The organism is Streptomyces melanogenes, assembly GCF_014649795.1.
GTDB classification, from domain to species: domain Bacteria; phylum Actinomycetota; class Actinomycetes; order Streptomycetales; family Streptomycetaceae; genus Streptomyces; species Streptomyces noboritoensis.
On record NZ_BMTS01000002.1, the window covers coordinates 391785 to 507127 of the forward strand.

The 115343-nt window shown below is 72.1% G+C and carries 98 protein-coding genes and 2 tRNA genes (1 of these 100 only partly in view); 45 read left to right on the plus strand and 55 right to left on the minus strand.

The genetic code is table 11. The features are described 5' to 3' along the window. Positions 1 to 254 precede the first annotated feature (254 nt). On the minus strand, positions 255 to 1007 hold the full coding sequence (locus IE252_RS05770; protein WP_101388776.1) for a GOLPH3/VPS74 family protein: 753 nt from the start codon (positions 1005 to 1007) through the stop codon (positions 255 to 257). 195 nt (positions 1008 to 1202) lie between these two features. Between IE252_RS05770 and IE252_RS05775 the strand changes: the two genes are divergently transcribed. Together IE252_RS05775 and IE252_RS05780 are read left to right on the plus strand one after the other, a co-directional pair. Then, positions 1203 to 3728, plus strand: a complete 2526-nt coding sequence (locus IE252_RS05775; RefSeq protein ID WP_229848014.1) for a D-alanyl-D-alanine carboxypeptidase — start codon at positions 1203 to 1205, stop codon at positions 3726 to 3728. Positions 3729 to 3906: 178 nt separating this feature from the next. Beyond that, a complete protein-coding gene (locus tag IE252_RS05780; RefSeq protein ID WP_190088187.1) occupies positions 3907 to 5934 on the plus strand; it encodes a DUF8823 domain-containing protein in 2028 nt (675 codons plus the stop codon). Between the two features lie 267 nt (positions 5935 to 6201). On the opposite strand, the gene IE252_RS05785 is transcribed toward IE252_RS05780, so the two are convergent. Then, positions 6202 to 8046 carry an amidohydrolase gene (locus IE252_RS05785; protein ID WP_190088188.1) on the minus strand — a complete coding sequence of 615 codons (1845 nt, stop codon included), beginning with the start codon at positions 8044 to 8046 and terminating at the stop codon, positions 6202 to 6204. Between the two features lie 136 nt (positions 8047 to 8182). Here IE252_RS05785 and IE252_RS05790 point away from each other — a divergent pair, with 136 nt between their 5' ends. Further along, positions 8183 to 9157, plus strand: coding sequence for a LacI family DNA-binding transcriptional regulator (locus tag IE252_RS05790; RefSeq protein ID WP_229848015.1), 975 nt, complete (start codon positions 8183 to 8185; stop codon positions 9155 to 9157). Here the strand turns inward: IE252_RS05790 and IE252_RS05795 are convergent. From IE252_RS05795 to IE252_RS05845, 11 genes are all read right to left on the minus strand, one after another. Further along, positions 9150 to 10766 carry a carboxylesterase/lipase family protein gene (locus IE252_RS05795; RefSeq protein ID WP_229848016.1) on the minus strand — a complete coding sequence of 539 codons (1617 nt, stop codon included), beginning with the start codon at positions 10764 to 10766 and terminating at the stop codon, positions 9150 to 9152. The two genes, IE252_RS05790 and IE252_RS05795, sit on opposite strands and share 8 nt — an antisense overlap. 1 nt (position 10767) lies before the next feature. Continuing rightward, positions 10768 to 12630, minus strand: coding sequence for an asparagine synthase (glutamine-hydrolyzing) (gene asnB / locus IE252_RS05800; RefSeq protein WP_190088189.1), 1863 nt, complete (start codon positions 12628 to 12630; stop codon positions 10768 to 10770). Between the two features lie 19 nt (positions 12631 to 12649). Beyond that, entirely contained in the window at positions 12650 to 13567 is a 918-nt protein-coding gene (locus IE252_RS05805; RefSeq protein WP_190088190.1) for a tyrosinase family protein, read from the minus strand. Between the two features lie 25 nt (positions 13568 to 13592). After that, on the minus strand, positions 13593 to 13970 hold the full coding sequence (locus IE252_RS05810; RefSeq protein ID WP_190088191.1) for a tyrosinase family oxidase copper chaperone: 378 nt from the start codon (positions 13968 to 13970) through the stop codon (positions 13593 to 13595). 152 nt (positions 13971 to 14122) lie between these two features. Continuing rightward, positions 14123 to 15229, minus strand: a complete 1107-nt coding sequence (griH, locus tag IE252_RS05815) for a 3-amino-4-hydroxybenzoic acid synthase (protein ID WP_190088192.1) — start codon at positions 15227 to 15229, stop codon at positions 14123 to 14125. 14 nt (positions 15230 to 15243) lie between these two features. Next, a complete protein-coding gene (locus IE252_RS05820) occupies positions 15244 to 16083 on the minus strand; it encodes a 2-amino-3,7-dideoxy-D-threo-hept-6-ulosonate synthase (RefSeq protein WP_190088193.1) in 840 nt (279 codons plus the stop codon). Between the two features lie 19 nt (positions 16084 to 16102). Then, entirely contained in the window at positions 16103 to 17419 is a 1317-nt protein-coding gene (locus IE252_RS05825; RefSeq protein WP_190088194.1) for an aspartate kinase, read from the minus strand. Positions 17420 to 17638: 219 nt separating this feature from the next. Next, complete coding sequence (locus IE252_RS05830; protein ID WP_190088195.1) at positions 17639 to 18532, minus strand: AfsR/SARP family transcriptional regulator; 894 nt, start codon at positions 18530 to 18532, stop codon at positions 17639 to 17641. A gap of 242 nt (positions 18533 to 18774) precedes the next feature. Further along, positions 18775 to 19962, minus strand: coding sequence for an MFS transporter (locus tag IE252_RS05835; RefSeq protein WP_190088196.1), 1188 nt, complete (start codon positions 19960 to 19962; stop codon positions 18775 to 18777). 61 nt (positions 19963 to 20023) lie between these two features. Continuing rightward, on the minus strand, positions 20024 to 20665 hold the full coding sequence (locus IE252_RS05840; protein ID WP_190088197.1) for an NADPH-dependent F420 reductase: 642 nt from the start codon (positions 20663 to 20665) through the stop codon (positions 20024 to 20026). After that, the gene (locus IE252_RS05845) at positions 20662 to 22080 is read right to left on the minus strand and encodes an FAD-binding oxidoreductase (RefSeq protein ID WP_190088198.1); all 1419 of its coding nucleotides are present in this window, start codon (positions 22078 to 22080) and stop codon (positions 20662 to 20664) included. The genes IE252_RS05840 and IE252_RS05845 overlap by 4 nt, the downstream gene beginning before the upstream one ends. 229 nt (positions 22081 to 22309) lie before the next feature. Here IE252_RS05845 and IE252_RS05850 point away from each other — a divergent pair, with 229 nt between their 5' ends. Both IE252_RS05850 and IE252_RS05855 read left to right on the plus strand, forming a co-directional pair. Continuing rightward, entirely contained in the window at positions 22310 to 23443 is a 1134-nt protein-coding gene (locus IE252_RS05850) for a helix-turn-helix domain-containing protein (protein WP_190088199.1), read from the plus strand. Positions 23444 to 23604: 161 nt separating this feature from the next. After that, the gene (locus IE252_RS05855; RefSeq protein WP_190088200.1) at positions 23605 to 24807 is read left to right on the plus strand and encodes a GAF domain-containing protein; all 1203 of its coding nucleotides are present in this window, start codon (positions 23605 to 23607) and stop codon (positions 24805 to 24807) included. A 20-nt stretch (positions 24808 to 24827) separates the two neighbouring features. Here IE252_RS05855 and IE252_RS05860 read toward each other — a convergent pair whose 3' ends face one another. Together IE252_RS05860 and IE252_RS05865 are read right to left on the minus strand one after the other, a co-directional pair. After that, entirely contained in the window at positions 24828 to 25679 is an 852-nt protein-coding gene (locus IE252_RS05860) for a helix-turn-helix domain-containing protein (protein WP_190088201.1), read from the minus strand. A 16-nt stretch (positions 25680 to 25695) separates the two neighbouring features. Then, entirely contained in the window at positions 25696 to 26448 is a 753-nt protein-coding gene (locus IE252_RS05865) for a DUF6879 family protein (RefSeq protein ID WP_190088202.1), read from the minus strand. A 170-nt stretch (positions 26449 to 26618) separates the two neighbouring features. On the opposite strand from IE252_RS05865, the gene IE252_RS05870 reads away from it, so the two are divergent. Next, positions 26619 to 27452: a DUF6415 family natural product biosynthesis protein gene (locus IE252_RS05870; RefSeq protein WP_190088203.1), complete on the plus strand. Its 834-nt coding sequence runs from the start codon at positions 26619 to 26621 to the stop codon at positions 27450 to 27452. 72 nt (positions 27453 to 27524) lie between these two features. Here the strand turns inward: IE252_RS05870 and IE252_RS05875 are convergent. The 3 genes from IE252_RS05875 to IE252_RS05885 all read right to left on the minus strand — a co-directional run bounded on the left by IE252_RS05875 (position 27525) and on the right by IE252_RS05885 (position 29904). Continuing rightward, positions 27525 to 27597 (minus strand) — tRNA-Arg (locus tag IE252_RS05875). Positions 27598 to 27774: 177 nt separating this feature from the next. Continuing rightward, complete coding sequence (locus tag IE252_RS05880) at positions 27775 to 29370, minus strand: MFS transporter (protein ID WP_373298506.1); 1596 nt, start codon at positions 29368 to 29370, stop codon at positions 27775 to 27777. A 150-nt stretch (positions 29371 to 29520) separates the two neighbouring features. Further along, the gene (locus IE252_RS05885; protein WP_190088204.1) at positions 29521 to 29904 is read right to left on the minus strand and encodes a nuclear transport factor 2 family protein; all 384 of its coding nucleotides are present in this window, start codon (positions 29902 to 29904) and stop codon (positions 29521 to 29523) included. 171 nt (positions 29905 to 30075) lie between these two features. Between IE252_RS05885 and IE252_RS05890 the strand changes: the two genes are divergently transcribed. The 5 genes from IE252_RS05890 (at position 30076) to IE252_RS05910 (ending at position 35364) form a co-directional block, all read left to right on the plus strand. Next, a complete protein-coding gene (locus IE252_RS05890; protein ID WP_190088205.1) occupies positions 30076 to 30969 on the plus strand; it encodes a LysR family transcriptional regulator in 894 nt (297 codons plus the stop codon). A 158-nt stretch (positions 30970 to 31127) separates the two neighbouring features. Beyond that, positions 31128 to 31610, plus strand: a complete 483-nt coding sequence (locus IE252_RS05895) for a PhzA/PhzB family protein (RefSeq protein ID WP_190088206.1) — start codon at positions 31128 to 31130, stop codon at positions 31608 to 31610. Then, positions 31610 to 32443 carry a PhzF family phenazine biosynthesis protein gene (locus IE252_RS05900; RefSeq protein ID WP_190088207.1) on the plus strand — a complete coding sequence of 278 codons (834 nt, stop codon included), beginning with the start codon at positions 31610 to 31612 and terminating at the stop codon, positions 32441 to 32443. The genes IE252_RS05895 and IE252_RS05900 overlap by 1 nt, the downstream gene beginning before the upstream one ends. Before the next feature lie 12 nt (positions 32444 to 32455). Further along, positions 32456 to 33829 carry an FAD-binding oxidoreductase gene (locus tag IE252_RS05905; RefSeq protein WP_190088208.1) on the plus strand — a complete coding sequence of 458 codons (1374 nt, stop codon included), beginning with the start codon at positions 32456 to 32458 and terminating at the stop codon, positions 33827 to 33829. 35 nt (positions 33830 to 33864) lie between these two features. Further along, on the plus strand, positions 33865 to 35364 hold the full coding sequence (locus tag IE252_RS05910; RefSeq protein ID WP_190088209.1) for an FAD/NAD(P)-binding protein: 1500 nt from the start codon (positions 33865 to 33867) through the stop codon (positions 35362 to 35364). 192 nt (positions 35365 to 35556) lie between these two features. Here IE252_RS05910 and IE252_RS05915 read toward each other — a convergent pair whose 3' ends face one another. Next, positions 35557 to 36264 carry a 50S ribosomal protein L11 methyltransferase gene (locus tag IE252_RS05915; protein WP_190088210.1) on the minus strand — a complete coding sequence of 236 codons (708 nt, stop codon included), beginning with the start codon at positions 36262 to 36264 and terminating at the stop codon, positions 35557 to 35559. 137 nt (positions 36265 to 36401) lie between these two features. Here IE252_RS05915 and IE252_RS05920 point away from each other — a divergent pair, with 137 nt between their 5' ends. Continuing rightward, on the plus strand, positions 36402 to 38387 hold the full coding sequence (locus tag IE252_RS05920) for a helix-turn-helix domain-containing protein (protein ID WP_190088211.1): 1986 nt from the start codon (positions 36402 to 36404) through the stop codon (positions 38385 to 38387). Here IE252_RS05920 and IE252_RS05925 read toward each other — a convergent pair. Further along, positions 38366 to 39508 (minus strand): IS701 family transposase, encoded by a 1143-nt coding sequence (locus tag IE252_RS05925; protein ID WP_229848017.1) that lies wholly within the window; start codon positions 39506 to 39508, stop codon positions 38366 to 38368. The genes IE252_RS05920 and IE252_RS05925 overlap by 22 nt on opposite strands. Positions 39509 to 40037: 529 nt before the next feature. On the opposite strand from IE252_RS05925, the gene IE252_RS05930 reads away from it, so the two are divergent. The 4 genes from IE252_RS05930 to IE252_RS05945 all read left to right on the plus strand — a co-directional run bounded on the left by IE252_RS05930 (position 40038) and on the right by IE252_RS05945 (position 45698). Next, complete coding sequence (locus IE252_RS05930) at positions 40038 to 41210, plus strand: 3-deoxy-7-phosphoheptulonate synthase (protein ID WP_190088212.1); 1173 nt, start codon at positions 40038 to 40040, stop codon at positions 41208 to 41210. Positions 41211 to 41338: 128 nt separating this feature from the next. Continuing rightward, on the plus strand, positions 41339 to 41998 hold the full coding sequence (locus tag IE252_RS05935; RefSeq protein WP_190088213.1) for an isochorismatase family protein: 660 nt from the start codon (positions 41339 to 41341) through the stop codon (positions 41996 to 41998). Continuing rightward, the gene (locus IE252_RS05940) at positions 41995 to 43947 is read left to right on the plus strand and encodes an anthranilate synthase family protein (RefSeq protein ID WP_190088214.1); all 1953 of its coding nucleotides are present in this window, start codon (positions 41995 to 41997) and stop codon (positions 43945 to 43947) included. Before IE252_RS05935 ends, IE252_RS05940 begins: the two co-directional genes overlap by 4 nt. A 14-nt stretch (positions 43948 to 43961) precedes the next feature. Beyond that, positions 43962 to 45698, plus strand: coding sequence for a class I adenylate-forming enzyme family protein (locus IE252_RS05945; protein ID WP_190088215.1), 1737 nt, complete (start codon positions 43962 to 43964; stop codon positions 45696 to 45698). Between the two features lie 271 nt (positions 45699 to 45969). On the opposite strand, the gene IE252_RS05950 is transcribed toward IE252_RS05945, so the two are convergent. Next, the gene (locus IE252_RS05950; protein WP_373298514.1) at positions 45970 to 47172 is read right to left on the minus strand and encodes a M6 family metalloprotease domain-containing protein; all 1203 of its coding nucleotides are present in this window, start codon (positions 47170 to 47172) and stop codon (positions 45970 to 45972) included. A 411-nt stretch (positions 47173 to 47583) separates the two neighbouring features. Between IE252_RS05950 and IE252_RS05955 the strand changes: the two genes are divergently transcribed. Both IE252_RS05955 and IE252_RS05960 read left to right on the plus strand, forming a co-directional pair. Next, positions 47584 to 48240, plus strand: coding sequence for a TetR/AcrR family transcriptional regulator (locus IE252_RS05955; RefSeq protein ID WP_190088217.1), 657 nt, complete (start codon positions 47584 to 47586; stop codon positions 48238 to 48240). 89 nt (positions 48241 to 48329) lie between these two features. Then, the gene (locus IE252_RS05960) at positions 48330 to 49865 is read left to right on the plus strand and encodes an MFS transporter (protein ID WP_190088218.1); all 1536 of its coding nucleotides are present in this window, start codon (positions 48330 to 48332) and stop codon (positions 49863 to 49865) included. Between the two features lie 75 nt (positions 49866 to 49940). On the opposite strand, the gene IE252_RS05965 is transcribed toward IE252_RS05960, so the two are convergent. Continuing rightward, positions 49941 to 50444 (minus strand): MarR family winged helix-turn-helix transcriptional regulator, encoded by a 504-nt coding sequence (locus IE252_RS05965; protein ID WP_190088219.1) that lies wholly within the window; start codon positions 50442 to 50444, stop codon positions 49941 to 49943. A 187-nt stretch (positions 50445 to 50631) separates the two neighbouring features. Between IE252_RS05965 and IE252_RS05970 the strand changes: the two genes are divergently transcribed. Together IE252_RS05970 and IE252_RS05975 are read left to right on the plus strand one after the other, a co-directional pair. Next, the gene (locus IE252_RS05970) at positions 50632 to 51390 is read left to right on the plus strand and encodes a dioxygenase family protein (protein WP_190088417.1); all 759 of its coding nucleotides are present in this window, start codon (positions 50632 to 50634) and stop codon (positions 51388 to 51390) included. Positions 51391 to 51774: 384 nt separating this feature from the next. Then, positions 51775 to 52794: a sigma-70 family RNA polymerase sigma factor gene (locus IE252_RS05975; protein WP_190088220.1), complete on the plus strand. Its 1020-nt coding sequence runs from the start codon at positions 51775 to 51777 to the stop codon at positions 52792 to 52794. Between the two features lie 70 nt (positions 52795 to 52864). Here IE252_RS05975 and IE252_RS05980 read toward each other — a convergent pair whose 3' ends face one another. Further along, a complete protein-coding gene (locus tag IE252_RS05980) occupies positions 52865 to 53842 on the minus strand; it encodes a helix-turn-helix transcriptional regulator (RefSeq protein ID WP_190088221.1) in 978 nt (325 codons plus the stop codon). 62 nt (positions 53843 to 53904) lie between these two features. On the opposite strand from IE252_RS05980, the gene IE252_RS05985 reads away from it, so the two are divergent. Beyond that, positions 53905 to 55443, plus strand: coding sequence for an MFS transporter (locus tag IE252_RS05985; RefSeq protein ID WP_190088222.1), 1539 nt, complete (start codon positions 53905 to 53907; stop codon positions 55441 to 55443). Between the two features lie 84 nt (positions 55444 to 55527). Here IE252_RS05985 and IE252_RS05990 read toward each other — a convergent pair whose 3' ends face one another. The 4 genes from IE252_RS05990 to IE252_RS06005 all read right to left on the minus strand — a co-directional run bounded on the left by IE252_RS05990 (position 55528) and on the right by IE252_RS06005 (position 60032). Next, positions 55528 to 56286 carry a DUF6227 family protein gene (locus tag IE252_RS05990; protein WP_190088223.1) on the minus strand — a complete coding sequence of 253 codons (759 nt, stop codon included), beginning with the start codon at positions 56284 to 56286 and terminating at the stop codon, positions 55528 to 55530. 181 nt (positions 56287 to 56467) lie between these two features. After that, the gene (locus tag IE252_RS05995; RefSeq protein WP_190088224.1) at positions 56468 to 57748 is read right to left on the minus strand and encodes a L,D-transpeptidase; all 1281 of its coding nucleotides are present in this window, start codon (positions 57746 to 57748) and stop codon (positions 56468 to 56470) included. A 108-nt stretch (positions 57749 to 57856) separates the two neighbouring features. Continuing rightward, complete coding sequence (locus IE252_RS06000) at positions 57857 to 58882, minus strand: P1 family peptidase (protein WP_190088225.1); 1026 nt, start codon at positions 58880 to 58882, stop codon at positions 57857 to 57859. Next, positions 58875 to 60032 carry a low temperature requirement protein A gene (locus tag IE252_RS06005; protein ID WP_190088226.1) on the minus strand — a complete coding sequence of 386 codons (1158 nt, stop codon included), beginning with the start codon at positions 60030 to 60032 and terminating at the stop codon, positions 58875 to 58877. Before IE252_RS06005 ends, IE252_RS06000 begins: the two co-directional genes overlap by 8 nt. Before the next feature lie 251 nt (positions 60033 to 60283). Between IE252_RS06005 and IE252_RS06010 the strand changes: the two genes are divergently transcribed. The 9 genes from IE252_RS06010 (at position 60284) to IE252_RS06050 (ending at position 71010) form a co-directional block, all read left to right on the plus strand. Next, positions 60284 to 61723, plus strand: a complete 1440-nt coding sequence (locus IE252_RS06010) for a NarK family nitrate/nitrite MFS transporter (RefSeq protein WP_190088227.1) — start codon at positions 60284 to 60286, stop codon at positions 61721 to 61723. A 726-nt stretch (positions 61724 to 62449) separates the two neighbouring features. Further along, the gene (pflB, locus tag IE252_RS06015) at positions 62450 to 64723 is read left to right on the plus strand and encodes a formate C-acetyltransferase (RefSeq protein ID WP_190088228.1); all 2274 of its coding nucleotides are present in this window, start codon (positions 62450 to 62452) and stop codon (positions 64721 to 64723) included. Positions 64724 to 64749: 26 nt separating this feature from the next. Beyond that, positions 64750 to 65556 (plus strand): pyruvate formate-lyase-activating protein, encoded by an 807-nt coding sequence (pflA, locus tag IE252_RS06020; protein WP_190088229.1) that lies wholly within the window; start codon positions 64750 to 64752, stop codon positions 65554 to 65556. A gap of 103 nt (positions 65557 to 65659) precedes the next feature. Further along, positions 65660 to 66706 carry an MFS transporter gene (locus tag IE252_RS06025; protein WP_229848019.1) on the plus strand — a complete coding sequence of 349 codons (1047 nt, stop codon included), beginning with the start codon at positions 65660 to 65662 and terminating at the stop codon, positions 66704 to 66706. Further along, positions 66703 to 68997: a molybdopterin oxidoreductase family protein gene (locus IE252_RS06030; RefSeq protein ID WP_190088230.1), complete on the plus strand. Its 2295-nt coding sequence runs from the start codon at positions 66703 to 66705 to the stop codon at positions 68995 to 68997. Before IE252_RS06025 ends, IE252_RS06030 begins: the two co-directional genes overlap by 4 nt. Before the next feature lie 8 nt (positions 68998 to 69005). Beyond that, positions 69006 to 69605: a 4Fe-4S dicluster domain-containing protein gene (locus IE252_RS06035; RefSeq protein WP_101388734.1), complete on the plus strand. Its 600-nt coding sequence runs from the start codon at positions 69006 to 69008 to the stop codon at positions 69603 to 69605. Continuing rightward, entirely contained in the window at positions 69602 to 70288 is a 687-nt protein-coding gene (locus IE252_RS06040) for a QcrA and Rieske domain-containing protein (RefSeq protein ID WP_190088231.1), read from the plus strand. Before IE252_RS06035 ends, IE252_RS06040 begins: the two co-directional genes overlap by 4 nt. Further along, positions 70285 to 70680, plus strand: coding sequence for a hypothetical protein (locus tag IE252_RS06045; RefSeq protein WP_190088232.1), 396 nt, complete (start codon positions 70285 to 70287; stop codon positions 70678 to 70680). Before IE252_RS06040 ends, IE252_RS06045 begins: the two co-directional genes overlap by 4 nt. A gap of 126 nt (positions 70681 to 70806) precedes the next feature. Beyond that, entirely contained in the window at positions 70807 to 71010 is a 204-nt protein-coding gene (locus IE252_RS06050; protein WP_190088233.1) for a hypothetical protein, read from the plus strand. 19 nt (positions 71011 to 71029) lie between these two features. Here the strand turns inward: IE252_RS06050 and IE252_RS06055 are convergent, their stop codons facing one another. The 6 genes from IE252_RS06055 to IE252_RS06080 form a co-directional block, all read right to left on the minus strand. After that, positions 71030 to 71512: a large conductance mechanosensitive channel protein MscL gene (locus tag IE252_RS06055; RefSeq protein WP_190088234.1), complete on the minus strand. Its 483-nt coding sequence runs from the start codon at positions 71510 to 71512 to the stop codon at positions 71030 to 71032. 123 nt (positions 71513 to 71635) lie between these two features. Further along, positions 71636 to 72259, minus strand: a complete 624-nt coding sequence (locus IE252_RS06060; RefSeq protein ID WP_190088235.1) for a hypothetical protein — start codon at positions 72257 to 72259, stop codon at positions 71636 to 71638. A gap of 248 nt (positions 72260 to 72507) precedes the next feature. Further along, complete coding sequence (locus IE252_RS06065; RefSeq protein WP_190088236.1) at positions 72508 to 73353, minus strand: S-methyl-5'-thioadenosine phosphorylase; 846 nt, start codon at positions 73351 to 73353, stop codon at positions 72508 to 72510. Between the two features lie 108 nt (positions 73354 to 73461). Further along, positions 73462 to 73767, minus strand: coding sequence for an FmdB family zinc ribbon protein (locus IE252_RS06070; protein WP_101388728.1), 306 nt, complete (start codon positions 73765 to 73767; stop codon positions 73462 to 73464). Positions 73768 to 73835: 68 nt separating this feature from the next. After that, positions 73836 to 75113: an MFS transporter gene (locus IE252_RS06075; protein ID WP_190088237.1), complete on the minus strand. Its 1278-nt coding sequence runs from the start codon at positions 75111 to 75113 to the stop codon at positions 73836 to 73838. A gap of 373 nt (positions 75114 to 75486) precedes the next feature. After that, a complete protein-coding gene (locus IE252_RS06080; protein ID WP_190088419.1) occupies positions 75487 to 77025 on the minus strand; it encodes a potassium/proton antiporter in 1539 nt (512 codons plus the stop codon). A gap of 202 nt (positions 77026 to 77227) precedes the next feature. Here IE252_RS06080 and IE252_RS06085 point away from each other — a divergent pair, with 202 nt between their 5' ends. After that, a complete protein-coding gene (locus tag IE252_RS06085) occupies positions 77228 to 79972 on the plus strand; it encodes a penicillin acylase family protein (protein WP_190088238.1) in 2745 nt (914 codons plus the stop codon). Between the two features lie 8 nt (positions 79973 to 79980). Here IE252_RS06085 and IE252_RS06090 read toward each other — a convergent pair whose 3' ends face one another. Continuing rightward, positions 79981 to 80574, minus strand: coding sequence for a 5-formyltetrahydrofolate cyclo-ligase (locus IE252_RS06090; RefSeq protein WP_190088239.1), 594 nt, complete (start codon positions 80572 to 80574; stop codon positions 79981 to 79983). 93 nt (positions 80575 to 80667) lie between these two features. Here IE252_RS06090 and galU point away from each other — a divergent pair, with 93 nt between their 5' ends. The 7 genes from galU (at position 80668) to IE252_RS06125 (ending at position 86126) form a co-directional block, all read left to right on the plus strand. Further along, positions 80668 to 81579, plus strand: a complete 912-nt coding sequence (galU, locus tag IE252_RS06095) for a UTP--glucose-1-phosphate uridylyltransferase GalU (RefSeq protein ID WP_190088240.1) — start codon at positions 80668 to 80670, stop codon at positions 81577 to 81579. Next, complete coding sequence (glp, locus tag IE252_RS06100; protein ID WP_190088241.1) at positions 81576 to 82877, plus strand: molybdotransferase-like divisome protein Glp; 1302 nt, start codon at positions 81576 to 81578, stop codon at positions 82875 to 82877. Before galU ends, glp begins: the two co-directional genes overlap by 4 nt. A gap of 59 nt (positions 82878 to 82936) precedes the next feature. Next, positions 82937 to 83437 carry a cyclic pyranopterin monophosphate synthase MoaC gene (gene moaC, locus IE252_RS06105; RefSeq protein WP_101388722.1) on the plus strand — a complete coding sequence of 167 codons (501 nt, stop codon included), beginning with the start codon at positions 82937 to 82939 and terminating at the stop codon, positions 83435 to 83437. Between the two features lie 71 nt (positions 83438 to 83508). After that, on the plus strand, positions 83509 to 84015 hold the full coding sequence (locus IE252_RS06110) for a MogA/MoaB family molybdenum cofactor biosynthesis protein (RefSeq protein ID WP_190088420.1): 507 nt from the start codon (positions 83509 to 83511) through the stop codon (positions 84013 to 84015). Next, positions 84012 to 84638, plus strand: a complete 627-nt coding sequence (locus IE252_RS06115; RefSeq protein WP_190088421.1) for a GNAT family N-acetyltransferase — start codon at positions 84012 to 84014, stop codon at positions 84636 to 84638. The genes IE252_RS06110 and IE252_RS06115 overlap by 4 nt, the downstream gene beginning before the upstream one ends. Before the next feature lie 142 nt (positions 84639 to 84780). Then, entirely contained in the window at positions 84781 to 85977 is a 1197-nt protein-coding gene (gene sepX / locus IE252_RS06120) for a divisome protein SepX/GlpR (RefSeq protein WP_190088242.1), read from the plus strand. A 75-nt stretch (positions 85978 to 86052) separates the two neighbouring features. Continuing rightward, positions 86053 to 86126: transfer RNA gene (locus IE252_RS06125), tRNA-Ala, on the plus strand. A 111-nt stretch (positions 86127 to 86237) separates the two neighbouring features. Here IE252_RS06125 and IE252_RS06130 read toward each other — a convergent pair. The 4 genes from IE252_RS06130 to IE252_RS06145 all read right to left on the minus strand — a co-directional run bounded on the left by IE252_RS06130 (position 86238) and on the right by IE252_RS06145 (position 89012). Further along, a complete protein-coding gene (locus IE252_RS06130) occupies positions 86238 to 86711 on the minus strand; it encodes a hypothetical protein (RefSeq protein WP_190088243.1) in 474 nt (157 codons plus the stop codon). 5 nt (positions 86712 to 86716) lie between these two features. Next, positions 86717 to 87856 carry a hypothetical protein gene (locus IE252_RS06135; protein ID WP_190088244.1) on the minus strand — a complete coding sequence of 380 codons (1140 nt, stop codon included), beginning with the start codon at positions 87854 to 87856 and terminating at the stop codon, positions 86717 to 86719. Next, the gene (locus IE252_RS06140) at positions 87856 to 88446 is read right to left on the minus strand and encodes a WXG100 family type VII secretion target (RefSeq protein ID WP_190088245.1); all 591 of its coding nucleotides are present in this window, start codon (positions 88444 to 88446) and stop codon (positions 87856 to 87858) included. Before IE252_RS06140 ends, IE252_RS06135 begins: the two co-directional genes overlap by 1 nt. An 83-nt stretch (positions 88447 to 88529) precedes the next feature. Continuing rightward, entirely contained in the window at positions 88530 to 89012 is a 483-nt protein-coding gene (locus IE252_RS06145; RefSeq protein WP_190088246.1) for a GNAT family N-acetyltransferase, read from the minus strand. A gap of 58 nt (positions 89013 to 89070) precedes the next feature. Here IE252_RS06145 and IE252_RS06150 point away from each other — a divergent pair, with 58 nt between their 5' ends. Continuing rightward, on the plus strand, positions 89071 to 89874 hold the full coding sequence (locus IE252_RS06150) for an exodeoxyribonuclease III (protein WP_229848020.1): 804 nt from the start codon (positions 89071 to 89073) through the stop codon (positions 89872 to 89874). A gap of 72 nt (positions 89875 to 89946) precedes the next feature. On the opposite strand, the gene IE252_RS06155 is transcribed toward IE252_RS06150, so the two are convergent. The 4 genes from IE252_RS06155 to IE252_RS06170 all read right to left on the minus strand — a co-directional run bounded on the left by IE252_RS06155 (position 89947) and on the right by IE252_RS06170 (position 93618). Continuing rightward, positions 89947 to 90120, minus strand: a complete 174-nt coding sequence (locus tag IE252_RS06155) for a hypothetical protein (RefSeq protein ID WP_190088248.1) — start codon at positions 90118 to 90120, stop codon at positions 89947 to 89949. A gap of 113 nt (positions 90121 to 90233) precedes the next feature. Further along, positions 90234 to 91121, minus strand: coding sequence for an SDR family oxidoreductase (locus tag IE252_RS06160; RefSeq protein WP_190088249.1), 888 nt, complete (start codon positions 91119 to 91121; stop codon positions 90234 to 90236). Then, entirely contained in the window at positions 91118 to 92056 is a 939-nt protein-coding gene (locus IE252_RS06165) for an alpha/beta fold hydrolase (RefSeq protein WP_190088250.1), read from the minus strand. Before IE252_RS06165 ends, IE252_RS06160 begins: the two co-directional genes overlap by 4 nt. Further along, a complete protein-coding gene (locus IE252_RS06170) occupies positions 92053 to 93618 on the minus strand; it encodes a flavin-containing monooxygenase (RefSeq protein ID WP_190088251.1) in 1566 nt (521 codons plus the stop codon). Before IE252_RS06170 ends, IE252_RS06165 begins: the two co-directional genes overlap by 4 nt. Positions 93619 to 93842: 224 nt before the next feature. Here IE252_RS06170 and IE252_RS06175 point away from each other — a divergent pair, with 224 nt between their 5' ends. Beyond that, positions 93843 to 94466, plus strand: a complete 624-nt coding sequence (locus tag IE252_RS06175; protein WP_190088422.1) for a MerR family transcriptional regulator — start codon at positions 93843 to 93845, stop codon at positions 94464 to 94466. Positions 94467 to 94621: 155 nt separating this feature from the next. Here IE252_RS06175 and IE252_RS06180 read toward each other — a convergent pair whose 3' ends face one another. Then, positions 94622 to 97909, minus strand: coding sequence for a S41 family peptidase (locus IE252_RS06180; protein WP_373298508.1), 3288 nt, complete (start codon positions 97907 to 97909; stop codon positions 94622 to 94624). 153 nt (positions 97910 to 98062) lie between these two features. Between IE252_RS06180 and IE252_RS06185 the strand changes: the two genes are divergently transcribed. Further along, positions 98063 to 98638, plus strand: a complete 576-nt coding sequence (locus IE252_RS06185; RefSeq protein ID WP_190088252.1) for a TetR/AcrR family transcriptional regulator — start codon at positions 98063 to 98065, stop codon at positions 98636 to 98638. A gap of 97 nt (positions 98639 to 98735) precedes the next feature. Beyond that, positions 98736 to 100955, plus strand: a complete 2220-nt coding sequence (locus tag IE252_RS06190) for an MMPL family transporter (RefSeq protein WP_190088253.1) — start codon at positions 98736 to 98738, stop codon at positions 100953 to 100955. 120 nt (positions 100956 to 101075) lie between these two features. Here IE252_RS06190 and IE252_RS06195 read toward each other — a convergent pair whose 3' ends face one another. Beyond that, the gene (locus tag IE252_RS06195) at positions 101076 to 101426 is read right to left on the minus strand and encodes an SsgA family sporulation/cell division regulator (RefSeq protein WP_101388707.1); all 351 of its coding nucleotides are present in this window, start codon (positions 101424 to 101426) and stop codon (positions 101076 to 101078) included. A gap of 201 nt (positions 101427 to 101627) precedes the next feature. Between IE252_RS06195 and IE252_RS06200 the strand changes: the two genes are divergently transcribed. Genes IE252_RS06200 through IE252_RS06210 form a run of 3 tightly spaced genes read left to right on the plus strand, consistent with a single transcriptional unit; the run spans position 101628 to position 104225 of the window. Further along, complete coding sequence (locus tag IE252_RS06200; RefSeq protein ID WP_190088254.1) at positions 101628 to 102689, plus strand: energy-coupling factor ABC transporter permease; 1062 nt, start codon at positions 101628 to 101630, stop codon at positions 102687 to 102689. Position 102690: 1 nt separating this feature from the next. After that, on the plus strand, positions 102691 to 103452 hold the full coding sequence (gene cbiQ, locus IE252_RS06205) for a cobalt ECF transporter T component CbiQ (RefSeq protein WP_190088255.1): 762 nt from the start codon (positions 102691 to 102693) through the stop codon (positions 103450 to 103452). Positions 103453 to 103460: 8 nt separating this feature from the next. After that, positions 103461 to 104225, plus strand: coding sequence for an energy-coupling factor ABC transporter ATP-binding protein (locus tag IE252_RS06210; RefSeq protein WP_190088256.1), 765 nt, complete (start codon positions 103461 to 103463; stop codon positions 104223 to 104225). 21 nt (positions 104226 to 104246) lie between these two features. Here IE252_RS06210 and IE252_RS06215 read toward each other — a convergent pair whose 3' ends face one another. The 11 genes from IE252_RS06215 to traB form a co-directional block, all read right to left on the minus strand. Then, complete coding sequence (locus tag IE252_RS06215; RefSeq protein WP_190088257.1) at positions 104247 to 105410, minus strand: serine hydrolase domain-containing protein; 1164 nt, start codon at positions 105408 to 105410, stop codon at positions 104247 to 104249. A 327-nt stretch (positions 105411 to 105737) separates the two neighbouring features. Beyond that, entirely contained in the window at positions 105738 to 106589 is an 852-nt protein-coding gene (locus IE252_RS06220; RefSeq protein ID WP_190088258.1) for an EamA family transporter, read from the minus strand. Continuing rightward, positions 106586 to 107107: a YbaK/EbsC family protein gene (locus IE252_RS06225; RefSeq protein WP_190088259.1), complete on the minus strand. Its 522-nt coding sequence runs from the start codon at positions 107105 to 107107 to the stop codon at positions 106586 to 106588. The genes IE252_RS06220 and IE252_RS06225 overlap by 4 nt, the downstream gene beginning before the upstream one ends. A 75-nt stretch (positions 107108 to 107182) precedes the next feature. After that, positions 107183 to 108823 carry a penicillin-binding transpeptidase domain-containing protein gene (locus tag IE252_RS06230; protein ID WP_190088260.1) on the minus strand — a complete coding sequence of 547 codons (1641 nt, stop codon included), beginning with the start codon at positions 108821 to 108823 and terminating at the stop codon, positions 107183 to 107185. A gap of 248 nt (positions 108824 to 109071) precedes the next feature. After that, a complete protein-coding gene (locus IE252_RS06235; RefSeq protein ID WP_190088261.1) occupies positions 109072 to 110355 on the minus strand; it encodes a tyrosine-type recombinase/integrase in 1284 nt (427 codons plus the stop codon). Positions 110356 to 110436: 81 nt separating this feature from the next. Next, positions 110437 to 110673 (minus strand): helix-turn-helix domain-containing protein, encoded by a 237-nt coding sequence (locus tag IE252_RS06240; RefSeq protein WP_190088262.1) that lies wholly within the window; start codon positions 110671 to 110673, stop codon positions 110437 to 110439. Positions 110674 to 110905: 232 nt separating this feature from the next. Beyond that, positions 110906 to 112069 (minus strand): DUF3631 domain-containing protein, encoded by a 1164-nt coding sequence (locus IE252_RS06245; RefSeq protein ID WP_190088263.1) that lies wholly within the window; start codon positions 112067 to 112069, stop codon positions 110906 to 110908. Positions 112070 to 112418: 349 nt separating this feature from the next. After that, complete coding sequence (locus IE252_RS06250; protein ID WP_190088264.1) at positions 112419 to 113333, minus strand: bifunctional DNA primase/polymerase; 915 nt, start codon at positions 113331 to 113333, stop codon at positions 112419 to 112421. Positions 113334 to 113421: 88 nt separating this feature from the next. After that, positions 113422 to 113691, minus strand: coding sequence for a hypothetical protein (locus IE252_RS06255; RefSeq protein ID WP_229848021.1), 270 nt, complete (start codon positions 113689 to 113691; stop codon positions 113422 to 113424). Positions 113692 to 113711: 20 nt separating this feature from the next. Further along, positions 113712 to 114176, minus strand: a complete 465-nt coding sequence (locus IE252_RS06260; RefSeq protein ID WP_190088266.1) for a hypothetical protein — start codon at positions 114174 to 114176, stop codon at positions 113712 to 113714. A gap of 169 nt (positions 114177 to 114345) precedes the next feature. Next, positions 114346 to 115343: the 3' end of a plasmid transfer protein TraB gene (gene traB, locus IE252_RS06265; protein ID WP_229848055.1), read on the minus strand. Its footprint extends 1021 nt past the window's final position; the window shows 998 of its 2019 coding nt (coding positions 1022–2019); the start codon falls outside the window, past its right edge; the stop codon is at positions 114346 to 114348.

A 115343-nucleotide genomic window follows, 5' to 3' on the forward strand; every position in this document is an offset into this window, starting at 1 on the left:
TTCCTGGCCGCGCTGGGAAATGGCCACACACGGTGGGGTACCGGCTACCGCGGGTACGAGCCCCGGGCCTCGGAGGACGCGAAGCGCGCGGGACCGGCGGTGGCCGGCCCCGCGCGCCCGTGCTGCGGCTCCCGAACCGGGTCGTGAGGGGGACGTCGGTGCGGCGGGTGGTGCGGGGTGGTGCCGTGGTGCTCGGTGGTGCGGGCCGTGCGTGGTGCGTGAGGTGGTGCCTGTGACCGGTGCCGGAGCGGCCGCTAGTGGGCCACTGCTCGGGCCATGCTGCCGCGGTGCGGCTGCATCGGCACGCCCGGTGCGGTCGCCGTCGCGCGCGTGCCCGCCGGGGCGCCGTTGCCGGTGCCGTTGGCGGTGCGGCGCGGCTGTGCGCCCACTCCGTTCTGGACGTCCATGACGGCGTGCGCCACCAGTCCGCCCATCGGGTCGTGCCTGATCAGGTCCCGGAGGCGGGAGCGGGATGAACGCCCCTCGTTGCCCGGGTACAGGTGCTTGCCGAGTCCGACCGCGTGGGCCAGCGCGGCGAGCGCCGCGGTCCGCGGGTCCGGCGGTACGCCGGTGCGGATCGCACTGTCCAGCCGGGCCCTGATGTCCCGGCTGATCGCCGTGTCCGTCGCCTGGTAGCGAGTCGTCGGCAGCACTCCGCACATCTGGCCCGAGACGGCATGAACCATGCCGCACCGCTCCAGGTGCGCGAGGTAAATCTGGCGCAGCCCCAGTCGGGGCCCGCCGATCCAGTGGACGGCCCGGACCGGGCTGCCGCGCCTGCGCAGCAGTTCCAGTGCGGAGTCCAGTGTCGGATCTCCTGTCGGCCGTGCCATCACCACGGCGATACGATCCCCGTCTGGGGCTATCCGTCCTGCCAGAGCCAGCTCCACTAGCTGGGCTCCGGCGAGGCCGAGGTCGAGCGACTGCGGCTGCGCTGTGGTACCCGTGGCCGGGTCCAGAGCGAGCAGCAGAAGCTCCTCCGGAATTGTTCTGCGGCTCCTGCCCATCCATGCCTCCCCGCGTGGATGAATGACAGGGTGACCCCTCTCACATTCATCTGTCGAGAGCGCCTGGGCGGTAAGTACGGGAACCGACAGGTATGTCGTTCTCGTCTAGCACGGGGGTCAACCCCGCACACAGGACACTGGTAGATGGTTCGGACAGGTTCGGACGGCGCCCCGGGGCGCCGGGAGGAGGCATCGGTGGCGGGCGAGTCCCCCGACAGGTCGGAGCAGCAGCAGTCGTCGGGGGAGACGACTCCGAGCGAACGCGACCCCCGTGTGGCGGTGTTCGGACCGGATGACGGCCCCCGGGCCGCGTCCGGTTCCGGTGCTGTTTCCGGTCCGGAGAGCAACGGCTCCGCGAAGACGTCCGCGAACGGCTCGGCGAACGGGTCCGCGGCCGGTTCGGCGAACGGCTCGGCGAAGGGTGCCGTGAACGGCTCCGCCGACGCCCCCGTGGACCAGGCGACCGCCGTCTTCCGGGCCCCGCGCCAGGAGGACCACGAGTCCCGCGACACCCGCCTGCGGGCGGCCGTGGCGGCCTGGGTGGCCACGGACGGCGACGCGGAGGCGGACGCGGCCGACGACGCCGGGTCGGGTGCCGGTGCCGCGAAGGCGGACGCTCCGGATCCCGCCGCCGAGAAGCCGGAGGACGCGGACGCCGACGCGGAGGGCACCGACGAGGAGCCCGCCGCCGACGCCACGCCCGTACGGGAGACCGTGCCCGCGCCGACGGCGGCGCCCGAGGCGGACGACGCCTCCGAGGACGCTTCCGAGGACGAGCCCGCGGCTCAGGAGCCGGGCGAGAAGGCCGCTGAGGCTTCCGAGGACGCCGACGCGGCCGACGAGCCTGCCGAGGCCGCCCCCAAGGCCGCCGACGAGCCGGACACCGCGTCCAAGGCCGCGCCCGACGCCGAGAACGCCGCCGAGCAGGACGACAAGCCGGACGCGGAGCCCGAGCCCGAGCCGAAGGCGGACGCCAAGTCGGACGCCAAGGACTCCGGCCCCGCGCCGGAAGCCGACGCCAAGCCCGCCGCCTCCGCCGCCAAGGCCGACACCGCCGACAAGCCCGCCCCCGAGCCCCGGGCCGCCTCCTGGGGTGCCAAGCCCAGCGCCGAGAGCGCGGGCGAGGCCGAGGCGGTCGACCAGCCCACCGCTGTCTTCAAGGCCGTCAAGCCCCCCGTGGTGGACCAGCCGACCACCGCCATCCGGCTGCCGAAGGCGGGCGAGCCGACGGCCGAGCGGTCCAGCACGTTCGTACCGCTGCGCTCCGACGACGTACGCCCGGACACCGAGAAGCCGAAGGCGGCGGCTCCGAAGACGGAGGACCCGAAGCCGGAGGCCGCCAAGGCCGCCGCGCCGAAGCCCCCCGCCTCGCCCCGCATCTCCGTGCCGGACGCCGACGCCGCCGAGCGGACCCGGCAGCAGCCGCTGCCGCCGAAGCCGCCGCTCGACCTGCTCGCGGAGCTCACCAACACCCCGCCCCCGCCGCAGACCCCGGTCCGCACGGCGGTGCGGCGGTTCAAGATCTGGACGCCGCTGGTCCTTCTGCTGCTGGTCGTGTTTGCGGTCGTACAGTTCGTACGCCCGCTTCCGGACGCCGAGCTCAAGATGACGTCGGCGCCGCAGTTCACCTTCGAGGGCGGCGCGCCGCAGCTGCCGTGGCCCAGCGAGGGGCAGGGCCTCATCACGGTGTCGGGCCTCGGCACTGTCGGCCGGTTCGGCGAGGAGAAGCCGGCCCCGATCGCCAGCGTGACCAAGTCGATGACCGCGTACATCATCATGCGCGACCACCCGATGAAGGTCGGCGAGAAGGGCGCCTCCATCCCCGTCGACGAACTCGCGGAGAAGGAGGGCGGCTACAACAAGGGCGGCAAGGACGAGTCGACCCTCGACAACATCAAGGCGGGCCAGACTCTCACGCAGAAGGACGCGCTCAGCGCGATCATGATCCCGTCCGCGAACAACGTGGCGCGGCTGCTGGCCCGCTGGGACGCGGGCTCCGAGGCGGCGTTCGTGAAGAAGATGAACGACACCGCGAAGCAGCTCGGGATGACGAACACCACGTACACCGACCCGTCCGGTCTGAACGCCACCACCGTCTCGACCGCCGTCGACCAGGTGAAGCTGGCCACCGAGCTGGTGAAGAACCCGGCGCTGGTCGACATCACCCGGCAGCCGTTCTGGATCGACCCGATGGGTGTGAAGCGGCGCAACTACAACACCCTCGTGCCGTACAACGGCGCGATCGGCATCAAGACCGGCTCGACCTCCAAGGCCGGCGGCAACCTGCTGTTCGCCGCCACCAAGGACGTCGGCGGGACGAAGCAGACGATCGTCGGCGCGGTCTTCGGCCAGCACAAGAGCACGTCGATCCTGGACCTGGTCAACAAGGTCAGCAAGGACGTCCTGATCGCCACCCGCAAGTCGCTCACCTCGGCGACCGTGATCAAGAAGGGCGACGTCGTCGGGTACGTGGACGACGGCCTCGGTGGCAAGACGCCGGTCGTCGCCACCAAGGACCTGACCGTCGCCGGCTGGTCCGGTCTGCAGACCGCGATCTCGCTCACTCCCAGTGACGCCAAGGTCCCGCACTCCGCGAAGGCGGGCACGGTGGTCGGCAAGCTGACCGTGGGCTCGGGCCCCGGCCAGGTCTCCGCCCCGGTGGCCCTCCAGAAGGCGCTCGCCGAGCCCGGCTTCGGGTCCAAGCTGACCCGTCTGGGCTAACGGACGCGACGGACGTACGAGCGCGGGCCCGGCACCGGGAAGGGTGCCGGGCCCGGCTTCGGGCGCAGGTCGCTCGCGCTCTCGTGCTAGCTTCGGTCAACTGGAGGACGCTGGGCGGCGTCCCTATGAGCGATGGGGCGAGAGACGTCCTGAGACTGTGTGAGGCGGGAGAGCCGCAGTGACCACCGCTGAGCCGACGCCCACCCGCGCCGACGGCAGCAGCCCTTCTCGGCAGCCGGGTGGACGAATACAGGACGAGAACAGGGACCCGGTGAGGGAAGAGAACCTGACCGGGCGCGCCGACACGGCCCCGGTCCTGGAGAAGGAGCCGGTACGGGCCGAGGGGTCGGGCCAGGCCGAGGGTCCGGCTGAGGACGCGGTCCTGGTCGAGGAACCGGCTTCGGCCGAGGGATCGTCTGAAGGGCAGGCCAAGGACTCAGGCCTCGCCGAGGACCCCGTCCCCGCCGTCGAGTCGACCGTGCTCTGCCGGCTGCGGGCCTTCGCCGTGCGGCACCCCGTGGTGGCCGTCACGGCCGTCGCCGCCGTCGTGCACGTCCTCTGGTTCTTCTTCTTCGCCAACAGCGGCGGAGACCTCGCCGCGCAGGACGCCTGGGCCGAGTTCGTCGGCCGCCACCCGGCCTCCGCGTACAACCTGGCCTGGTACGGCGGGATGCACCCCGTCTCGTACAGCGTGGTCTCGCCGTATCTGATGTCGATGCTCGGCGTCCGGTCCACGATGATGATCGCCGGGACCCTGTCGGCCGGGCTGATCACGCTGATCCTGGTGCGGGTGCGGGCCGTCCGCAATCCGCTGCCGTGCGCCTTCGCGGCGCTCTTCGCCTTCCTGTGCAACGCCATGTCCGGCCGGGTGACCTTCGGGCTCGGCACGATGTTCGCGCTCGGCGCGGTCGCCGCGGTCTTCTGCTGGCCCCGCAAGTGGGCCGAGAACCGGTGGGCCAAGGGCGCGGTCGCCGCGCCGCTGGCCGGGCTCGCCACGGCCAGCAGCCCGGTCGCGGGCCTCTTCCTCGGGGTGATCGCGGCCGCGCTGTTCCTGAACGGGCGCCGCCCGGGCGCGTACGCCCTGGGTCTGCCGCCGGCCGCGGTCGTTGCGGCCTCGGCCCTGCTGTTCCCGTTCTCGGGCACCCAGCCGATGTCGCTCGCCTCGGTGTCGCTGCCGTTCCTCTTCGCGGTGATCACGCTCTTCTCGGTGCCGAAGGAGTGGCGGACGGTCCGTACGGGAGCGGCGGTGTACGGGGTGGGCGTGCTGCTCACCTGGATCATCGACTCGCAGATCGGGTCCAATGTGACCCGGCTCGCGATGCTCTTCGCGGGCGTGGTGTTCCTGGCCGCGCTGCCGTACGTGGTGCCGCGCTCGCGCAAGTGGTACGCGCTGGTCATCGCCTTCGCGGGGATGAACTTCTGGATCGGCTTCAAGGCCGTCGACGACATCGTCAGCACCCTGCCGGCCGCGTCCTGGGCGCGTGAGCTCGCGCCGCTCGTGGACCAGCTCGGGGAGGTCGGCGCGGAGCGCGGGCGCGTCGAGGTCGTGCCCGCGTCCAGCCACCGCGAGGCGTCGGCGGTCGCGCCGTACGTCAACCTCGCGCGGGGCTGGAACCGCCAGGCCGATATGGAACGCAACCCGATCTTCTACGACGACACGCTGAACGCCGCCAGTTACAAGGGCTGGCTGGGCCGCTGGGCCGTCCACTACGTGGTGCTGCCGATGGGCCCGCCGGACTCCAACGGCGCCGAGCAGGAGGCCAAGCTGATCCAGAAGGGCCTGCCGTACCTCAAGGAAGTGTGGAGCAACGACAACTGGCGGCTGTTCGCGGTCGACGACCCGACCCCGCTCGCCGATCCGCCCGCGGTGGTGGAGAAGGCGGGGGAGGGCGAGTGGACACTGAAGGTGAGCGCGCCCGGGACCGTCCTCGTCCGCATCCCGTACTCGCCCTGGCTGAAGCTGGTGGACGAGAAGGGGAAGGGGGTGGAGCCGCCGCAGGAGACTCCGGAGTCCAAGAGCCGGGCTCATGGCACGCCGAAGACGTTCACGAACCCCAATGGGTGTTTGTGGAAGGCGCCGGAGGATGCGGCGGGGGACGAGTGGACGGAGCTGCTGGCCCCGAAGGCGGGCACGTACCGCCTGGCGGCCCCGTACAGCCTCCGCCGGGGAACGGCCTGCCCGACGGAACTCCGCCCCGATCACTAACGGTGTGGATCACCCCACCCCGCCCCTTCCCTAAACCCTCCGGGGGTGGGTGGGGGCGGAGGTGGTTCTCCAGGCCGCGGGGCCTGGGGCCCCTGCACCCCGCTGTCTCTCGTCTGCGGACCGTGCTGGGCTGGTCGCGCAGTTCCCCGCGCCCCTGAAGGCGGGGCCTGCGGCCCCCCCGCCGCTGTGGGCAATCGTGCCGCTGGGGCGGCACGGGTGGGCACAGCGGCACCCCGCGTTGCCGGGCAGGCACCCTCCCCCCCCCGGTCACCCGCACCCGCAGGCCCCGTGCACCCCCGTCAGCGACCTCGCCCGGCGCGCCGCCACGGGTGCGGTCACGCCCTCGTGGACCACCCGGCCGCCGACCAGGGTCAGGCGGACACCCGTCCCCGACACCTCCGCGATCGGGACCCGCGTCACGTCCCGGTCCAGGAGCACCAGGTCCGCCGCCATCCCCGGCAGCAGGCGGCCGCTCAGGTGGTCCATGCGGAGCTGGTACGCCGTGCCCGCCGTGTGCATGCGCAACGACGACGTACGGGTCAGGCCCTCCAGTTCGGGGTACAGCGCGCCCTCCCCCGCCTCCGCCCCCTCCCGGTCCACCGCCGTACGGACCTGGTTCCACGTCTGGAGCGGGTCCACCGGCCAGTCGGAGCCGCCGGAGAGAGTCGCCCCGTGGCGCTCCAGGCTCCGCGCGGGGTACAGCAGCCGGTGCCGCTCCGGACCGATGTACGGCAGCAGCGCCTCCATCGTCCAGATGTCCCGCATCGCCCACTGGAGCTGCATGCACGCCACCACCCCGAGCGGCGCGAAGCGGCGGTAGTCGGAGGGGTGGACGAGCTGGAGGTGGGCCACGGTGTGGCGGTTGCCGCGGCGGCCGTTCGCCCGTACCGCCGTCTCGTACCCGTCCAGCGCCGTCCGCACCGCCCGGTCCCCGATCGCGTGCGCGTGCAGCTGCCAGTCCGCCCGGTCGAACACCGTCGCCAGACGGCCGTAGTCGGCGGAAGAGACGTACAGGTCGCCTCTGTGAGTCGTCGGCCGACCTTCCGCGTCCAGGTACGGAGCCAGCAGCGCCGCCGTCTGCGACGGGTACTCGATCACCCCGTCCAGGAACACCTTCGCCGTGCCGAACCGCAGCCCCCGCACCTGCCCGTACCGCGCCCGCAGCTCCCGTACGTACCGCAGCGCCCCCGCCGGATCCTTCGCCAGGTCCGGGCCGATCAGGAGCGCGGGCACGATCCGCTGCGGCAGCTTGCCGGCGGCGGACAGCGCGGCGTAGGTGTCGAGCTCGTGCGTGCCCACCGACGCGTCCATGAAGGTGGTGATGCCCGACGCCGCCGCCTGGGCGAGCGCCTTGGCGCAGGCGGCTACGAGCTGCGCCTGGGTCGGCGGCGGGATCACCCTCGTCAGGAGGTCCTGGGCGGTGTCCTTCAGGAGGCCGCCCGGCTTGCCGTCCGGGTCGCGCACGATCTGGCCGCCCGCCGGGTCGGGGGTGGCCGCGGTGATCCCGGCGAGGTCGAGCGCCCGCTGGTTGGCCCACGCGTTGTGCCCGTCGTTGCCGATGAGCGCGATCGGGCGGCGGGTCGGCAGCGAGTCGAGCATGCGGTGGTGCGGGACGGTCCCGGCGGGGAGCAGCCCCACCGGGTTCCAGTCCTCCACCACCAGCCAGCCGTCGGGCTCGTGGGAGGAGTCGGAGGAGAGGAACCCCGTGAGTGCTTCCTGGAGTTGGGGGACCGTGAGGGTAGCCCCCTCCAGCGTCGGGTGCAGGCTGCGCTCGCCCGCGCCCAGCGGATGCGCGTGGCCGTCGTGGATGCCGCTCATGACCGTCGCCCCGCGCGCGTCGACGACCTCGGTGTCCCGGCCGACGTACCGCCGCAGCGCCGCGTCGCTCCCGGTCGCGAGCACCTTTCCGTCCCGTCCGACCGCGAGGGACTGCTCGACGGGGGCGTGCGCCTCGCCGGTGAGGACCCGTGCGTGGTGCACCACCAGCGCGGCCGAGCGCCGCTTGGCGGGGGCGGCAGCCGCCGTGCCCGGTGCCGCCAGGGACACGGCCGCCGCCGCGCCCAGGCCGGTCGCGAGGACCCGGCGGCGGGAAGGTGCAGAGCTGTGGTTCACGAGGGCTCCTGGGGGTGTCGAGTGGCTCGTCAGGCACCGCACCCTTCGCGATTAATCCCTTAACCACCAGCGCCCCGCCACAGCCGATCTGCCCCGCGAACTCCCGCTCCGGCAACGGATTCCGTACGCTGAGCCCGTGCCCCGAGTGACCCTCACCGATGTGGCCCGCGCGGCCGAGGTGTCCGTGGCGACCGTCTCCAACGCCCTGAACGGCACCGGCCGGATGGCCGAGCCGACCCGGGCCCGGGTGCGGGCGACCGCCGCCGCGCTCGGCTACGGTGAGCCCCCGCCGCGTACCCTCGCCCTCGCCGTCACCACGTACGGCACGCTCTCCTGGGACTTCGCGGGCATCCCGTTCTACGCCCGGGCGATCAGCGCCGCCACGGCCGCCGCCCACCGGCGCGGCTACGCCCTGGTCGCGCTCCCGGCCGCGCCCGCCGAGTCGCTGTGGCGGACCCTGCCGGTCGCCGGGGTGGTGCTCCTGGACAGCCCGCCCGACGACCCTGTCGTCCGCATCCTGCGCGCCCGGGGCCTGCCGCTGGTCTTCGACGGCCGCCCGGCCCGGCTCGGGGTGCGCGAAGCGTGGGTGGACAACGACCACCGGGCCACCACGCACGAGGTCCTGGACCACCTCGCGGCGCGCGGCGCCCGGCGGATCGCGCTGGTCGCGGGCCCGGGCGAGGAGCACTACACGCGCAGCTGCCGGGCGGCGTACGAGGAGTGGTGCGCGGCGCGCGGCGGCGAACCCAGAGTGGTGCCGCTGGAGTTCGACGACCGCGACGGCCGCACCCTGGACGCCCTGCTCGCCGGGCCCGACCGGCCGGACGCGGTGCACGGCCTCTACGACCCGTGCGGCCACCGTGTGCTGGCCTCGGCGGCGCGCTGCGGGCTGCGGGTGCCGGACGACCTGCTCGTGGTGTGCGCGAGCGAGGATCCGGCGTACGAGACCACCGCCCCGCCCGTCTCCACGGTGACGCTCGCGCCGCACCGCACGGCCAGGGCCGCCGTGGCCGCCCTCGTGGAGCTGGTCGAGGGCGGCCACGGCGGTTCGGGGCAGACGGTTCCGGCGCGGCTCACCCCGAGGGCGTCCTCGCTGCGGGCCGTCAACTGAGCTGGGGCACCCACGTGTTGTCGTCCCAGAACCTCAACTGACGCGCCTTGGTGGGGTGCGCCAGGCGTGGTCTGCCCGGCTCGCCCAGGATCAGCGTGCTGGGGCGGTCCGGGGAGAAGACCGGCCACGGTACGGCGCCGGTGTGCGCGAACGCCGCCACCGCGTCCATGAAGGCGGCGCTGACCTCCGCCTCGGCCGGGCCGTCGCCGCACGCGCCCACGTTCTCGGCGATCCCGTAGGTGCCGAAGAGGAACGGCGAGGTGTGCTCGTGCGGGGTGCCGAACCACGGCGGGCGGGCCGGGTGCGCGAACTCCATGAGGTAGCCGGGCGCCGTTCCCGTACGGGCGTGCCGCTCGGCCAACCGCACGTTCAGATAGCGGAAGAGGCCGTCGCCCCAGACGTCGGTCCACAGCGAGACCGGGTCCAGCGACAGCCCGTCCGCCACGGCCGCCGCCCGGTACGCGTCCACGCACCCGTCCACCAGCGAGTCCGGCACCCGCGCCGCGCCCTTGAGCAGCACCCCGCGCACCGACTCCCGCAGCGAGGCGTCGTCGGTGGGCGCGGGGGTGGGGATCGGGGAGCCGGGGCCGGTGTAGAAGGAGCCTTCGGTACGGGTGTGGACGGAGAGGATCGGCAGTGCGGGGGTGGGGAGTTCGTGGTCGAAGCCGTGCATCCAGCGGCCGTCGACGACCGGGCCCCGGTACTCGCGTCCGCTGCCCACGCTCCTTCCGCCCGGGCCGCCCCCGAAGACCTGCCACCAGGCGTCCCGCAGGGCCGTGGCCGGTGCGGCGCGCAGGCCCCGTACGGTCGTGCCGAGCCGGGCGGCCACCTCCTCGTACGCCCGGCGCGCGTCCGGGACCGTCAGCGAGGTGGCGGGCTGCCAGACGTGGCAGGCGCTGATCGGGACGATCCGGCGGACCAGGCCGCGCAGTTCGGGCCGCAGCGCGAGCTGCCAGGCGGAGGCGCCGCCCGCCGAGGTGCCGCTGAGGGTGATGTTGTGCGGGTCGCCGCCGAACGCCTCGGCGTTGTCCCGCACCCAGCGCAGCAGCGCGGCCTGGTCCTGGAGGCCCCAGTTGGCGCAGTCGCCGGTCGCCTCGTCGGTCAGGTCCTCGTGGTAGCCGAAACCGAACGGCCCCAGGCGGTAGTTGAAGGTGACGACGACGAGGTCGCCGCGGACCGCGAGGCGGGCCCCGTCGTACGTCGGCAGGCTGCCCGCGCCCACCTGCCAGCCGCCGCCGTGGATGTAGACGAGGACCGGGCGCCGCCCGTGCAGGGCGGGCGTCCAGACGTTGGCGTAGAGGCCGTCCTCGCTGCTGGCCGGGTCGATGGTCTGGAGGAACGCCGGGGCGAACCGGGTCGCGTCCCGCACCTCCCGCCAGGGCCGGGGCGGGCGCGGCGAGGCGAACCGGAGCTCGCCCAGCGGCGGCCGGGCGTAGGGCACGCCCCGGAAGGCCAGGACGCCGCCGGTGCGGGCCCCGGCCACCGGCCCGGCGGTGGTGCGGGCCACCGCCGGGCCGGAGGGGGTGGCGACGGCCGGTGCCGCGTGGGCCACGGCCGCCGCGGCCGAGGCGGCGAGCACCGCCCGGCGCCCCATCGCGGGTGCGGGCATCTCAGCCCGCCTCGGGCACGAAGCGGATGCCGTAGCCGCGGATCCACGCGTCCAGGTCGATCAGCCGCTCCATGACCGCGCGCCCGCTGTAGGGCCCGCCGATCGAGTACGAGCCCACCGGACGATCCAGCAGGCGCCGCAGCCCCTTCGGGTCGACCAGGTCGAGGACGGGGGAGTCGCCCGAGGCCAGGGCCGTGATGCGGTCGCGCAGGGAGAGTTCGTACTGGACGTCCTGGGTGGACGGGTACGGGCTCTTCTTGCGCTCCACGATCGAGCGCGGCAGCACGTCCTGGGTGGCGGCGCGCAGCAGGCTCTTCTCGCGGCCGTCGAACGTCTTCATCGCCCACGGGGTGTTGAAGACGTACTCGACCAGGCGGTGGTCGCAGAACGGGACGCGGACCTCCAGGCCCACCGCCATGCTGATCCGGTCCTTGCGGTCGAGCAGGAAGTTGACGAAGCGCGTCAGGTGCAGATGGCTGATCTCGCGCATCCGCGCTTCCTGCGGGCTCTCGCCCGGCAGGGCGGGGACGTCCGCGACCGCCTCCTTGTAGCGCTGGTCGATGTAGGCGCCGAGGTCGAGCCGGTCCCACAGGCCCGTGGTGCGCAGGGCGTCCTGGCCGCCGGCCCTGCGGTAGGGCAGGTGCCAGGGGAAGGTGGCCGAGGAGACCGCCTCCGGGTCGTGGAAGTGGCTGTAGCCGCCGAAGAGTTCGTCGGCTGACTCGCCGGACAGGGCGACCGTGGAGCGGGCCCGTACCGCCTGGAAGAGCAGGTACAGCGAGTACTCCATGTCACCGGTGACGGTGGGCAGGTCGAGCGCCCGCAGGACCGCGCCGCGTACCTCGGGCGTCAGCAGCTGCGCGTTGTCGAGGACGATGTCCTCGTGGTCCGTGCCGATGTGGGCGACGGCCTCCTTCACGAAGGGCGCGTCCGGCGCCTCCCACACCGCGTTGGCCTCGAACCGCTCGGCGTGGCCGGTGAAGTCGACGGAGAAGGTGCGGATGCGTTCGCCGCGGCCCTCCTCGGCGAGCGCCCGGGCGGCCAGCGCGGTGACCGCGCTGGAGTCCAGGCCGCCGGAGAGCAGCGAGCACAGCGGCACGTCGGAGACGAGCTGGCGGCGCACGGTGTCGTCGAGGATCTCGCGGACCGTGCCGACGGTGGTGTCCAGGTCGTCGGTGTGCGGCCGGGACTCCAGCTGCCAGTAGCGCGTCTTGCGCAGCCCGCGCCGCGAGAGGCGGACCATGCTGCCGGGCCGCACCTCGTACATCCCCCGGAACACGGCGTTCTCGGGCGTCATCGTCAGGCCGAACACCTCGCGCAGGCCCTCGGCGTCGACGACCGGCTCGGCCAGCGGGTGGGCGAGGATCGCCTTGGGCTCGGAGCCGAAGAGCACCCCGTCCTCGGTGGGGTAGTACAGGAGCGGCTTGACGCCCATCCGGTCGCGCACCAGGAGCAGTTCCTCGGTACGGGTGTCCCAGATGGCGAACGCGAACATGCCGTTGAGCCGCTCCACGAAGGCGTCGCCCCACTCCAGGTACGCCTGGAGCACCACCTCGGTGTCGCTGTTGGTGCGGAACCGGTGGCCCCGGGCGCTCAACTCGGCCCGCAGCTCACGGTAGTTGTAGACCTCGCCGCTGTAGGTGGTGACCGCCTCGGGGGCGACGCCGAACCCGGCGGACATCGGCTGCTTGCCGCCCTCGATGTCGATGACGGCGAGGCGCCGGTGGCCGAGCGCCACGTGCCGGCCGGTCCACACGCCGCCCGCGTCGGGTCCCCGGCAGACCATGGTGGCGGTCATGGCCCGGGCGCTGTCCTCGTGCCGCGTCACGTCGTGGCCGTAACCGACCCAGCCCGCTATACCGCACATGTCTCAGACCCCCCTCTCGTCAGGCGTAGGTGTAGAACCGGCGGTGGTCGACGACCTCGGCGACGGTCTTCGTGTGCCACGGGAACAGCGGCGTGCTCGGGTCGGCGACCTCGGGGGTCGGCTCCTGCGGCAGGTAGTGCGGCACGTCCGGGTGGAGCGTCTGCCAGTCGCCCCAGATCTTGTCGATGAAGCAGTGGTGCAGGAAGAAGACCGGGTCGTTGGGCGAGGAGATGTACATCATGTGGCCGCCCACCCACTGGTGCCCGGCGCCGTGCAGCTTCCCCGCCGGGGGCTCCCAGGCGAAGTTGGTGTACCCCTCCAGGTGGTTGCGGAAGCTGTTGTACGGCGGCTGGCTGCCGGAGGTGTAGTTCCATGGCGGACAGTCGTAGACCGGCAGGTCCATGGTCTGCTGCAGCTGCTCGGGCGAGGGCAGCGACGGCAGCTTCTGCCCGATGCGGCGGATCAGGAACTTGCGGTCGTCCACGGTGTAGTGGCCGTTGAGCGCCGGGTTCTCGTCGCCCTCGGGCTGCACGTTGACCTTGAGCTGCCAGCCGTTGGGGAAGGCGAACGGCCCGGTCATCACCATGCCGTCGGAGGGCCGCCCGTCGCCGCCCATGAAGTCGTCGGCCCACAGCGGGGAGTGCGGCGACTGGTCCTTGGTCCAGTCCCAGTACGGCAGGGTCACCGTCGGGTCGACCCGGCGCAGCTCCTTCTCGAACTCCATCAGGTACTGCCGGTGCCAGGGGAAGAACCCCGGGTTGATGTGGCCGACCCGCTTGCCGGTGTCCTTGTCCAGGTAGTCCTGGGAGTTGACGTCGACGTGGAGCTTGACGAACCGGTCGTAGATCCCGCGCCGCTTGATCTCCAGAACGGCCTTGATGAACCGCCGCCGCTCGCTGCGCGACATGTCCAGGTGGTTCCTGCGGACGTGCGTCATGGTCCTGTTCCTCAATCTCGCGGGATCACATGGAGTGGTGGGAGCCGTCGCCGAGCGGGACGAGGTTGGCGCCGTGCAGCTCGTCGACGGCGGCGCGGGCGGCGTGCAGCGGCGTCTTGGCGACCTCGTAGTGGCACAGGGCGCTCAGATAGGCGCCCTCGCCGAGCTTCATCAGGTGCAGCGGCTTGCCGTCGATGGAGACGGCGTGGTCGGCACCGGTCTGGGTGACCCGGATGGTGCGGCCCTTGTAGGTCTCGGTGTGGTCGTCGCTCTGGGCGGCGGCGACGGCGGGCGAGCCGTCACTGCGGGTGCCGTACACGGCGACCCCGCCGGCCCCGGCGATCCCGGTGGCAACGGTGGCGGCGACGGCGCCCCGCTTGATCACATCGCGGCGGTTGAGCATGGGGGGACCTTTCTGTGGGTGGTGGGGGCGGGGGCGCGACACCCGGGGGTGTCGCGCCCTGGACACTGCGGTACTGGGCGCCCCATAGGGGCGCGGGGAACTGCGCGACCAGTTGGGGACGGCCCGCAGCCGAAAGACGACGCAGGACCCGGCTACTTCTCCAGGCAGAACTCGTCGATCGGGTAACCCACATGCCGGTCCTCGCTCGGCAGGAACCCGAGCACCTTGTCCCCCGGCTTCAGCTCGGTGCTGTTGAGGACGACGCCACCGGGGCCGAGGACCCGCACGTGCCAGTCGTCCTGAAGGATCAGATTCACGTGCTGCCCGTTCGGCGCCACCGCGTCGATGGAGATCAGCGGCCGGGACTCGATCTTCACGCGCCCGACCGTGACGAGCCGCGTCTGCCCCTTGATGTCCACGGCCAGCACCTTGCTGCCCGCCTTCAGCTCGCTGAGGTAGTTGGTCCGCTCGTCCTTGGACAGCGTGTACGAGTGGATCGCCCCCGCGTTGACGCGGAACGGCCGGGTCGGCATGTACGGCAGCGGGTGCGTCTCGCTGACGCACAGGATCATGCCCTTGGAGTGCGAGCCGACCAGGATGCCCTCGTCCTCGCGGAAGTACGTGCAGGTGTCGACGCAGGCCCGCTCGCCCATCCCGATGTGCTCGGTCTGGCGCACCTCCAGCTCGACCAGGTTGAGGTTGGGTACCTCGGCGGTGGCGGCGGCCTTCAGGTGCGCGGCGTCGCCGACGGCCTTGGGCGCCATCATCACGCCGTCCGAGCCGTGCTCCAGGACGCCGAAGATGATCTCGGCCTCCTCCACGTCCTGGGCGACCGTGATCATGCTGCCGGTGGACCGGGCGGCCGCCGCGATCACGATCTCCAGCGGGATCTTGGTGGGGTCGCGGAAGAGCAGCACGCTCCACTTCTCGGTGCGCGCGGACTCGCAGGCGTCCTCGAGGGTGGGCGCGTCGATGATCTCCACGAAGCGCCCGAACTCCACCTCCGGGTGCTTGATGGCGAGTTCGGCCGGGGTGATGCCGTGCCGGGCCGGTTCCACGATGACCACGGACGCGTCGCCGAACGACTCCGGCAGCGGCTTGCCCTGCGGGAAGAGGACCTTGGTGATGGTGGGCGGCAGGTCGGCAAGGTCGGCGGGGTCGTCCGCGACGACGCCCTCCAGCCGGTAGTGCAGGGCCTCCTGGAGGATGGCCTCCTTGGCCTCGCCGAGCGAACGGGCGTCGAGCCAGCTGAGCTTCATGGGGAGAACTCCTCTTAAGAGACGGTGGTCAGCGGTACGGCGAGAGCCTCGGGAGCCGCGCTGGGCGCGGACAGGTCGTGCGGTACGGGGTGGATCAGCCGGGCGACCTTGGCGGCCATGGCCCCGGGGTCCGGTGCGAGGAAGACGTTGCGGCCCATCGCCACGCCGCTGGCGCCGCCGCGCAGCGCCTCGTCGACGTAGGCGAGCACCCGGGTCTCGTCGGGCTCGCGGGGGCCGCCGACGACGACCAGGGGGACGGGGGACGCGGAGGTGATGTCGCGCATCTCGGCGATGGACTCGGCGCAGACGGTCTTGACGATGTCCGCGCCCAGGTCGGCGGCGAGCGAGGCCGCGTGGGCGATCAGCGCCGGGTCGCGCGGGTTGGTGATCTTCGGGCCGCGCGGGTACATCATGGCGAGCAGCGGCACGTTCCACCGGTCGCAGGCGTCCGCCACGGCGGCCATGTCCGCGATTTGCTGCCGCTCCTGGGTGGAGCCGAGGTTGACGTGCACGCTGACCGCGTCGGCGCCCAGCCGCAGGCACTCCTCGACGTTGGCGACGAGGTACTTGTCGTTGGGGTCGGGGGCGTGCACGGTGCTGGCGCTCAGGTGCACGATCAGCGAGGTGCGGGCGAACCGGGCGGAGTCGACGTACCGCAGGCTGCCCTTGTGCAGGACCACCGCGTCCACGCCGTTGTCGGCCAGCTGCCCGACCAGGTGGTCGAGGCGGTTGCCGCCGGTCAGCGGGCCGTCGGTGACCGAATGGTCCAGCGGGACGATCAGCAGCCGGTCGCCGCCGTGGCGGTGGATGCGCCGCAGCCGTAACTGGCGTGCGAACGAATGGTGCAACATCATCGGAACCTCCTCTGTCGGATCAGGCGGGCACGGGCGCGGTGAAGCCCGACCCGGCGTTGAGTGCGGCGAGACCGAACTCGTCGTGCAGGACCCGGGCGGCCCGGACCGCGTCGTCGTCCGGGACGGTCACCGAGATCCGCATCTGCGAGGTGGAGACGGAACTGGGCGCGATGGCCGCGGACTTGAGGCAGCGCAGCATCCGGGCGGTGCTGTCGGGGCGGCTGAGCAGTCCCGTACCGACCAGGGAGAGCTTGGTGATCCCCTCGTCGGACTCCATGGGCCGGCCCGGCGGCCCGGGGCGCCGGGCCAGGTAGTCGCGCAGCGGCTGTACGTCGTCGGTGTGCAGGGTGATGCCGATGTTCACGCCCGTGCTCTCGTCGGAGAGCGCCGCCATGTCGACGGAGAGGGACTCGCGGGCGAGGAAGGCGAAGACGTCGGTGGCGGCGTCCGCGTCGCCCGCGCCGAAGCGCAGGGTCACCCGGGCCACGTCCGCGTCGAGGACCACTCCGGTGACGGTCGTCGGTGATTCGAGCATGTCGGCTTTCGTCTCCTCCCTGGCGGCGATCACGGTCCCGGGGCCGGGCCGTGCGGAGTGCTTGACGTGGATGTCGACGTGGCGCAGCGCCGCCAGCTCCACGGCCCGGGCGTGCATGACCTTGGCGCCGGCGAACGACATCTCGGCCATCACGTCGACGTCGACGACCGGCAGCACCGAGGCGGTGGGCAGCAGCCGGGGGTCGGCGGTGAACACGCCGTCGACGTCGGTGTAGATCTCGCAGTGGGCGGCGCCGAGTTCGGCGGCCACGGCCACCGCCGTGGTGTCCGATCCGCCGCGCCCCAGGGTGATCACGTCCCGGCGGGCGGTCAGCCCCTGGAACCCGGCGACCACCGCGACCGCGCCCTGGGCGAGGACCTCGCCGATGGCCTCGGTGTCGACGGCGACGATCACGCCCCGGCCGTGCGCGCCGGTCGCCAGGATGCCGGTCTGGGCGCCGACCAGGGACACCGCCCGCACCCCGGTGCGGTGCAGGGCCATGGCGAGCAGCGCGGCGGACGCGCTCTCGCCGGTCGCGAGCAGCTGGTCGGTCTCCCGGCCCGCCGGGGGCGCCCCGACGGACTCCGTCAGCTGGAGCAGCCGGTCGGTGGTGTTGCCCCGGGCCGAGACCACGACGACCACGTCGCGGCCGGCGCGGCGGGCGGCCGCGACCCGCTGCGCCACGGCGCGTACCTGCTTGAGCGTGGCGAGCGAGCTCCCGCCGTACTTGTGCACCACGGGCCCGCGCCGGTCGGGGCGTTCGGCGTGCGAGGGGTCACCTCCGCCGTTCGAGAGAGCCATGAAGCAGTCCTTTCCTGCGGCTTCGGCGAGGCCGTTTCCCGGGTCCCCGTACTTCCCGTCCGGCCCCACCGGCGGTGACGCTCCCCGAGCTGCGTATCGGCCAGGTTTCACGCGGATATCGCGGAGCCGCGCGCGGCGATACCGGACGCGAAATGCCCCGTGCCGAGGGCACGGGGCATCGGGGAAATCGCTGGTGGGGACTGCGCCCACCGGATTTCGTCAGAGTTTCAACGTTGCCTGGAGGCGGAGATTGGCCTGCTGCAAACTGGTCAGCCGGGTGCGCATGGCCAGCGTGTGGTCGGTCCAGGACGTCTTCACGGCGCGGTGCGCGGGCTGCCGGATCAGCGAGCCGACGGGGGCCGGGCCCTCCTGCGCCGGGGCGGGCCGGCTGGGCGTCTCCAGGGACGGGTCCTCGGCCAGGATGGCCCGCTCCAGGGTGCGCAGCGACTCACCGGGGTCGATGCCGAGCTCCGCCGACAGGAGCGTGCGGGTCTCGCGGAACTGCCGCAGCGCGTCGGCCTGGCGCCCCGAGCGATACAGGGCGAGCATCAGCTGGGCGCACATCTGCTCGCGGTACGGGTTCTCGGCGACCTGCCGGTACAGCTCCCCGACGACCTTGCGGTGCCGTCCCATCTGGAGCTCCAGGTCGACGCACTCCTCCAGTACGGAGAGCTGCTCCTCGCGCAGCATGGTGGCGGCCTGGCGCAGCACCCTGCTCTCCAGGCCCGCCGCCACCGGGCCCTTCCACTGCGCCAGTGCCGAGCGGAACAGGTCCACCGCCTGCTCGGGCTGCTTGTCGCGGGCCGCCCGGCGCCCGAGGGCGGCCAGGTGCTCGAAGCGGGCCAGGTCGAGCGCGGTGCTGGGCAGCCGGATGCGGTACCCGGCGGGGTGCGTCTCGATGAGGTCGCCGACGCCCGCGCCGACGAACTGGCGGCGGATCGCGGAGACGCAGATCCGCACCTGCCCCTTGGCGGAGGCGGGCGGGGTGTCCTCCCAGATGGCCTCCAGGAGCCGTTCGATCGGTACGACGTGCTCGGCTTCCAGTAAGAGCGTGGCGAGCAGTGCCTGCTGCCTAAATCCGCCCAGGCGGACCTTCCGGCCCGCGCATTCCACTTCAAGTGGGCCGAGTATTCGGAAAGTGAATGCTTGGTTTCCCGCTGACTGCATTGGCTGAGCCCTCCCCAAGTCGGCGTTCTAGCAAGACATTTCGGCCTCCGGAGGCCTGTTTTCAGCCTCCGGAGGCTATTCCGCCCCAGCCGATGCGGCGGCCGGGCGGAACGTCTGCGGCAAGGATTTCAGATGGCCCGTGGAGTACGCGTGGAGGCGCCCGCCTAACGCGCCCCCCCGGCCCCCGGCTACCGCGCCGGAGCCGCGGCCGGGGCGGCCGTCGCGGGGGCCGCGGCGGGCCGGTTGATCCGCAGGGAGAGCGCGAGGATGCCCAGCGCCACCACCCCCACGGTCAGCGCGGCGTAGCCGACGCCCGAGGCGCCGTCCGCGGAGTATCCGGCGGCCCCGGCCACGCCGCCGGTGCTGATGCCGATGTAGATCGTGCTCTGGTGCAGGCCGAGCAGGAGCGGCGCGGACTGCGGCGCGGTCGCCACCAGCCGCATCTGCTGCGGCACGTTGATCATCCAGTGGCACACGCCCCAGGCGACGGCCATCGCGATGCCCGCGCCCATCGACTTCGACAGCAGCGGGGTGAGCGTGGCGGCGGTGACCAGGAGCGGCGCGGCGACCGTGATGGTGCGCACCGGCCCGATCCGGTCGGTCAGGCGCCCGGTGAGCAGGTTGCCCGACACCGCGCCGATGCCGAAGAAGAGCAGGATCAGCGAGGTGCGGCCCGCGTCGCCGCCGGTCGCCTCGTCCATCACCTCGTCGATGTAGTTGTAGACGGTCCAACTGGTGCTCAGGCAGAGCCAGGTGGCGATCAGGGTGACCAGCACGCGCGGCTGCCCCAGCGGCGCGAGCCGGGCCCGCAGGGTCGTCGCGGCCTGCCCCTTGAGCTGCGGGACGGTCGCCGCGATCCCGATGGTCGCGACCGCCGTCAGCCCCACCACCAGCCAGAGGGCCGCACGCCAGCCCGCCTGGTCGCCCAGCCAGGCGCCCAGCGGCAGGCCCAGCACGATGGCCGCGGTCAGCCCGCCCACCACCAGCGCCGCGGCCCGTCCGGCCCGCTCGGGCGGCACCATCGCCCGTGCCACGGCGAGGGAGTTGGCGGTGTACATGGAGGCGCCCGCACCGGCCACCACTCGCCCGACCATGGCCCAGGAGTAGTCCCCGGCGACGGCGGTGAGCGCGTTGCCGACCGCGAAGACGCCCAGGGCGCCGAGCAGCAGCTGGCGGGGCGGCCGGTGCCCGGTGGCCGCCGCGAGCAGCGGCCCCCCGATCGCGTACGCCAGGGCGAACGCGGTGATCAGCCAGCCCGCGGTGGTGCGGGAGACGCCGAAGTCGTCGGCCATGGGGTCGAGGATCGGCGCGATGATGAACGTGTCGACGCCCATCGCGAAGTTACCTAGCGCGAGGACGAGCAGTCGCAGTCGCACGGTGGCTCCTTGGGAGTGTGCGGGGTAAGGGTCGGGGGCGGCCGGTCGGATGCGGGCGCGGTCACCCGTCGGGCAGGAGCTTGATCCCGGCGCCCAGGCCGAGGCCCAGCCGCTCGATGAGTTCCATGCACAGCAGTGCCATCTGCTCCAGGACGTGCGCGTTGCGCAGATCGCCCGCGTCCAGGCCGCGCAGCCCCGCCCGGTCGATGAGCTCGATGACCGGGATCTTGGCGCTGTAGTCGTCGCCCGCCACGAACACGTCGAGGTGGGCGCCGTCGACCCGTCCGGCGAACAGCGTGTCCGCGCAGGCCGTGTTGAACGCCTTGACGACGGAGGACTGCGGCGCGGCCCTGGCGATCAGCTCGGTCATGCTGGGGCCCGTGCGGCCCAGCGCCGGGCTCCCGCCCTCCTCCACCGGGTTGGTGGTGTCGATGAGGATCTTCCCGGCGAGCGCCGAGCGGTGGTGGATGACGAACGCGAGGGTCTCGTCGGTGCCCATGGCGAGCGTGATGAGCTCGGCCTCCAGCACCTTCTCGACGTCGTGGGCCTCGACGCTGCCCCGGGTGCCCGCGCTCGCGGCGGCCGCCGCCCGTACCGCGAGCTCCGGGGAGCGGTCCGCGAGCCGTACGGCCTCGCCCGCGAGCGCGAACTGCCGCGCGGCGGCCCGGCCCATCGGCCCCGCGCCGATCACCCCGACACTCACGCCGACACCCCGCTCGGGAGCGCGGCGGGCGCGATGTTGTGGTTGACGCGGAAGGTGTTCCCCGGGTCGTACTGCGCCTTGAGCGCGGCCAGGCGCGCGTACGCCTCGGGGGTGTAGGCGGCGCGCACGTGCTCGTCCCCGGCCGAGGAGTCCAGGAAGTTGAGGTACTTGCCGCCGGTCGCCCAGGGTGCGAGCCGGTCCAGGAGCAGGTCGTCGGGGCCCTGACCGGCCGGGCGCGGCCCGCCGGGGGCGACGGTGAGCAGGCAGTAGCGCGCGTCCCGGTTGCCCACCGCGTTCGGGTGCCGCACCGGGCGGCGCAGCGCCCCGCCGAGGTGGCGCAGCTCCACCAGCCCGAGCGAGCAGCCGGAGCCGGGACCGGCCACCTCGAGGATGCGCCCGGCCGCCGCCCGGTCCAGCTCGCCGAGCATCGTGGTGCGTTCGTGGTACGTGTACGGCTCGGTCGGATCGCCGTGGATCGAGGCGACCTCCGCGTACGGCATCTCCCGTACGGTGTCGAGGACGCGAGGCCCCAACTCCCGCAGCGGCATGACCAGCTGAGCGCCCACGGTGGCCGCGCCGGTGAACGCGATCCGCACCTGGGTGACGAAGCGGCCGCGCACCTCGGCGGGCAGCGCCGGGTCGTCGGGGAAGCGGACCAGGGCCAGCGAGGAGCTCATCTCCTGGGGCACCTGCGCCGTCCACTCCAGCCAGGCGCGCAGCACGGCCGGGGCCATCGCCCCGTCGAAGGTGAGCGCCCCGCCGTACAGCCGGCGCACCGGCATCAGGCCGATCTCCATCGAGGTGACGATCCCGAAGTTGCCCTTGCCGCCGCACAGCCCCCAGAACAGCTCCGGCTCGCGCTCCGCGTCGACCTGGCGCAGAGCGCCGTCGGCGGTGACGAGGTCGAGGGAGCGGATGTGGTCGGCGGCGTACCCGAAGGTGCGGGCCATCACGGCGAGGCCGCCGCCCAGCGCGTACGAGACGGCGCCGACCAGCGGGGACGACCCGTTGAGCGGGGCGAGGCCGTGGGGCGCGGCCTCGTGGATGACCTGCTCCCACAGCACCCCGGCGGCCAGGCGCGCGGTGCCCCGGTCCGGGTCGATCCGCAGCCCGGTCATGCGGCGGGTGGAGACGAGCACCGCGCCGTCGGCGGCCCGGGCGGCGCCGTGCCCGGTCGCCTGGACCGCGACCGGCAGCCCGTGCCGGGCGGCGAACCGGACCGCGGCCGCCACGTCCGCCGCCCCGGTCGCGCCCACGACCAGCGCGGGGCGGTGCTCCAGCAGCGTGTTGAAGCCCGCGCCCTCCTCGGCGTAACCGTCCTGCCCGGGAAGGAGAACGGGCCCGCGCACGGCGGCGGCGAGCCCGGCGACCTGGTCGGCGGGGAAGTGCGGCGGGTGCTGGACGGCGGATCGCACGGTGGGTGCCTCCTCATTCGGCGCGGGGTGGGGGGCGGGGTCGGCGTGGCGTCATCCATCGTCGGCCGCGGGGTGGTCCGGGCGACATCCCGAGATCAAGGTGTTGGCGGGGCCCGGCCCCCCTCAACTGAGGGGGGTGTGCGGGGGCGTTGGGTGAGGGACGATGGCGGAGTAGACCCGCGCACCCGACGAACACCACCCGAGCGCAGCGCGAAGGAGCACCGGCCCCGTGACCGTGTCCAGGAACGCCAGCACCACCCATGCCATCGACACGCTCCTCACGGCGATCGGCGCGGCCCCCGACGCCCTCGCGCTGTTCGCCACCGCCTCCGAGCAGCTGCGCCGGCTCATCCCGTACGACGCGTCCGTGTGGCGGGCCACCGACCCGGTGACGGGCATGATGACCTCGCCGATCCGGGTGGAGAACCTCACCGAGGAGGGCTGCTCGGTCTACTGGGAGTCCGAGCTGCTCGCGGAGAACATCAACCTGTTCCGCGACCTGGCCCGCGCCCCGCTGCCGGTGGCCGGGCTGCGCGAGGCCACCGGCGGGCTGCCCGGCCGCAGCACCCTTTACCGCGACTTCCTGGCGCCGCGCGGCCTCGACGACGAACTGCGCGCCGTGCTGCGGGTGGGCGGCCACCCGTGGGGCCAGGTCAGCCTGTTCCGGGCGCAGGGCGCGCCGCCGTTCGGCGCGGACGACACGCTGGTGGTGAAGGAGCTGTCGGCGGCGATGGCCCGACGCCTGCGCTCCTTCACGGAGCCGTCCGCGTCGGCCGATCCGACCCCGAGCCACGGCCCCGGCCCCGGACTGCTGCTCTTCGACGCGGCGGGCGGTCTCCTTTCGGTCAACGACGAGGCCCGTGAACTGCTGGACGACATAGTCCCCGGCCCCTCGACCCCGACCCCGCTCGGCGTCGCGGTTCCGGCCTGGATGCACAGTACGGCCAGCAAGGCCCGTGCCATCGCGGCCGGTTGGGACAAGGGCGTGGCCCGCGTACGGGTGCGCAGCAAGGGCGGCCGCTGGCTGGCCTGCCACGCCTCCTGCCTGCGCGGCGCGGACGGCGAGCTGGGCGCCTCGGCGGTGGTGATCGAGCGCGCCTCGATCTCGGAGGTCGCCCCGCTGATGGTGAAGGCGTACGAACTGACCGACCGCGAACTGGAGATCACCCAGCACATCGCGCGTGGTCTGGGCACCGCGGAGATGGCCGGGAAACTGTTCCTCTCGCCGCACACCGTCCGGGACCATGTGAAGGCGATCTTCGAGAAGGTCCGGGTGTCCAGCCGCGGCGAGTTGGTGGCGAAGCTGTTCACCGAGCACTACGCGCCGCTGGGGGAGGAGTCGGAGCAGCGGGTGTGGGGGTGAGCCAGGGGCGTATATACACGGGGCGGGACCCCGTCGGGTTCAACGCCTCGCCGAGAAATGCCAGATGAACATGACTCCCCCCTTCCGCCTCCACATAATGCGCACATATCTTGGGCGGGAACGCTGATGCCGACGCGTCCGGGGTCCGGGGGAGGCTTGTTGTGGCGAAGAGGACGACGGCTGCGGCGGCACACTGGGAGCCGAACGACGGGGAGGACGGCTCCGGTGCTCTGGAGATCCTCGAACTGCTCGCCGTGCAGGCCCCGTTGGACGGTATCGACGAGGTCCTGTTACGGGCGCACGACCGGGGCGCGACGGCGGACGAGCTGGCGGCCATCCACCGGGCGGGCCGTCTGGGCCGTACGGTGCACGGGCTCCTGGACCGCCGCCGCAGACGGGAGGCGGACCTGGCGGCCCTGCTCGACACGGCCCGCGAGCTGGCGTCGTCGTGCGATGTGGACGGCCTGGTGAAGACGGTGGCCCACCGCACGCGGGCGCTGCTGCAGGTGGACATGGCGTTCGTGGCCCTGCTGACGACAGGCTCCGGCGACTCGGTGATCAGGGCCTCGGCAGGAGCGACAACGTCCCTCCACATAGGCCTGCAACTGCCGGGCAAACACGGCATAGGGGCGGTGGTGCGGGAGACGGGCGCGCCGTTCTGGACCTCGGACTACCAGTCCGAGACCCGCGTGGACCACGACCCGGAGCTGGACGCGGCGATCGCCCGCGAGGGGATCCGCTCGGTGCTCGCCCTGCCGCTGCACCACGCGAGCGGCACGGTGGGCGTGCTGTACGCGGCGCACCGCGACGTACGCCACTTCGAGCCCGACGAGGCGGCGCTGCTGGGCTCGCTGGCCGACCTGGCGGCGGCCGCGGTCGACAAGGCCCAGTGGCTGGAGCTCTACAACGCCGAGGTCGCCAAGCTGGAGGAGCACAGCGCGCTGGCGATGGAGACGATCGAGACGGAACGCTGGCTGGAGGCGGTACGCGACCACATCATCGGCTTCGCCCTCTCCGGCCAGGGCGTGGCGGGCCTGGCGGCGGAGGTGGGCGTCCTGCTGGACGCGGAGATCCTGGTCCGCGACCACCGAGGCCGAATCCTGGCGGGCCGCGAGGAAACCTGGCCCCCACTCCCCCCACCGACGGCGTCCCCCCGCACCCCCATGCTCCTGGACGCGGGCACCTGGCAGGCAGCGATCTGGGCCGGCACAACGTGGCTGGGCCACATCCTGGCCCGCCCCCGCACGGCCCTCACCCCCGAGGGCGAACGAATGCTGGCCTATGCGGGGCAGGCGGTGGCGCTGGCGGTGGGGGTGGGGAGGGGGGCGGCGGGGGTCGGGGGGTTCGACAGTCGTTGTGTGTGAGGGTGTGCCTGGGGGGCTGGTCAGGGTTCTTGGAGGGCGCTGCGGGCGCGGGCGATCAGGCGGTGGGCTTCGGGGCCGTATACGGCGGATTCGCGCAGGGTGTTCCAGACCCGGAGGTAGGTGGCGATGCTGTCGGTGTCGTCGATCCACAGCTCCGCGTGCCAGTCCTCGACGACCACCAGCCGTTCGTCGTAGATCCAGAAGCTGTTGCCCGGCTGGATCTTCAGCAGGGCGTCGAAGGGAACGATGCCGAGCTCCACGGTGTCCAGCCCGATCACGCCGGCCAGGTGGTGGAGCTGCGCCGCGAGTACGGAGGGCGGGCACACCAGGGAGCGGAGCACCCCTTCCCAGACCATGATCCGGTACTTCCGGCCCGGCTGGTACAGCCCTTCCTGCCGTTGGATACGGGCGCGTACGGCGTCTTCCGTGTCCCGGGGCGACCGCATGAGGTCGGAGTGCCGGACGAAGACGTGCCGGGCGTACTCGGGAATCTGCAGCATGCCGGGGATGAGGCAGTTCTCCCAGATGGTGAGGACCCGGGTCCGCTCGTGCTCGATCGTGACGGCGTCCTGGACGGGCTTGTGCCCGGTGACCAGCTGTCGCCGCCACGATCGGATGTGGGACTCGAACCCCGCGAGCCTGGACCGCAGTTCCTCGTACGTCTCGGGGCGGCCGGTCGCCTCCGCCCAGTGCCGCAGATCGTCAGGCGTGGCGGTCTGCTTGCCCAGTTCGAGCTTGGAGACCTTCGAGTTGGGCCAGTCGAGCTTGTGCGCCAGCGCCGTACCGGTGAGCCGACCGCCAGGGGCCGTGAGCCGCAGCTCCCGGAGCCGCACGCCGAGCGCCTCGCGTGCCTGCTGGTAGTCCGTGCTCACCGGTGCGCACCTGCTTCTACCGTTCCGCAGTCATGTTTGCCACGAACCGGTCGTAGGGAATGGCGTAGTGCTGCGCGACAACACGCAGCCGGTTGTACTGGTTGACGGCCGCGGGCTCCGTGATCAGCTCGGCGCCCGTGAGGACGTCGTCCTCGTCGAAGAGGCACAGGGCGACGATGTGCGAGTCGAAGATCCAGAAGTCCTCGTCCGGAAGGTTGACGCGCTTCGCGTCGTCGCGCCACATGTTCCGTACGTCCTCACCCAGCGCGGCGTTGTGCTCGGCGTGCGCGAGGAGGAACAGCTGCCCCTCGGTCGGCGGGTTGTCGACGATGCGGACGCGCCCGACGGCCGCGCCGTCCCGTGTCTTGGCCCCGATGGTGCGGGCCCACTGCGAGTCCATGTCCCAGGTCGGAGCCTCGCCCCGCACGAACTGGGCGTACTCGTCGCAGGCTTGGTCGACCGCGTAGGCGCGGCGCATCTCCAGGTGCCAGGCGCTGTGCTGGAAGTTCTCGAAGAGCCCGGCGAACGTGTCCGGGTCGAGGATGCGCGGTTCGGTGTCGCGCACCTTCGGGCCGAAGTCGATGAGTGTGTTGCGCGGGACGACGATCGGCATCTCGTCCTCGTCGAGGTGCTGGAGCTGGGCGATGGCGTCGGGGTCGGTGAGCCGGGGTCCGTGCACGATGACCTCGCCCGAGTCGAGGTCTTCGTGGATCGCGGGGCAGGAACCGCCGCCGCTGCCAGTGCCGTTGAAGCGCAGTCGTCGTGCCATGATCGTCTCCTTTGTCGGGAGTGATCTGCCCAGCATGGTCGGGCCCCCGGCCTCTGCGGTACCCGATGTGAGCACCTTTGCGAGAAAATCCCGGCTAAGCAAGGCCTGGCACGAGAAAATCCGAGAAATACTGCTCGTGCCCTCAACACGGGCTCCCTAGCGTCCAGTTCATGGCGACACAGAACGGGGCAGCGGTGAACGCGCCTCAGGGCACCCGGAGCGCAGTCTCCGACTGGCTGGCCTCCGCCCACCCCACCCCCGCGGCGGCCCACCGCGAATGGCACACCGCCGGGATCGCCCTGATCCCCACCGGCCGCGTCTTCGACGCGCTCCGCCTCCCGGCCGCGCTCGTCCACCGGGCTGTGGGCTCCGCACTGCCGGAGCTGGTGCGTGCCCGGCTCGGGGACGGCGCGGTGATCCACGACGCGTACGAGCCGGGCCGCTGGTACTACGCACTGGTGCGGCCCGGCGCCCGGCACGACGCGTACCGCCTGGACGAGGGAACGTGGCTCGGCATCCCCGAGGCGGGCCGTACGACCCGCCCCGGCGCGTACTGGATCCGCCCACCCCGCCACCCCGAGGACTTCTGCCCGGCGGACGCCATCACGGAGCTGATCCGGGCCGGCGGTGAAGGGCCCACTCAGCCACCCCCGTGCCCCGAGCTCGACACCATCGAGCAGGCCTGCCGCGCCCTCTTCGACGACAACGGGCGCGACCCCGGCCCACAGGACGCCGCAGCCGCGACCACGCAGGCCCGGGCCCACCTGACGACGCTCCTGCCCGTAACCCAGGAGGCAGCCACCCAACTCCCCCTCGACCACACCACACAGGCCCGCCTCGCCCGCGCCCTCACCGAGGCGTACCGCCAACTGGAGGCCGACAGCTCGTCGCTCAACCTGGCCCGGCAGTACGCCCACGCGAAGCGGCTGGCACGGTGCTGCCTGGATCAGGTGCGGGTGCTGCGTGAGCTCGATGCGGCGGCCGATGGGCCTCAGCACCTCTAAGGGTGCGCCGCCAAAGCGCAGAGGCCCCGCCGTCCGCAAGGACGACAGGGCCTCTGACCTGGTACTTCTCTGTGCCCCCGGCAGGATTCGAACCTGCGACACCCGCTTTAGGAGAGCGGTGCTCTATCCCCTGAGCTACGGAGGCGCGTCCGGGTAGCCCGTGGTGGGCAGCCCAGGACAGGGTAGCGGATGGCGCTGGGACGGCGGGGGCGGGCGGGCCGGTGCGGGGGTGGACCGGTCCGCCCGCCGTCTATGGGGCGGGGTGGGCGCCTCCGGGGAGGGACAGCGGGAGCACGCATGCCCCCGGCACACCCCCGCCGCGTCAGCCGTTCAGCGCCGGCTCCTCCTGGCGCCGGGTCGGAGCCGACGGCGTCGGAGTCGACGGGCGCGGGCGCCGCAGCAGCACCACGGCCACCACCGCCGCCACCAGCATCACGGCCGCCGAGATCGTCAGGCACAGGTGGAGGCCGTCCAGGAACGCCTGGCTGAAGGCGTGCAGCATGCGCGGGGTGTCCGCGCCGAGGTCGACCGCGTGGACCGCGCCGAAGCCGCCGCTGTCGACCGCGCCGGTCACCTGGTCCCGGGCCGAGGCACTGAGGCCCGCGTCCGACAGATGGCCCGGCAGCGCGTCGCTCACCTTCGTCGTGAGCAGCGCGCTCATCAGGGCCGGGCCCAGCGCCGCCCCGACCTGGCGGAACGCGTTGCTGCCCGCCGCCGCCATCCCCGCCAGCTGGTGCGGTACGGAGTTGATCGCCGTCGCCGTCATCGGCGCGAACACCGCGCCGAAGCCGATGCCGAGGATGATCAGGCGCCAGGCCAGCGCCGTGAACGACGTGTCCGCGTCGATCGTCGTCAGCGACAGCAGCGAACCCGTCGCCATCAGCAGACCCGTCGTGATCAGGATCCGCGCCGACACCTTGTGCATGATCTGGGCGAAGACCGGTCCCACCGCCATCGCGGGGAGCGTGAACATCAGCATCCGGTAGCCCGCGTCCAGCGTCCCCAGCTGCTGCACCTGGCCCAGGTACAGGCTGAGCACGAAGATGAAGCCGATCAGGCCGAGGAAGCTGATCATCGCGACCAGGGCCGTGGCGCTGAACGCGGCGGAGCGGAACAGCTTCAGGTCCAGCATCGGGCTGTCGCTGCGCAGCTCCGTGATGATGAAGCCCGCCAGGGACAGGGCAGACAGTGCCAGTGCCAGCAGTACGCGCGTCTCCGTGAACGAACCGCCGCCCCCCTCGATCACCGCGTACACCAGCGCCGTGATCGCGATCGCCGCCGTGATCTGGCCCGGCCAGTCCAGCCTGCGGGCACCGGCCGCGCGCGAGTCCGCCACGTACCGGGACGCCGCCGCCATCGTCAGCAGCGACGCGGGGATCGGCGCCAGGAAGATCCAGCGCCAGGCGGCGTTCTCCAGGATCACGCCGGAGATCATCGGGCCGACGGCCAGCGCGCCCATCAGGGACGCCGTCCACAGGCTCACGTACTTGGAGCGCTCGCGCGGATCCGGCACCGCGTGGCTGATCAGGCCGAGCGTCGCGGGGAGCAGGGCGGCGGCCCCGATCCCGGCGAACGCCTGGCCCGTCCACAGGACTTCGACGCTGTCCAGGCCGTCCGCGCTCAGCGCTATCGCCGCGCCTATCGCGCAGAAGGCCAGTCCGGCCTGGAAGACCTTGCGGCGGCCGTGGACGTCACCGACGACCCCGGCCGTGAGGATCAGCGCCGCCATCGGCAGGACGAAGGCATCGGTGACCCAGGACAGGTCGGCGGTCGACGCGCCCAGGCTGCGCTGGATCGTCGGCAGGCTCACCGAGACCGTGGTGACCGGCAGATAGGCGACGAACACGCCCACGCAGGCCATGGCGATGGTGGCGGCGCGGCTGTCGCGCCCGCCCCGCACCGCGGTCGTGGCATTCACTGAGTACTCCTTTACGTCCCCGGAGCCGAAGGAGGCGTACCGGAGGAACCGTCCTCGCGGGGCGGTGGGGTGGGGTGAGGTGGGGTGGGGAAGTTGGTCTGATGGTCGGTCAGAAATGTGCGGACGGACCGCGCCTCGGCGGGCGGTGGCTCACAACCTCGTGCTGACCTCGGTCAGATGGCAGCGCCCGATCTTCGCGCCCACCACCGTGAAGTGCATCGCGATCGGGTTGAGGCTCGTGTCGCAGCGGGCGAAGCCCGTGACGACCGCGTCCTGGCCCAGGACCAGGAAGTCCCGGTCGGGTACGAGGACCTTGCCGAGCGTCGAGAAGAAGAGGGAGATGTCCGAACGGGTCGAGCCGGGGCCGAGCGCGCCCGCGTTCGGGGCGCCCGGGGCGAAGAAGTCGACCCGGTCCGCGAAGAGGTCGAGCAGGCCCGTGTGGTCCCCGGCGCGCTGCCGGGCGAAGAACGCCGTGACCACCGCACGGGTGGTCGGGGACGTGAACGCGCGCGGCTGGGTGGGGCGTTGGGCCATCGGACGGTCCTCTCGACGCGTAGCCGCTCGGTCGGCGTTCCCGGCTCTGGTGGATCCGGTTCGGGTGGGGGCCCGTTCCGGAGGGTGCCCGTTCTCGGGTGGGTCCACTCTGCGCCCGTCCGTATGTAGAAGTCCAACATCTACATTTTCTGCGAACTATAATCAGCGGTTATGGAGCTGCGTCAGCTGGAGTATTTCGTCACCGTCGCCGAGCTGGCGAGCTTCACCAAGGCGGCCGAGGCGCTGCACGTCGCCCAGCCGGGCGTCAGCGCCCAAGTGCGCAAGCTGGAGCGGGAGCTGGGCCACGACCTCCTCGACCGCTCCAGCCGTACGGTCCGGCTCACCCCGGTCGGCGCCACCGTCCTGCCGCAGGCGCAGGCCGCGCTCGCCGCGGTCGCCGCCGTGCGCCGGACGGTCGACGAACTCAGCGGTCTGGTCCGGGGCCGGGTCACCATCGGCACCGTCATCTCCATGGGCAAGGCCATCGACCTGCCCGGGCTCCTCGCCTCCTTCCACGAGGCGCACTCGGGGGTGGAGATAGGGCTGACCGAGGACAGCTCCGAGCACCTCCTGGAGGCGCTGCACGCGGGCCGCATCGATCTCGCGGTGATCGGCCGCACCGGCACCCGCCCGCCCGGCATCACGCTCTACGACATCGTCAACGAGCCGCTGGTCGCCGCCGTCGGCCACCAGGACCCGCTGGCCGGCCGCGAGCGCGTCGGCCTCGCCGAGCTCGCCGACCGCGCCCTGATCTGCCTCACCCAGGGGACCGGGCTGCGCAGCGTCGTGGAGGCGGCGTGCGCGGGGGCGGGGTTCCGGCCGCACATCGCGTTCGAGGCCGCCGACCCGCACGTACTGGCCCAACTCGCCGGACGGGGGCTCGGGGTCGCCCTCATTCCGGCCTCGCTGGCCCGCGCCAACGAGGCGGAGGTCCGGCTCGTGGAGATCGACCGGCCGCGCATCCACGGCAGCCTCGCCCTCGCCTGGCGCACCGACGGCCCGACCAGCCCCGCCGGGGCCGCGCTCGTCGCCCACGCCCGCGCCCGGCTGCCCCGGGCGGACTGAGCCCGGGTCGCGGACTCCGTCAGGTCCGCGTGCTCTCTCGGCGGTACTTGCCAAAGTCCCCGGTACTCGGTTGCCAGTGCGCCGGGCCCCGGAACAGGGTCGCAGCAGGACGGGACCCGGCACGTACAACGGCAGACGCAGCACTTGGAGGACGAGCGATGTCCGAGACCACCCAGGCGTTCCAGGACGACGCGGAGCTCCGCAGGAACAACCGCGCCATCGTCGAGGAGTACATGAACTCCCGCGGCGAGGACCGGCTGAAGCGGCATCTGCTCTTCACCGAGGACGGCGTCGGCGGCCTGTGGACCACCGACACCGGCGAGCCCATCGCCATCCGGGGCCGCGACACCCTCGGCGAGCACGCGGTGTGGTCGCTGAAGTGCTTCCCCGACTGGGTGTGGACCAACGTCGAGATCTTCGAGACGCAGGACCCGAACCGGTTCTGGGTGGAGTGCGACGGCGAGGGCAAGATCCTCTTCCCGGGCTACCCCGAGGGCTACTACCGCAACCACTTCATCCACTCCTTCGAGTTCGAGAACGGGAAGATCAAGCTGGAGCGGGAGTTCATGAACCCCAACCAGCAGCTGCGCGCCCTGGGCATCCCGGTCCCGTCGGTGAAGCGAGAGGGAATCCCCACCTGATGCACGAGTACACGGTGGTGGACGCCTTCTCGCGTACCCCGCTCGAAGGCAATCCGGTGGCCGTGTTCTTCGACGCGGGGGACCTGCCGGCCGAGGCGATGCAGCGGATCGCCAAGGAGATGAACCTGTCCGAGTGCACCTTCGTGCTCCCGGCCGAGCAGGGCGGCGACGCGCGCATCCGGATCTTCACGCCGGTCAACGAGCTGCCGTTCGCCGGGCATCCGATCCTGGGCACGGCGGTCGCCATCGGGCGTCCGCGCAAGGCCGACCGGCTGCTCCTGGAGACCGCCATGGGCGCGGTCCCCTTCGAGCTGGTCCACGACGACGACGCCACGTCCGTACGGATGCTCCAGCCGACTCCCGTCTGGGAGCCGTACGAGCACGCCGAGGAGCTGCTCGCCGCGCTCGGGCTCGACGCGTCGATCACGCCCGTCGAGGCCTACCGCAACGGGCCCCGGCACGTGCTCGTAGGCCTGGAGAGCGTCGAGGCGCTGTCCTCCCTCACGCCGGACCACAACGCGCTGCGCGCCTTCCCCGACATGTCGGCGTACTGCTTCGCGGGCTCCGGCACGCACTGGCGCTCGCGGATGTTCTCCCCGGCGTACGGCGTCGTCGAGGACGCGGCGACCGGCTCGGCGGCCGGGCCGATGGCCATCCACCTGGCCCGCCACGGCCTCGCCGCCTACGGCCAGGACCTGGAGATCCTCCAGGGCGTCGAGATGGGCCGCCCGTCCCCGATGTACGCCAACGCCGAGGGCGAGGGCGACCGGGTCGGCGCGGTGCACGTCGGGGGCCACGGCGCGGTCGTCGCCCGCGGCACGATCTATGTGTAGAGAGGCTGTCCAGTGAGCACGGCGGAGATCGCGAGCGAAGGCCCGGTCCTCGGGCGGGAGTCGGCGGGTTACGACGAGGAAGTCGCCGCGTACCAGCTGGGGTTCGGCCAACGGCCGGACGTCGTGGTCGGCGCGACGGGGCCGGACGACGTCCGCGCCGCCGTCAGGCTGGCCGCCGGGCGCGGGCTGCCCCTCGCGGTGCAGTCCACCGGCCACGGCCTGCCCGGCGACCGCGCCGGAGGCGTCCTGGTGACCACCGCGCGGATGCGCGGGGTGGAGGTCGACCCGGTCACCGCAATCGCCCGGATCCAGGCGGGCACCCCCTGGGGCGACGTGATCCGGGAGGCCGCGCTCCACGGGCTCGCGCCGCTGTCCGGCAGCACGCTCGGCGTCGGCGCGGTCGGCTACACCGTCGAGGGCGGCATCGGCCTGCTGGCCCGCACCTACGGCTTCGCCGCCGACCGCATCACCGCGGCCGAGCTGGTCACCGCCGACGGCGAGCTGCGGCACGTCACCGCCGCGAGCGACCCGGACCTGTTCTGGGCGCTGCGCGGCGCCGGGGGCAACTTCGGCGTGGTCACCTCGCTCGACGTGGAGCTGGTCCGCCAGCCCCGGATCTACGGCGGCGGACTGTACTTCGCCGAGCAGTACGTGCCCGACGCGCTGCGCACCTGGCTGGAGTGGACGGCGGACCAGGGCGAGGAGATGACCTCCTCGATCGGTCTGGTGCCCTTCCCGGACAAGCCGGTGGTGCCGGTGCCCGTACGCGGCCAGTACACCGCGCACATCCGCATCGCCCACACCGGCAGCACCGCCGAGGGCGAGGCGGCGGTCGCCCCGCTGCGCGCGCTCGGCCCGTATGTGCTCGACACGCTCACCGACATGCCGTACACCGAATCGGACGCCATCTACCGCGACCCGCCGACCCCGATGGCGTACTACGGCACCAACGTCCTGCTCGACGACCTGGACGTGACGACGGCCGCCCGGATCGTCGAGCTGACCGGACCCGGCTCAGGCCTGAACTGCGTCGTCCAGATCAGCCACCTGGGCGGGGCCATGGCCCGCCGCCCGGCCGTGCCCTCGTCGGTCGGCCACCGCGACGCCCGCTTCCTGGTGCGGGTGCTCAGCCGTATCGCCCCCGGCGCGGGCGACGCCGTGGCCGCCGCCGAGCGGGCCGGGCACGAGCGGGTCTACGCCCTCTTCGGGGACCGGATCAGCGGCATCGCGCCGAACTTCCTGCTCGGCGGGCCCGTGACGGCCGAGCAGCTGAGGGCCTGCTACGACGAGGCGGACTACGAGCGACTCGCCGCGCTGAAGGCCGTGTACGACCCCGGGAACCTGTTCCGGAGCTACCACAACATCCCCCCGGCCGACGCGCGCTGAGTGCCCGTCACCCCGCCTCAGGAAAGGAACACCTCATGCCCAGCATCGGCGTGATCGGATGCGGAACCGTCGGGGCGACGCTGGTGGCCGCGCTCGCCGCCCGGGCCGAGGAGTTCGACGGGCCGGGCGAGCTGGTCCTCGTCGACCGGCCCGAGGGCCGCTGGCGCGGGCGCGCCTACCAGCGCGACACCGAGGCGGTCCTCGCCAACGGGCCGATGATCGGCATGTCCCTGTACCTCAACGACGTGGAGCACGGGGTGCGCTGGGCCGAGGCCAAGGGCCTGGCCGTGCACCCGGACGAGCGCGGGGTGCACCGCTTCCTGTCCCGCCCGGTCTACGGCGACTACCTGGAGGACGGGGTCGAGGAGGCCCTGGACAAGCTGCGCGCGGCCGGGTGGCGCGTGCGCTCGGTCGAGGAGACGGCCACCGGCGTCGAGCGCGACGGGGACGGCGTCCTCATCCGTCACGCGAGCGGCAGTGTCCGGGTGGACCGCGCGGTGCTGTGCGTCGGCGGCCGCGCCGACTCCGACACGTACGGGCTGCGCGGCACCCCTGGCTACATCGACGACCCGTACCCCCTGCGGGACGCCCTCGCGGAGGTTCCCGAGGACGCCGAGATCGCGGTCATCGGCTCCGGCATGATCGCCACCGATGTGCTGATGGCCCTGCGCGCCTTCGGCCACCGGGGGCGGGTCACCCTCGCCTCCCGGTCCGGGCTGCTGCCGTCGGTGCGCCGCAAGGCCGCGCCGGTGCGGCCGAGCGTGCTGACCGCCGAGCGGCTCGCGGAGCTGCCCAAGCCGCTGTGGCTCGCGGACATCGCGGCGCTCGCGCGAGAGGAGGTCGAGGCGGCGGGCGGCGACTTCGCCGCGATCACCGCCGACCTCCTGGACCCGGCCCCGGCCGAGGAGCGGCTGCGCCGCCAGCTCGACGACTCCCTCTCCGACGACATCGGCACCCAGCTGCTCCAGCGCGCGGTCGTCGACATCGGCCAGGACCTGTGGCTGGCGCTGCACGAGAGCGACAAGGAGCAGGTGCTGCGCACCCTGCACTCCCGGCTGTGGAGCTTCGCCTCGCCCATCCCGCGCTCCACGGCGGTCAAGCTGGTCGAGCTGTGCGACGAGAAGCGGCTGCGGGTGCGCGCGGGGATCGAGACGGTCGAGCGGGACGGCGACGGCTTCCTCGTGCGGTACGAGGACGGCGAGGCGGACCGCGCCGATCTGGTGATCAACGCGGTCACCTCGGTCTACCGGCCCGAGCCCCCGTCGGCGGGCGGCCTCCTCGGGCTCGCCCGCACCTCCGGCGTCCTCACCGACCACCCGCACGGCGGCATCCGGGTCGACGAGGAGACCGGCCGCGCCCTCACCGCCTCCGACCAGGCCGACGACCACGTCTTCGTGCTCGGCGAACTGACCCGCGGCGCCTACTACTTCGTCAGCGCCGTCGCCTCCTTCACCCGCCGCGCCGACGAGATCGCGGCGAGCCTCGCCGCGCTCCCCGAGCCGGCGGTACGGGACGCGGCCCTGTCGACGCCGTAACCCGGGTAAATCTCGTGCCCGAGACGGGTTTCCCCGTATGCGGAATTCGGTCGCACGGCACGGGGTACCCGGGCCCGGGGGAAAGCGCGGAATCGCGGAATTACGGAATCCGTGCCGCGGGGAAGTCCGGGCCGCCCTATGGGGATCGGCGCCGATCGCGTCCCGCGTATCCGGAACTCCCCTCGGTTTTTCTCACTGCGCGGTAATCGCGTACAGAATGTGCTCGACCGTGTCCTCGCCCTCGTCGATCCGGCGGCTGTCAAGGACCCGCAGATCTCGGCCGTACTCCGCCGCGATCCGGTGCAGCGCGTCGATGTCGCCCCGGTCGCTGAAGTGCAGCAGCACCCTTCCCCCGGGGGCCGTGAAGGCGGGGGCCGCGGCGAGATAACGACGGTGGGCGCGGTAGCCCGGATCCACGTAGGCCTGTTCGTGGACGGTCTCGTGGCGGTACGTGGGCGGGGCGAGCACGAAGTTGGAGTGCCAGTAGACCGTGTCGTAGCGCTCGTCGGGGCCCAGCGCGTCGAACAGGTCGCTGTGCACGGCGGTGAGGCGGTCCGCGACGCCGTGCCGCAGCGCGTTCAACTCCGTGTTGCGGACGGCCTGTTCGTTGATGTCCAGGGCCGTGACCAGGTGGGCGCCCGCCAGCGCGGCGCCGACGGCGATCACCCCGGTCCCGCAGCCCACCTCCAACAAGGACCCGTGCCAGGGATGGCGGCGCGGACCGGCCAGTCCGAGCAGCTCCATGGCCACCCCGGTCGACGCCGAGAACGGCGGTGCGAACACGCCGTCCAGCAGATCCCACTCGTGTCCGGCCAGTGCGAAAGTGCGCGGCCGATCGGTCCTCAGCAGCGCCGCGCGGCTCCGCTCCAGCGATCGCAGATAGTTCTTGATTTCGGTCATCCCGACCCCAATTCGCTCCGCGTCGGGCCCCGCGCGGGGCGGCGCCCTCCGCTGGTCAGCAACTTGACCCACCCTACGGAGGAACGTAAGTTCGATGAGGGCTTGCGCCCCGGTTCGAGCCTATGGGGGGCGGCGACATGGTGGATGGCAAGGCGTTGGCGGACGCCCCGGCACTGGCCGTTCTGGAACTGCTCGCACTGGATTCACCCCCCGGGCACTTTCAGGAGTTGCTCGACCGCGCACGCCGCGAAAAACTCCCCCGGATTCCGCTGGAGGAACTGGAAAGGGCGACCCGACTCGCCCTGAAAATCCAGGCCTCGAGCCATCAGCGCCGGCAGCGGGAGTCCGTCATGGCCGATCTGGTCAACACCGTCCACGACATGACGATCCCCTACGACCCCGACACCCTGCTCAAGGTCATCACGAGCCGCGCTCGAAGACTGCTCGGGTTCGACATGGCCTACATCAGCCTGCGCAGGCCCGGCGGCGGCTCGTACGTACACAGCTCGGACGGCGACACCACCTCGCTCAACGTGGGGCTCGTGGTCGAGGAGAGCCGGGGCCTGGGCGAGATGGCGCACGAGTCGGGCGCGCCCTACTGGACCGCGGACTACCTCAACGACGACCGCATCCCGCACGGCGAGGAGCTCGACGCGGTCGTCCGGGCCGAGGGGCTGCACGCCATCATGGTGGTCCCGATCCGCCAGAGCGGCGTGCCCATCGGGTCGTTGTACGGGGCGGACCGGGTCGTGCGGCACTTCACGCCCGACGAGATCAGCTTCATGCGCTACCTCGCGGACTTCGCCGCGGTCGCCCTGGAGAAGGCCCGTCTGCTCGACCGCTCCCGGAAGGAGATCGTCGCGCTCCAGGCGGCGGGGGTGCGCGCGCGGGCCACCATCGACCGGACGCGGCGGCTGTCCGGGGCCCTGGCCGCGCTGGTCCAACTGGTGCTCGGCGGCGGCGATCTGCACGAGCTAGCCAAGGCCGCCGCCGGCACGCTGGACGCCGGGCTCGTGGTGAGCGACGGCTGCGGGCGCCCCCTCGCGAGCGCGGGCGAGCCACCCGGTCTCGACGAGGCGCGTACGCGCGACGCCGCCCTGGAGGCGCACGCGGCGGGCGGCCCGGTGGAGATCGCGGAGAACGTCTGGGCGGCCCCGGTCGGCGCGGGCGAGGAGCGCGACCTGGTGCTGCTGCGGGCCGACCGGGCGCTCACCGAGGACGAGCTGGCCTTCTTCGGGTCCGTGGGGCAGACGGTGGCGCTGCTGCTCGTGGTGCAGCGCAGCACGGCCGTGGCCGAGGGGCCGCTGCGCGACGAGTTCTTCGACGGACTGCTCACCGCCGTCACCCAGTCGCCCGGCCAACTTGCCCGCCAGGCCCACCAGTTGGGCATCGACGCGGACGCGCCGCACGTCGTGGTGGTGGCCCGGCCGCAGGGCGGGGAGCACGGCAAGGCGGTGGTGTGGTCCTCGTCGTACGCCTACCGCAGCTCCGGGCTGATGAAGGTGCACGAGGGCGACATCGTGCTGCTGCTGCCCGGCACCGACGCCTCGGCCGTCGCCCGCGCGGTCTCCGGCGAGCTGTCGCCGCTGCTCGCCGAGCCCGTCACGGTGGCCTCGGCGGGCCCCGCCGCCTCGCTCGCCTCGGTGGCCCAGGTCTACCAGGAGGCGCTGCGCTGCTTCGACGCGCTGCTGGCGCTCGACGGCGAGGGCAGCGCCGCCTCCATGGACGACCTGGGCTTCCTCGGGCTGCTGCTCTCCGACGACCACGACGTCGACGGGTTCGTCGCCTCGGTCATCGGGCCGGTCCTCGACCACGACACCGAGCGCGCGACGCACCTGGTGGCGACGATGGAGGCGTACTTCGCCGCGGGCAGCAGCCCGACCCGCGCGGCGGGCGGCCTGCACGTCCACGCCAACACGGTGACCCGCCGCCTCGACCGCATCACGGAGCTGCTCGGCCCCGGCTGGCAGCAGCCCGAGCGCGCCACCGAGGCGCAGCTGGCGCTACGGCTGCTGCGCGCCCGGGACGTGCTGCGCCGCCGCCGGGAGGCGGTGCTCGGGCAGCGCGGGGCCGCCGTCGGCCCGCACGACACCCCGGGGAATCAGGACACCTTGGGGAAGTAGCCCTCCACCGGCCTGCGGCTCGCCGTCAGGACCTCCAGGGCGTGCGCCGCCGAGGCCAGCGTCATGTGGCAGTGCCAGCCGCGCAGCGACCGCCCCTCGAAGTCCCGCAGCCCCGACCGGTCCCCGTGGTCCGCGAAGTCCCGGCCGACCCGGTCGGCCAGCCGGGTCAGGCTCAGCAGGGTGGACGTGGGCACGCCGCCCATGTTGGTGAGCCACAGCTGGGTGGGCGCCCGGTGCGCCTCCTCCCACTCCCCGACCAGCGCGAGCCCGCCCTCGCGGGCGTCCCGGAACACCGGCGTCCCGCCCGGCAGCCCCACCCGCACCTTGACGGCCGGAGTGTGCCGTACGCCCGAGGGCGCGCCCGGGTCGAACCTGCCGACCCGCTGGCGGCGCCCCTTGACCGAGTCGAGGATCCGCTGCACCGGCAGCGGACCCGTGCCGAACCGGGCCAGGGCGGGCTCCTCCACGGTGAACAGGGAGGCGGCCCCGACGCGCGCGAGCACCGGCACCCCGGCCGCGCCGAACCGCCGCACCAGCGCCTCCGGGTCGCGCACCGGAAGATCCAGCACCACGGGCAGCAGCGGGGCGCCGTGCAGGCCCGCGAACTCCAGCGCCGCGGTGGTGGCGCACTCCTCGGGCGACTCGACGGGGTGCCGGGAGGACCTTCCGCCGGACGCGCCGGTGGCCCTATCCTTCTCCTCGCCCGGGCCCGCGGGCAGGACCAGGCGCCAGTTCACCGGCGCCGCCGCCTCCTCGGAGGCGGACCACACGCCGAAGGCCTGCTGGCCGTGGAACATCTGGTTGCGGTAGAGGTCGAAGCTGCGGCCCACGCCCACCGAGTGGCTGCCGGACTTGGGGATCGACATCTGCCGCACCACCCAGGCCTGCGGCTGGATCACCTGGCCCAGCCAGCAGGCCAGCGCCTCGCGCACCGGGCGCCACTCCCAGGTGGAGTTGCAGATGAAGTGGTGCAGGGTCTGCTCAAGGGTGGGATCGCCCAGGCAGGCCGCCACGTTCCTGATGGACCGGCGCCCCTTCGCCGTCAGCAGCCCGCGCAGATACTGCTCGCCCTTGTGCCGCTGGTCGCGCCTGGGTAAGGAGGCGAACAGCACGTTGCTCATGTCCCTGAGCATGAACTCGCGCTCGTACATGACCGCCGGTGAAGTCCGCTGCGACGGCACAGCGCGACGATTCCAGACAGACCTCATACTGCCGGCGGGAACGCTCACCAGAAACCCCCATCTAGTGGTGTTTGGGCGGCTGATCGAAGCCACCCCTTCGAGAATGGCCGGGACTCGACGGACGGGCGAGGTGCACGGGGCACCCCATCGCGCCGCCGCGTGGGTGGCTCGCCACTGCCGACCCGCCGGCGCACCCGTTCCCGGCGCGGCGCCACGCGGTACGGTGCGCCCCGGTGGTGACTGCGCCACCGCGCGGCGCGCGCGCAACTCGCCCGGGCCCGCCCCGGCCGGATCCCGTCGGGGCGCCGCGACGCACACTCCGTCAAGTCGGGCCGAGGTTCCGCCCGCACTTCCGGGAGTCCCACAAACCCGCTTCGGTTTTGCTCGCGCGGTCGGCGAGGCTCGGCGTCCGGCCGCTTGCTGATCCGCCCTCGGGTGAGCGGTGCCACGCCACCCTGGGAGGTATCAGGTGCACAGCGTCCACACGTTCCTCCGCTCGTTGCCCGCAGTGCAGCAACCGGACTGGGAGGGCCACGCGGAACTCGTACGGGTCAGGCAGGAGCTCGCCGCGCTGCCGCCGCTCGTCGAGGCGGAGGACGTCGACCACCTCCGCGGCCGCCTCGCCGAGGTCGCGGCCGGGCGGGTCCAGGTCGTCCAGTCCGGCGACTGCGCCGAGGACTGGGCGGAGAACAGCCACGGCGACGTGGCCCGCAAGGTGGGGCTGCTCGACGTGCTGGCCGGGGTCATGCGGATGACCTCGCACAAGCCCGTCCTGCGGGTCGGCCGCCTGGCGGGCCAGTACGGCAAGCCCCGCTCCCGGCCCACCGAGACGGTCGCCGGGGTCGAACTCCCCGTCTACCGGGGCCACATGGTCAACGCTCCCGAACCCGACCCCGAATTGCGCAAGCCCGACCCCACCCGGATGCTCACCGGCTACCGGTCCGCGCGCGGCATCCTGGACCTGCTCGGCTGGAGCGGCCCGGCGCGCGGGGCCCGGCACGAGGCGCCGGTGTGGACCAGCCACGAGGCGCTGCTGCTCGACTACGAACTGCCGATGGTGCGCCGCCTGGACGACGGCCGCCTGCTGCTCACCTCCACCCACTGGCCGTGGATCGGCGAGCGCACCCGCCAGGTGGACGGCGCCCATGTGGCGCTGCTCGCGGCCGTGGCCAACCCGGTGGCCTGCAAGGTGGGCCCGCGCACGACCTCGGCGGAACTGCTGGCGCTCTGCGAGAAGCTCGACCCCGAGCGGGTGCCGGGACGCCTCACGCTGATCGCCCGGATGGGCGCGGACACCGTGGGGGAGCGGCTGCCGTCGCTGGTGGCGGCGGTGCGCGCGGCGGGCCACCCGGTGATCTGGCTGACCGACCCGATGCACGGCAACACCGTCAACGGCCCCGAGGGCCTCAAGACGCGGCTGGTGAAGACCGTCGTACGGGAGGTCGTGGAGTTCCACCGCGCGGTCACGGCGGCGGGCGGCACGGCGGGCGGCATCCATCTGGAGACCACCCCCGACGACGTCACCGAATGCGTCACGGACCAGGACCGGCTGCACGAGGTCGGCGACAAGTACACGAGCTTCTGCGACCCCCGCCTCAACCCACGCCAGGCGGTCTCGGTGGCGTCGGCCTGGCTGGGCTGATCCAGGGGCTCTTCGGGGGCCCTTCGGGCCCTTCAGGGGCGCGGGGAACTGCGCGCCCAGCCACAGTCAGCCCGCAGCCGACGAAGCACATTTCCAGCGGAGCACCTGGCACAGTGAAAGGACCACCCATGGCGGGCCTGCCCACCATCGACCCGTACCCGATGCCCTCCGAGGGCGACCTCCCCGCGAACACCGCGACCTGGAAGGTCGACCCGAACCGCGCCGTGCTGCTCGTGCACGACATGCAGCGCTACTTCCTGCGGCCGTTCCCGGCGGACCAGGCGCCCGGCGCCGCCCTGGTGCGCAACGCCGCCCTGCTGCGCGAGAGCTGCGCGGCGGCCGGGATGCCGGTGGCGTACACCGCGCAGCCCGGCGGGATGAGCGACCAGGAGCGCGGGCTCCTGAAGGACTTCTGGGGGCCGGGCATGCGCGTCGCCCCGGAGGACCGCAAGGTGATCGACGCGCTCGAACCGGGCCCGGACGACTGGGTGTTCACCAAGTGGCGCTACAGCGCGTTCTTCAAGTCGGACCTCCTTGAGCGGATGCGCGCGGCCGGCCGCGACCAGCTGATCGTCTGCGGGGTGTACGCGCACGTGGGCATCCTGATGACGGCGGTGGAGGCGTTCACCAACGACATCCAGCCCTTCCTCGTCGCCGACGCGGTCGCGGACTTCTCCGAGCAGTACCACCGCATGGCCCTGGACTACGCGGCCGAGCGCTGTGCCGTGGTCACCACCGCCAAGTCGGTCCTCGCCGAGCTGGCCCCGGCGGACGGGGCGGGCCGATGAGCGAGAGACTCCCCTCGGAGCCGGACCTGCTGGGCCGGGTGCTGGCGCGGGACCCCGCCGCGTACGCCCTGCTGCACCGGCCCGAGACGCTCGGCCGCGACGTCCTCGAAGTGCTGCTCGGCGAGGTCTTCGACGTCGACACCCTGGCCGACATACCGCTGCCGGACGCGCCCGCCGGCGAGGGTGCCCGCCACGAGGTGCTCGCGGTCGTCCCGTACCGCCAGATCTCCGAGCGCGGCTTCACCAGCACCGACGACGGCGAGCCGCTGCTCGTCATGTCCGTCGAGGAGCAGGGCGAACTGCCGCTCGCCGAGGCGTTACGGAGGCTGCCCGACGAGCCGGTCACGCTCGCCGACGGCCGCTTCGACGTGCCCGACGACAGCTACGCGGCGATCGTGCGCGACGTCATCGAGCGCGAGATCGGCAACGGCGAGGGCGCCAACTTCGTCATCAAGCGCGCCTTCGTCGCCGACATCACGCCGTACACCCCGCACAGCGCCCTGTCGTTCTTCCGGCGCCTGGTCGAGCGGGAGTCCGGCGCGTACTGGACGTTCCTGGTGCACACCGGCGGGCGCACCTTCGTCGGCGCCAGCCCCGAGCGGCATGTCAGCCTGCACGGCGGCACCGCCGTGATGAACCCCATCAGCGGCACCTACCGCTACCCGGCGGCGGGCCCCGACCTGCCCGGCGTGATGGCCTTCCTCGCCGACCGCAAGGAGGCCGACGAGCTCTACATGGTGGTCGACGAAGAGCTCAAGATGATGGCGCGGATCTGCGAGGGCGGCGGCCGGGTCGTCGGCCCGTACCTCAAGGAGATGGGCCGCCTCGCGCACACCGAGTACTTCATCGAGGGCCGCACCGGCCACGACGTGCGCGACATCCTGCGCGAGACGATGTTCGCCCCCACCGTGACCGGCAGCCCGCTGGAGAGCGCCTGCAAGGTGATCACGCGGTACGAGCCGGAGGGGCGCGGCTACTACAGCGGCGTCATGGCCCTCGTCGGCCGCGACGAGCAGGGCGGGCGCACCATGGACTCCGCCATCCTCATCCGCACCACCGACATCAGCGACGAGGGGCGGCTCAGCATCGGCGTGGGCGCGACCCTGGTGCGCCACTCCGACCCGGTGAGCGAGGTCGCCGAGACCCGGGCGAAGGCCGCCGGGCTGCTCGCCGCCCTCGAAGCGGGCCCGGCGGGCGCGCCCCGCCCGGCCCCCGTCGAGCGGTTCGCCGGGCACGCCCGGGTGCGCGAGGCGCTGGAGCACCGCAACGACCGCATCGCCCGCTTCTGGCTGCGCGACCCCGCACAGCGCGCGGCCCCCGTCGAGGAGCTCGCCGGGCGCAGCGTGCTGATCGTGGACGCGGAGGACACCTTCACCTCGATGATCGGCCACGAACTGGCGGCGCTTGGCCTCGATGTGATGGTCCGTCGGTTCGACGAGCCGTACGACGTGGCCGACCACGACCTGGTCGTCATGGGCCCCGGTCCGGGCGACCCCCGGGAGACCGCCCACCCCAAGATCGCGCATCTGCGGGGCGCGGTGACCCGGCTCCTCGACGACCGGCGCCCGTTCGTGGCCGTCTGCCTCAGCCACCAGGTCCTCTCCACCCTGCTGGGCCTGGGTCTGGCCCGCCGCGACACCCCCAACCAGGGCGTCCAGAAGGAGATCGACCTGTTCGGCGCGTACGAGCGGGTGGGCTTCTACAACACGTTCGCCGCCCGCAGCGCCGACGACAAGCTCACCCACCCCGACCACGGCGTCATCGAGATCAGCCGCGACCCGGACACCGGCGAGGTGCACGCGCTGCGCGGCCCGGGCTTCGCCTCGATGCAGTTCCACGCCGAGTCGGTGCTCACCGAGGACGGCGTACGGATCCTCGCCGAGGCACTGACCGGAGTGATCCGCTCCGGCGTCGGGCCGCTGACGGGGGAGGCGCGCCGACCGGTCTGAGAGGGGCGGCGTTTATGTTGTGGGGGAGCCCCGCGCCCCGCACCCGCCGCCAAGGAGGGCACCCCGTGCCGTACACCCCCGCCGCCGCAGAAGCGCTCCTCACCGCACCCGGGGCGCCCTTCGCCGTCGAGCGGGGCCCGGACGGGGTGCCGGTCTACGCCGGGGGCCCGCGGACCCTGCGCGAGTTCGTGGAGGTCACCTGGGCCTACGGCGACCGGCCCTTCCTGGTGGCGGAGAGCGGCACCCACACCTACGCCCAGTTCTTCGCGGCCGCCTCCGCGCTGGCCCGGCGGCTGGTCGAGGTGTACGGGCTGCGGCCCGGCGACCGCGCGGTGGTGGCGATGCGGAACCTGCCCGAGTGGCACATCGCGTTCTGGGCCGCGCAGCTGGCCGGTCTGGTGGCGGTGCCGCTGAACGCCTGGTGGACCGAGGCCGAGCTGGCGTACGCGCTCGACGACTGCGCGCCCGGCGTGCTGCTCGTGGACGGGGAGCGGCTGGCGCGGGTCGAGCGGTGGGCGCGCGGGGCGCGGGTGCCGGGCGTGGTCTTCGAGGGCGCGGGCCCGCTGCCCGAGGGCTTCGAGGCGTACGAGGACCTGGGCCCGGCCGACCCCGCCGCCGGGCCGCCGGACGTGACGGTCGCGCCCGAGGACGACGCCACGATCATCTACACCTCCGGCACCACCGGCCGCCCCAAGGGCGCCGTCGCCACGCACCTCGCCCAGGCCGGGGCGGCGATGAACCCGCGCTTCCACGCGGCGGCCTCGGCGCTCGGCCGGGGCCTGGTGCCGGGCCAGGGCCCCGCGCCGGTCTCCCTCGTCACCTACCCCTTCTTCCACGTCGCCGGGTTCAGCGGGTTCTACTCGGTGATGGGGTCGGGCGGCACCCTGGTCATGATGCGCAAGTGGGACGCCCGGCGGGCGCTCGCGCTGATCCGCGAGCACGGCGTCACCCACTACGCGGGCGTCCCCACCACCGCCCTGCAACTGCTCGACGAGGCCGAGCGGGCGGGCGACCCGCTGGAGTCGCTGCGGATGTTCAACACCGGCGGCTCCACCGCGCCGCCCACCCTGGTGGCCCGCCTCACCGAGCGGTACGGGGAGCGGATCGAGCCGCGCAACGGGTACGGGCTGACCGAGACCAGCGGGGGAGTGCTGGCCAACTTCGGCGCGGAGTACCGGGAGTGGCCGGGCAGCGTGGGCCGCCCCACCCCCACCACCGAGGTGCGGGTCGTCGACCGCTCCGGCGCGGACGTGCCGGACGGCGAGGTCGGCGAGCTCTGGCTGCGCGCCCAGGCGAACGTGCGCGGCTACTGGAACGACCCCGCCGCCACCGAACTGGCCTTCGTGGACGGCTGGTTCCGCACCGGCGACCTGGCGGTGGCCCGGGACGGCCGCTTCGCGGTCGTCGACCGGATCAAGGACGTGGTGATCCGGGGCGGCGAGAACGTCTACTGCGTGGAGGTCGAGTCGGTCCTGCACGGGCATCCGGCGGTGCGGGACGTGGCGGTGGTGGGGGTGCCGCACGGCTTGCTGGGGGAGGAGGTGGCGGCGGTGGTGCAGGTGTCCACGACGGTCACCCCGGACGACCTGCGCCGGTACGCGTCCCGTGTCCTGGCCGCGTTCAAGGTCCCGGCACACGTCCTGGTCCGAACGGTTCCCCTACCACGCAACGCCACGGGCAAGATCCTGAAGCGAGAGCTACGGGCGGAAGTCTCCGCGACTTTGAAGCCCCCCACCCCGCCCCTTCCCTAAACCCTCCGGGGGTGGGTGGGGGCTGAGGACGGTCTCCCGGGGGCTTCGCCCCCGAACCCCGAGGCGGGGGCTCCGCCCCCTGCACCCCGCTTTCTTTCGACTGCGGACCGTGGCCGGTTGCTCGCGCAGTTCCCCGCGCCCCCAAAGGGGCGCCCCGCAGGGGCGCATTTAAGGGGCGCGGGGAACTGCGCGACCAGTTGGGGACGGCCCGCAGACGAAGCACCCGGCCGCCCGCCAGAGGGCTTTCGGGAAGGGGTGGGGTGGGGAAATTTCAGCCCCGGGACACCCGCACTCGATAGTTGCCCAGCTCGTCCACCCCCAGCACAGAAACCCGCACCCCCCGCTCCCGATCCGTGAACGTCTCCCCCGCCGCGAACGGCGCATCGGACAGCTCCGCATGCACGTTGGGACGACGCGTGCAGCCCCCACTGTCCTTCGCGCTGTCCGCGACAGTGATGGGACCACGCCCCGTATCCACATCCGTGCTGACCCGGTACACCAGAACCCCCGGCTTGCACACCGCCTCGTCATTCCCCGTACGAGTCCGCACCTCCAACGCATACCCGGACTCGTCCGACAGCGGGACGAAGACCAGCTTGCGACCCGCACCCGGCGCCGACAGCGGACGCAGCACGTACTCGCTCACGCCCGCCGCAGCCGACGCGCACCCCACCTGCGAGTTGTCCAGCCACCCCAGCTTCCACTTGTGCCAGCCGAGCATGTCGTTGTTGGCCCCCCAGTCCTCGGACATGATGTCCCAGTGGCCGACCGCGCCCCCGCCCTCGGGCGTGTAAAGGTCGGGCAGCCCGAAGACGTGGCCGTTCTCGTGCGGCAGCACCCGGTAGCCCGTCTCGCGGTAGGAGCCGGAGCCGTCGTCCTGGCGGCTGTAGACGAAGGACGTGTTGGAGAGCGGGACACCGTCCGCGAGCGGCGCGTCCTCGTTCCCGGAGAACGTCACCGACAGCACCGTGTCCAGGGCGGAGGGCCCCGCGTTCGGCGACATCAGGATGTTGACCAGGTCGTACGCCGCGAAGTTCACCTTGGAGTCGGCCGCCGCCACGATGTCCTTGACCAGCCGCCGATAGCCCGGCTCGTACGGCGAGCCGCGCTCGATGCCGTACGCCGAGAACGCCTGCGGCATCCGCAGCCACTGCGGGAGGGGGATGTCGGGCCGGTAGTCGAGCCGCCCGTACGACGCGGTGCGGAACCACTCGGTGGTCTGCGGGAAGAACTCCGCGTACCGGCTCAGCGCGGACTCCGTGCCCTGCGCGTCCGGGAAGTCGACCATCAGGGTGAGCGCGCGGACCGTGCCCGTGGAGTGGGCGTAGCCGGGCGGGGTGGGCAGGCCCTCGGACATCTGCACGCCGAGCGTGGCGGTGATCCGGCACGGTCCGAGCGCCGTCTCGCTGCCGGTGGCCACCGGTCCCGCCGACGCCCGGAAGGGGGGCGCCAGGGTGGTGCTGCCCGAGGTCATCGAGGCGAGCACCACGGCGGCGAGGGCCGCGCCCGCGAGGGTGCGGCGGCGGCGCGGGTCGCGCGGACCGCCGGATATCCGACGGCGAGCTCTGCCGGACTCCTCCATGCGCACGCCCGCCTTCGGCCACCGGCAGCAGGCCGTTCCTGACTGCGCTCGTGCGATCACCCTGTGTCGGGCGTGTCGCGGGCGCGCGCTGGGTGGGCCGGGCGTGTGGTTTCCACAAGAGGAAGGTGTGACTCAGGTCACACCAAACAGGTCGCCGAGCCGGAAATAACCGGGGATCCTTTCCCCGTTTGCACCTGTGTCCCGCCGAAACGGGGAGAGCTTCCCCGCTTCTGCTTCGGAGCTTCTGCTTCGGAGCTTCCGCTTCGGACGACGACTTCGTACGTACGAGAGAAGGAGCACGCCGTGTCCACCGCCACCCCGACCACCGCAGCGGAGCCCCGTCGCGCCCCGCGGCCGCGGGCCGACGCCCTGCGCAACCGGGAGCGGATCATCGCGGCCGCGCGCGAGATGTTCGTCGAGGAGGGCGCCATGGTGCCGCTCGACGAGATCGCGCGGCGCGCGGGCATCGGCAACGCCACCCTCTACCGGCACTTCAAGGACCGCGCCGAGCTGATCACCAGCGTGGTGCTCGCGGTCATGGAGCGGGTCTCGACGGCCGCGGAGACCGCGACCGCCGAGGAGCCCGACGCCTTCGCCGCGCTGCGGCGGTTCGTGTTCGCGGCGGCCGACGAGCGCATCGGAGCCCTGTGCCCGATGCTCTCCGAGGGCTTCGACAAGGACCTGCCGGAGCTCAACGCCTCCCGCGAGCGACTGGACGAGGCCGTCCGGGACCTCATGGCGCGGGCCCGGCGCAGCGGCCAGTTGCGCGACGACGTCGACGTGGGCGATCTGATGGTCGCCCTCACCCAGCTCACCCGGCCGCTGCCGGGCACCGCGTGCCCGAACATGGACCGGTTCGTCCACCGCCACCTCCAGCTCTTCCTCGACGGGCTCATGGCCCCGGCGCGGTCGGAGCTGCCGGGGACGGCGGCGACCCTGCAGGACCTCAGCCAGCCGTAACCGAACCCGCGGTCGGCGGCAACTCCGCTTCCCGTAACCGTACTTAGCACCCAGCTCATCGCACATCGCGTCCCAAGGTGGCTACACCCATGTCGAAAACAGCCCAGGCTGCTCCCGCCCAGGACCTCGGTCCTGACCCCAGTCGCTGGAAGGCCCTCGCCTTCATCGCGCTCGCCCAGCTGATGGTCGTGCTCGACGCGACGATCGTGAACATCGCCCTGCCCTCCGCCCAGACCGACCTGGGCATCTCCGACGGCAACAAGCAGTGGGTCATCACGGCCTACGCCCTCGCCTTCGGCGGTCTGCTGCTCTTCGGCGGCCGCATAGCCGACCTCTGGGGACGCAAGCGCACCTTCGTCGTCGGTCTGCTCGGCTTCGCCGCGGCCTCCGCGCTCGGCGGCGCGGCCACCGGCCAGGCCATGCTGCTCGGCTCCCGCGCGCTCCAGGGCGCGTTCGGCGCGCTGCTCGCGCCCGCCGCGCTCTCCCTGCTCGCGGTGATGTTCACCGACGCCAAGGAGCGCGCCAAGGCGTTCGGCATCTACGGCGCGATCGCGGGCGGCGGCGGCGCCGTCGGCCTGATCCTCGGCGGCTTCCTCACCGAGTACCTGAACTGGCGCTGGACCTTCTTCGTCAACATCCCGTTCGCGATCGTCGCGGCCGCCGGTGCCTACTTCGTCATCCGCGAGCCCTCGGGCACCCGCAACCGCTCGCCGCTGGACGTCCCCGGCGTGGTCCTGTCCACCCTCGGCCTGGTCGCCCTGGTGTACGGCTTCACCCGCGCCGAGTCGGCCGGCTGGTCCGACACGCTGACCGTGTCCATGTTCGTCTCGGCGGCCGTGCTGCTGATCGCGTTCGTGGTCACCGAGGCCAAGGTCAAGAACCCGCTGCTGCCGCTGCGCGTGGTCACCAACCGCAACCGGGGCGGGGTCTACCTCTCCCTCGGCCTCGCGATCATCGCGATGTTCGGCCTCTTCCTCTTCCTGACGTACTACCTCCAGGTCGTGAAGGGCTACTCGCCGGTCAAGACCGGCTTCGCGTTCCTGCCGATGATCGCGGGCATGATCACCGGATCCACCCAGATCGGCGCCCGGCTGATGACCCGGGTCGCGCCGCGCCTGCTGATGGGCCCCGGCTTCCTGACCGCCGGCGTCGGCATGCTGATCCTGACCCAGCTCCAGATCGACACCTCGTACGCCGGGCTGATCCTGCCGGCGCAGATCCTGCTGGGCCTCGGCATGGGCACCGCCTTCATGCCGGCCATGTCGCTGGCCACCATCGGGGTCGAGCCGCGTGACGCGGGCGTCGCCTCCGCCATGGTCAACACCTCGCAGCAGGTGGGCGGCGCCATCGGCACGGCCCTGCTGAACACCATCGCCGCCTCGGCCACCACGGCGTACGTCACCTCGCACGCCGCCGGGGCCAAGAGCGTGGAGCTGCTGAAGCTCCAGGCGATGGTGCACGGCTTCACCAGCGCCATCTGGTGGGCGGTCGGCATCCTGGTGGTCGCCTCGGCGATCGCGTTCACCCTCGTCAACACCGGCCGCCCGGACACCGGTTCGCTGACCGGCTCCGGCGACGGCGAAGGCGCCGAGGACGAGATCCGGGTCCCGGTGGTCGCCCACTGACGCCCGCCGCCTACGTGGGGGACGCGTAAGCGGAGAGCGAGTACACGCAAGGAACAGAACGCGGATCTGTCCGGCTCAGCGGAGCCAGGGCAGGTCCGCGTTCGCGTCCTTGGGCTGGAGGCCCTCGGCGATCGCCCGCATGACCGTGCCGAGCTGCTCGGTCTGCTCGGGGGTGAGCCGGTCGAACAGCGCCTGGCGCACGGCGCTCACATGGCCGGGCGCGGTGCGCTCCACGACGGCGAAGCCCTCGTCGGTGAGCGCCGCGAACTGGCCGCGCTTGTCGGAGGGGCAGTCCTCGCGCCGCACCCAGCCGTTCTTCTCCAGGCGCGCGATGGCGTGCGAGAGCCGGGACCGGGTGATCTTGGCGCCGATGGCCAGCTCGGTCATCCGCAGCCGCCGCCGGGGCGCCTCGGAGAGCTGGATGAGCAGGCCGTAGTAGATGTGCGGCATCCCGGCGTCACGCTGGAGCTGGCGGTCCAGATGGTCTTCCAGGAGCGTGGTGGCATGGAGGTAGGCACGCCAGGTGCGCTGCTCGTCGTCGCTGAGCCAGCGCGGCTCCTCGGCGGGGGTGGTGGTCATGGACTCCACTGTACGGGCCACTCCTTGAAAGTTGAACAAGATACCGCTAATCTCGGCATAAGGGAAAACTTTAGAGTTCAAGCAGATCCTGGGTCCAGTAGACAGGGAGTCCGCCATGACCGCCACTTCCGCAGTCGCCGCCGAAGCGGCCGACGCCGCCGGTACCTCCGGTTCCGGTGCGGGGCGGATGCCCGCCCTCTACCTCTCGCACGGCGCCCCGCCGCTCGCCGACGACCCCGTCTGGCCGGGCGAGCTGGCCGCCTGGTCGGCCGGCCTGCCCCGCCCCCGGGCGATCCTGATGGTCTCCGCCCACTGGGAGGAGGCCCCGCTCGCCCTCGGCGCCGTCGAGACGGTCCCGCTGGTGTACGACTTCTGGGGCTTCCCCGAGTACTACTACCAGGTGCGGTACGCGGCTCCGGGCGCCCCCGAACTCGCCGACAGTGTACGGAAGTTGCTGCGCGGCGCAGGAACGCCGGTCCAGGACATCCCGGACCGCGGCCTCGACCACGGCGCGTACGTCCCGCTGGTGGAGATGTACCCGGATGCCGACATCCCCGTACTCCAGATCTCGCTGCCGACGCTCGACCCGCGGAAGCTCATGGACGTCGGGCGTAAGCTCGCGCCGCTGCGCGACGAGGGCGTCCTGATCGTCGGCAGCGGCTTCTTCACCCACAACCTGGCGGCGCTGCGCCATGCGGGCGGGGTGCCCGGCTGGTCGGCCGAGTTCGACGACTGGGGAGCGCGCGCCCTGGCCGCCGCCGACGTGGACGCCCTGCTCGACTTCGAGAGCAAGTCCCCGGCGGGCCGCCTGGCCCACCCGCGCACCGAGCACTTCGCCCCGCTGTTCGTGACCCTGGGCGCCTCCGAGGGCGAGCTGGGCGGGGCCCGCAGTGTCATCGAGGGCTTCTGGATGGGGCTGGCCAAGAGGTCGGTGCAGTTCGGCTGAGAGCGGTCCGGCCGGAACGGGTACCCGGGAATTCGGGCAGTTTGGACATCCTGAGCAACCAGAAGGCGGTGCGGGTCGTCTTCAGGGTGGGAGAGCGGAAAACGGGGATGGGGCTCTTCCGGGGTGAAGGCAACTGTTTCGGGTGTGACGCCGGTCTCATGTGGGCGGTCGTCGCGGCCGGGTGGGAGAGTCCCGGCACCGGGCCTGACCTGCGCCTCTGTACGTTCCCGCGGCATCCGTCCGCCACCGGTGGCGGCACAGGGTACTGCATGATCCGGAAAATCGATGGGCGGGACGGGAATTCTGTCCGGATTCCAGCCGTTGTTTCCATCGGATGCAGGGCACCCGGGAGGGTGTCGCGACCTACACAGCAAGGGAGCACGCATGGCAACCCGCGCCGTCGCCCGTCGGACCGCAAGCAGCGGATCCGGGTCGGGGAGCAGTGTTCGCGCCGTCAGCGGGGAGATCGCCGACCGCGACCTGGTCGGGATGTACCTCGACGAGATCGCGCGCACGCCGCTGCTCGACGCCGCCAAAGAGGTCGAGCTCTCCCAGACCATCGAGGCGGGTGTGTACGCACGCCAGATCCTCGACGGCACAGTGACATCAGCCGCTTACGCGGCGGGGTCGAGCAAGGCCGGTGGCGCCTCTCGCGAGGAGCTCGAAACCCTGGTCGCCGCCGGTGACCGGGCCAAGGACCTCTTCATCCGCTCCAACCTCCGCCTCGTCGTCGCCGTCGCCCGGCGCTACCCGAGGGCGGGCCTGCCCCTGCTCGACCTGATCCAGGAGGGCAACGCGGGCCTGGTCCGCGCGGTGGAGAAGTTCGACTACGCCAAGGGCTTCAAGTTCTCGACGTACGCGACGTGGTGGATCCGCCAGGCCATCACGCGCTCGATAGCCGACCAGTCCCGCACCATCCGCCTGCCCGTCCACCTGGTGGAGGAGCTGGGCCGCATCCGCCGCGTCCAGCGCGAGTTCAACCGGGAGAACGGCAGGGAGCCGGAGGCCACCGAGGTGGCGGCGGAGCTGGGCTCCACCCCGGAGCGGGTCATCGACGTCCTGGACTGGGCGCGCGACCCGGTCTCGCTCAACATGGCGGTCGACGACCAGGGCGAGACCCAGTTCGGCGACCTCCTGGAGGACACGTCGGCGATCTCCCCCGAGCAGTCCGTGCTCACGCTGCTGCGCAGCGAGGAGCTCGACGACCTGATCGGCAAGCTCGACCAGCGCACCGCCTCCATCATCAAGATGAGGTACGGAATCGTCGACGGCCGCGAGCGCACGCTGACGGAGGTCGGCAAGGAGCACGGCCTCACCCGCGAGCGCATCCGCCAGATCGAGAAGCACGCGCTGCTCGAACTGAAGAAGATGGCCCGCGACACGGGCTTCGACGCGGCGGCGTAACCACGGCCGCCCCCACAGACGAGCCCCCGGCACCCACCCCCCCTGGTGCCGGGGGCTCCCCCTTGCCCGGTCACCCCAGCCCGGGCCCCGCAGCCCTAGTGATCCGGCCGCCCAGATCCGCCAGGTACTCCGTCAGGGCGACCGGCGACGCCACCGCGAACTCGCAGTCCACCAGCGCCAGCCGGACCGCCACCCACTCCAGTGACTCCGTGACCCGCGCCCGCAGCCGGCACCGCGCCTCCCCGAGCGGCACCGGCGTGCCCATCCCCGTGAGCCGCGCCGCCACGAAGTCGGCGGGCGCCTCGAACGTCACGTCCAGGTCCAGCTCCGGCTGCATCCGGTTCAGCGACCGGCTCACGAACTCCGCCGCGTTCTGCGCGGGCAGCTCCCGGGCCGCGAACCGCGACCCCGTCGCGAACGGGTTCTCCACCCGGTCGACCCGGAACGTACGCCAGTCCTCGCGCTCGATGTCGTACGCGACGAGGTACCAGCGCCGACCCGTCGACACCAGCCGGTACGGCTCGACCTGGCGGCGGGACTCGCTGCCGTCGCCCTTGCGGTAGTCGAAGCGCAGCCGCTCCTTGCCGGTGACGGCCGAGGCCATCACGGTCAGGGTGTGCGGGTCGACGGTCGCGCCGTCGCCCCGCCACGGCCCCACCAGCGGCATCGTGGCGGCCTGGAGGGTGGCGACCCGGTGCCGCAGCCGGGACGGCAGCACCTGCTCCAGCTTGGCCAGCGCCCGCACCGACGCCTCCTCCACGCCGTCGACCGCGTGCCCCGCGCCCGCCCGCAGCCCGACCGCGATGGCCACGGCCTCCTCGTCGTCGAGGACCAGCGGCGGCATCGCCTTCCCGGCCACCAGCCGGTAGCCGCCGTCCGCGCCCAGCGTCGCCTGGACCGGGTAGCCGAGCTCGCGCAGCCGGTCGACGTCCCGGCGGACCGTGCGCCGCGAGACGCCGAGCCGGTCGGCGAGCTCGCCGCCGGGCCACTCGCGGGGCGTCTGGAGCAGGGACAGGAGCTGGAGGAGCCGAGCCGGGGTGTCCGTCATGAGATCCAGGATGCGGGAAAATTAGGACGCAGTCTGACCTACATACGGTCTAACTTCCTTCCATGACCTCCACCACGACCAATCCCCCAGAAGCCGCGGGCCCCGGCACAGCGGCCGCCGCGAACGACCGCCGACGGTGGTTCGCCCTGGCCATCGTGATGACCGCGGCCTTCATGGACCTGGTCGACGTCACGATCGTCAACGTAGCGATTCCCTCGATCCAGAAGGACACCGGGGCGACCTTCGCCTCGATCCAGTGGATCACCGCGGGGTACGCCCTGGCGTTCGCCGCCGGTCTGATCACCGGTGGCCGCCTCGGCGACATCCACGGCCGCAAGCGGCTGTTCCTCATAGGCATGACCGGCTTCACCATCGCCTCGGCGCTCTGCGGCTTCGCGGCCAACCCGGAGATGCTGGTCGCCTCCCGCATCCTCCAGGGCGGCATGGCCTCCCTGATGGTGCCGCAGGTGCTCTCGATCATCCACGCGACCTTCCCGGCGGAGGAGCGCGGCAAGGTGTTCGGCATGTTCGGCGCGGTCATCGGCCTGGGCGCGGTCTCCGGCCCGATCCTGGGCGCGCTGCTGACCGAGTGGAACCTGTTCGGCCTGGAGTGGCGTCCGATCTTCCTGATCAACCTGCCGGTCGGCATCGCGGGCCTGGTCCTGGGCGCCAAGTTCATCTCCGAGTCCAAGGCGCCCAAGGCCCTCAAGCTCGACCTGGTGGGCGTCGCGCTGGTCACGCTCGGCCTGCTGATGCTGCTCTACCCGCTGACCCGCGGCCGTGAGCTGGGCTGGCCGCTGTGGGGCCACCTCTCGATGGCCGGCAGCCTCGTCGTCTTCGGCGCGCTCGTGGCGTACGAGAAGTACAAGGCGGCCAAGGACGGTTCGCCGCTGGTGGAGCTCTCGCTGTTCCGGGTGAAGAGCTTCGCGGCGGGCATCGCGGTGCAGATGACGTTCGGCATCGCGATGGGCATCTTCTTCCTCGTCTGGACGCTGTACATGCAGATCGGCCTGGGCTGGAGCGCGCTGCGCGCCGGTCTGACCGGCATCCCGTTCTCCATCGCCATGTCGGCCGCGGCGGGCATGTCCGTGCAGTCCCTGGTGCCGAAGTTCGGCCGCAAGGTGCTCCAGGCGGGCGCCCTGATCACCGCCCTCGGCCTGCTGATCTACATCTGGGAGGCGCGCCACTACGGCATGGACATCGCCCCCTGGCAGATGGCGCTGCCGCTGGTGGTGCTCGGCATCGGCATGGGCCTGATCGTCGCCCCGCTCACCGACGCGGTCCTCTCCGAGGTCCCGCAGGAGCACGCGGGTTCGGCGTCCGGCCTGATCAACACCGTGCAGCAGATGGGCAACGCGCTGGGCCTCGGCCTGGTCTCGGTGGTCTTCTTCGGCGCGATCAGCGACAACCTCCAGCTCGCGGAGATCGGCCCGGCCTTCTCGCACGCCTTCCAGCGCTCGCTGTGGGTCGTGACGGCGGTCTGCGTCGTGATCTTCATCGGGATGTTCCTGCTCCCGGCGAAGCCGAAGCAGCACCTGGAGGGCGGCGCGGACGCGGCCCCGTCCGACGACGTCGCCAAGGAGCCCGCGCTCAGCTCGTGACGCGGGGCCGGTGACGGAAGACGCCGGGCGCGGTGGAGAGACCTCCACCGCGCCCGGCGTCTTCGTCTTGTGCCAAGACCTACGTCAGGAAACCCGCGCCCGCCGCTCCATCGCGGCCCGCGCCGACCGCTCCGCCGCGTACACCTCGCACATGTGGCTGCCGTCCGGCGTCGCCGTGTGCTCGACCTCCCACAGGCTCAGCTCGACGCCGTCCAGGAGCAGGAACGCGTGCTCGTAGAGGATGGCCCCGCCGCGCCCGCCCGCCCCGCCGTGGCCGCCCAGGGCCCGGGTGATGCGGTGGGCGAGGGCGCCGCGCAGCAGGCGGGCCACGCCCTCGCCGGGCCGGTCCGGGTTCTCGGCGCGGCGCAGCAGCCGCCGCGCGTGGTCGGCCGAGCCGTCCGCCTCGTACGTCCTGCCCGTCCCGGCGCGCTCCACCGGCGCCAGCCCGCTCAGGACCGCCAGGTCGGTCAGGCCCGGGTCCAGGTCGTCGTCCGCGAACCCGGGCGCCAGGCCCGGCAGGACCTGCTCGCGCAGCCGGGCCGCGGCCACCAGGGCGCTCTCCTCGTCCGCGTACACCTCGTTGCCCCGGGCGTGCACGACCTCCCACAGGGTGACCGTGGCGCCGTCGAGGAGGAGATAGGTGTGGCGGTAGGTCTCGCGGCTGAGCCGGGGGCGGCCGGGGCCGCCCGAGGCGTGCAGCGACGAGTGCAGCGAAGTGGTGTGCGCGAGGGCCGAGTCGAGGCTCTCGACCAACTCGTCCGGCAGGTCGAACGAGTTCAGCGCGCGGCCGAGCAGACCGGCGAGGTGCTCCTCGGCCGTCTCGTACTCGCACTCGTTGGGCACCAAGGCGTCTCCCCGCCGTAGCTGTTCGTCACGTAGAGGGTGCTCAACGTAGCCCTTGCGCGCGCTTCGCGCAGCGGGCATGGCCGAAACATTCTCATCGGCTTGGAACGGCGGGGAAAGGCACGGGAAAGCTGAGGGGAGGCGGCCCGGGGCGGTGCTCCGGGCCGCCTCCGACGGAGGGTCAGGCGGCGCTGCCCGCCTGCCACTCGCTCCACGGCATGTTCCAGCCGTTCAGGCCGTTGTCGGGGGCGATCGTCTTGTCGGGCGAGCCCTTGACCGTCACCACGTCGCCGATCAGCGAGTGATCGAAGAACCACTTGGCGGGGGTGTCGCCCTGGGCGCCCTGGACGTCCCGGAGCCCCACGCAGCCGTGGCTGGTTCCCGCGTTGCCGAACGGGTTCCCCTTGTACCAGTAGTTGCCGTGCAGGAAGGTCCCCGAGGTGGACAGGCGCATGGCGTGCGGCACGTCCTTGATGTCGTACTCGCCGCCGAAGTTGACCGTCGCGCCGTTCATCCGCGTCTCGGTGAACTTCTCGGAGATCACCATCTGCCCGTTGTACGTGGTGTGTTCGGCACTGCCCGTCGAGACCGGGATCGTCTTGACGGTCTTCCCGTCCTGCTGCACGGTCATCATCTGCGTCTTGGCGTCGACCGTGGAGACCTGGTTGCGGCCGATGGTGAAGGTGACGGTCTTGGACTGCACGCCGTAGACGCCGCTGGCGCCCTGCACCCCGTCCAGGGCGATCTTCAACGTCACCTTGGACCCGGCCTTCCAGTAGTCCTGCGGCCGGAAGTCGAGGCGCTGGGTGCCGAACCAGTGGCCGACCACCTGCTGGCCGCTGCTGGAGTCGACGGTGATGTGGGACTGGACGGCCTTCTTGTCGGTGATCGGCTTGTCGAAGGTGAACGAGACCGGCATACCGACGCCGACGGTCGAGCCGTTGTCGGGCGTGTAGGTGCCGATGAAGCTGTTCTTCGACGTGACCGTGGTGAAGGCCGCGTTCTCGGTCGCGGACCGGCCCTTGTCGTCCTTGCCGGTCGCCATGATCTTGTACTGGGTGCCGCGCTCCAGCTTCCCGGCGGGCTTCCAGGACAGCCCGTCGGCGGCGAGCGCGCCCGCCACCGCCTTGCCGGTCTGGGCCTCGGTCAGGGTGACCTGGCTGAGCTTGCCGCCCTGGGCGGTGACGGTGGTGCCGTTGATGCTGGCGTTGGCCGAGCCGTCCTTCGCCGAGATGGTGATCTTCAGCGAGGAGGCGTCCTGGGCGGCGGCCGCGTCGCCGCCCTTGGCGTCGCCCTTGCCCTTGTCGGAGCCTGACGCGCTGCCGCCGCAGGCGGTCAGGGTCAGGGCGCCGAGCAGCAGCGCCGAGGCGGCGGCGAACGCCCGCCGCCGGGTGCGCAGTTGCTGCGGGGTGCGGGACTGCGGCTGCGCGGCGGTGTCGGGCGAGGTCACGGGCTGCTCCATCTGTGCGGGCGTTACTCCAGTACGTGCACAGAGCACCCACATGGCCGCCATGGTTGCGGGCACGACTTGTGACTCACGACACATCGCGGCGCAGCGCGGGCCGGGGCCTCAACTCCCGTACAGGTCGCGGTAGGACGGGAACGTCCCGCCGGGCCCTTCCACCCCCTCGGCGGCGAGCACCGCCTTGGTGATCGCCCGGGCCACCGCGTCCGTGCCTGCCGCGAGCACGGAGTTGAGGTCGACCGGCGACAGGGGCTCGCCGGTGCCGGTGGCGAGGGCGAAGACGGTGTCGCCGTCGTGCATCAGGTGCACCGGCCGGATCGCGCGGGCCAGACCGTCGTGCGAGGTGCCCGCGAGCTTCTGCGCCTGCGGGCGGGTGAGCGGCGCGTCGGTGGCGACGACCGCGAGCGTGGTGTTCAGGGGCGGCAGCCCGGCGGCGGCGAGGACCTCGCCGAGCCGCTTCCAGGCCGCCGCGTGGACGTCCGGTTCGGGGTACTCGATGCGGCCGGTCAGCCCGTACAGCGCACCCGTCTCGGGGTCGAGCACCGACCCCGCCGCGTTGACGACGACCAGCGCGCCGACGGTGGCCCCCGATGCCAGGGTCACGCTCGCGGTGCCGACCCCGCCCTTGAGCCCGCCCGCGACCGCCCCGGTCCCGGCGCCGACGCTGCCCTGGGCGGCCTCGGTGCCCGCGGCCTCGGCGGCGGCCCGGCCGGTGGCGGCGTCCGGGCGGGCGCGCCAGTCGCCGCCGCGCCCGAGGTCGAAGACGCAGGCGGCCGGGACGACCGGCACCACCTGGTGCGGCTCGGGCCCCACCCGCACACCGCGCCCGCGCTCCTCCAGCCAGGCCATGACCCCGCCCGCGGCGTCGAGTCCGTACGCGCTGCCGCCCGTCAGCACCACGGCGTCGATCCGCTCGACGACGTTGCGCGGGTCGAGGGCGTCGGTCTCCCGGGTGCCGGGCCCGCCCCCGCGCACGTCGACGGCGGCGACGGCGCCGGGCGCCGGGGCGAGGACGACGGTCGTCCCCGACAGGGCGCGCTCGCCGGGGACACAGGCGTGCCCGACGAGGAAGCCGGGCACATCGGTGATCGAGTCGGCCCGCGCGGGCCGGTCCGTCTGATGCTCAGTCATAGCTCTCGACACTACGGCGGCTCAGGGTCACGCCGACAGCGATGGTGGCGGCGGCCACCAGCCCGGCGGCGAGCACGGCGCCGTGCCCGGCGAAGGTGCAGCCGAGGATCGCGACCGCCGAGACGGGCAGGGTCAGCTGCTGGGCGAGGGTCCGCTTGAAGTGGCGCGAGTGCAGGGCCCAGACGGTCAGCATGAACAGCGCGGCGGGGACCGTGACGGCGGCCGCGGCCGCCGCCGTGGAGATGTGCGCCTTGCCGACGGCCTGCTCGACCGCCACCTCCATCCCGGCCCCGATGGCGGCGGCCGAGCCGAGGATGACGAAGTGGCCGTACCCCCAGGCGAACGCCTGGCTGTTGGAGGTGAGGTGCCCGGCGATCGGCACCGCGAAGTAGATCCACCAGGCGGCGAAGACGATCAGCAGCCCGCCGCCCGCGAGCGGCAGCAGCTCGCCCAGCGCCTCGTGCTCGTCCAGCGCCTCCTGTACGGCGACGGTGGCGGCGGCGACCGTCTCGCCGAGCACGATCAGGGTGAACAGGCCGTACCGCTCGGCGATGTGGTGCGGGTGCCAGGTGCTCTGGGTGGTCCGCTCGGCGATCACGGGCACGGAGAGCTCGGCGGCCGCCAGCACCACGAACACCCAGGAGCGGGCGGTACCGGCCGGCACGAAGAGCATCCCGATCCAGCCGAGCTGGCACACGACGAGCCCGGCGGCGTACAGCAGCGCCATCCGCCGCTCGGCCGGGTCCGCCGCGCTGCGCGCCGCGCGCAGCCACTGGCTGGTCAGGGCGAGCCGCATCACGATGTAGCCGACGACGCAGACGGTGAAGTCGTGGTCGTCGAACGCGCGCGGCACCCCGGCGGCCAGGATGAGGACGCCGGTGATCTGTACGAGCGTGACGACCCGGTAGAGCACGTCGTCGCTGTCGTACGCCGAGGCGAACCAGGTGAAGTTCATCCAGGCCCACCAGATGGCGAAGAACACGGCCACATATCCGGCGAGCCCGGTCCCGAGGTGCCCCTCGGCGAGCGAGTGGACGAGCCGGGCGCCGGCCTGGGCGACGGCGACGACGAAACAGAGGTCGAAGAAGAGTTCCAGGGGCGTGGCCGCGCGGTGTTCCTCGTGGCGGCTGCGGGCGGTCATGCGGGGCATGGGGGATAGGAGACCAGACGGCCGGGGGCTGGGGCGGCAACCGGGGCCGCGCGGCGGGTTGACCCAGGGCTCTCGCCTCCCGGGTGGGGTCCTCGGGTGGACGGCGGGACGGTTGGCGGGCGGGTTGACTTACGGCTCCCGGGTGGCGGGACCAAGGGCGGGCGCCCCGATGACGTTGGCCTCTGACGCCTCCCTTCCCCCGGGCGGAGCCTTGAGGTGTCAGGACTCGTCTCAACCCCCTGGGATGCACCATGAGTTCCGCCCTGCAAGAACGGCCGACGGCGAGCGCGCCGAGGCCGCCGTACGGGAGCGACCGCCCGGACCCCGGCCAGTACCGGCCCGGCCGTACGATCACCGACTGGGATCCGGAGAACGAGGTCTTCTGGCGGTCGGTCGGCCGCAAGGTCGCCCGGCGCAACCTGTGGATCGCCGTACCGGCCCTGCTCGTGGCGTTCGTGGTGTGGCAGGTGTGGTCGGTGACCGCGACGAACCTCAAGGACGTCGGCTTCGGCTACAGCACCTCGCAGCTGTTCTGGCTGACGGCGATCCCGGGCCTGACGGGCGGCACGTCCCGGATCCTCTACACCTTCCTAGGCCCGATGATCGGCCAGCGCCGCTTCACGGCGCTGTCGACGATCGTCCTCGTGATACCCCTGATCTGGCTGGGCGTGGCGATCCAGGACCCCTCCACCCCGTACGCCGTGATGGTCGCCATCGCCGCCCTCTGCGGCATAGGCGGCGCGAACTTCGCCTCCTCCCTGGCCAACATCGGCTTCTTCTTCCCGAAGAGCGAGAAGGGCAATGCGACGGGCATCAACGGCGGCCTGGGCAACCTGGGTGTCTCGGTGGTCCAGCTGGCCACGCCGATCGTCATCACCTCCTCGGTGATCGCCCTCGGCTCGGCCCAGCACAAGGCGGACGGCACGCCGGTGTACCTCCAGAACGCCGCGTTCCTGTGGGTGCCGGTGCTGGTGGTCCTGGCGGTGGTGGCCTGGTTCGGCCAGAACGACCTGAAGGTCGCGTCCACGCCGTTCAGCCGCCAGAAGGTCATCTTCAAGCGGAAGCACACGTGGCTGATGACGTGGCTGTACGTGGGCACGTTCGGCTCGTTCATAGGCTTCGCGGCGGCGCTGCCGCTCCTGATCAAGACCACATTCCCGGCGTACTCGGTGGCGACGTACGCCTGGATGGGACCGGCGCTGGGGGCGCTGGCGCGGTGGGCCGGGGGCTGGATCGCGGACCGGGTGGGCGGGGCGAGGGTGACGATCGTGGCGTTCGTGGGGATGGCGCTGTCGATAGTCGGCGTAATCAACTTCCTGCCGGGGGCTGGGGCGGACTCGGGGAACTTCTACGGCTTCTTCGCCTGCTTCCTGGCGGCGTTCCTCTTCTCGGGGATGGGCAACGGCTCGACGTTCCGCCAGATCCCGGTGATCTTCCGCAACCAGCACCTGCGGGGCCTGGAGCCCGGGACGCGTGCGTACGCCCAAGCCCGCAAGCAGTCCGAGATGGAGGCGGGCGCGGTAACGGGCTTCACCTCGGCGATCGCCGCGTACGGCTTCTTCTTCATCCCGGCGATGTTCGCGAACTTCGCGGTGACCAGTGCGATGTGGTGCTTCGTGGGGTTCTATGCGAGCTGTGTGGGGGTGGCGTGGTGGTACTACGCGAGGGCGGGGGCGGAGGCGAGGTCCTGAGGGAGGAGTTCCCCCCACCCCGCCCCTTCCCTGAAGCCCTCTGGCGGGCGGCCGGGTGGGGGGTCGGGGCGGGTTGCTTGAGGGCTGCGCCCCCAGACCCCCGGTGTTTGTCTGCGGGCCGGTGGGGGCTGGTCGCGCAGTTCCCCGCGCCCCTGGGACCCCGGTTCGTCTGCGGACCGTGCTGGGTTGCTCGCGCAGTTCCCCGCGCCCCTAAAAGCGCCCCTCCGGGGCGATCCCCGCTGGTCGCACCCGCGCAGCCGCAAAGGCCACACCCCGGGGCACCCCGGGGATTGCCGCGCAGCGGCATCTCTAGGGGCGCGGGGCTGTGTCGTTGTGCGGCTCCGCCGCGTGGGCGCGACCAGCGCCCCTAAGGGGCGCGGGGAACTGCGCGACCAGCCACAGACGGCCCGCAGACGAACGGGGTCCGGGGGCGTAGCCCTCGGGAGGCCACCCTCACCCCCACCCACCCCCGGAGGGTTCAGGGAAGGGGCGGGGTGGGGGATCCAAAATCTTGTGAAGGCATTCACAAGCGCACCCGGGCCGAAAGTCCCCCGGATACGCGCAGGTCAGACCCCCCAAACCCCCACCCCACCCCCCACCGAGGGGACCTTGGGTCCCACACCCAGGACCAATGCCGCCCCCTTTCCCCACCCCCCCCAGGCGTGCAATGGAACCGCAGGGCGAACACACATCGCCCGCGACCGCGATACGAAAGGCGCCAGAATCATGACCGTGGCTGCGGACAACAAGACGACGGCGAACGCAACGGCCACCGACCACGCCTGGCGCGGATTCAACGGCAAGACATGGCGCACCACCCCAGACGTCCGCGACTTCATCCAGCACAACTACACCCCGTACAAAGGAAACGCGGACTTCCTCACCACCCCCACCCCCCGCACCACCACCCTCTGGAACAAGCTCCTGTCCCTGTTCCCGGACGAGATCACCCGCGGCATCCACGACGTCGACCCGCACACCCCCTCCCGCATAGACGCCTTCGCCCCCGGCTACATCGACCCCGACCTGGACCTCATCGTCGGCCTGCAGACCGACGCCCCGCTCAAGCGCGCGATCATGCCCAACGGCGGCTGGCGCATGGTCGAGAGCGCCCTGAACGCGTACGGCCACGAAGCCGACCCCGGCATCCGCACCGTCTACACCCACCTCCGCAAGACCCACAACGAGGCCGTGTTCGACGCGTATACCCCGGAGATCCGCGCTTGCCGCTCCTCCGGGATCATCACCGGCCTCCCCGACGCGTACGGCCGCGGCCGCATCATCGGCGACTACCGCCGCGTCGCCCTCTACGGCGTCGACCGCCTCGTCGACGCCAAGCGCGCCGACCGGGCGCGGCTCGACGCCGAGTGGCCCACCGAGCACGTGATCCGCGACCGCGAGGAGATCGCCGAGCAGATCAAGGCCCTGGGCGAGCTGAAGGCCATGGCCCTGTCGTACGGGTACGACATCTCCGGGCCCGCGAAAACCGGCCGCGAGGCCGTCCAGTGGCTCTACTTCGGCTACCTCGCCGCCGTGAAGGAGCAGAACGGCGCGGCCATGTCCATCGGCCGCATCGACTCCTTCCTCGACATCTACCTCCAGCGCGACCTGGACGCCGGGACCCTCACCGAGTCCGAGGCCCAGGAGTTCATCGACGACTTCGTCATCAAGCTCCGCATCGTCCGCTTCCTGCGCACCCCCGAGTACAACGAGCTCTACTCCGGCGACCCGACCTGGGTCACCTGGTCCATGGCCGGGATCGGCGAGGACGGCCGCCCGCTGGTCACCCGCACCACCTTCCGCGCCCTGCGCACCCTCTACAACCTGGGCCCCGCCCCCGAGCCCAACCTCACCGTCTTCTGGTCGACCCGGCTGCCCGCCGCCTTCAAGGAGTACGCCGCCCGCGTCGCCATCGACACCAGCGCCCTCCAGTTCGAGTCGGACGAGCTGATGCGCCCCAAGTACGGCGACGACACCGCCATCGCCTGCTGCGTCTCCGCGATGGCCACGGGCAGGCAGATGCAGTTCTTCGGCGCCCGCGTCAACGTCGCCAAGGCCCTGCTGTACGCGATCAACGGCGGCCGCGACGAGCTGACCGGCAAGCTCGTCGTCGAGGGCTTCGAGCCGATCACCGACACGTATCTGGAGTACGAGACGGTCGCCGAGCGGTACGACAAGATGCTCGACTGGCTCGCCCGGACGTACGTCCACGCCCTCAACGTCATCCACTACATGCACGACAAGTACGCCTACGAGCGCATCGAGATGGCCCTCCACGACCGCGCGGTCCTGCGCACCACGGCCTGCGGCATCGCTGGTCTCTCGGTCGCCGCCGACTCCCTCTCCGCGATCAAGCACGCCCGCGTGAAGGTCCTGCGCGACGAGACGGGCCTGGCCGTCGACTACGAGATCGAGGGCGCCTACCCCGCCTACGGCAACAACGACGACCGCGCCGACTCCCTCGCCCAGCGGCTCGTGCACGACTTCATGGAGAAGGTGCGCAAGCACCCCACGTACCGCGACGCGGTGCACACCCAGTCCGTCCTGACGATCACCTCCAACGTCGTCTACGGAAAGAAGACCGGCAACACTCCCGACGGCCGCCGTTCCGGCGCCCCGTTCGCCCCGGGCGCCAACCCGATGAACGGCCGCGACGAGCACGGCTACATCGCCTCCGCCCTCTCCGTCGCCAAGCTCCCGTACGACGACGCCGAGGACGGCATCTCACTGACCAACACGATCACCCCGGACGCGCTCGGCCGTACCCCCGAGGAGCGCATCGCCAACCTGAGCGGCGTCCTCGACGGGTTCATGGCGAGCGACGGCTTCCACATGAACGTGAACGTCCTGGACCGGGCGACCCTGGAGGACGCCATGGCCCACCCGGAGAACCACCCGCAGCTGACCATCCGCGTCTCCGGATACGCCGTCAACTTCGTACGGCTGACGCGCGAGCAGCAGCTCGACGTCATCAACCGCACCTTCCACGGCTCGCTGTAGCCGTGGACGACGCAGGGGATCGCGCCATGACCGTGCTGACCCGTCGGCCCGTGGGGGTGGTGGCCCCGGCCGTCACCCCGGCGGCGGCCGTCACCCGCCGTCCCGTGGAGGGCTCGGTCCACTCCTGGGACCTGTCGACCGGCGTCGACGGCCCCGGCAGCCGCTTCGTCACCTTCCTCTCCGGCTGCCCCCTCACCTGTCTCTACTGCCACAACCCCGACACCTGGCGGATGCGCGCCGGCCGCCGCACCTCGGCCGACGCCGTGATCGCCGAGGCCCGCAAGTACACGCGGTTCATCGCGGCCGCGGGCGGCGGCGCCACCGTCAGCGGCGGCGAGCCCCTGCTCCAGCCGGTCTTCACCGGGGAACTGCTGCACCGGATGAAGCACGAGCTCGGCCTGCACACCGCCCTCGACACCTCCGGCTTCCTCGGCGCCCGCGCCACCGACGCGCTGCTCAGGGACGTCGACCTGGTGCTCCTGGACATCAAGTCGTGGGACCGGGACACCTACAAGAAGGTCACCGGCCGCCCCTTGCGGCCCACCCTGGGCTTCGCCCACCGCCTCGCCGACCTCGGCCAGGACGTCTGGGTACGGTTCGTGCTCGTCCCCGGACTCACCGACGACCCCGCCGACGTCGAGGGCGTCGCCGCCTTCGCCGCCTCCCTCGGCAATGTCTCGCGCGTCGACGTCCTGCCCTTCCACAAGCTCGGCGAGCCCAAGTGGCAGGCGCTGGGCACGCCCTTCACCCTGCACGACACGCCGTCCCCGACCCCCGACGAGCTCGCCGCCGCCCGCGCGGTCTTCACCGCCCACGGTCTGCACGCCGTCTGAGGGCCGACAGCCCGGTACGCCCTGGCTGCCATCTGACTGAAGGCTTCACCCCGCCGCCCGTCAAAACAGGTGATAACCGGTCAGATGCACCTACGGTGGCCGGGTGACCGAGCCTCCCGCAGCGAAGCCCGCCGTCGCGCTGCGCGCGACCGCCGCCGGTACCGCCGTCTCCCTCCTGCTGATCCTCGCCATCGTCTTCGGCAGCCGACGGCTGAAGGACTTCGACTCCGCCCTGCTGCCGTACGCCTGCGCCACCGTCTTCCTCGCCTTCGGCGTCGCCTACCGCTACACCGTCTGGATCTCCTCCCCGGGCGCCCGCCGCCTCTTCCGGCAGGGCTGGCGCAGCCTGTTCTCCGCCGCCAACTTCCGCCGCGCGCCGACCGCCCTGCCCAGGATGGCCGCCACCTACCTCGGCTTCCAGAAGTTCCTGGGCGCCCGCTCGCACGCCCGCTGGGCCGCCCACCAGCTGATCTTCTGGGGCTGTCTGCTGGCCGCCGCGATCACCTTGCCGCTCACCTGGGGCTGGTTCACCTTCACCTCGTCGACCGGTTCCGGACCCGGCTACGAGATGCGGATCTGGGGCGTCAAGATCCTCGGCTTCGACTCGCTGAACGTCCTCGGCTGGCTGATGTTCCACGGCCTGGACATCGCCGCCGTCCTGGTCATCCCCGGCGCCTCGTACTTCCTGTGGCGCCGGATGAAGGACCGCGGCGCGATCACCGGCCAGCGGTTCGCCTACGACCTGGTCCCGCTGATCCTGCTGATCGTCATCTCCGTGACCGGCCTCCTCCTCACCTTCTCGTCGATCTTCCTGCACGGCGGGGGCTACGAGTTCCTCGCGGTGCTGCACATGGTGTCGGTGGTGCTGACCCTGATCTACATCCCGTTCGGGAAGTTCTTCCACATCGTCCAGCGGCCGGCCGCCGTCGGGATGCAGCTGTTCAAGTACACCGCCCGCCAGGACGAGCAGGTCTTCCACTGCCGCCGCTGCGGACAGCCCGTCGACACCGCCCCCTACGTCGAGAACCTGCGGGGGACCATGCGCGACCTGGACCTCGGCTTCGACGCCTGGGCCGAGTACTGCCCGCGCTGCAAGCGGGTGCTGCGCGGCACCGCCTACCTCGCGCACGTCAAGAAGGGCTACAAGTGAACCGGCTCCCGCTGGACCCCTCCCTCGCCCCGCCCGGCACCCGCAACTTCCGCGACGCGGGCGGTATCCCGGCCGACCGGTGGCGCGCCGACCAGGACGGTGAGACCCTCGTCCCCACCCACTGCTGCTTCTGCGGGGTGCAGTGCGGGATGTATCTCCGCGTCGACAAGGGCGGCAAGGTCTTCGGCGTCGAACCCCGCAACCACGACATCAACCGGATGCGCCTGTGCCCCAAGGGCATCAACGCGTACCAGCAGATCAACCACCCCGACCGGCTCACCGCGCCGCTGCTGCGGCGCTCCCGCGACGAGCCGTTCCGGGAGGTCTCCTGGGAGGAGGCGCTGGACCACACGGCCGACGAGGTCCGCCGCATCCAGGCCGCCCACGGCAACGACGCCTTCGGGCTGCTCGGCGGGGCAAGCCTCTTCTCCGAGAAGACCTATCTGGTCGGCAAGTTCGCCCGCGTCGCGCTCAAGTCGCGGCACGTCGACTACAACGGCCGGCTGTGCATGGTCTCCGCGGCGGGCGCCAACAAGCTCGCCTTCGGCATCGACCGGGCCGCCAACCCCTTCTCCGACATCCTCCTCACCGACTGCCTGCTCATCGCCGGGTCCAACGTCGGCGAGTGCTTCCCCGTCATGACCCAGTACGTGTGGGGGGCGCGCGACCGGGGCGCCTCGCTGATCGTGGTCGACCCGCGCGAGACGGCGATCGCCCGCACCGCCGACATCCACGTCGCCCTCAAACCCGGCACCGACTCGGCGTTCTTCAACGCGCTCCTCCACGTGGTCATCAAGGAGGAGCTCGACGACGAGGCCTACGTCGGCGCCCACACCACGGGCTGGGAGGAGGTCCGCGACAAGGCCATGGAGTATCCCCCCGAGCGGGCTGCCGAGATCTGCGGGGTCCCGGCCGCCCAGATCGTCGAGGTGGCCCGCACCTTTGCCCGTGCCCCCAAGGCCATGGCCTGGCACGCCCGGGGCATCGAACACCACTCGCAGGGCGTCGAGAACTGCCTCTCCGTGATCAACCTCTGCGTCGCCACCGGCAACCTCGGCAAGCCCGGCGCCGGCTACGGCACCATCACCGGCCAGGGCAACGGCCAGGGCGGCCGCGAGCACGGCCAGAAGGCCGACCTGCTGCCCGGCGGGCGCTCCATCATGAACGTCGAGCACCGCCGGCAGATCTGCGAGATCTGGGGCATCGAGGAGTCCGAACTCCCGCCCGCCGGAACCTCGATGATGGAGATGGTCCATCAGATGCGCCGTCAGGAGATCCGCGGCCTGATCGGCATCTGCAACAACCCCTTCGTCTCGCTCCCGAACTACTCGACCGTCAAGGAGGGCTACGACACCCTCGAATTCCACGCCCAATTCGACTTCTTCCTCTCCGAGACCGCGGCCAACGCGCACGTGGTCTTCCCCGTCACCACCTGGGCCGAGGACGAAGGCGTGATGGCCAACGCCGAGGCCAGGGTCGTCAAGCACAACAAGGCCCAGGAGCCACCCGCCGGGGTCCGCACCGACACCTGGGTGATCTGCCAGCTCGCCCAGCGCCTGGGCGCGGGCGACAAGTTCGCCTTCGCCGGCTCCCGCGAGGTGTTCGACGAACTGCGCACCGCCTCCGCCGGAACGGTCAACGACTACTACGGCATCACCTACGAGCGCCTGGAGGAGACCGGCGGGATCGTCTGGCCCTGCCCCTCCACCGACCACCCCGGCACCCCCCGCCTCTTCGAGGACGGGCGGACCGCGCACCCCGACGGCAAGATCCATATGCAGGTCGTCGAATGGCACCCGCCGATGGACCCGTACGACGACGAGCACCCCCTCTCCCTCACCACCGGCCGGACCGTGGCGCACTTCCTCTCCGGCAACCAGACGCGCCGGCTCGGCGCCCTCGTCGAGCAGACCCCGCGCCCCTGGGTCGAGGTCCACCCCTCGCACGGCTTCCGCAACGGCGACCCGGTCCGCGTCGTCACCCGGCGCGGCAGAGAGGTCTTCCCCGCCCTGGTCACCGAGGCGATCCGCCCCGACACCGTCTTCATCCCGTACCACTGGCCGGTTCCCACGGCCGCCAACGCGCTCACCATCGACGCTCTCGACCCCCGTTCCAAGATTCCCGAGTACAAGGTCTGCGCCTGCCGCATCGAGCCCGGTGACCGGATCGCCGAGGTCCCCGCACCCCCGACCGCGCCCGGCCAGGTGGCCTATCCGGCGGCCCAGGTCTCCCGCACCGACCCGCTGCCGCCCACGTCCCCGCAGGGGCGCGGCACCGCCGAGAGGGGCTGACGCCCGCCATGATGGGCAGAACGATCTTCATCGACCCGGGGCGCTGCATCGGCTGCCAGGCCTGTGTCTCGGCCTGCCGCGAGTGCGATTCGCACCGGGGCAAATCCATGATCCATCTCGACTACCCCGACGAGGGGCACTCGGTCGCCTCCCTTCCCACGGTCTGCATGCACTGCGAGGACCCGGTCGCCCCCTGTGCCGAGGTCTGTCCCGCCGACGCGATCCTGGTGACCGCCGACGGTGTGGTGCAGCAGGCCGACACCACCCGCTGCATCGGCTGCGCCAACTGCGTCAACGCCTGCCCCTTCGGCGTACCGAAGATCGACCTCCAGGCGAAGCTGCAGATGAAGTGCAACCTCTGCTACGACCGCACCGCCTACGGCCTCGCCCCCATGTGCGCCACGGTCTGCCCCACCGGAGCCCTCTTCTATGGAACCGTCGAAGAGCTCCGCGCCGAGCGCCCCGGCGTCCAGGTCGCCGACTCCTTCACGTTCGGCGATGTCGTCGTGTCCACCGGAGTGGCGATGGTCGTCCCCGCCGACAAGGTCCAGTGGCCGGTCCCCGGCGGCCTCCCGATCGTCGAGGTGAACGGAAGGACGGTCCGATGAACCCGACCGAACAGCCCCCGACGGCGGGCGGCCCCGGCGAGAACGGACCGGGCCAGGCCGCCCCGGCCCCCTGGCCCGACCCCGCTCAGGAGGCGTTGCGCGACCGCGTCGCCTCGGACTCGCTCACCACCCGCCGCGACTATCTGCGGATCGTCACCACCGTCTCCGGCGGGCTCGCCGTCGGCGCGGTCGCCGTCGCCGGAGGCGTGCTCCACCGGCACGGGGACAGCGAGGACGCCCCCAAGCCCAAGCGCGTCGCCGACCGGCTCCGACCGGGTGAGTCCATCGCCTTCCGCTTCCCCGGCGAGGACGACCGGGCGGTCGGCGTCCGCCTCAAGGACGGCACCCTCGTCGGCTACTCCGCCATCTGTACGCATCTGGCCTGCGCGGTGCTGTGGCGCGAGGACCGGGGCAACGACGGCGAGCTGTACTGCCCCTGCCACGAAGGCGTCTTCGACGCCCGCACCGGTGAGGTGACCGCCGGACCGCCGCCCCGCCCGCTGCCGAAGGTGCTCCTCGTGGAGGAGATCGACGGCAGTGTGTGGGCGGTGGCCACCACCCGCTCCGGCGAGAGCGTCAAGGCCGCCATGTGCCGCCAGTTCGGCGAGCAGCGCCCGGACATGGCGGCCCGGATCGGCTGCCCGGGAATGCGGACCCGCACCGAGAGGAGCGAGCGGACATGAGCGCCGACACCGGCCCGGGCGGGAGCGGCGACGCCACCGTGCCCGCGCCGCCCCCGTACACCCCCGGCAGCACCCAGCCCCGTCTCAACCGTCCCGTACGGGACCGGTACCCCCAGATCCGCGCCACCAGCGGGTACGGCGATCCCCGGATCCGCCGCACCGGGCCTGGCCCCGGCGCGGGCACCGAGCAGGAGCCGGAGCGGTCCTCGAAGCTGACGGCCCGCCTCGCCCTGGCGATCACCGTGGTCGTCGGCCAGCTCTGGGGGCTGACGGTGATCGTCAACGAGTGGATGAAGGGCAACACCGGAACCGCCTGGTGGGGCACGGGGTTCCTCGGCCTGTCGTTCCTCGTGGTCCTCGGCCTCTGGCTGCTCGACCCGAAGGACCGCTGACGGGGAGGAGGGCCGTCGGCGGGAGGGCGAGCCGCGCGAGCGCGGGCGGGAGTGCGGACGGGTCCCGAGGTCGTCCTCGCGTCGGCCCTCGCCGCGCCGCCCGGCGCCTCGCCGTACCCTTGAGGTATGAGTACCGCCCCCGCCCCCGGACCGCGCGATGCGAAGCCGGTGTCCGACCCGAAGCCCAGGCCCAAGCTGGTCTTCGACGATCCGCTGGACCAGCAGTCCTCGGACGATACGGACCGCGGGTGGGGTGAGCGGGCTCCTGCCACCGGCAGCGCGGCCGATCTCGCGCGCTTCCTCGACGAGAAGCCGCCCCACCACATCTGATCCGTACGAGGGCCGGGCGCTATGGCGCGCTGTGCCCCGAGCCGCGCTGGGAGACCAGGGCGTCGCGGATCTCCTTCAGCACCTCCAGCTCGCTGACCTCCAGGGTCTCCTGGACGCCTTCCTTGGCCTTGTCCCGCTGGACCCGCTTGGCCAGGTACTTGGCCATCGGCAGGACCATCAGGAAGTAGACGACGGCCGCCGTGATGATGAAGCTCAGCACCGCGCTGAGGACCAGGCCCCACATGATCGGGATGCCGGAGACCGCTTCGCCCGTCTTGGGGTCGAACGCGCAGGGGCCCTTCAGGCACGAGCTGTAGCTGTTCAGGTCCTTCGTCCCGAACGCGCCGACCAGCGGGTTGATGACGCCCTTCACGACCGAGTTCACGACGGCGGTGAACGCGGCGCCGATGACCACCGCGACCGCCAGGTCGATCACATTGCCGCGCAGCAGGAAGGCCTTGAAGCCGTCCAGCAGACCGCCGCCCTTCTTCTCGTCGGTCACGAGTGAGCCTCTCTTCGCAGGTGCAGGGGGTGGAGCAAACCGTTCCGCAACCTACGTCAGCGCATGGTCGCGCTGTCCAATCCGCGTACGCAAACAGGTGACTTGACAGGAAGCCAGTGCGATTCATCGCCAGGTCACCACCAGTCGGGAGGTCGCACCGGCGCCCGCGAGCGTCGTCGCGGTGGCGCGGGGGACGGACAGGACGACCAGCGCCCCCTCGTCGGAGGAGGGCCCGCGCGGCCGGGGCACGTCGGTCACCCGCACGCCGGAAGCCACCAGGTGCGCCGCGCCCTCGCCGCCCGAGCCGCCCGGCGGCGAGTCGGCCGCCGCGATCACGTCGACCCGGTCGCCGGGCCGCAGCAGCCGGACGGTCTCCGCGTCCGCGATCCGGACCGGCGCGGACACCACGTCAATGGCCTTTCGGGTGGGCCGGGATGCCGCGCTCTGCTCCTTGGCACCCGCAGCCGTCGCGGTGACGGCGCCGGGGCCCGCGTGCCCCGGATCCGGACGCCCCGGGGCCCGGGCGCCCACCGCCGCGAGCGCTGCCGCCGCCACCGCGAGCCCGGCCGCCATCGCACGCCGCCGGCGCCGCACCGCCCGCCGCAGCCGGTGCCGGCTCCCGCGCACCCGCAGCGGGGGGAAGACGGGGACGCCGGTCGGCTCGGGTGCCGGGGAGGGCAGGGGAGAGGGCGCGGGGGAGGGGGCCGAGGCGGGGGTCGCGGAGGGCAGGGGAGAGGACCAGGACATGGCGGGTCACCACCGATCGTGAGGAGCGGGTGCTGCTCGAACGCTCCTCACGATCCCCGCCTGGCCAACTTCCCGCCGGGCCCTGTGGATTACCCGCGGGTTGTGGACAACTCCGTCACCCGCCCGGGTAGATGGCGCCGCCGGTTGTGGACAACTCCGCCGCCCGGTGGGGCAGACGAGCCGCGCCCGGCCGCAGACCGTCCCCGACCCGCAGCTCCCCGATCCCAGCCCCCGCCCGGCGTCAGCCCCTACGGCAGCCGAATCCCCGTGTCCAACCCCTCCAGCGCCCGCGTGCACAGGCAGTCCCGTTCGCCCGTCGGCAGGGCCGCCACCGCGTCGAAGAGCACCGAGCGGAGTCGGTCCACGTTGGCCGCGAAGACCCGCAGAACCTCCTCGTGGGAGACGCCCTCGCCGGTCTCCGCGCCCGCGTCCAGGTCGGTGACCAGGGTCATCGTCGTGTAGCAGAGCCCCAGTTCGCGGGCGAGCACCGCCTCGGGGTGCCCGGTCATGCCCACCACCGACCAGCCCATCGCCGCGTGCCACCGCGACTCCGCGCGCGTGGAGAAGCGCGGGCCCTCTATGACGACCAGCGTGCCGCCGTCCACCGGCTCCCAGTCCCGCCCGCGCGCGGCGGAGAGCGCGGCCTTGCGGCCCTCGGGGCAGTACGGGTCGGCCAGCGCCACGTGCACGACGTTCGGGACCGAGCCGTCGGGCAGCGGGTAGCCGTCGTAGAACGTCTGGACGCGCGACTTCGTACGGTCCACCAGCTGGTCCGGCACGAGCAGCGTGCCCGGGCCGTACTCGGGCCGCAGCCCGCCCACCGCGCACGGGCCGAGCACCTGGCGCACGCCCACCGAGCGCAGCGCCCACAGGTTGGCGCGGTAGTTGATGCGGTGCGGCGGGAGGTGGTGGCCGCGGCCGTGCCGGGGCAGGAACGCGACCCGGCGCCCGGCGATCTCGCCCAGGAACAGGGAGTCGCTGGGGCTGCCGTAGGGGGTGTCGACCTGGATCTCGGTCACGTCCTCCAGGAACGAGTAGAAGCCCGAGCCGCCGATGACGCCGATCTCTGCGTTGGTCACGCGCGCGTTGGTCATGCGCAGCACCCTAGCCGTGGCGGTCGGCCGCCAAAACGGGTCCGGGCATGCCGAAGACCCTGCCGTCGGGGACGGCGGGGTCCGGTGTGTCCGGGGCGTACGGCCGGGTCAGGCGGCCGACGACGAACTGGTGGAGCTCGACGACGAGGAGGTCGTCGATGCGGCCGGCTTCGAGTCGGAGCTCGACGACGTCGACGGCTTGGCGGCCGAGGACGCGGGCGTGCTGCTCGACGAGGCGCCGCGGCTGTCGTTGCGGTAGAAGCCGGAGCCCTTGAAGACGATGCCGACGGCCGAGAAGACCTTCTTGAGGCGTCCGTCGCAGCTCGGGCAGACGGTCAGGGCGTCATCGGTGAACTTCTGCACCGCCTCGAGGCCTTCGCCGCACTCGGTGCACTGGTACTGGTAGGTCGGCACTTGTCTTCCTCCTGGCACTCTCACTCGATGAGTGCTAACGACGGTCCATAGTGACGTATTCCGCTGGATCAGTCCACCGTCACGGGAACTCGGTGACCGACGCCACTACGGGCGACGGTCCGTCCCGAGGAGCGCGGAGCCAGCCGCGAGCGCAGCGAGACCAGGGTGATCAGGGCCAGCGCGGTGCCCGCCAGGGGCACCAGGAAGCCCGCGCTGGAGCCGTGGGCGTCGGCCAGCCGGCCGGCCACGGTGACCGCGCCGGCCTGGCCGAGCGCGACCGCGCCGGTCAGCCAGGTGAAGGCCTCGGTCCGGGCGGAGGCCGGGACCAGCGACTCCACCAGGGTGTAGCCGGTGATCAGTGCCGGGGCGATGCACAGGCCGACGATCAGCCCGAGGCCACCGAGCAGCACCGCGGAGTGCATGGCCCACAGGCCCGAGGCGGCCAGGGTCAGTCCGGTGTAGCCGGCGATCAGCCGCGTCCGGGGAGCGGACTTCCAGGCGATGGCGCCGCACGCGATGCCCGCCAGCATGTTGCCCGCGGCGAAGACGCCGTACAGCAGGCCGTTGGCGCCGGGGTTGCCGATCTCCTCGGAGAACGCGGTCAGCGAGACCTGCATGCCGCCGAAGACGGCGCCGATGCCGAGGAACGACACGGCCAGGACCCGCACACCGGGGATGGAGAGCGCGGAGACGTGCTCCTCGCGCGCGTGGCCGTCGGCGGCGCGGCTGGGCTGCGGCTGGGTGCGGTGCTGGGCGGCGAAGAGCAGACCGCCGACCAGGGTCAGCGCGGCTTCGGTGATCAGTCCGGCGGCCGGGTGGACGCCGGTGCACAGCGCGGTCGCGAGCACCGGGCCGATGACGAAGGTGAACTCGTCGGTCACCGACTCGAAGGCCGCGGCCGTCGACATCAGGGGCGAGCCGTCGAGCTTGGCGGCCCAGCGGGCCCGGACCATCGGGCCGACCTGCGGCACCGAGGCGCCGGTCGGGACGGCGGCCAGGAACAGCGCCCACAGGGGGGCGCCGGACAGCGCCAGCGCGATCAGCAGGGAGCCCGAGGCGGAGTGCACCAGGACGCCGGGGAGCAGTACGGCGCGCTGGCCGAAGCGGTCGGCGAGCTTGCCGCTCTGGGGCGCGAACAGGGCCATGGAGACGCCGGTGACGGCGGCCACGGCACCGGCGCTGCCGTACGAGCCGGTGGTGTGCTGGACGAGGAGCACGATGCTGATGGTGAGCATCGCGAAGGGCTGCCGGGCGGCGAAGCCGGGCAGGAGGAACGAGAGTGCGCCGGGAGTGCGCAGGAGCTGCCCGTAGCCGGGGCGACGCTCGGAAGCGACCGTGGATGCCACGGCCCTTGCCTTTCTGCCGCCTGGTAGCGCGCCCCTGGTACGGGTGAGTACGGGCGTTGCCGAGAGCTGTCCTCTTGCGCGGAACTGCGGTAGATGCCGGGGCTCACTGCGGGAGCCTCCGACCGCCATACGGTCGCGCCAGCTCTGCGTCAGGCAGAGTTGGTCGATCAGTGGTGTGCCTTCATGCTACAGGGGGATCCGGCTCCGTGCCTGTGAAAGCGCACGGATGACCGAGATCACACCTCTGATTAACCGGATCTTTTCCCGGTGGTTCCCTGATTCGATGGACGCGGGACGACGCCTGGCGGGCTCAGGGCGCTTTCCGGCGAGCCGACCGGACCGCCGAGACCAGACCCGCCCCGCCGGGCAGGCCCTAGCCGCGCGGGCCCGGCCCGCCGCCCGTGCCCAGCCAGCCCGCCAGCTTGCCGCCCTGGCCGACCGCCCGCAGCCGGGCCTCGGCCGCGTCCCGTACCGGATCCGTCGCCACCACGAGCAGCTCGTCGCCGCGCCGCAGCACGGTCGTGGGGCCCGGCACGAAGCTCTTCCCGTCCCGGACGACCAGGGTGACCGCGGCGCCCGGCGGCAGCCGCAGCTCGTGCACCTCGACGCCGTGCATCCGCGACTCGGGCGGGATCGCCACCGACAGCAGATGGCCGCGCAGCCGCTCCAGGGGCGCCGACTCGATGCCCAGGTCGGAGGCCGTCTCGGTGTCCGAGATCCGCAGCTTGCGGGCCAGCCAGGGCAGCGTCGGGCCCTGGACGAGGGTGTAGACGACGACCAGGACGAAGACGATGTTGAAGACCCGCTCGCTGCCGTCGATCCCGGAGACCATCGGGATCGTGGCCAGGATGATGGGCACGGCGCCGCGCAGCCCCGCCCAGGACATCAGGGCCTTCTCCTGCCAGGGCATCCTGAACGGCGCCAGGCTGACCAGGACCTCCAGCGGCCGGGCGACCATCGTGAGGACCAGGCCGATGACCACGGCGGGCCAGAAGTCGTCGGGCAGCTCGTGCGGGGTGACCAGCAGGCCGAGCAGGACGAACATGCCGATCTGGGCGATCCAGCCGAGGCCGTCCGCGAAGCCGCGGGTGGCGGGCCAGTGCGGCAGCTTGGCGTTGCCCAGGACCATCGAGGCCAGATAGACGGCGAGGAAGCCGGAGCCGTGGGCCATGGCGCCCGCCGCGTACGCGGTGACGGCGATCGCCATCACGGCGATCGGGTAGAGGCCGGAGGCGGGCAGCGCCACGTGCCGCAGGCCGTAGGAGCCGAGCCAGCCGACCGCGAGCCCGATCCCGGCGCCGATCGCCAGCTCAAGGGCGATCTTTCCGGCCAGGACGTACCAGGAGTCCACCGGGCCCGGCGTGGAGAAGGCGACGACCAGGATGACCACCGGGGCGTCGTTGAAGCCCGACTCGGCCTCCAGGACGCCGGTGATCCGGGACGGCAGCGGGACCTTGCGCAGGACGGAGAAGACGGCCGCGGCGTCCGTCGAGGACACCACCGCGCCGATGATCAGTGACTGCCGCCATTCGAGCCCGACCAGGTAGTGCGCACCGGTCGCGGTGACCCCCACGCTCACCGCGACACCGACGATCGACAGCACGACCGCCGCCGGCAGCGCCGGTCGGATCTCCTTCCACTTGGTGCCCAGACCACCCTCGGCCAGGATCACCACCAGGGCGGCATAGCCGATGACCTGGGTCATCTCGGCGTTGTCGAACTGGACGTCGAAGATTCCGTCCTGCCCTATCGCGACCCCGATGCCCAGATACAGGAGCAGGCTGGGGAGCCCGCTGCGGGAGGAGACGCGCACCGCCGCGACGGCGATGAGCAGGACGAGCGAGCAGATGAGCAGGAGCTCGTTGAGATGGTGGACAGTCAGTGGCCGATCCTTCCCCTCACGCGCCGTCAGGCGCCCTCACGCACCGGTGCCGGAACGATTCTCCAGCCACCGTTACTTCGTTACCTTACCTAATCTTTGACGAGTTCTTTACGCATAAGCGTGTCAGTGGGACGGGCTGACGCTCATACAAGACACCGCGTCCGGGGCTGTCAGTCGCTGCGCCTATGGTTGCTCCAGCACCTAGGACCACCCTGCCCCTCGAAGGACAGCGATGCCCGCCAACACCACAGCCCCAGCCGAGAAGAAGGTCAGGAAGAAGAAGGGACGCCGTGCCCGCCTGATCCTGATCGTCCTGGTGCTGGCGCTCGTCGCGGGTGTCGGTTACGGCGCGTACTGGGGCGTCAGCACCGTTCGCGCCTCCTTCCCGCAGACCACGGGGTCGATCCAGCTCAAGGGCCTCACCGGCAACCCGGTCGAGGTCAAGCGCGACGACTACGGGGTGCCGCAGGTCTACGCGGACAACGACAGCGACCTCTTCATGGCCCAGGGCTTCGTCCAGGCCCAGGACCGCTTCTGGGAGATGGACGTCCGCCGCCACATGACCTCCGGCCGGCTGTCGGAGATGTTCGGCAAGGACCAGGTCGAGACCGACGCCTTCCTGCGCACTCTCGGCTGGCGCCGGGTCGCGCAGCAGGAGTACGACACCAAGCTGTCACCGCAGACGAAGAAGTACCTCCAGGCGTACGCCGCCGGTGTCAACGCCTACCTGGAGGGCAAGGGCCCCAAGGACATCTCCGTCGAGTACGCGGCGCTGGACTTCGTCCACGACTACAAGGTCGAGAAGTGGACCCCGGTCGACTCGGTGGCCTGGCTCAAGGCGATGGCCTGGGACCTGCGCGGCAACATGCAGGACGAGATCGACCGGTCCCTGATGGCCAGCCGGCTCACCCCCAAGCAGATCAAGGACCTGTACCCGCCGTACCCGACGGCCACCCACCGGCCGATCGTCGACGAGGGCTCGGTCAACAAGCTCACCAAGAAGTACGACCAGAGCCGCGAGCCCAGCACCGAGACCGGGGCGGGATCGGCGATCCAGGGGGCGACGCAGGGCGCCCAGGCGCAGCTGGCGCGGCTCTCCGACAGCCTCGACAAGATCCCGGCGCTGCTCGGCCCCAACGGCAGCGGCATCGGCTCCAACTCGTGGGTCGTCTCCGGCAAGTACACGACGACCGGCATGCCGCTGCTCGCCAACGACCCGCACCTGGCGCCGATGATGCCGTCGCTCTGGTACCAGATGGGTCTGCACTGCCGCACGGTCTCCGCGAGCTGCGGCTACGACGTGGCGGGCTACACGTTCTCCGGCATGCCCGGCGTGATCATCGGCCACAACCAGGATGTCTCCTGGGGGTTCACCAACCTCGGCGCCGACGTGACCGACCTGTACCTGGAGAAGATCGCCCCCGGCGGCACCTACCTGGTCGACAACCGGCAGGAGCCCCTCATCACGCGCGAGGAGGTCATCAAGGTCGCGGGCGGCAAGAGCAAGACGATCACCGTGCGCGAGACCAACAACGGCCCGCTGGTCTCCGACCGCAACGACGAGCTGGAGAAGGTCGGCAAGAAGGCCCCCGTGGCCACCTCCGCCCCGGACCGGGGCGAGGGGTACGCGGTGGCCCTGAAGTGGACCGCCCTGGAGCCCGGCAGGTCCATGGACGCCGTCTTCGAGCTCGACCGCGCCAAGGACTTCAAGTCCTTCCGGGCGGCCGCCAAGGACTTCGAGGTCCCCTCGCAGAACCTGATCTACGCCGACACCAAGGGCCACATCGGCTACCAGGCGCCCGGCAAGATCCCGGTCCGGGCCAAGGGCTTCGACGGCACCGTTCCGGCCCCCGGATGGGACTCGAAGTACAACTGGAAGGGGTCCATCCCCTTCGAGCAGCTGCCGTACGAGCTCGACCCCAAGCGCGGCTACATCGTCACCGCCAACCAGGCCGTGATCGACGAGAAGAAGTACCCGTACCTGCTGACCAAGGACTGGGGCTACGGCACCCGCAGCCAGCGGATCAACGACCTCATCGAGTCGAAGACCAAGGACGGCGGCAAGGTCTCCACCGAGGACATGCAGAAGATGCAGATGGACAACAGCAGCGAGATCGCCGCGCTGCTGACGCCCGCGCTGCTGAAGGTCGACGTCCCCGACCCGGCCGTACGGGAGGCGCAGAAGCTCCTGGAGGGCTGGGACTACACCCAGGAGTCGGACTCCGGGGCGGCCGCCTACTTCAACGCGGTGTGGCGCAACGTCCTCAAGCTGGCCTTCGGCAACAAGCTCCCCAAGGAGCTGAGGGTCAAGGGCGAGTGCCTGAACGTGCGCCCGCCGGACAGCTCCGGCCCGGTCGACGACCTCAACGGGCTGGTGCGCGAGTGCGGCCAGCGCGACGCGGACTCGGCGCAGCCCGACGGCGGCGACCGCTGGTTCGAGGTGGTCCGCCGGATCTTCAACGACGAGAAGAACGCCTGGTGGCAGACGCCCAAGAGCCGTCTGGACCCGGCCACCACCACCCGGGACCAGCTGCTGGCGCGCGCCATGAAGGACGCCCGCTGGGAGCTGACGGCCAAGCTCGGCAAGGACGTCACCACCTGGAGCTGGGGCCGGCTGCACCAGCTGATGCTGAAGAACCAGACGCTCGGCACCGACGGCCCCGGCATCGTCCAGTTCCTCCTCAACCGCGGCCCGTGGAACCTGGGCGGCGGCGAGGCGGCGGTCAACGCGACGGGCTGGAACGCGGGCGGCGGCGACTACTCGGTCACCTGGGTGCCGTCGATGCGGATGGTGGTGAACCTGAAGGACTTCGACAAGTCGAAGTGGATCAACCTCACCGGCGCCTCCGGCCACGCCTACAGCGCGCACTACTCGGACCAGACCGGGAAGTGGGCCAAGGGCGAGCAGCTGGACTGGTCGTTCAGCGCCAAGGCGGTCGGCGCGTCGACGGTCGACACGCTGACGCTCACGAAGTGAGCTGAGGCTCAGGCCGTGAAGCGGGTCACGCCCCGCGGGGTGACCACGGCGTGAACGGGGTGGTCGTGCGGTTCCTCCGGGACCCGGGCGACCACCTCGTTCGCGTAGAGGAGCACCACGCGCGCGGGGTCGTGGCCCGCCGCCGCGATCCGGGCGAGCACCCGGTCGTACGAGCCGCCGCCCCGGCCCAGGCGCATCCCGCGCGCGTCCACGGCGAGGCCGGGCAGCAGCACGGTGTCGGCGCCGAGGACGGCGTCCGGGCCGAGCCGGGGTCCGGACGGCTCCAGGAGCCCGCGCCCGGCCGGTTCGAGCCGGTCCGCGCCCTCGTAGTGCGCCCAGTCCAGGTCATTGTCCGATTGCAGTACGGGCAGCAGGACGCGCACACCACGCGTGCGCAGCGCGTCCAGCAGCGCGCGCGTGCCCGGCTCGCGCCCCACCGAGACGTACGCGGCGACGGTGCCGGCCGCCGCGAGCTCGGGCAGTCCGAGCGCCTGACGGGCCAGCTCCTCGGCCGCCCGGCTGACGTCGTCCGGCGTCAGGAGGCGCCGGGCACCCAGGAGTTCCCCGCGCAAGAGGGCCTTTTCGGCTGCACCATCACTCACAGTGTTTTCACAATCCCCTCAAATGCCTGTTTATGAGAGCGAATTAACCGGAGGATAATCTTCCGCCCATACGCAGCGGTTAGTGTGCTGCGCATGACTCAGTCGCCCCCACGGATCACCAAGGCTGTCATCCCGGCGGCAGGCCTCGGCACCCGGTTCCTGCCGGCCACCAAGGCCACGCCCAAGGAGATGCTGCCGGTCGTCGACAAGCCCGCGATCCAGTACGTGGTCGAGGAGGCGGTCGCCGCCGGCCTCTCGGACGTACTGATGATCACCGGGCGCAACAAGCGCCCGCTGGAGGACCACTTCGACCGCAACTACGAGCTGGAGGAGGCCCTCTCCCGCAAGGGCGACGAGGCCCGGCTCGCCAAGGTCCGCGAGTCCAGCGACCTGGCCGCCATGCACTACGTGCGCCAGGGCGACCCCAGGGGCCTGGGCCACGCCGTGCTGTGCGCCGCGCCCCACGTCGGCGAGCAGCCCTTCGCGGTGCTCCTGGGCGACGACCTCATCGACGCGCGCGACCCGCTGCTCTCCCGGATGGTGGAGATCCAGGAGCGCGAGGGCGGCAGCGTGATCGCCCTGATGGAGGTCGACCCGTCCCAGATCCACCTGTACGGCTGCGCGGCCGTCGAGCCCACCGGCCACGGCGACGTCGTACGGATCACCGGCCTGGTGGAGAAGCCCGACCCGGCGGACGCGCCCAGCAACCTGGCCATCATCGGCCGGTACGTGCTGGACCCCGCGGTCTTCGCGATACTGCGCCAGACCGAGCCGGGCCGCGGCGGCGAGATCCAGCTCACCGACGCGCTCCAGCAGCTCGCCGCCGACGAGAAGGTCGGCGGGCCGGTGCACGGCGTGGTCTTCAAGGGCCGCCGCTATGACACCGGCGACCGCGGCGACTATCTGCGTGCCATTGTCAGACTCGCGTGCGAACGTGAAGACCTGGGCCCCGATTTCAAGGCCTGGCTTCGCAGTTACGTGACCGAGGAGATGCAGGCACCTTGAGCAACACGATCTGGTCGGTCGACGAGCACCTGGAGGACGTCCTCGCCGCCGTGGAGCCGCTCGAACCCATCGAGCTGCAACTGCCCGACGCCCAGGGCTGTGTCCTGGTCGAGGATGTCACGGTGCCGCTCGCGCTGCCCCCCTTCGACAACAGCTCGATGGACGGGTACGCGGTGCGGGTCGCGGACGTGGCGGGCGCCAGCGAGGAGTTCCCCGCAGTACTGACCGTGATCGGCGACGTCGCCGCGGGCAGCGGCGAGCTCCCGTCCGTCGGTCCCGGCGAGGCCGCCCGGATCATGACCGGTGCCCCGCTGCCGCCCGGCGCCGAGGCCGTCGTCCCGGTCGAGTGGACCGACGGCGGTACGGGCGGCGGCGCGGCCACCGGGATGCGCGCCGCCAGCGACGCCCCCGAGGGCGCGAGCGGCGAGGTCCGGGTGCACCGGCCCGCCGAGGCCCGCGCCCACGTCCGCGCGCGCGGCAGCGACGTGCAGGCGGGCGACCTGGCCCTGGCCGCCGGGACCGTGCTCGGCCCGCCCCAGATCGGCCTGCTCGCGGCGATCGGCCGCGGCACCGTGAAGGTCCGCCCGCGCCCCCGCGTGGTCGTCGTCTCGACCGGCAGCGAACTCGTCCAGCCCGGCGAGAAGTTGGGCGAGGGCCAGATCTACGACTCCAACAGCTTCGCGCTCGCCGCCGCCGCGCGCGACGCGGGAGCGATCGCCTACCGGGTGGGCGCGGTCACCGACGACGCCGAGACGCTGCGCGCCACCGTCGAGGACCAGCTGATCCGCGCCGATCTGCTGGTCACCACGGGCGGCGTGAGCGTGGGGGCGTACGACGTCGTCAAGGAGGCGCTGTCCTCGGTGGGCGACGAGGACGAGCCGGGCGGCGGCATCGACTTCCGCAAGCTCGCCATGCAGCCCGGCAAGCCCCAGGGCTTCGGCTCCATCGGCCCCGACCACACCCCGCTGCTCGCCCTGCCGGGCAACCCGGTGTCGTCGTACGTCTCCTTCGAGCTGTTCGTCCGCCCGGCGATCCGCACCCTGATGGGCCTGCCCGACGTGCACCGGCCACGCGCGCGTGCCGCGCTCAGGGCCGACAAGGCGCTGACGTCCCCGGCGGCCCGCCGCCAGTTCCTGCGCGGGACCTACGACGAGGGTGCCTCGGCCGTCACGCCGGTCGGCGGCTCCGGATCGCATCTGATCGCCGCCCTCGCCCAGGCGGACTGCCTGATCGTCATTCCCGAGGACGTCACTTCGGTGGAGCCCGGCTCCGAAGTGGAGGTGGTCCTGCTCGGCTGACCGGGCCGGGGTGGCGGTAGCGTGTCTGCCCACACAGGCCGGACCGGGAGCGCCACACCATGAGTACGCAAGGCAGGCTGACGCACATCGACGAGGCGGGCGCGGCCCGTATGGTCGACGTCTCCGAGAAGGACGTGACGGCCCGCACCGCGCGCGCGAGCGGGCGCGTACGCGTCTCGCCGCGCGTGATCGAGCTGCTGCGCGGCGAGGGCGTGCCCAAGGGCGACGCCCTGGCGACCGCCCGGATCGCCGGGATCATGGGCGCCAAGCGCACCCCGGACCTGATCCCGCTCTGCCACCCGCTCGCGGTGTCCGGGGTGAAGCTGGAGCTCACGGTCGCGGACGACGCGGTGGAGATCCTGGCGACGGTGAAGACCACCGACCGCACCGGCGTCGAGATGGAGGCGCTGACCGCCGTGTCGGTGGCCGCGCTGACCGTGGTCGACATGGTGAAGGCCGTGGACAAGGCGGCCGTCATCACGGACGTACGGGTCGAGGAGAAGACCGGCGGCAAGTCCGGCGACTGGTCCCGCCCCGAGCCGGACGGGGCCACCCCGTGACGGCGCCGGACCGCCCCGGCGTGGAGAACGCGCCGCCGTTCCCCGGCGACTCGGCGGGCCTCGGCGGGGCGCTGCTCGCCCCGTACGCGGCGCTCGTCGTCACCGCCTCCAACCGCGCGGCCGCCGGGGTCTACGCGGACCGGGGCGGCCCGATCCTCGCCGAGGGCCTGGCCGGGCTCGGCTTCGCCGTGGACGGGCCGCTGGTCGTGCCCGACGGCGACCCCGTGGAGCAGGCGCTGCGCGCGGGCGCGGCGGCCGGCTACGACGTCATCGTCACCACCGGCGGCACCGGCATCTCGCCCACCGACCGCACCCCCGACGCCACCCGCCGCGTCCTCGATTACGAGGTCCCCGGCATCCCGGAGGCGATCCGCGCCGAGGGCCTGGCGAAGGTCCCGACCGCCGCGCTCTCCCGGGGGCTCGCCGGGGTCGCGGGCGGCCGCACGCTGATCGTCAACCTGCCGGGCTCCACCGGCGGCGTCCGTGACGGACTGGCCGTCCTGGAGCGGCTGTTGCTGCACGCCGTCGACCAGATCCGGGGCGGCGACCACCCCAGACCCGTGGGGAGCCCAAGCTGAACGTCCCATCGTGGCCGGTCGAGCTGGCGGACGGCGATGTGCTCCTCCGCCCCATAAAGCTGCGCGACCAGCGGGTCTGGCGCGAGGTGAACCGGCGCAACCGTGAGTGGCTGCGGCCCTGGGAGGCGACCATCCCGCCGCCCGCGCCCGGCGCCCCGCCCGCCCAGCGGCCCACCTACCGGCAGATGGTCCGCCATCTGCGCGCCGAGGCGAACGCTGGCCGGATGCTGCCCTTCGTGATCGAGTACCAGGGCCATCTGGTCGGCCAGCTCACGGTCGCCGGGATCACCTGGGGCTCGATGTGCTCGGGGCACGTCGGCTACTGGGTCGACCGCGAGGTGGCGGGCCGGGGCGTGATGCCGACGGCCGTCGCGCTCGCCACCGACCACTGCTTCCGTACGGTCGGACTGCACCGCATGGAGGTCTGCATTCGCCCCGAGAACGGGCCGAGCCGGCGGGTGGTGGAGAAACTCGGATTCCGCGAGGAGGGGCTGCGCCCGCGCTATCTCCACATCGACGGCGGATGGCGGGACCACCTGGTGTACGCGCTGACGGCGGAGGAGGTGCCGGAGGGGCTGCTGCACAGGTGGAAGCAGGCGCGTCGGGCCCACCACGAGAAATGAAATAAACGTTCGAATTTGGTCGCCGTATGACCGTGAACCGATCTGAAGAATCACAAAAAAAGCCAGTGATATCAGCCAGATCGTGCGACACACCGGCTCAATTGGCGTATCCCCTCGCGCCCGTCCCTCTACCGTGTGGGGTGTGAGCAGCAGCGGCCTCATTTACGCAGTCATCGTCGGGGCCTGGGCCGCCTACTTGGTGCCGATGTGGCTCCGCAGGCAGGACGAGCTCAACGAGGCCCGTCCGACGGAACGCTTCAGCACCGCCATCCGGCTGCTGTCCGGACGGTCGGCCATGGAGCGCCGGTACGCCAAGGAGTTGAGGCAGCGAGGTTCCGGCGCCCCCGCCCCCGACGCCGACCCGGACGCGCCCACGGAGTCCCTCGGGGACCCCGTCAAGGGCGTCGACGTCCGGGACTTCGCCGTGCCCCGACAGCACCCCACGGGTGCCGGGGCGCAGCGGCCGGGCGGGCGCGAGGAGCCGCGCCCCGAGGAGGCACGCCCGGAGGATCCGCACCGCGACGAGTCGCGCGCCGAGCAGTCCCGTTCCGAGCAGCCGCGCGGCGAAGAGCGCCGCGGTGGCGAGCGCCGTGGTGACGAGCGACCCGGGGGCGTGCGGCAGGGCGACGGGCGCCGGCGCGACGGCCGTTCCGCGGCCGCCGCCGAGCGTGCCCGGCGCGCCCGGCGCAGCGCGGTCCTGGCGCGCCGCCGCCGTACGACGGTGATCCTCTTCCTCGCGTTCACGCTGGGCACGGTCGTGGCGGCGGTGGGCGGCCTCGCCTTCCTGTGGGCGCCCGCGGTCCCCGCCGTACTACTCAGCGCGTACATCGTGCATCTGCGGGCGCGGGAGCGGCGGCGGTTCGCGTTCGTCATGGACCGGCGCCGCGCCGAGGCGGCCGCGGCCCGGCTGCGCGAGCGCCAGCCGCGCCGCCAGGCGGCCGCCGTCGCGGAGGCCGAGGACGAGCCGGAGCCGCATCCGGCCCCCGAGCCCGAGCCCGCCGTCTCCCCGCAGGAGGCCGACCGGCGCGCCCTGGTCGAGCAGACCGACCACGCCGAGTGGGTCGACCAGCAGCGCGAGCGCGGCCCCGAGCGCGGCGACAGCTGGGAGCCGGTCCCGGTGCCGCTGCCGACATACGTGACGGCCCCGGTCGCCCCGCGCGCCACCGGCAGCATCGACCTGGGCGCCCCGGACACCTGGTCCTCGGCCCGCTCCTCCACCGCGGACCCGACGACTCCGGCCCCTCCGGCACCGCGTCGGCGCACGTCGCAGAGCGGCCGCCGGACCCCGCTCTTCGACCAGTACGCGGACGACGACCGCCCCCGCGCGGCCAACGAGTGACGCCCGTCTCGCTGACCAGCGGGGACCGGATTTCCAAGCACCCCCGTCGGGGTGCTAATGTTTCACCCGTTGCAAGGGCCTGTGGCGCAGTCCGGTAGCGCACCTCGTTCGCATCGAGGGGGTCAGGGGTTCGAATCCCCTCAGGTCCACAACAACAGGGAAGAGCCCCTGTCGGAGAAATCCGGCAGGGGCTCTTCTCATGTGCCCGGACGGCCCGTTCGGGCCCGGCCGCCCGGGCCCGTCCGGTAGGCGCCCGTCCGTCAGGGCGTGTGGCGGCGGAGGCGGAAGTCCGGGCAGATGTCGGGGTCGGTGTCCTCGTAGAGGTCCGTGCGGGTGGCGTCGGTGCCGATGGTGAGCTTGTCGAGGGTGTCGCCCTGGAGGAACAGCGCGGGCTTGGTGAAGTGCAGCCGCAGCAGCGCGCGGTCCCGGGACCCCGTGGCCGACTCGATCTCCCAGGTGCCGGAGCCGTCGAACGTGTCGCCCAGCTTCGCGCGGTGGTAGTCGCCGGTGGGCCACTTCTCCGCCGTCATGGCACCGCCCGGGGACAGCGTCAGGCGCACCCCGTCGGCCTCGTGCGCGCCCTCGTAACGACCGATGAGCTCGCCGGGGGTGGCGGACTCGGCGGCGACCGGGACGCAGCGCTTGAGGGCGTCGGAGCCGCACGCGGTGAGCGGGGCGGCGAGGACCACGAGGGCGGCGACGGCCCCGAGGGCGCGTCGGGAGGGGTGGGGCACGGTGCTTACTTCCCTGCTGCCGGGATGCGTTCGGTCCACGTCATGTGCTGGCCGACGGTGGAGAACACGCCGTCGTCGCGGTTCACCTTCTTCAGCCAGTCGTAGTAGCCGACGTAGTGGAGGAACGATTCGTTGCTGGTCTTGTTCTTGAGGGTGTACTCGACGACGAGGGAGCCGTCGGGGTCCTGGCCCTTGACCGTGTAGTCGAGGGAGTACGAGCCGACGAAGGCCTCGCCCAGGTGGTCCTCGTCGCCGGTGGCGATCGCCGGGAGGTCGGTGAAGACCAGCTTTCCGAGGGCGCCGAGCTTTCCGCCCTTGGAGATGGAGTAGCTGACGGTGCCCTCGTCGCTGCCGTCCTTGCGCCAGTTGGCGAGGGTGTCCGCCCGCAGCTGCTCCATGCTGACGCTGGACTTGATCAGCTCGGTCATCCGGTCGCCGTCGTGGTACTCGCGGTCGCGCGGCCCGCTGCCGGTGACCCAGTCCAGGCCGAGGGAGTACGGGTCGTCGCTCTGGCGGAACGGGTGCGGGTCCTTGCCCTGCATCGCGAGGTCGTAGGCGTTGTAGTCGGCCTGGCTGATGGTGTTGGTGGTGTCGATGTTCTTGTGCTGCGGGGCGGTGTTGAACCAGTCGCCGAGCCCGACGTCCGACATGAGCGAGAACGCCAGGTTCCGGTCGGCGACGATGCCCCGCTTCACGATGTCGACGATCTCCCGCTGGGCGTCCTCGATGGCCTTCGCGTCCGCCGAACCCTTCTCGACCACCTTGCAGACGCCGTTGACGATGTCGGGGGAGACGACGCCGTCCTTGTCGATGTACAGGCCCCTCTCCAGGGCGCGCCGGACGGCGTCCTTCAGGTCCTTCTGCACGGCCTTGAGGTCGCCGAGCGCGTCGTCGAGGACGCCGACGGCCGCCTCCGCGACCTTGGCGGCCGCGTCGATCTGCCGCTCGACGTCGTCGATCATCCGCCAGGCGTACGGGGCGGCCGCGCCCTCCCAGTAGCCCTTGTCGCGCAGCGGGGTGAGCACGTCGTCGTGGACCCGCTTGGGCAGCTTGGCCAGGTCCGTGTGCGTGGTGCGCCACTGGTCGGCGAGCTTCTGCAGCGGGCCGAGGTCGGTGTCCAGGATCTCCCGGTAGAACGACGGCATTACAGCCCCTCCAGCTTCGAGCGGCGCGGCGCGATGCCCCGGAGCGACTCGTCCACGGCGTGGTCCGTCACGCGGTAGTCCCGGGCTCCCACCCGCAGGCTCTCGGAGATCCGGGCCAGCCAGCCCGCCACGGTGCCGGCCTGCTTCTCCCACTGCGTGCCGGCCGTGCGGATGGCCTTGGCCGACTCCCAGCCGTCCATCGCCGCCGACGCCTTCTGCGCCGGGTCCTCCAGCGCGGCCGCGGGCTTGGTGAAGGCCGTGTGGATCTCGTCCGCGCGGCCCGCGGCCGCGGTGAGGACGCCGGGCGCGATGCGGAGCGCGTTCTGGGGCGGGCCCTGCACCGGCGGCTTGAGGAAGGGCGACCCCCCGAGCGGGGGCCCCTGGACGGACGGCCCCTGGAGCGGCGGCTTGAGCAGGGGCGAGCCGGTGAGCGGCGGGCCCGGACTCGGGAAGACCGGCGTGAGCGGGTCCACATAGCTGTCGGCGGGCGGCGCCTTGGTGACCCCGGCGGCCCACTCGGAGTGGTGCCGCTTCAGCTCGTCCGGCGAGAGCGGAAGTTGGGACGGTTCGGGCAGTTTGTCGTCGCTCATGCAAGATCCCCCGTGCGGTGCGCGTGCGCTCAGCAGCCTAACCGCTGGTGGGAGATGGGCTCATGACAAGCCGGCCCGGGCCGTCACGGCGCCAGGGGCTTCGCGTAGCAGATGCTGTTGTCGTGGAAGCGGTAGTGGCCGAACTTCTCGCAGGGGGAGTAGCCGCTGGAGGCGTAGAGGGCGATCGCCTCGGGCTGCTGGTCGCCGGTCTCCAGGACCATGCGGGTGCGGCCCGCGGCGCGGGCGTCGGCCTCCAGGAGCGCGAGGATGCGCCGGGCCAGGCCCAGGCCGCGCGCCTGAGGGATCACGTACATGCGCTTGAGCTCGGCGTCGCCGTCCGAGTAGCCCTGGTCGTTCTTGTCCTGGGTGCGCCAGCCGCCGGTGGCGACCGGGCGCTCGTCCTCGTCGTACGCGATCAGGTAGAGCCCGTTCGGCGGCACGAACATGGAGGCGTCCAGCGGGGTGGCGTCGCCCTCGTCCGTATAGCGCTCGATGTATTCGAGCTGGACCTGGTCGTCGAGCTTCACGGCGTCCGGGTGGTCATACCCCCGTGTACGTATATTCATGCGTCCTAGAGTACTTCTATGCAGGCGATCACGGGGACCGGGTCGGTATGGTGCCCCGGTGCTCACTGTTACCACTGTGAATGTAAACGGGCTCCGCGCCGCCGCCAAGAAGGGCTTCCTTCCGTGGCTGGCCGGGACGGACGCCGACGTCGTCTGCCTCCAGGAGGTACGGGCCGAGCCGCAGCAGCTCACCGCCGAGGTGCGCGAGCCCGAGGGGTGGCACGTCGTGCACGCGCCCGCCGCGGCCAAGGGCCGGGCCGGGGTCTCGCTCTACACCCGCCGCGAGCCCGAGCGGGTCCGGGTCGGCTTCGGCAGCGCGGAGTTCGACGGCAGCGGGCGGTACGTGGAGGCCGACCTGCCCGGCGTCACCGTCGCCAGCCTCTACCTGCCGTCCGGCGAGGCCGGGACCGAGAAGCAGGACGAGAAGTACCGGTTCATGGGCGAGTTCCTGCCGTATCTGAAGGAGCTCCGGGCGCGGGCCGCGGCCGACGGGCGCGAGGTCGTCGTCTGCGGCGACTGGAACATCGCCCACCGCGAGGCCGACCTCAAGAACTGGCGGGGCAACAAGAAGAACGCGGGCTTCCTGCCGGAGGAGCGCGAGTGGCTCTCCCGCGTCCTCGACGCCGCCGACGGCGGTTACGTGGACGTGGTGCGCGAGCTGCACCCCGAGGAGGAGGGCCCGTACTCGTGGTGGTCCTACCGCGGGCGCGCCTTCGACAACGACTCGGGCTGGCGCATCGACTACCAGCTGGCCACGCCGGGCCTCGCGGCGCGCGCGGTCAAGGGGTACGTGGAGCGGGCCGCCTCGCACGAGGAGCGGTGGAGCGACCACGCGCCGGTGACGGTGGCGTACGGGCTCTAGGGCCTTCGGTACCAACGCGGAAGTGGCGCACCCCGGGCCCGGGGTGCGCCACTTCGTGCGTGCGGCGGAGCGTCAGGCGTCGTAGTCCATGTCGAACTTGTCCTGTGCCTCCTGCTGCATGCGCTGCGCCTCGTCCTGGGCCTGCTGCTCGCGGTCCTGCCGCTGGCCCTTCTTCGAGCTCATCGCCTGCTTGGCCTGCTGCTGGGCCTGGTTCGCCTTGTCCTGGAACTGGTCCTTGATGCCCATCGAGTTCACTCCTGATGAGGGGGTGTGGGGGGCCGGGTGCCGGGGCCGATCCCGCGGCTCCTCCGGGCCTCGACCAGCGTGGCACGGGCGGACATAGGACGCATTTCGATCAGTTACGGAAGGTCACGGAGCGTGCGTTCCTGCTCGTCGGCGGCCCCGCCCGCACCCACGAGCCCCCGCCCGACCCCCGCGAGCCGGGGCTCGAAGCGCCGCATCTCGCGTTGGCCCACGGCCCCGATGAGCCCCGGCAGATAGCCGCGCACCGACTGCATCCCGCGCAGCCACCACTGCGCGTACACGTGCGAGGAGCGGCGCTCGACGCCCGCCACGATCCGGTCGACGGCCGGGCCCAGCGGATAGGTGCGGTTGGACGGCCACGGCAGCCGCTGGCGCAGCTCGCGCATCACCTCGTCCTGGTCCGCGCCGCGCACCATGTCCGTGTCGGTCCAGGACAGGTACCCGACCCCGACCCGTACGCCCTTGTAGCCCACCTCGGCCCGCAGGCTGTGCGCGAAGGCCTCCACGCCCGACTTGGACGCGCAGTACGCGGTCATCATCGGCGCCGGGGTGATCGCGGCGAGCGAGGCGATCTGGAGGAAGTAGCCGCGGCTCTCCATCAGTACGGGCAGGAAGGCGCGGGCCGTGACCGCGCCGCCGATCAGGTTGACCTCGATGACCCGCCGCCAGGCGTCCGGGGCGGAGTCCACGAACGGGCCGCCGGAGGCGACGCCCGCGTTGGCGACCACGATGTCGACCTTGCCGAACCGCTCCTTCACCTCCTGCGCGACCCGCGCCATCGCCTCGTGGTCGGTGACGTCCGCGAACCATGACTCGGCCTCGGTGTGCAGCCGCGCCGCCACCCGCTTCAGCTCGTCCGGCTCCAGGCCGACCAGGGCCACCTTGGCGCCGCGCGCCGACAGCTTGCGCGCCAGCAGCTCGCCGACGCCCCGGGCCGCGCCCGTGACGACCGCGACCTGCCCCTCCAGGCTCACCCTGCTCATGCCACGTCCTCCTCGACTGCCACGTACGTACGAACCAGTTCACGGATGCGTTCCGTGACGACTTCGGGGGCCTCCACCGGCGTCATGTGCCCGACGCCCGTCAGCTCGGTGAGGCCGACGCAGACCGGCAGCGCCGCCGCGATCCGTCGGGCGTGCACCGGCGGGGTGAGCCGGTCGGCCGTTCCCGCCACCACGGCGGTGGGCACCCTCAACTCCCGTACCAGGGCGTCGATCTCCAGCTCGGCCAGCACCCGCGACCAGGCGTACCGGGGGCCCCGGGCGCAGCCGTGCACGATCCTGGCGCACGCCTCGACGCGGTCCGGCGAGGCGCCCGGGCCCATCGTCGCGTACCGCAGGACCTTCTTGCCCACCGGCGTGACCGGCCCGAGCGGGGCCTTCGAGCCGAGGACGGCCGCGGTGAGCCGGGTGCGCAGCCGGCCCGGCCGCAGCGGCACCACCAGCGACTCGGCGACCAACTGGGAGCTGCCGGTGGAGCAGAGCAGTACCGCCGCCGCGTGTGCGCGCAGCCCGGGGCGCCGGGCGGCGGCCATCAGCGTCATGCCGCCCATGGAGTGCCCGGCGAGCACCGCCTTCTCGTCGGGCGCGAGCGTCGCCGCCAGCACCGCCTCCAGGTCGTCGGCGAGCGCGTCGGCGGAGCAGTCGGCGCTCGCGGGCGTACGGCCGTGGCCGCGCTGGTCGTAGACGACGACCCGGTGGTCCTCCGCCAGGGCGCGTATCTGCGCGGCCCAGAAGGCGGTCGAGCAGGTCCAGCCGTGCGCCAGGACGACCGCCGGGGCGCCCTCGGGCCCGTGCACCTCGACGTGCAGCCGGGCGCCGTCGGCGGAGACCGCGGTGAGCGTACGGGCGGGGGCGGGCGGGGCGAAGGGGCCCGAGGTGACGTGTGCGGGGCGGCGCGGGGTGCCGGTACGGCTCACGAGGCCACCGCCTCGGGGGCGCCGGACGCCTTGCGTCCCTTGCGGGGCTTGACCGCCGCCGGGGCGGGCTCGGCGGGCCGGGCGCGGACCACCTCGTACTCCCCGAGGTCGACCGCGCGGGTCGCCTTGCGGAACTCGCCGGTCGTGCCGGGCCAGATGGTGGTGTTGCGCCCGCTGGCGTCCAGGTACCAGCTGGTGCAGCCGCCGGTGTTCCACACGGTCCGCTTCATGCGCTCCTGGACGCGGCGGTTCCAGGCGCCGACGGCGGACGGGCGGGCGGCGAGGGCGACGCGGCCGCCGAGGACGTTCAACTGCCGCAGGTAGTCGGCCATATAGCTGAGCTGCGACTCGATCATCAGGATCATCGAGGAGTTCCCGAGGCCGGTGTTGGGCCCGATGATCGTCATCCAGTTGGGGAACCCGGCGGCGGTGGCGCCGCGCAGCGACTCCATGCCGCCCTTCCACGTCTCCGCCAGGGTGCGCCCGTCCGCGCCGACCACGCGGTCCGCGATCGGCATGTCGGTGACGTGGAAGCCGGTGCCGAAGATGATCGCGTCGACCTCGGTCTCGGTCCCGTCGGCCGCCACCAGCGTGGAGCCGCGCACCTCGCTGAGCCCGGAGGCGACGAGGTCCACATTGGGCTTGGCGAGCGTCGGGTAGTACTCGCTCGACAGCAGGATCCGCTTGCAGCCGATGCGGTAGTCCGGCGTCAGCTTGGCGCGCAGGGCCGGGTCCTTGATGGCCCGGGCCATGTTCCGCTTGGCCAGCGACTCGACCAGGCCCAGCTCGCCCGGGCGCTTGGTGAACGCGCTGACCTGCAACTCCCGGATGCCCCACAGCAGTCCGCGGCGCGCGGCCCCGGTGAACGGCAGCTGGCGGTGCAGCCAGCGCTCGGGCGCGGTGATCGCCCGGTCCACGCGCGGCATCACCCAGGGCGGGGTGCGCTGGAAGAGCGTGAGGGTGCGGACCTCCGGCTGGATGGCCGGGACGATCTGGATCGCGGAGGCGCCGGTCCCGATCATGGCGACGCGCTTGCCGCGCAGGTCGTAGTCGTGGTCCCAGCGGGCGGAGTGGAAGACCTTGCCGGGGAAGGAGTCCAGGCCGGGGATCTCGGGCATCTTGGGGTCGGAGAGCGGTCCGGTCGCCGAGACGACGACGTCGGCGTGCAGGACGGCCCCGTTGGCGCACTCCACGACCCAGTACAACTGCTCCGTGTCCCACCGCATCAACGTCACTTCGTGGTCGAAGCGGATGTGCGAGCGCAGCCGGAAGGTGTCGGCGACGTGCTCCAGATAGGCCCGGATGTGCTCCTGCCCGGAGAACGTGCGCGGCCAGTCCGGGTTGGGCGCGAAGGAGAACGAGTACAGATGGGACGGTACGTCGCAGGCGCACCCCGGATAGCTGTTGTCCCGCCAGGTCCCGCCGACCGAGTCGGCCCGCTCCAGGACGACGAAGTCGGTGATGCCCTCCCGCCGCAGCCGGACCGCGGCCCCGAGCCCGCCGAATCCGGACCCGATCACCGCCACCCGTACGTGCTCGGGCTCGCGCTCGTGCTGGACCATGCCACCGCCTCCATGCAGGACGTCTGTGCGGAGAGTCTCTCTGACGCGGAACTCTGCCAGTAATCACTGGCACAGTTGGGAGGGTAGAGCAGCGGCATACCGAGCGGTAGGGGTCCGGCCGGGGAAAGTTACTGGCGGTACAACATAGGCTGGCGGACGTGGCAGACGGAGGAGTTGGCAGCGGGCCCGGGGGCGAACCCCCCGCCGTACCCCGCGAGTACCGCATGGAGGAGCTGGCCGCCAAGGCCGGGATCACCGTGCGCACGCTGCGGTTCTACCGCGAGCGCGGCCTCATCCCGCCGCCGCGCCGCGAGGGCCGCATCGCCTGGTACGACGAGCGCCATCTGGCCCGGCTGCACACCATCGCGGCGCTCCTGGAACGCGGCCACACGCTCTCCGGCATCGCCGATCTGACCGCCGCGTTCGAGTCCGGCCGGGACGCGGGCGAGGCGCTCGGCCTGGTCGAGCCGACGGAGGAGACCCCGGTCCGGCTCACCCCCGAGGCCCTCGCCGACCACTTCGCGGGCCAGGTGACCCCGGAGAACCTGGCGGCCGCGCTGGACCTCGGCTACCTCGCGGTCGACGGCGAGGAGATCGTCCACATCAGCCGCCGCCTGCTCGACGTCTCGGCCGCGCTGGTGCGGGAGGGCATTCCGCTGGCGGCGGTGCTGGCGGCGGGGCGCGAGGTCCGCGCCCACGCGGACGCGCTGGCCCGCCTGTTCGTGGACCTGCTCCACGCGCACGCGGCGGACCAGGACCTGGCCCGGCTCCGCCCGCTGGCCAAGCACGTGGTGGAGGCGGAACTGTCCCTTGCGATGGACCGCCGCCTGGCGGGGAGCGCGGACTGAGGGGTGCGGTGTTTGTCTGCGGGCCGTCCCCAACTGGTCGCGCAGTTCCCCGCGCCCCTCAAGTAGTCCGCCGCAGCCGGAGAATCCAGCTCAGCCACAGGCTTTTAGGGGCGCGGGGAACTGCGCGACCAGCCACCCACCCAGCCGCAGACGAATCACCGCGGCGGGAGCCCCGGCCGTCGCCGGTCCGGGGCGTCGGCGTACCCCGGCGGCGTGGCCGCGGGCGTACCCGACAGCAGATCCAGCGCCAGCTGCACCGCGTCGTCCAGCTGGGCGTGGCGCCCCTCCGCCCAGTCCAGCGGGGTACGCAGGATCTCCAGATCCGGCTCCACCCCGTGGTTCTCGATCGACCACTCGTACGTGTCGAACCACGCCGCGTTCATCGGCACAGTGATCACCGTGCCGTCCCCCAGCGTGTGGCGGCCGGTCATGCCGACCACACCGCCCCAGGTCCGCTGGCCGACCACCGGCCCGAGCCGCAGCAGCCGGAACGCCGCCGTGATCATGTCGCCGTCGGAGGAGGTCGCCTCGTCGGCGAGGGCGACCACCGGGCCCCTGGGGGCGTTCGAGGCGTACGAGACGGGCTGGGCGTCGCGGGTCAGGTCCCAGCCGATGATCCGGCGGGTGAGCTTCTCGATCACCAGCTCGCTGATGTGGCCGCCCGCGTTGCCGCGCACGTCGACGATGAGCGCCGGGCGGGACATCTCCAGCCGCAGGTCCCGGTTGAACTGGGCCCAGCCCGAGCCGCCCATGTCCGGGATGTGCAGATAGCCGCACTTCTCGCCGCTCAACTCCCGTACCACCGCACGGCGCTTGGCCACCCAGTCCTGGTACCGCAGCGGGCGCTCGTCCACCAGCGGGACCACCGCGACCCGGCGCGAGCGGCCCTCGCCCTCGGCGGGCTGGAAGGTCAGCTCGACCGTCGTGCCCCCTGAGCCCGCGAGCAGCGGGTACGGGCCCGTCACCGGGTCCACCGGGCGGCCGTCGACATGGGTGAGCACCGCGCCCTCGCGGATGCCGGTGCCGGCCAGCGGTGAGCGGGCCTTGGAGTCGGAGGAGTCGCCGGGCAGGATGCGCCGGACCATCCAGCCCTCCTCCCGGTGGACGAAGTCGGCGCCGAGCAGGCCCTGGGGGCGCTGGTAGTGGGGCGGGCCCTCGTTCCTGCGGGCGGCCGAGACGTACGCGTGCGAGGTGCCCAGCTCGCCGAGGACCTCACGCAGCAGGTCCGCGAACTCGTCGGGGGAGGCGACCCGTTCGACCAGCGGGCGGTACTGGTCGAGGACCGCCTTCCAGTCGATGCCGCACATCTGCGGCTCCCAGAAGTACGCGCGGATGATCCGGCCCGCCTCGTCGTAGGCCTGGCGCCACTCGGAGGGCGGGTCGGCCTCGTGCAGGATCCGGCGCAGGTCCAGATAGACCGTGGAGTCCGAGTCGCCGGACTCGGTGGCGGGCACGGCCCGCAGCTCGCCCTCGTCGACGACCACCAGACGGCTGCCGTCGCCGCTCACCGCGAACCAGTCGAGGTGGTCGACGAGTTCGGTCTTGCGGGCCTTGGTGATGTCGAAGTGCTCCAGGGTCGGGCGGCCCGAGGTGTCCGCCGGGTTGGCGAACGTCTCGCCGAGCGCGCCCGAGATGGGCCAGCGCAGCCACACGAGGCCGCCGCCGGAGACGGGGTTGAGCGCCGAGTACTTGGAGGCCGCCACCGGGAACGGCGTCACCCGGCTCTCCAGGCCCTCCACCTCGACCGTGACCGTCCCGTCGCCGCTCTCCTCCATCGGGTCGAGCCCGCCCGCCGCCGGACGCCCGTCGGGCAGCAGCGCGAAGGGGGAGGGGGTGGCCGAGGAGAGCGGGACGAGGTACGGGCGGCAGCCGAGCGGGAAGGAGAGGTCGCCGGTGTGGACGTCGTAGACCGGGTCGAAGCCGCGCCAGGACAGGAAGGCGAGATAGCGGCCGTCCCGGGTGAACACCGGGTTCTCGTCCTCGAAGCGGCCGTTGGTCACGTCCACGATGACCCGGGCGCCGGGACCGGAGATCCGGGCCATCTTGATCTGGCGCAGGGAGCGGCCGATGCCCGGGTGGGACCAGGTCAGCCAGGCCCCGTCGGGCGAGAAGGCCAGGTCGCGGACGGGGCCGTTGATCGACCGGATCAGCTCGGTGACCTCGCCGTTGGACTCCTCGGTGGCGTCGATCAGCAGCAGTCGGCCGTCGTGCGAGGCGATCGCGAGGCGTTCGCCCTCCGGGTCGGAGAGGAGTTCCTGGACCCGCCCGAGCTCCCCGGAGGCCAGCCTTCTCGGCTCGCGGTCGCCGCTGGCCCGGGGCAGGTACGCGATCTCCACCGCGTCCTCCCCGTCCGCGTCCGTCACGTACGCCACCTGGCCGCCGGTGCCCAGCATCTCGGGCAGCCGGACGCGGACCCCGGCGGTGTCGGTGATGGTGCGGGCCGGGCCGTCGCGGTGGGTCAGCCAGTACAGGCTGCCGCGCACCACGACCGCGCTGGCCCGGCCGGTGGTGTCGACCGAGAGCGCGTCCACATGGCTGGCCGCGGGCACCTGGTACGTACGCCGCCCGGCGCGCGGGCCGCCCAGGCGCACGTCCAGGCGGCGCGGGGCCGAGTCCGGGGTGAGCGCGTCGACGATCCACAGGTCGCCCGCGCACTGGTAGACCACCCGGCGCCCGTCCGAGGAGGCGTGCCGGGCGTAGTACTCGTCGTGGTCGGTGTGCCGGCGCAGGTCGGAGCCGTCGGGCAGACAGGAGTAGAGGTTGCCCACCCCCTCGTGGTCGGAGAGGAACGCGATGCGGTCCGCCACGAACATCACCGAGTCGAGGTGGCCGCCGATGTCCGGGAGCAGCCGTTCGCCGTGCAGCCACAGCCGGCCCATGGCGCCGCCCCGGTAGCGCTTCCAGGCGGCGGGCTCGTGCGGCGGCTTGCCGGTGAGCAGCAGGGTGCGGCGCTCGCCGTCGAGGTCGGTGACCGCGATGTCCGAGACCGGGCCCCAGGGCAGCCGCCCGCCGGGGGAGCCGTCGGTGGGGACGCTGTAGGACCAGGAGAAGTACGAGAAGGGCTGGCCGTGCGAGGAGACGGCCAGGATGTGGCCGTCGGGGGTCCAGCCGCAGACCCGGGTGTCGGTCGAGCCCCAGTAGGTCAGCCGCCGGGCCGGGCCGCCGCCGACGGGGGCCAGATGGATCTCCGGGTCCAGGCTGCGCCAGGTCGTGTACGCGATCTGCTGGCCGTCGGGGGAGAACCGGGGGTGGCTGACCTTGGTGCGGTCGACGGTGACCCGCCAGGCCCGCGAGGGGCTGTGGCCGGCCGGGACCAGGGGCGCGACCCACAGGTCGTCCTCGGCGGCGAAGCAGATCAAGTCGTCGTGCAGATGCGGGAAGCGGAGGTATGCGCCCTCGGTCACAGGCGCCGGCTGCTGGTCGTCCTCGCGTGCGTCGCTCACTCGTCAATGCTTTCCGCGCGACGGGGGTGCGGCAACTTATGGAGGCTTGACAGTTGTGGCGCAGAACACAAGCGAAACGGTTTCGTTTCGCTCGGCGGGAGCGATATCTTCTGATGAGTACGAAACCGTTTCGTTCGGATGGGAGGTCGAGACATGGCGAGCAGGCTCACGGCCGAACGTGAGGCAGAGCTGTACGAGTCGGTCCTCGACCTGCTGCGCGAGGTCGGCTACGACGCCCTGACGATGGACGCCGTCGCCGCCCGTACCCGCTCCAGCAAGGCCACCCTCTACCGTCAGTGGGGGAACAAGCCGGAGCTGGTCGCGCGGGCGCTGCGGCACAACAAGCCGGTCGGTCTCCACGAGATCGACACCGGCTCGCTGCGCCGCGACTTCCACGAGCTGGTCGGTCTTGAGGACGACTGCAAGCTGGAGAAGGACTCCGCGCTGATGCGGGGCCTGATGCGCGCCGTCCACGACAACCCGGACCTCCACCAGGCGCTGCGCGAAGTGCTGATCGAGCCGGAGATCACCGGCCTCGACCAGGTGCTGCGGCGCGCGGTGGAACGCGGCGAGGTCCGCGCGGACTGTCCCGCGCTCCCCTACGTCGTACATATGCTGGTCGGCGCCTTCGTCGCCCGGCAGCTCGTCGAGGACAAGCCGGTGGACAAGGCCTTCCTCGGAAACTACATCGACGCCGTGGTCCTCCCCGCCCTCGGCGACCCCGTCTAGCTCCCCACCAACCTGCCCCACCTGACGTACGCCGCTCTCGTCGTCGGGCTGGTTATCCACGCCCTGTTTCCATCGACCCGACCGGGAGTACGCCCTCGTGGCCACGTTCCTCTACCGACTCGGCAGGTTCGCCTTCAGGCGCCGCCGCTATGTCGCCCTGGTGTGGGTGGCGCTGCTGTTCCTCGCCGGATTCGGCGCCGCGTCCGCCTCCACTCCTTCCGCCAGCTCCTTCTCGATGCCCGGCACCGAGGCCCAGAAGGCCTTCGACCTGCTGGAGCAGCGCTTCCCGGGGGGCAGCGCCGACGGCGCCACCGCCCGTATCGTCTTCAAGGCCCCGGCCGGCAAGTCCATGAACGACGCGGCCGAGAAGGCCGAGGTCGACAAGGTCGTCGCCGAGCTGCCCAAGGGCTCGAAGCAGGTCGCCTCGGTGACCGACCCGTACCAGGCGAACGCCGTCTCCAAGGACGGCTCGACCGCGTACATATCCGTGAAGTACAAGGTCAACGGCATGGCCCTGGAGGACAGCGACCGCAAGTCGCTGGAGGACTCCGGCAAGGCCGCGCAGAAGGCCGGGCTCACCGTCGAGATCGGCGGTGACGCGCTCCAGGCCAAGCCCGAGACGGGCTCCGGCGAGATCATCGGTGTGGTGATCGCCGGCATCGTGCTGATGATCACCTTCGGCTCGCTGATCGCGGCCGGGCTCCCGCTGGTCACCGCCATCATCGGCGTCGGCATCGGCGTCTCGACCATCACCGCGCTCGCCAACGTCCTGGACCTCGGCAACACCACCTCGACGCTGGCCTCGATGATCGGCCTCGCGGTCGGCATCGACTACGCGCTCTTCATCGTCTCGCGCTACCGGGCCGAGCTCCGCGAGGGCCGGGACCGCGAGGAAGCGATCGGCCGGGCCGTCGGAACCGCCGGTTCCGCCGTCGTCTTCGCCGGTCTCACCGTCGTCATCGCGCTGTGCGGCCTCGCGGTCGTCAACATCCCGATGCTCACCAAGATGGGCGTGGCCGCGGCCGGTACGGTCGTGATCGCCGTCCTGATCGCGCTCACCCTGATCCCGGCGGTGCTCGGCTTCACGGGCAAGCGCGTCTTCGGCCGCCGCACCCGCAAGAAGATGGAGGCCGGCACGGCCGAGGCCGCCACCGAGGCCAAGCCGAACATGGGCACCCGCTGGTCCAGCTTCGTGCTGCGCAAGCCGATCTGGGTGCTGCTCGCCGGTGTGATCGGGCTCGGCGCCGTCGCCGTCCCGGCCGCCTCCCTGGAGATGGGCCTGCCCGACGACGGCTCGCAGCCGACGTCGACGACCCAGCGCCGCGCCTACGACACCCTCTCCGACGGCTTCGGCCCGGGCTTCAACGGCCCGCTGATGATCGTCGTGGACGGCGCCAAGGCCGGCGGTGCCAAGGCCGCGGCCGACCGCACCTCCGACACCATCAAGAAGCTGCCGGACGTCGCCGAGGTCATGGCGCCCGCCCTCAACAAGGAGGGCGACACCGCGACCATCACGGTCGTGCCGAAGTCCAAGCCGTCCTCCAAGGACACCGAGGACCTGGTCCACTCGATCCGGGACGCGGGCAAGGACATCAAGTCCGAGACCAAGGCCGAGGTCCTGGTCACCGGTGCGACCGCGATGAACATCGACTTCTCGCAGCGCATGAACGACGCCCTGCTGCCCTATCTGGCGCTCGTGGTGGGCCTGGCCTTCCTGCTCCTGATGGTGGTCTTCCGCTCGATCCTGGTTCCGCTGAAGGCGGCCCTCGGCTTCCTGCTCTCGGTGGTCGCCGCCCTCGGCGCGGTCGTCGCGGTCTTCCAGTGGGGCTGGCTCGGCGGGCTGTTCGGGGTGGAGAACCCCGGCCCGATCATGTCGATGATGCCGATCTTCATGGTCGGTGTGGTCTTCGGCCTGGCGATGGACTACGAGGTCTTCCTCGTCACCCGGATGCGCGAGGCGTTCGTCCACGGCGAGCGTCCCGGCCAGGCGATCGTGACCGGTTTCCGGCACGGCGCCCGGGTGGTCACCGCCGCCGCGGTGATCATGATCGCGGTCTTCTCCGGCTTCATCGGGGCCAGCGACCAGATGATCAAGATGATCGGCTTCGCCCTGGCGATCGCGGTCTTCTTCGACGCCTTCGTGGTCCGCATGGCGATCGTCCCGGCGGTGCTCGCGCTGCTCGGCTCGAAGGCCTGGTGGCTGCCGGGCTGGCTGGAGCGGATCCTGCCCAACGTCGACGTCGAGGGCGAGGGCCTGAAGGCCCACGCGGCGAAGGCGTCCGACGGCGACGACGACCGCGAGCTCGCGCGCGTCTGACCCGTCACCCGTGACGCCCACGGCCTGTGGGGACGGGACCGTGCGGCAATGAGCCGGCCCCTACGCATCACGCGTAGGGGCCGGCTCTTTCACTGCGTACGTCCGGCTACGCCGGGGTGCTCAGGCCCGTCCGCTCGGCGCGGGCGTCACGCTGTACGTATGCCGCAGAAAGCGGACCAGGGGCGAGCTGTCGAACTGGACCACCGCGACGCCGTCCGGGGAGTGGAACTCCAGGACGGTCTGGGCCCGGCCGCACGGCCAGACCGAGACGTCGCCGCGCCGGGTGGGGCCGCGCAGCCCGGCCTCCAGGAGCGTGCGGGGGAAGACCCACTCGTTGCCACCTGGGAACTCGAAGCGCACGGTCAGCGGATCCTCGGCGGGGTCGTAGCGCAGGGCGACCGGAACGGGGCGGTGGTGCGGGGCGTCGGAGACGATCCTCGCGCGGGCGTGTTCCTCGACGGCGGGGGACATCAGTCGCTCCTCACACTCACACTGCGCAGCTTTTCATGCTCTCTGTCATTAAATGTCGCATATTTCGAGGGGCGCGCCGGGCGTGAGAAGGGTTGGTAAATCTCACTGATGCGCTCTTGCGACCCCTTCGCAGGTGCACGACTATCATCGAGCGGTTCCTTCGAACACTTCCAGCCATCCCGGCCCCAGCGGAGACCACCCATGCATGTCCCGGACGGATTCATCAACGCCCCCGTCTCCGCGATAGCCGGAGTCGGCGCGGCCGCCGCCATCGCGGTCAGCCTGCGCGGGGCCCGACGTGAACTCGACGAGAAGACGGCCCCGCTCGCGGGTCTGGTCGCGGCCTTCATCTTCGCCGTGCAGATGCTGAACTTCCCCGTGGCGGCCGGCACGAGCGGCCATCTGCTCGGCGGGGCGCTCGCCGCGATACTCGTCGGGCCGTACACCGGCGTCCTCTGTGTCTCGGTCGTGCTCCTCATGCAGGGCATCCTCTTCGCCGACGGCGGCCTGACCGCGCTCGGCGTCAACATCACCGACATGGCGATCGTGACGACGGTCGTGGCGTACACCGTCTTCCGGGGCCTGGTGAAGGTGCTGCCCCGCAGGCGGAGCTCCATCACCGCGGCCACCTTCGTCGCCGCCCTCCTCTCCGTCCCGGCCGCCGCCCTCGCCTTCACCGCGATCTACGCGGCCGGCGGCACCACCGACGTCCCCCTCGGCAAGGTGCTCACCGCGATGGTCGGCGTGCACATCCTGATCGGCATCGGCGAGGCCGCGATCACCGCGCTCACCGTGGGCGCGGTCATCGCCGTACGGCCCGACCTCGTCCACGGGGCCCGTGGACTGCACGCCCCGCTGAAGCTGCGCGTGGGCGGCGAACTGGTCGACGCCCCCGCTCCTGAGCCCGTACCCGCCGCAGCCCGCTCCACGCACAAGGTCCGCGCCACCTTCATCGTCGCCGCCCTGCTGCTGGCGGGATTCTTCTCCTTCTACGCGTCCGCCTCGCCCGACGGCCTGGAGAAGGTCGCCCACGACAAGGGCATCGACACCCAGGAGAAGAAGCACGCCACCGAGGACTCGCCGCTCGCGGGCTACTCGGTGAAGGACATCGGCAACGACCGGGTCGCCACCGGCCTCGCGGGCATGATCGGCGTCGCCGTGACGGTCGGCGTCGGCAGCGGGATCTTCTGGGCCGTGCGCCGCCGCAAGGGCAGCGCGGCCGACGCCACGCCCACCGCGGTGCCCCAGACGGAGAAGGTCTGACATGGGCGCGGGCCACGCGCACAAGCTCTACCGCCAGGCCGCCTCGCCCGTCCACGACCTGCCCCCGCACTGCAAGATCGCGGCCGTCTTCCTCTTCGTGATCGTGGTCGTCTCGACCCCGCGCGAGGCGGTCTGGGCCTTCGGCCTGTACGCGGTGCTGATCGCCGTGGTGGCGGGCGCGGCCAGGATCCCGGCGGGCTTCCTGCTCAAGCGCCTGCTGATCGAGGTCCCGTTCGTGGCGTTCGCGGTCCTGATGCCGTTCGTGGTGCCGGGCGACCAAGTGCACGTGCTCGGCCTGGCGCTGAGCAAGAACGGTCTGTGGGGCGCGTGGAACGTGCTGGCCAAGGGCACGCTCGGGGTCGCCGCCTCGGTGATCCTGGCGTCCACCACGGACCTGCGGGCCCTGCTCCTCGGCCTCCAGCGGCTCAAGCTCCCGTCGCTCCTGGTCCAGATCGCGTCGTTCATGATCCGCTACGGTGACGTGATCACGGACGAGATGCGCCGGATGTCGATCGCCCGCCGCTCGCGCGGCTTCGAGGCGAAGGGCCTGAAGGCCTGGAGCGTCCTCGCCAAGTCGGCGGGCGCGCTCTTCATCCGCTCGTACGAGCGCGGTGAGCGCGTACATCTGGCCATGGTCAGCCGTGGTTACGCGGGTTCGATGCCGGTCATCGACGATGTGACGGCGACCGGTGCGCAATGGCGTTACGCGGCGGTGCTCCCCGCGTCGGCTCTCGTGATCTGTCTGTTGGGGTGGACTCTGTGACTACGTCGATGACTTCTTCCGCTGCCCCCGCCTCCCTTGAGGTGAGCGGGCTCGCCTTCGCCTACCCGGACGGCCACCAGGCCCTGTTCGGCATCGACCTGACGGTGGGGCGCGGTGAGCGGGTCGCGCTGCTCGGCCCCAACGGCGCGGGCAAGACCACCCTGGTCCTGCACCTCAACGGCATCCTGACGGGCGGCGCGGGCTCGGTGAAGGTGGCCGGGCTCCCCGTCGAGAAGCGGAACTTGGCCGAGATCCGGCGCCGGGTCGGCATCGTCTTCCAGGACCCCGACGACCAGCTCTTCATGCCCACGGTCCGCGAGGACGTGGCGTTCGGCCCGGCCGCGTCGGGGATGCGCGGGGCGGAGCTGGAGGCGCGGGTGCACAAGGCGCTGGAGCGGGTCGGGATGGCGGAGTACGCGGACCGGCCCCCGCACCACCTCTCGTTCGGCCAGCGCCGCCGGGTCGCGGTGGCGACCGTGCTCGCGATGGAGCCGGAGATCCTGGTCCTGGACGAGCCGTCGTCGAACCTGGACCCGGCGTCCCGGCGCGAACTGGCCGACATCCTGCGGGCGTTGGACGTCACCGTGCTGATGGTCACGCACGACCTGCCGTACGCGCTGGAGCTGTGCGGCCGGTCGGTGATCCTCAGCGGGGGGACGATCGCGGCGGACGGCAAGACGGCGGACGTCCTGGCGGACGAGGAACTGATGCGGACGCACCGCCTGGAGCTGCCGTTCGGCTTCGACCCGAGGGCAGCGGCGGCGAAGGCGTAGTCCTTACGGAAGGCGCAGTCCTTACTGTCCGATCGCTTCCCGGACCGCGCGGACCAGGGCCTGGGCACGCGGGTCGGCGGTGACGCCCTTCTGGTGGCCGTTGGTGACGTAGCCGAAGGCGATGCCCGACTCCGGGTCGGCGAAGCCGAGCGAGCCGCCGCTGCCCGGGTGCCCGAAGGAGCCGGGGCCCAGGAGCGGGGACGCCGGGCCGTGCAGCATGTAGCCGAGGCCGAAGCGGGTGTTGACGACCAGGACGCGGTCCGGGCCCGCCGACTCCTCGGTACGGGCGAGGGCGACCGTGGCCGGGGCGAACAGTCGGCGCCCGTCCACCTCGCCGATGGTGGCCGCGTAGAACCGGGCGAGGCCGCGGGCGGTGGATATGCCGCCGGCGGCGGGGAGTTCGGCGGCGCGGTAGGCGGGGTCGTTCTGGTCCGGGAGCGGGTCGATGGCGCCGAAGGCGCGGCGGGTGAGGGAGTCGGGGTCGTCGTAGGCGGCCGAGACGGCGCGCTTGGGACGCAGGGTGATGGCGCCGGGGAGGCGGGGCGCCTCCACCTTCCCCACGCGCCCCACCCGTCCGGTCTCCTCCTGCGGCATCCCGATCCAGAGGTCGGCCCCCAGCGGCCGGGCGATCTCCTCGGCGACCCAGCGGCCGAGGGTGCGGCCGCTGACGCGGCGCACCAGCTCGCCGAGCAGCCAGCCGAAGGTCTGGGCGTGGTACCCGTGCTCCGTCCCCGGCTCCCAGAACGGCGCCTGCGCGGCGACCGCGGCCGGGCCCGACTCGCCGTCGGCGGCCTCGGCGGGGGTGAGCGGCCGGTCGAGGGCGGGGACGGCGGCGCGGTGCGAGAGGAGGTGGCGGACGAGGGTGCGCTCCTTGCCCTTCGCCTTGAACTCGGGCCAGTACGTGGCTACTGGGGCGTCCAGGTCCAGCTGGCCTCGCTGGTGGAGGAGGAGGGGGACGGCGGTGGCTATGCCCTTGGTGGCGGAGCGGAGGATCTGGGCGGTGTCGACAGCCCAGGGGGCCTGTCCGTCGACGTCTTTCGTACCGCCCCAAAGGTCGACGACTTTCTTCCCTTCCCGATAGACGGCGACGGCGGCGCCGCGGTCCCCGAGGTGGGTGAAGTTACGCACGAAGGCGTCCCTGACCGCCTCGTACCCCGGGTCCACGGACCCCTGCACGTCACTCACGCCCGCTCCCACGATCTTGGCTACGCGTCCGGACCATTGAACGCGGCGGGCAACTGGATTCTTCCCCCACCCCACCCCTTCCCGAAGGCCCTCTGGCGGGCGGCCGGGGGCTTCGCCCCTGGGATCCCGGTTCGTCTGCGGGCCGCATGTGGCTGGTCCCGCAGTTCCCCGCGCCCCTGAGGGGGTACGGCCGCCGGCGATGGCGAAGCCGAGCCTTTTAGGGGCGCGGGGAACTGCGCGAGCAACCCAGCACGGTCTGCAGAAGAAGCACCCGGCCGTCCGCCAGAGGACTTTCGGGAAGGGGCGGGGTGGGGCAAAAACCGCCGGTCAACCCGCCCGCAGCATCAGCCCGATCCCCACCACCAACACCCCCGCCGCAACAATCCGCGGCCCCCCGAACCGCTCCTTCAAGAACAGCGTCCCGATAGCCGCCCCCACGATGATGCTCGACTCCCGCAGCGCGGCCACGGGGGCCAGAGGAGCCCGCGTCTGGGCCCACAGGACCAGGCCGTACGCCGCCATCGAGAGGGCCGCGCCCAAAAGGCCCCGCACCGCGTACGGCCGGAGCTGAGCCACCAGCTCACCCCGCCGCCGGTACAGCGCGTACAACGGGATCAGCAGCCCCTCCAGAATCATCAGCCACGCGATGTAGCCGAGGGGCGTGTGGGAGGCGCGGACGCCCACCCCGTCCACCACCGTGTAGGCCGCGATCGACAGCCCCGTCGCCCCCGCCGCGACCAGCGCGGGCCAGTGCGGCCGCGCCCCCGACCCCCGGATGCCCCACAGGGCGACCCCGACCAGGCCCGCCGAGGCGACCGCCACCCCCGCGGCCTGCCACGCGTTCAGGCTCTCGCCGACGAACAGCACCGCCAGCACGGTCACCACCAGCGGCGCCGTGCCCCGCGCGATCGGATACATCTGCCCGAAGTCGCCCAGGCTGAACGACCGCATCAGCAGGACCTGGTAGGCGATGTGCAGCAGGGCGGAGGTGACGAGGTAGGGCCAGGCGCCCGACGCGGGCAGCGGCGTGAACAGCGCGAGCACCGCGCCGATCACCGTCCCCCCGCCGCCTATCAGCGTGAACGCGACCAGCTGGTCCTTGATCGTGTGCGCCATCGCGTTCCAGGACGCGTGGGTGACGGCGGCGAGCAGGACGGCCAGCGCGACGGTCAGCGTCACGCCGTACGCTCGCGGACGTCGACAAGGGTCCCGCCCGCGTGCCCGATCAGCGTCTTCGGGTCGAGCGGGAAGACCGTGTGGGGCGTGCCCGCCGCCGCCCAGACCACGTCGTGGTCGAGCAGCGCGCGGTCGGCGAGGACGCGGATGGGGGTCCCTCCCTGCTCCTTCAGAGCTTGGGGGAGGCGCACATGCCCGAAGGGCGGGACGCCCCCGATCGCGTACCCCGTCGTCTCCCGTACGAGCTCCGCCCCGGCCCGCTTCACCTTCTCCGCGCCCAGCTCAAGCCGTACGCGCTCCACGTCCACCCGCGACGAGCCGTCCATCAGGACGATCACCGGGACGCCGTCCGCCTCGAAGACCAGCGACTTGACGATCTCGCTGATGTCGCAGCCGATGGCGGCGGCCGCCTCGGCGGCGGTCCTGGTCGCGTCCGGGAAGCGGCGTACCTCCACGTCGAGCCCGAGTGCGCGCAGCGCCTCGGCGAATCGGGGGTGGGCAACGGAATCTTGAGCGCTCATGCCCCCGCACGCTAGCGGTAGCTGTATGCCGCATGCGAGGGCCTTTCGGCTCCCCCCGGTCCGCCCCAGGGCCGCTCAGCCCGCCCGCAGCACCCGCGCCACGACCGGCCCCGCCGCGTCCCCGCCGTGTCCGCCGGACTGGACGAGCGCGGCGGCGGCGAGCCCGTTGCCGTACCCGGTGAACCAGCTGTTGGACTTGCCCTGCTGGTCCACCTCGGCCGAGCCGGTCTTGGCGCCCTTGGGCCCGGGCACCCCGGCCATCGCCTTCACGGCAGTGCCGTTGGTGGTCGCCGCGTGCATCATCTGCTGGAGCTGGGTGGCCATGGAGTCGGGCAGCGGCTTGGCGGTGGCCAGTTCGCGGCCGTCCAGGTCCTGTGGCACGATCACCGGCTGGCGGAAGCCGCGGTTGATCACGGTGGCCGAGACGGACGCCAGGTCGAGCGGGCTCATCTGGACCTTGCCCTGCCCGATGTAGGAGGCGGCGGTCTCCACGCCGGAGGACTCCGGGACGCTGCCGTCGAAGGACTTCACCCCGCCGAGCTTCCAGTTGTTCTGGCCGAGCCCGAAGTAGTCCCGGGCGGTCCGGCCGAGCGCGGTCCCGGCGACACCCTTTCCGGTGAGCGGCTTCACCGGCTTGATGAAGGCGGTGTTGCAGGACTGGGCGAACGCGTCGGTGAGGGTCCCGTGCGGGATGGTGAAGTCCTTCAGGTTGTGGAAGGTGTAGCCCTCCCACGGGACCGTCGCCGGACACTCGACCTGCTGGTTCGCGCCGCCCACCCCGTTCTCGATGATCATCGCGCCCGTGACGATCTTCATCGTGGAGCCGGGCGCGATGGACGCCTGGAGGGAGGCGGGGAAGCCGTCCTTGCGGTTGTCCGCGACCGCCCGGATCGCCCCGCTGGTCGGTTCGATCGCCACCACCGACGACTCCGCGAACTGCTTCACGGCCTGCTCGGCCGCCGCCTGCACGTCCGCGTCGAGCGTCGTCGTCAGCTTGCCGGGCTTGCCTTTGGCCAGGGTGAGCAGCGTCTGGTTCGGGGTGCTGTCGGCGCCGCCGCCCTCGATCCAGGTCTCCACGCCGGGCGTGCCGTTGGCCTTGGCGCCGTACTTCTGCCGCAGCGCGTCCAGGACCACCCCGAGCGAGGGGTACTTCTCCTTGGTCAGCACCCGCCCCCGGTGGTCGACGGCCTCGATCTCCGGGTTCTTGGCCGCCCCGGTCACCAGCTTCTGGCCGGTCTTCAGCTTCGGGTGGACGACGGCCGGCTGCCAGTCCACCAGCGCCTTGCCGGTGGTCACGCCCCGGACGACGGTCAGCTGGGAACTGTAGGCGAGCGGCGCGGTCTTCCCCTCGTAGGCGACCTCCGCCTTCACCGTGTACGGAACGGTCGCCCCCGTGGCCGTCCCCGGCGTGATCGTCACCTTGTCCACGTGCGCCTCGTCGTGGAACCCGGCGAGCGCGGTCTGGGCGGCCGCGTTGTTGTTGGTCAGGGCCGAGGCCGCCGCCGCGTCCCCCTTCGACCAGGCGTCGAAGAAGGCCTGCGCGGTCTTGGTGATCTCGTCGGCGCGGGGCGGCCCGGTCCGTACCGGCGCGGCCCTGGTGTGCGTGCCCGAGGACGAGTCGTCCCCGGCCAGCATCTGGTACCCGCCGTATACCACGCCGGTGCCGACCACCACGAACACGCCGCCGACGATGGCGGCCTTGGCTCCACTGCGCATCTGCAGCCCCTCCCCAGGATTCTCTTGAACGTGTTCAAGAGATGCTTGGGAGGAACTTTACGTGACACCACTGACACCGGCCCCACCCGTTACCGGACCGGGACGCCGCTCAGCGGGTCACACCCACGTATCCAGCCACATCCGGTTCCGCCAGGAATCCAGCGGGATCGCCGTGCCCGTGTACAGCGGCCAGAAGTAGATGGAGTCTCTGGCGGTGGGAGCCTTACTGGCTCCCACCTGCACGAACCCTAGGCCGCCGGGGCGTCCGGGGCCCCGGGGGCCGTCTGTGGGCCGTGATCTTCGGCGGGGAAGAGCGGGAAGACGTTGTCGACCGCCTTGCGCGTGCGGCCCTCGCTGCTCGGCATCAGGTGTGTGTAGACCCTGAGCGTGAACCCCGGGTCCGCATGACCCAGGTACGCGCTCAGCGCACGGATGCTCTCGCCAGCATCCAGGAGCACCGACGCGTAGAAGTGCCTCAGCGCGTGCATGCCATCCTCTGGAGCAGCGGCGTACCGCTCACCCTCCTTCGGCTCCGGAATGACTCCTGCGACCACCAGCGCGGGCTTCCAAATGTGATCGTTGAAGTGGCTCACCCGGACGTGGTCGCCGGAACTGCCGGAGAACAAGAGGTGCTTGGTCACGAGGGGTCCGTCAGGCGTACGCCACGGCAGCGTGACTTTCACCGAAGGGAATTCCTCGGAGTGGGCCCGGAGTGACCTTCCGACCGCGCTCGCCAGAGGAACGGTGCGCACCTTCCCGCCCTTGGGCAGGGCGAAGACGTACTTGCCCCGAATGCGCTTCAACTGGTGCGCGACGGTCAGCCATCCGCCCTCGTAGTCGAGTTCGTCCTCTGACAGACCGAAGATCTCGCCCTGACGGAGCCCGTTTCCGGCGCCGGGATCCACGGTTGCCTGGAACCGCCGGGGCAGCGCGGCCCGCACGTCGAAGACTCGCGTGGCCGTCCAAGGGACGACCCGGGGCTTCCCTGGCTTCGGGAGCGTTACGGACCGGGCCCGGCAAGGGTTCTGCGCTAGCTTGCCGTCCTCAACCGCCGCGCTCAGCACGGCCGACACCGTGCCGACGATGATGCGGCGGTACGACTCCGCGGGTACGGTCTGCTCCAACTCGGCCACCCAGGTGCGGATGTGCTCGGGCTTGAAGGAGCCGAGCGGGCGCGGGCCGATGTGCGGGTAGGCATGAAGGCGTAGGCGCCGCTCGGCCGCCTCGCGGCTGTTGATCTCGCCCGTGTGCGACTTGACCCACTCTTCGGCGTACTGCTTGAACGTGGTCCGACTGGCTTTCGGGTCCACGTACTGGCCGCGTGCCATGTCGGCTTCGATGTGGCTCAGCCACTTCTCGGCTAGGCGCTTCTGCCTGTCAGGGAAGCTCTTGCTCTTCTCCGTGCCGTCGGGGCCGATATAGCGGGCGCGGTAGCGCAGCCCGATGCCGTACCGGTCGCTCTTGACCCGGCGCGGCTTGCCGTCGGCGCCGATCTCGGTTTTGTACCAGCGGTCTTGGATGTGGCCTGCCATGTGAGGCGGGTCCTTTCGTGAAGGCGCCCGTAGAGCGCACCGTGGGGCGCGCTCTACGAGCGTGGGTATGTCTGGCTGGGCTCAGGCGACCGCGTCGGCGGCCATGCGCTCGGTGGTCCAGCGCCGGACGGCCGTGGGGTCGTACCGCAGGTGCTTGCCGACGCGGAAGCCGGGCGGGCCGGTGCGCTTCTTACGCCAGGCGTAGACGGTCTCTAGGGGCACGCCGAACAGATCGGCTATGTCGTCGGGGGTGAGGTAGCGGTCCGGGAGTCCGGCCCGCAGGGCAGCGCGCGGATCGCTGGACGTGGGCGTGGCCATGGCGGCGGGAACTCCTCGTGTCCGACATACACGGGAGGGGAGAGGGCCGCACCCCCTCCCCCTGCCAGGTCCGCTACTTCCGCTACCTCCGCTACCGCCCTGCTCAGAGGCATGATCGAGGTAGCGGATAGGGGTAGCGGTAGCGGATGGGCGCCGCTACCGGCCCCGGCGGCGGGCGCCGGGGCCGGTAGCGGCAAGGGCCGTGCGGTAGCGGATGAATTCCGGCTTGCCGCTACCTCGGCGGGGGCTCTGACCTGCTCGGTAGCGGAGGTAGCGGAAGTAGCGGACTTTCAGCGGGGGGTGGGCAGTAGCGCTGCCACGCGTCGTGGAGATCGCTGGCGTAGTAGCCCTTGAGTACGGCGCCACCGGCCTTGATGTTGCGGGCCACGATGGGGGCGTTGTCGGCGGTCATGTACTCGCGCAGCATCCTCGACAGGCCGCGTGCGTCCAGGGGCTTGCCGCCCATGTCGGCCCACGGGGCCTCATCCAAGCTGTGCAGCCGTTCGAGGACGGACACGGTGGGCAGGCGGTCGATGCCGTCAAGGACGTGATCGCGCAGATCAGTCAGGAGCCGAATGCCGATGCTGCCCTTGTCGTCGGCCTTGGAGGCGTTGACCAGCTCGACGCAGGCGGCGCGGGCCCGCTTGGGCCAGTCGCCGCCCGCCGCGTCGGCCACGGCGATGAGGGGTTCCCACACGTCGGCGGGGCGGTCGGTGACCTCGTCCGGCATGGCGGGGAACGCCCCGTCGACCACGTCCCGGACGCTGTCGGCCCACGCGGCCAGCCGCTCCCGCAGCGCGTGTCCTTCGCCTTCGTGGACGCGCTGGCGGAACGGCTCTACGCGTTCATTGCGGGCCCGGCGGCGCATGCGGATGATGACCGAACGGGTCAGGATCGTGTCCGGCAGTGACCCGAGACCTGCGACCGCGACCGCGCAGAACGACGGGAACTCCTGGACCTGTTGGTTCGCCCCGTCGCCGACGCACCGGTACATGACGCCGGAGCGGCGGTGTCCGGCGTTGAGGAAGCCCCGGAGCTGTTCGTTGTCCCCAGCCTTGGGGCCGAAGACGGTGTCGATCTCGTCGAACAGGATCGTCGGCCGGGCGCTCATCCCCGACACAGCCCGGAACAGGGCCGAGGCGGACGCGTTCACGGCGACCATCGGGTACGGGGCTACGGTCTCGACGATCTCCAGCGCCCGGGACTTCCCGGAGGCCGGTTCGGGGGAGAGGAATGCCAGACGCGGGGTGGCGTCGAAGCAGTCGAGCAGGTGCGCGTGCGCGTCCCACAGGACCACGGCGACGTAGGCCGCCTCGGAGGGGAAGACGTTGAAGCGGCGGTGGAAGGCTTCCACCTCGTCGAGCAGCACGGAACCAGTGGTGGGGTCGGCGCTCATGCGGCGGTCCTGCCTTCCTGCATGCTGCGGAGAGGGCACTGAGCCCGGTGGTCGGTGTGGTCGGCAATGAGGGCCAGCACGCGGGCACGTCCCACGGCGCTGCGGTCGCGGCCGCAGTCACAGCGCGACGTGGCGGTGGGGATGGCGCCGCGGGGCGCGACGATGTGGAGCATGGCGACGATCCGGCGACCGTCGTCCCACGAGCGCGGGTCAGGGCGAAGAGCAGAAAGGACGCCTTCGGCGACACCCTTCGGGGCGCCCACGGCCGTCTGCGGCGAAGCCGGTTGGGCGGCGACCGGGTGTCCGGTGGGCCCGGGGAGGCTCTTCAGTCGGGGGCGCGGTGGGCGGCTCATGCGGCCCTCCGGGTCCCGTTGCGGGCGATGGACCAGTTCAGAGCGCTGCGGATCGTTGCGCGGCACTGCCGCTCTGCCAGTCCGGCCGCCTCCCCCGCCGACTGAAGAGCCTCCTCCACCAGAGTGCGGGGAAGGTCGCCCCACGCGATGAACCGCCCCAGGGCGCGCGCTGCCGCCAGCAGAGTCACGTTCCGCTCGCCCTCCACCGCCTCGTGCACGGAGGTGAGTTCGGCCCGCAGGGCGGCTTCCGCGTAGCGGGAGGCCCGAACCGAGGGGGTGGCGGCCAGAGCGGCCCGTGATGCCTTGCGGGGCGTGAGAAGGGTGTACAGCCAGTCTGGGAGCGGTACCGGCTCGGTGGGGTCGGTGACCGTGTACGCGCCGGTGGCGGTGCGGCTGCCGGTGGCGACCACGTACCCGCCCCACGCCCGGGTGTCGATGAGCTTGCCGAGCCTGCCCGCACTGTTGGGCAGGCGGATGCCGGGCGGGGCGGTGAAGTACAGGTGGCTCCCACCGCTCGCAGTCTGCACCGTATGGGTGGTCGGCACGGTCTGTCCGGCGCGCTCGCAGAGCGCTTGGAAGGTCGTCACGCCGCAAGGCGTGTCCGCACTGCTGTTGCTGTTGCTCTTGTGCTTGGGCATGTCGAGATCGACGACGACCAGGCGGGAGGGGCCGGTGGCGATGCCGACGTTGAACGGGATGTCGGCCCAGGCCCGGCGGATGCGGTCCGGGTCCGTCGTGGCGCGGTCCTCCCACTTGCGGTGACCGCCCGCGCAGTCCCGCAGCCCGGGGCAAACATCCTCACCATGCAGGGCGGGGCGCTTGTCGCACGGGCGCAGCGGGATGACGTGCCAGCCGTGTTCGGCAGCCTCCAGCGCTGCCGACAGCAGCGCGTAAGGGGGGTAATGCGTCATGCTGGATGTCTCCAGTTCTGTGAGAAGTGCTGGCAGACAAGGGCGGCCCCGCGACTTTGGCGAGACGAGGGGGCCGCCCTTGGCGCAGCTAGAACGGCGGTTCGTCGCTGTAGTCGGCCGGGCAGGGGCGGCGGGCCAGCCACCGGGGCAGGCTCGGCAGGGGTAGCAGCAGGCATCGCCACTGGGTCCAGCAGTCGCAGGGGTCCCAGTCGCTCCCGGCGTACTCTCCGGTCTCGGGGTCGCCGTAGAAGGACTCGATGCCGCCGCAGCCGTCACAGATTCGGCAGTGGGGACGGGGGGTGTCGGTCAGGTACAGCCCCGGACGGGGCCAAGTGCCGTGCTCGATGCGGAGTCGCATCACGGTGTTGCCTCCCCAGATCAGCCGTGGAAGTGGTTGCGCTTGATCACGGCCTTGCGGATGTGGACGGTGGTGCCGTTCTGGCCGGTGGTGAGGGCGCGGGCGGGCATCCGTAGGCCGAGGATGACGAAGGCGATCCACATGGCGGCGCCGGAGCCGAATCCGGCGGCGGAGCTGATGATCTGGCCGATGCCGTAGCCGACACCGGCGGAGAGCGCGCCGCCGCCGATGCCCGCGCCGATGAAGCGCTGCGCGATCGGGTCGAGCAGGGGCAGCGGGGTCAGGTCGCGCGGCTGGGTCGCGAGGACCGGGGGCGGAGTGAGGTGTTTGGGCATGGGGACCATGCGGCCGTAGGCGTCGGGCACCCACACCACCGGCTCCCGCTCCCCATACAAGTCGACCGCGGAGGCGGCGGAGGCATAGGGGGTGAGCGGCTGAGGGTGGTGGAGTTCGACCGGTGCGGGCCGCGGTTCGAGGCGAGCCACGGGTGATCCTTCCGGGTAGCCCGCGGGCCCGCGCCACGTGGTGGTGCGGGCTCGTGCGGGTGGGTGTCAGGCAGGGGTGTCAGGGGTGTCACGCCGAGAGTGTCAGGCGTTTCTGACAGCGGGTTTGCCTAGGGGTTTGGGTGTCAGGCGGCCGTGACGGTGTCAGGCGTCAGGCAGCCGTCAGGGCGGGGACGATGCGCCACCGGCCGGTGGTGTTCGTTGCCTCCAGTCGCCCTTCCCGGTACGCCTCCGTGAGCCGTGCCGAGACCCACGGACGGGACAGGCCGTTGCGCTCGCACCAGTCAGCGAAGTCCTTCGGCCCGACGACCATCTGCCCGCTTTGCTCGAACTGTTCCAGCGCGGCAGCGAACAGACGGCGGGCTTCCTCCGGGGAGGGCTTGCGACCGGTGTCCTGTCCGAAGATCGGGGCGTCGTCGCCCTCTTCGGCGCCGGGGAGTTCGGCCTCGGGGTCGATGTCCTGGTCTTCCGGGTCGACCAGCAAACCGGCAGGTTCCATGTCGCCTTCCTCCGTAACGGCCCGCAGTGCCACCGGCTGATCGCTGCCGGGTGCGGTGCGGCCGGTGTAGGCGCTGCCCGCAACAGCCGAGGCGGCTGCGGCGGTGATGGGGTCGGCGGTGGCGCCGTTGCGCTGTGCCCAGGTGGCCAGCAGTTCCATGACGGGCACGGCCCGGCCGGTGAAGCGCCAGGTGCGGCCCGGGGAGGCGTAGCGGTCTTCGTCGATGCCGGGGCTGACCACGTAGCAGTAGCCGGGCCGCCGGTTGCCCCACGCCCCGGGGTGAGCACCTTGAGCCAGCACCTCATCGGGCAGCGAGAACCCCTCGTCGCGGGCGTCGCAGCCCAGCGCGATCACGGAGGGCAGGGAGGCGCGGGTGCTGGTGGACATCTGGTCGTAGGAGGGGCGCTGAAGCGACACGATCAGCGAGACGCCTGCCGACCGGGCCTCCTGCGCAATCCCGGTGAACACGTCGTCACCGAGGCTGCGCAGGGTGTTGGCGGCTTCCTCGAACCAGGTGACCAGGAACGGCATCCCCGCACAGCCACAGGCCGTGCCATCGGCGCGGCAGGAGTGCTCGGGGTCGTTCTGCCGCTCGGCTGCCGCGGGAACCCACTGCCGGTAGCCGTGCGCCCCCAGCCAGCGGGTACGGG

Excerpts from the sequence above, each read along its gene's own strand:
- IE252_RS06000 (WP_190088225.1), bottom strand. The coding sequence starts at position 58,882 with ATGACTGAGCATCAGACGGACCGGCCCGCGCGGGCCGACTCGATCACC.
- IE252_RS05810 (WP_190088191.1), bottom strand. The coding sequence starts at position 13,970 with ATGCTCAACCGCCGCGATGTGATCAAGCGGGGCGCCGTCGCCGCCACC.
- IE252_RS06035 (WP_101388734.1), top strand. The coding sequence starts at position 69,006 with ATGATGGGCAGAACGATCTTCATCGACCCGGGGCGCTGCATCGGCTGC.
- IE252_RS06250 (WP_190088264.1), bottom strand. The coding sequence starts at position 113,333 with ATGACGCATTACCCCCCTTACGCGCTGCTGTCGGCAGCGCTGGAGGCT.
- IE252_RS06060 (WP_190088235.1), bottom strand. The coding sequence starts at position 72,259 with ATGTCCTGGTCCTCTCCCCTGCCCTCCGCGACCCCCGCCTCGGCCCCC.
- IE252_RS05940 (WP_190088214.1), top strand. The coding sequence starts at position 41,995 with ATGAGCGAGAGACTCCCCTCGGAGCCGGACCTGCTGGGCCGGGTGCTG.
- IE252_RS05890 (WP_190088205.1), top strand. The coding sequence starts at position 30,076 with ATGGAGCTGCGTCAGCTGGAGTATTTCGTCACCGTCGCCGAGCTGGCG.
- IE252_RS06235 (WP_190088261.1), bottom strand. The coding sequence starts at position 110,355 with ATGGCAGGCCACATCCAAGACCGCTGGTACAAAACCGAGATCGGCGCC.
- IE252_RS05820 (WP_190088193.1), bottom strand. The coding sequence starts at position 16,083 with ATGATGTTGCACCATTCGTTCGCACGCCAGTTACGGCTGCGGCGCATC.
- IE252_RS05975 (WP_190088220.1), top strand. The coding sequence starts at position 51,775 with ATGGCAACCCGCGCCGTCGCCCGTCGGACCGCAAGCAGCGGATCCGGG.
- pflB (WP_190088228.1), top strand. The coding sequence starts at position 62,450 with ATGACCGTGGCTGCGGACAACAAGACGACGGCGAACGCAACGGCCACC.
- IE252_RS06225 (WP_190088259.1), bottom strand. The coding sequence starts at position 107,107 with ATGAGCGCTCAAGATTCCGTTGCCCACCCCCGATTCGCCGAGGCGCTG.
- IE252_RS06040 (WP_190088231.1), top strand. The coding sequence starts at position 69,602 with ATGAACCCGACCGAACAGCCCCCGACGGCGGGCGGCCCCGGCGAGAAC.
- IE252_RS06175 (WP_190088422.1), top strand. The coding sequence starts at position 93,843 with ATGGAGGAGCTGGCCGCCAAGGCCGGGATCACCGTGCGCACGCTGCGG.
- IE252_RS05915 (WP_190088210.1), bottom strand. The coding sequence starts at position 36,264 with ATGACCGAAATCAAGAACTATCTGCGATCGCTGGAGCGGAGCCGCGCG.
- IE252_RS06085 (WP_190088238.1), top strand. The coding sequence starts at position 77,228 with ATGCCCGCCAACACCACAGCCCCAGCCGAGAAGAAGGTCAGGAAGAAG.
- IE252_RS06005 (WP_190088226.1), bottom strand. The coding sequence starts at position 60,032 with ATGCCCCGCATGACCGCCCGCAGCCGCCACGAGGAACACCGCGCGGCC.
- IE252_RS06195 (WP_101388707.1), bottom strand. The coding sequence starts at position 101,426 with ATGTCCCCCGCCGTCGAGGAACACGCCCGCGCGAGGATCGTCTCCGAC.
- IE252_RS05865 (WP_190088202.1), bottom strand. The coding sequence starts at position 26,448 with ATGGCACGACGACTGCGCTTCAACGGCACTGGCAGCGGCGGCGGTTCC.
- IE252_RS05795 (WP_229848016.1), bottom strand. The coding sequence starts at position 10,766 with ATGCCCGCACCCGCGATGGGGCGCCGGGCGGTGCTCGCCGCCTCGGCC.
- IE252_RS06160 (WP_190088249.1), bottom strand. The coding sequence starts at position 91,121 with ATGAGCAGGGTGAGCCTGGAGGGGCAGGTCGCGGTCGTCACGGGCGCG.
- IE252_RS06185 (WP_190088252.1), top strand. The coding sequence starts at position 98,063 with ATGGCGAGCAGGCTCACGGCCGAACGTGAGGCAGAGCTGTACGAGTCG.
- IE252_RS06230 (WP_190088260.1), bottom strand. The coding sequence starts at position 108,823 with ATGCGCAGTGGAGCCAAGGCCGCCATCGTCGGCGGCGTGTTCGTGGTG.
- IE252_RS05805 (WP_190088190.1), bottom strand. The coding sequence starts at position 13,567 with ATGACGCACGTCCGCAGGAACCACCTGGACATGTCGCGCAGCGAGCGG.
- IE252_RS06050 (WP_190088233.1), top strand. The coding sequence starts at position 70,807 with ATGAGTACCGCCCCCGCCCCCGGACCGCGCGATGCGAAGCCGGTGTCC.
- IE252_RS05825 (WP_190088194.1), bottom strand. The coding sequence starts at position 17,419 with ATGGCTCTCTCGAACGGCGGAGGTGACCCCTCGCACGCCGAACGCCCC.
- IE252_RS05770 (WP_101388776.1), bottom strand. The coding sequence starts at position 1,007 with ATGGGCAGGAGCCGCAGAACAATTCCGGAGGAGCTTCTGCTGCTCGCT.
- IE252_RS05970 (WP_190088417.1), top strand. The coding sequence starts at position 50,632 with ATGCCCGCCCTCTACCTCTCGCACGGCGCCCCGCCGCTCGCCGACGAC.
- IE252_RS05950 (WP_373298514.1), bottom strand. The coding sequence starts at position 47,172 with ATGACCTCGGGCAGCACCACCCTGGCGCCCCCCTTCCGGGCGTCGGCG.
- galU (WP_190088240.1), top strand. The coding sequence starts at position 80,668 with ATGACTCAGTCGCCCCCACGGATCACCAAGGCTGTCATCCCGGCGGCA.
- IE252_RS06135 (WP_190088244.1), bottom strand. The coding sequence starts at position 87,856 with ATGCCGTCGTTCTACCGGGAGATCCTGGACACCGACCTCGGCCCGCTG.
- IE252_RS06200 (WP_190088254.1), top strand. The coding sequence starts at position 101,628 with ATGCATGTCCCGGACGGATTCATCAACGCCCCCGTCTCCGCGATAGCC.
- IE252_RS05980 (WP_190088221.1), bottom strand. The coding sequence starts at position 53,842 with ATGACGGACACCCCGGCTCGGCTCCTCCAGCTCCTGTCCCTGCTCCAG.
- IE252_RS06240 (WP_190088262.1), bottom strand. The coding sequence starts at position 110,673 with ATGGCCACGCCCACGTCCAGCGATCCGCGCGCTGCCCTGCGGGCCGGA.
- IE252_RS06245 (WP_190088263.1), bottom strand. The coding sequence starts at position 112,069 with ATGAGCGCCGACCCCACCACTGGTTCCGTGCTGCTCGACGAGGTGGAA.
- IE252_RS06155 (WP_190088248.1), bottom strand. The coding sequence starts at position 90,120 with ATGGGCATCAAGGACCAGTTCCAGGACAAGGCGAACCAGGCCCAGCAG.
- IE252_RS05960 (WP_190088218.1), top strand. The coding sequence starts at position 48,330 with ATGTCGAAAACAGCCCAGGCTGCTCCCGCCCAGGACCTCGGTCCTGAC.
- cbiQ (WP_190088255.1), top strand. The coding sequence starts at position 102,691 with ATGGGCGCGGGCCACGCGCACAAGCTCTACCGCCAGGCCGCCTCGCCC.
- IE252_RS05925 (WP_229848017.1), bottom strand. The coding sequence starts at position 39,508 with ATGAGCAACGTGCTGTTCGCCTCCTTACCCAGGCGCGACCAGCGGCAC.
- IE252_RS05870 (WP_190088203.1), top strand. The coding sequence starts at position 26,619 with ATGGCGACACAGAACGGGGCAGCGGTGAACGCGCCTCAGGGCACCCGG.
- IE252_RS05900 (WP_190088207.1), top strand. The coding sequence starts at position 31,610 with ATGCACGAGTACACGGTGGTGGACGCCTTCTCGCGTACCCCGCTCGAA.
- pflA (WP_190088229.1), top strand. The coding sequence starts at position 64,750 with ATGACCGTGCTGACCCGTCGGCCCGTGGGGGTGGTGGCCCCGGCCGTC.
- IE252_RS06210 (WP_190088256.1), top strand. The coding sequence starts at position 103,461 with ATGACTTCTTCCGCTGCCCCCGCCTCCCTTGAGGTGAGCGGGCTCGCC.
- IE252_RS05920 (WP_190088211.1), top strand. The coding sequence starts at position 36,402 with ATGGTGGATGGCAAGGCGTTGGCGGACGCCCCGGCACTGGCCGTTCTG.
- IE252_RS05945 (WP_190088215.1), top strand. The coding sequence starts at position 43,962 with ATGTTGTGGGGGAGCCCCGCGCCCCGCACCCGCCGCCAAGGAGGGCAC.
- IE252_RS06170 (WP_190088251.1), bottom strand. The coding sequence starts at position 93,618 with ATGGTCCAGCACGAGCGCGAGCCCGAGCACGTACGGGTGGCGGTGATC.
- IE252_RS05910 (WP_190088209.1), top strand. The coding sequence starts at position 33,865 with ATGCCCAGCATCGGCGTGATCGGATGCGGAACCGTCGGGGCGACGCTG.
- IE252_RS06010 (WP_190088227.1), top strand. The coding sequence starts at position 60,284 with ATGAGTTCCGCCCTGCAAGAACGGCCGACGGCGAGCGCGCCGAGGCCG.
- IE252_RS06045 (WP_190088232.1), top strand. The coding sequence starts at position 70,285 with ATGAGCGCCGACACCGGCCCGGGCGGGAGCGGCGACGCCACCGTGCCC.
- IE252_RS06140 (WP_190088245.1), bottom strand. The coding sequence starts at position 88,446 with ATGAGCGACGACAAACTGCCCGAACCGTCCCAACTTCCGCTCTCGCCG.
- IE252_RS05965 (WP_190088219.1), bottom strand. The coding sequence starts at position 50,444 with ATGACCACCACCCCCGCCGAGGAGCCGCGCTGGCTCAGCGACGACGAG.
- IE252_RS06065 (WP_190088236.1), bottom strand. The coding sequence starts at position 73,353 with ATGACCAACGCGCGCGTGACCAACGCAGAGATCGGCGTCATCGGCGGC.
- moaC (WP_101388722.1), top strand. The coding sequence starts at position 82,937 with ATGAGTACGCAAGGCAGGCTGACGCACATCGACGAGGCGGGCGCGGCC.
- IE252_RS05885 (WP_190088204.1), bottom strand. The coding sequence starts at position 29,904 with ATGGCCCAACGCCCCACCCAGCCGCGCGCGTTCACGTCCCCGACCACC.
- griH (WP_190088192.1), bottom strand. The coding sequence starts at position 15,229 with ATGAAGCTCAGCTGGCTCGACGCCCGTTCGCTCGGCGAGGCCAAGGAG.
- IE252_RS06255 (WP_229848021.1), bottom strand. The coding sequence starts at position 113,691 with ATGCGACTCCGCATCGAGCACGGCACTTGGCCCCGTCCGGGGCTGTAC.
- asnB (WP_190088189.1), bottom strand. The coding sequence starts at position 12,630 with ATGTGCGGTATAGCGGGCTGGGTCGGTTACGGCCACGACGTGACGCGG.
- IE252_RS06145 (WP_190088246.1), bottom strand. The coding sequence starts at position 89,012 with ATGAATATACGTACACGGGGGTATGACCACCCGGACGCCGTGAAGCTC.
- IE252_RS05995 (WP_190088224.1), bottom strand. The coding sequence starts at position 57,748 with ATGGAGCAGCCCGTGACCTCGCCCGACACCGCCGCGCAGCCGCAGTCC.
- IE252_RS05985 (WP_190088222.1), top strand. The coding sequence starts at position 53,905 with ATGACCTCCACCACGACCAATCCCCCAGAAGCCGCGGGCCCCGGCACA.
- IE252_RS05935 (WP_190088213.1), top strand. The coding sequence starts at position 41,339 with ATGGCGGGCCTGCCCACCATCGACCCGTACCCGATGCCCTCCGAGGGC.
- IE252_RS05895 (WP_190088206.1), top strand. The coding sequence starts at position 31,128 with ATGTCCGAGACCACCCAGGCGTTCCAGGACGACGCGGAGCTCCGCAGG.